Source organism: Cloacibacillus sp. An23 (assembly GCF_002159945.1).
Taxonomy (GTDB): domain Bacteria; phylum Synergistota; class Synergistia; order Synergistales; family Synergistaceae; genus Caccocola.
This window is the reverse complement of record NZ_NFJQ01000006.1, coordinates 56,050-171,392: the sequence shown is the minus strand read 5'-3', so window position 1 is coordinate 171,392 and position 115,343 is coordinate 56,050. Positions and strand designations below refer to the sequence as shown.

Genomic DNA, 115,343 nt, shown 5'->3' with positions numbered 1-115,343 from the left:
GCCACGCTCGGACAGATAAAACACTTCATTGAAAACGGCGGGCGCTCCTACAAAGTGGACCCTGTGGCGATGCTCGAGGGGCGCGATAATATAGAGAATATCTGGAAGTTCGCCGCGGCGGAGCCGGACGTGCCGACGCTCATATACAGCTCCGACACGAGCGACAACGTGAAGGAGGCGCAGACGTTCGGACAGGAGGCCGTCGCCTCTCTGCTCGAGAACACGATGGCGGAGCTTGCAAAGCGCGCGCTCAATGCCGGATACAGGAGGATAATCGTCGCGGGCGGCGAGACTTCGGGAGCCGTCACGCGCGGCCTCGGCTTCTCGGCCTTCCACATAGGGCACAGCGTCGCGCCCGGCGTGCCCGTGATGACGCCCTACGGAGTGCCGGACGTGCGCCTCGTGCTGAAATCCGGCAACTTCGGCCAGGAGGACTTCTTCGAGCGCGCCCTGCGCATGACCGGAAAGGAAGAATGAATATGGAAGAGCTTGCGAAAAAACTGCGCGACGCGATATGGATAGGCAGGAGCCTGTTCGACCGCAACAAGACCTCCGGCTCGTCGGCGAACATGAGCTTCCTGCACGACGGCAGGATGTACATAACGAAGAGCGGAAGCTGCTTCGGCTCGCTGACGGAGGAACAGTTCGCCGTCATGGACATGGACGGAAAAATCCTCTCCGACAACAAGCCGAGCAAGGAGTGGCCGCTGCACCTCTGCGTCTATAAGCACCGCCCCGAGGCGCAGGCCGTCATACACACGCACGGCACTTACGCAGTGCTGTGGAGCTTCGTTCCGGCCGAGGACGAGACGGACGTGATACCGCACCACACGCCGTATCTCAAGATGAAGCTCGGCACGGTAGGCGCGGTGCCTTACGAGCAGCCCGGCTCGCAGGCGCTATTCGACGCCTTCGAGCGCTGTGTGGACAAGAGCGGCGGCTACCTGCTGAAGCAGCACGGAGCCGTAGTCCCGGGCAAAAACCTGATGGACGCCTTCTATTCGCTCGAAGAGCTCGAAGAAAGCGCTAAAATAGCCTGGATGCTGCGCAAAGGCGCGTAAACGCGAAAAAATCCAGCAACGCAGAAAAGCGGAGCCGCCTGACGGTGGCCCCGCTTTTTTACAGTCAGTTGGCTTACATAAATCCGTTTTTCCAAATTTCAGATATTTTTTATTTTTTGCATTTGTCCCTTCATCGCACCCAGAGATAGAAAATCGTCTCCGTCCCCTCGACGGGCTCGCCGCGGACGTCGAATCCCTGCGCCGTCACTGTGTAGAGGCTCTTTCCCTCGCGTTTCGGCAGCCGCAGCGTGCGGCGGAATTCGTATATCGAGGGCGAACCTTCGTCCGGCTTCGACTCGTCGTAGAAGCGTTCGAGGCCGACGGGGAATTCGTCGGCAATCACCTCGCCGCGGCTGATTTCCTCGGCGCGCAGGCGGATTTTCGCTATTCTGTTCTTCACCGTGTACGTGCCGTCGCCGTTCGGCTCGACCTCGGAGAGCATCGGCTGTACCGGCGTCACGGCTCCGTAGAGCGTCACAGCCTCGCCGGGACGGAGCGCCACGGAGTTGTAGACGTTCCAGTCCACGCGCCCCGCGTTCCCGCGCGGGAAATATTTATCCGGCCTTTCGCCGAGCTCGGCGCGCGCGAAGCGAAGCCGCTCTCCTTCGCCGAGGCGCGTTATCTCGCCCTCGCGGCGCAGTTCCTCGCCCTTGCGTCCTTCGTAAGCCAGAGACGGCTCGCCTATGTCGTAGACATAAAAAACAACCTCGTCGTCGCGGAACATGCGCCCGTCGAAAGCCATGCGCCCGAGCTCGACGCTCTGCGACGTGCTCCGCTCCGAGATGTTGTAGATTATAGTGTGGACGAAGCCAGACGAATATTCGAGCGCGTCGTTCGCGCGCCAGCGCAGCGGTATCTCGCAGGGCGCCGAGAGGCCGACGTTCCAGTAGCCGGGGAACGGGTCGAGATAGAGCCGCCAGCCACGCTCGCGCGCGAGAGCCGCGGCTTTCTCAAAATGTTCGGGCGGCGAGAAGCGCGTCAGAATCTTGTCCGGCACGGAGCCGAGCATCACGTCCTTGTAGGCCTCCGCGACGACGCGCCCCTCGTGAAGAGCGCTCACAGTGACGCGGTAATAGTTCCATTCGAGGTCTTTGTCGTAGATTTCGGCATAGTCGCTGTCATATTCCTTCGTCACGCCGCCCTGCACGAGCGCCGCGTAGCGCTCCTCCGTCACCGCGGCCTTCACGCGCGGGTCGAGGAACGACTCGGGCGACTCGGCGCGGAATATCAGCTCCGGCGGCGGCGAGGCAACGAGCTCCTCGCGCGGCAGTTCCGCCCACGGCGCTATCCCCGGATATTCGAAGAATATGTCGCGCTCGGGCGTGACGCCGCTGACCGGCGAGACGCGGCTCTCGACTACGCGCACGGGCTTTCGTACGCCGTCGCGCATCTCCCCCGCGTCCGCCACCTCGACGCGGATGTCGAGCGGCATCTCCGAAGCCGGTACGCCTTCGCGGTCCACGCGCCCCGCGACGTAAAAGTCGCGCCCCGACTCGAGCACCGTCTCCGTTATGGACGGAACGTCTATCGTGATGCGGACGGCCTCCGCGCCGCGCGGAGATATAAATGACAAGAAAGCCAGACAAACAGCCGCCGTCAATGATCTGCAAGAACGTTTCACACTGCGCGCCTCCCTTCCAAAGCTGCCGGCACGCCCTATTATAACGGAGAGCGCGCCCGCTTTGCGCGGGACGTGCGCGAAATTTCGACGCCGCGCGCGTACCGGCGCGCCGGGTTCCGCGCCCGCACGGTATAATTGTCGAAAGCACGAAAATTCTGCGCGGCTGCCGCGCGAGGGGGAAATTTTCCGATGATAGAAGACTTCACATATTACACGCCGACCAAGGTAGTATTCGGGCGCGGCGCGGAAAACAAGACTGGAGCGCTCGTCGCGGAGCTCGGCTGCAAAAAAGTCCTGCTCCACTACGGCGGCGGGAGCGCCGAACGCACGGGGCTGCTCGGCAGGATACGCGAGTCGCTGCGCGAAGCGGGCGTCGGGTTCGCCGAGCTAGGCGGCGTCGTGCCCAATCCGCGTCTCTCGCTCGTGCGCGAAGGGATAGAGCTCTGCCTCCGCGAAAGAGCGGACTTCATACTGGCCGTAGGAGGCGGAAGCGTTATAGACTCGGCGAAGGCGATAGGCTACGGGGCCGCCGACGAAGAGCGCGGCGACGTCTGGGACTTCTACGCGCGCACGCGGGTTCCGCGCGCCTGTCTGCCCGTCGGCGCGGTGCTGACGATCTCCGCGGCGGGCAGCGAGATGAGCGCCTCGTCGGTGATCACGAACGAAGAGACCGAAACGAAGCGCGGCTACGGCAACGACATCAGCCGCCCGAAATTCGCAGTCATGAACCCGGAGCTGACAATGACCCTGCCCGCCTACCAGACGGCCTGCGGCTGCACGGACATCCTCATGCACACGATGGAACGCTGGTTCGGCGGCGGCGGGAACATGGAGCTGACCGACGGCATGGCGGCGGCGCTCATGCGCACGGTGATGAGGAACGCGCGCATACTCATGGAAAAGCCCGGCGACTACGACGCGCGCGCCGAAGTCATGTGGGCCGGCAGTCTATCGCACAACGGCCTCACCGGCTGCGGCACGGACGGAGGCGACTGGGCGACGCACCAGCTCGAACACGAGATAGGCGCTATCTTCGACGTGGCGCACGGCGCGGGCCTCGCCGCCGTATGGGGAAGCTGGGCGAGATACGTCTACAAGGAAAACCCCGCGCGCTTCGCGAAATTCGCCGAAGAGGTCATGTGCGTAGCGCGCCGAGCGACGGACGAAGAGACGGCGCTCGCCGGTATAGCCGCTATGGAAGACTTCTACCGCGAGATAAAAATGCCCACGACGATACGCGGCCTCGGCATAGAGCCGACCGAAGCGCAGCTGAAGGAAATGGCCGAGAAATGCGAATCGAAATTCGAGGGCGGCGTAGGCACGATGAAAAAGCTCTTCGCACCGGACATGGAGAAGATATACAGGGCTGCGATGTAGGAGGACGGGCCGCATTGTCGTTTTACACGTCCGGCTTGATTCCAGTCATTCGGCGCGGCGGCCTGATGATACGCGGCGCGGCGTTAAAAGGCGCTTTGCCGCGCGCCGCGCGCTGAACGCCGAAGCCCGGTACCGCACGCGGACGGAGGATAAAACGACGTCGTCCCCAGCTTAGCAGCTCCGCGTCTGACGCCGCGCACGTTTCCCGACGACGCGGGAGTCCGAAGTCTCAAGCTCACGCCGGGCGCGCGCCGTTCAAGCCGCCGGACGCCGCGTCAAGCGCTGCATGACAAAATATTCGCTGCGCCGGTACAGCTAATACAATAGCGTGCCACCTAACGGCACGCTATTTATAGCGCTTGTCATCGCCGGTATATCCAGAAAATAATTCCGGAAACGCCGCCATAAAACGGCCCGCCTGCCCTCCCGCTTTAGTTTATTTCGAAACCTCTCTGATTTTATCAATCAGACGTTTCGCGTGCAGACGGGCCTGCTCCACCTGCTTGTCGTGTTCCTGGTCGCGGCGTCCGAGGTTGTAACCCCCGCTGTAGACAAGGCCGCCGAAATCCAGTCCGCAAAGATTCGCAAACTGTATCAGCGGAAGCTGGAAATCGATCATGGCGTGATTCATGCGCTTTCCGGGGGCGTAGTCGCTCTCCGGCGCTCCGGAAGTGCACGACAGAATAAGCGTCTTCCCGTTCAGCAGTCCGCCCTCCGCGTCATGGGCGAATCCAAACGTGTAGACGCTGTCCAAATAGTTTTTGAATATGGACGGCGGCTGATACCAATAGATAGGATACTGAAACACTATAATATCCGCGTCGAGGACGCGCTCGCGTTCGCGTTTTATGTCGTCCTGAGATTCTACTTTGGTTTGGTCGAGGTACAGAATGCCGGCATCCGGAATCGCTTTGTGTACTTCTTCGAGGATCGTGCGGTTGGCGATCGATTTCTGGATATCCGGGCTTCCCGAAACGACCAGGATACGGCTGGAGGCAAAGGCCGTCCCGCATCCCATTATCCCGAGGACGGCCGCGCAGATAAGCAAGCATTGCCTGCAAAACTTTATCATTTTCATTTGTATTATATCCTTTCTTGATTAGACTCTTATTTCCCGTATGTACTGCCGGCGGCGAAATTTGTGATTTATGAAATCAACTGTTTTGACGGCTTCGGACGATCTAAGCCCGGCTTCTACATGAACAAAAAATATGATTTGACGATAGGCATTATCTTCACTTCTTTCCCGTATGTTTTTTATCTCTTTCGCAAAGCGTTGTTAAAACGTCGCCGGTCGGACATCGCTTCCGCTTTGCCAAATTTTTATCTAATATCTCCTCAGCCGTCCCGCAGCCTTTGCTGATTCTGATTTTATGCACATACGGATATAATGTCTAATGCAGATATGTTATATTGAAATCATGCTTTTTAGCTATGGTAAATTATACTGATCAATCTGCCGCGCTGTGAGCTGATAAAAAATAGAAATATTCCAAGACGGATGCGCCGAACGGAAGGACGGCCTGTACCGCGGCGACGCCGAAGCCCTCCCTGTCCTCACGGCAGAGGAACCGGACGCTGGCGTCTGCGGCAGGGGCTTCTGCGCGTCCGTCGTATCGAGGCGAAGTTCGGGAAGATATGGAGCACAAACATCTACAACGGCGCGCAGTTCGCCGCGCGCGTCAGTAGACGAGAAATTTGCCTTTTTCTATATTTCCCGTCCATCCGCATATCAGGCGTCCGCTCCGGTAAACCGCGAGCATGGTCTTGAAAAAATCCGGCGTCGGGAGCTGTTCTTTATAAGCGTCTATCATTGCTATGTTCAGGACGTTGAAGGAAATATCGTTGATTATATATTTTTCATTCAATCCCAGCGGAGCGAGGGCGCTTTCCCACATCTCGAGCAATTTGGGAAGGCGTTCGGCTTTGAACCGCCCGGCCAGTACGTTCCACCACTTATTGTATTCTTCCCGATGGGAGGCGCAGAGCGCGGCCGTAAAATCGCCCTGACGGTCCAGGACAGCGTTTTCATATCTGATTGACCGTATCGACCGTTTGAGCTTTGAGAGCGAGGCGACGGCTTCCGCGTTTTCAACCGCCGCTGCCTTTCCGCAGTTTGAAAACCAGTCGATGGAATAAAGCGCGTCCATAAGTTTTTCATCGAGCTCCATTGGCTGTCCCCTCGTAACGCCGCGCGCCGCCTTTTTTGTCAATCATCTTCCGCCAGTTCCATCCGCAGTATCGGGTAGGGCTTTCCGCAGTCGTCGGTCTCGCGGCGGCTTACTGCGCGGAAGCCGTGCTTTTCGTAGAAACGGCGGGCGCGCGCGTTCTGTTCGTTCACGTCTACGGAGCGGACGCCGCGCGCGAGAGCTTCGCGCATGAGCATGGCCCCGGCGCCGCCTCCGAAATATTCCGGCGCGGCAAAGAGCGCGTCGAGGTGCGACGACGTGACGCCCATGAAGCCGGCGGCCCGCCCAGCGCGCCGCGCTGTCACGAGCAGCGGCAGGCTCCTCAGCGCCTCTTCGACGTAGGGGCGGTAAAATTCCACGCCGCCGTCAGCGAGGAAATCATGGCTCGCGCGCACGGAGTTTTCCCAAAGCGAGAGAAGCTCCGCGACGAGCGCAGCGCCGCGCTCCGTTTCGACGCAGATCGTAAATTCTTCGGACATTCCGCGCGCCTCCTTCTTCGCCGCACAGCCGCGGCCGAGTCTCATTTTTTCAAGAGATTTCCGATTTTCGTCCGCAGTCCGCAAAGACAAACTTCCACGGATAAGCGTACCACGTTCCGCCGCGCGGCGCCTCGACCGAACGGCTTATCCGCGGCGGAACGCGCGCCGGATTTCCCCTTTATGCATAAACGCAAGCCGCGAAAAAGCGCCCCTTTTACGGGGCGCTTCGTTTTATCTTTCTCTGTCCTTCGCCGGTTCGTGCTGCGGCTCCTGGCTCTCTTCCATGTGTTTGTATTTTCTGTAGCGCTCGGCGGCTTCGCGCGTGCCTTCCGCAAAGTATTTTTTCGCGTTTTCGGGGAAGGTGCGTTTGAGCGCCGAGTAGCGCACTTCGCCGTCGAGGAAGTCCTCGTAGGCCATCGTCGGGGCTTTGGAGTCTATCGTCAGCGGCTTTTCCTTGCGCGGGTCGTAGCGGTAGAGTATCCAGTAGCCCGCGTCTACGGCGCGCTTCATTTCGGCCTGCGCGCCGCCCATGCCGCACTTGAGGCCGTGCGCGAGGCACGGCGTGTAGGCTATGACGACGGAGGGGCCTTCGTATTCCTCGGCCTCGCGCAGCGCCTTGACGAGCTGGTTCATGTCCGCGCCCATCGCGACCTGCGCGACGTAGATGTTGCCGTAGGTCATGAGCATCGCGCCGAGGTCTTTTTTCGCGACTTTTTTGCCGCTGATGCAGAACTGCGCGACCGCGCCTATCGGCGTCGCCTTAGAGGACTGGCCGCCTGTGTTGGAGTAGACTTCGGTGTCTACGATGAGGGCGTTGACGTTTTCGCCCATCGCGAGCACGTGGTCGAGGCCGCCGAAGCCTATGTCGTAGGCCCAGCCGTCGCCGCCGTACATCCAGAAGGTCTTTTTCGACAGGTGGTCCTTGTTGGCCAGAAGTTCGCGCGCCGTCTGCGCGGCATCGCCACTGAGCTTCGCGGCTTCGAGCGCCGATACGAGTTCCGCTCCGGCCTTCGGCGATTCGTCGAAGTCGTCGAATGCGGCGAGCCAGTTTTTCAGCGCCGCGGCGAGCTCCGCGGGTATCTCCATCGAAAGGAGCTTTTCAGCGCGCATTTTCTCCGCCGCGCGCTGCTGTTTGACGGAGAGGAACATTCCGAGGCTGAACTCCGCGTTGTTCTCAAAGAGCGAGTTCGACCACGCCGGGCCTTTTCCGGCTTTGTTCTTCGTGTACGGGATCCCGGGCATCGCGCCGCCCCAGGCCTGCGAGCAGCCCGTCGCGTTGGCCCAGTATACACGGTCTCCGAAGAGCTGGGTCATGAGCTTCGCGTATGGCGTTTCTCCGCAGCCGGCGCAGGCCGCGGAGAATTCGAGCAGCGGCTGGCGGAACTGGCTGCCTTTTACAGTCCACGGGTCGAAGGCCCCCTCTTTGTCGCTTATCGTGAGGCCGTAGGCCCACTGTTCCGGCAGCGACTTGGATTCCTCTATCGGCACCATCTTTATCGCCTTTTCCTTCGCGGGGCAGACGGAGACGCAGCTCGCGCAGCCGGTGCAGTCGTCGCGGCTGACCTGCATCGAGAAGTAGAGGCCCTTGTTCCCTATCGCGGGCATCGTCAGGAAACCATGCGGCGCGGCGGCCTTTTCTTCCTCCGTGAGCAGGTAGGGGCGGATGACGGCGTGCGGGCAGACGTAGGCGCAGCGGTTGCACTGTATGCAACGCGCGGGGTCCCACTCGGGGACGTGCGTCGCTATCGCGCGTTTCTCGAAGGCCGTGAGGCCGAGCTCGACTGTGCCGTCCTCGTAGCCCTTGAAGGCGCTGACGGGGAGGTCGTCGCCCTGCTGGCGGTTTATCGGCTCGAGCAGCTTTTCGACTATCGCGGGCTCTCCTGCCGGGCGCGGGCGTTTCGGCTCGTCCTGAGCCTCGGCCCACGAGTCGGGAATTTCTATTTTGACGAGCATCGCGCCGCCGTCTTCTATCGCTGCGATGTTGTTGTTGACGACTTCGTCGCCCTTCGCGAAGAAAGTCTTGCACACCGCGTCCTCCATGTAACGTTTCGCGTCCTCTATCGGGATGAGGTTCACGAGGTGGAAGAATGCCGACTGGAGCGGGATGTTGACGTGGCTGCCGAGGTGGTGCTTCTCGGCTATCTTCGTCGCGTTTATCGTGTAGAGCTTCGCGTGTTTGCGCGCGAGTTTGCGGCGTATGTCCGCCGGGATTTTTTCCTCAAGCTCGTCCGGCTCCCACGGACAGTTGAGCAGCAGCGTGCCGCCGTCCTTGAGCTCGCTCACTATGTCGTAGTTCTGGATATAGGTCGGATTGTGCGCCGCGACGAAGTCCGCGAGCTTGACGAGGTATGACGAGCGTATAGGAGTGTCGGAGAAGCGCAGGTGCGAGATGGTGACGCCGAAGGATTTCTTCGCGTCGTACTCGAAGTAGGCCTGTCCGTATTTGCTCGTGTAGCTGTTGATGATATCTATCGTGTTCTTGTTCGCGCCGACGGTGCCGTCGCCGCCGAGCCCCCAGAACTTGAAGGAGAGCTGGCGCGCGCCGTCGGGATTGACGCGCGGGCCGAGCGGCAGCGAGAGGTGCGTAACGTCGTCGTTGATGCCTATCGTGAAGTTGTTTTTCGGATTTTCCTGCGCGAGGTTGTCGAAGACGGCGATTATCTGCGTCGGGTCGGTGTCCTTCGACGAGAGGCCGTAGCGCCCTCCGACGATGACGGGGCTCATGCCGCTGCCCGAGAATGCCGTGCATATGTCCTGGTAGAGCGGCCCGCCGTTCGAGCCCATTTCCTTGCAGCGGTCAAGGACGGCGATTTTTTTGACGCTCTTCGGAATGGCGCGGAAGAGATGCTCGACCGAGAACGGACGGAAGAGGTGCACCTGCACGTAGCCGGTCTTGCGCCCCTGCGCGTTGAGGTAATCGACGGTCTCTTCCGCAGCTCCGCTGACGGAGCCCATCGCGATGACGATTTCCTCCGCGTCGGGCGCGCCGTAGTAGTTGAAGAGATGATATTCGCGGCCCGTTATCGCGCTTATCTTCGCCATGTAGTCCTCGACGATGCCGGGCAGAGCGTCGTAGAAGCCGTTGTTCGCCTCGCGTATCTGGAAGTAGATGTCGGGGTTCTGCACGGTGCTGCGCATCATCGGGTGCTCGGGGTTCAGAGCCTCGGCGCGGAAGGCCGCGAGCGCCTCGCGGTCGAGCAGCGAGGCGAGCGTCTCGTAGGGCATGGCCTCGACTTTGTTTATCTCGTGCGATGTGCGGAAGCCGTCGAAGAAGTGCATGAACGGGATGCGGCCCTTTATAGCGGCGAGGTGCGCGACGCCGCCGATGTCCATTATCTCCTGCACACTGCCGGTCGAGAGCTGCGCGAGGCCGCACTGGCGGCAGTTCATAACGTCGGAGTGGTCTCCGAATATCGAGAAGGCGTGCGTGCCGACTGTACGCGACGCGACGTGGAGGACGCCGGGATGCCTCTGCCCCGAAAGCCTGTGCAGGACGGGAATCATCAGCATAAGCCCCTGCGACGAGGTGAAGGACGAGGCGAGCGCCCCGGTCTCGAGCGCGCCGTGGACCGCCGCCGCGGCCCCGGCCTCGGACTGCATCTCTATTAGAGTGACCGGCTGCCCGAAGATGTTTTTCTTACCCTTCGCGGCCCACGCGTCGGTCTTCTCCGCCATCGGCGACGACGGCGTTATCGGATATATGGCGGCGACTTCGGTGAAGGCGTAGGCTATATAAGCCGCAGCCTCGTTGCCGTCCATCGTTACAAGCTGTCTTTCGTTCAAAACCATTGACCCCTTTCGGAAAACTCTATAAACCTTCCCTGTTGCAGCATAATTTTATAAATTGTATCACAACGGCGGCAGTGCAAGGCCGCGTTTATAACGAAGCCCGCCGCGCTCTCGCGCGGAGGGCTTCGTGCAATAGATAAGAGGCGGAGCTACGCCGTCTTTACCGCCGCGGCCTTCTGCAGGCCGTATTTCTCGACGGCGTTTTCGCGCATCTTGTATTTCAGGATCTTGCCGGCGGCGTTCATCGGGAACGCCTCGACGAAATCGACGTACTTCGGACATTTATGGCGCGCCATGTTCGCGAGGAAGTAGTCTTTTATCTCCTTCTCGGTAGCGGTCTCTCCGTCCTTGAGCACTATGCAGGCGCATATCTCTTCGCCGAGCGCCTCGTCAGGCACCCCTATGACCTGCACGTCCTTCACCTTCGGATAGGTGTAGAGGAATTCTTCGAGCTCCTGAGGGTAGATGTTCTCTCCGCCGCGGATGATCATGTCCTTCAGACGGCCGGTTATCTTATAGTTGCCGTCCGGCGTGCGGCAGGCGAGGTCTCCCGTGTGGAGCCAGCCGTCTTTGTCTATCGCGGCCGCCGTCGCCTCGGGCATCTTGTAGTAGCCCTTCATTATATTGTATCCGCGCGCTACGAACTCGCCGTTCACGTTGTCGGGCAATTCTTCGTTCGTCTCGGGGTCTACGATGCGGCACTCTATCTCGGGCAGCGCGCGTCCGACCGTTTCGACGCGCACCTCGAGCGAGTCGCTCGTGTCGCTCATAGTGCAGCCAGGCGAGGCCTCCGTCTGACCGTAGACTATGACGATTTCCTTCATGTTCATTTTATCGACGACGTCGCGCATCTTCGCTATCGGGCATGGGCTTCCGGCCATGATTCCCGTGCGCATGTAGGAGAAGTCGGTCTTTGCAAAGTCCTCGTGCTCCATCATCGCTATGAACATCGTCGGCACGCCGTGGAAGCAGGTGATGTGCTCCTGGTTTATGCAGGCGAGCGACGCTTTGGTCGAGAAGTAAGGCAGCGGCGAAAGCGTCGTGCCGTGCGTCATAGCGGCGGTCATAGCGAGCACCATGCCGAAGCAGTGGAACATCGGCACCTGTATCATCATGCGGTCCTCGGTGGACAAATCCATGCGGTCGCCTATGCACTTTCCGTTGTTGACGACGTTGTAGTGCGTGAGCATGACGCCCTTCGGGAAGCCGGTCGTTCCGCTCGTGTACTGCATGTTGCAGACGTCGTGGATGTCTACTGCGGCGGCGAGGCGGTGTATCTCTTCAAGCGGCGTCATGTGTGCGCGCGCGACGGCCTCGTCCCACGTGAGGCAGCCTTTCATGCGGAAGTCCACCGTGATGATGTTGCGCAGGAAGGGCAGGCGGCGGCATGCGAGCGGCTTGCCGGGCGTCGCCGTCTCAAGCTCCGGGCAGAGCTCTTTCATTATCTCGTCGTAGTGCGAGTCGCGGTAGCCCTTTATCATTACCAGCGTGTGCGTGTCGGACTGGCGCAGCAGGTATTCGGCCTCGTGGATTTTATAGGCGGTGTTGACTGTGACGAGCACCGCGCCGATTTTGGTCGTCGCCCAGAAGGTCAGGTACCACTGCGGAAGGTTCGTCGCCCATATCGCGACGTGGCTGCCGGGCCTGACGCCGAGAGAGACCAGCGCGCGCGCGAACTCGTCCACGTCGTCGCGGAACTCGGAATAAGTGCGCGTGTAGTTCAGCGTCGTGTACTTGAAGGCGTACTGGTCGGGGAATTCCTCGACTATGCGGTCGAGCACCTGCGGGAAGGTCTTTTCGATGAGTTTGTCCTTCTGCCACGGATAAAGCCCCTTGCCGCGCTTGCTCTCGTAGAGGCGCTTTGACTTCACCATGCGCGCCGGGCTGCCGAAGCGGTTCATCGTGTTCACGAAGTGCAGCGAGATAAGCTCGAGGTTCGCGATGTCGGGCATCCACTCGGGATTCCACTCGAGCGAGATGAAGCCGTCGTAGTTCAGCGAGTAGAGCGAACGCATCATCGCGTCGATCGGCAGGCTGCCCTCGCAGACGAGGCGGTACTCGACGGCGCAGTCAACTATTTCGGAATCTTTCAGATGTACGTGCTTGATGTACGCGCCGAGGTTCTTGACCGTCTTTTCCGGCGCTTCGCCCGCGTCGCGGAAAGTGTGCTGCAAATCCCAGAGCGCCGCAAGGTTGTCGCAGGCGTATGAGTTGAGCACTTCGCAGAGCCTGTCCGTGTCGGAGAATATGCCTATGGTCTCGATGAGCAGCGTCACGCCGGCCTCGCGCGCCGCGGGCAGCACCGCGTCGATAATGGCCTTCACCGCGCCGCGCTCCTCCTCGTAGCTTTTGCCCGCGTCCTTCGCGCCGAGGCGGACGTACGGTATGCGGAGGTTCTTCGCCGTCTCGATATATTCTCTTATTTCGGCGCAGTTCTCGTCGAACATCGCCGCGTCGGCGATATTGTGCCACGTGTCGATGCACGGTATCGAAAGCCCGGCCTCGGTCATCTCGCGGTGTGCCGCGTTCGCCATCGCGGGGTCGAAGATGCTCGTCTTCTCCGAGAGCTTGGGCTCGTGTATGTTGTGTACCTCTATGCCTGCGAAGCCGCCGTCCTTGGCGACCGCGCAGAAATCCTGCCATGTGTAGTCGTGCCAGCCGAAAGTTGAAAATGAGAGTTTCATTATCTGTGATTCTCCTCGTACGAAATCTTATTCAGCGCGTTGAAATACGCCATGATGCTCGATCCGATGATGTCCGTCGAAATGCCGTTGCCCGCGTAGAGTTTGCCGTTCGAGCGGAGCTTGACGAGCGTCGAGCCCATGGCCTCGCGCCCCTCCGTTACGGCCTGTATCTGGAAGTCGTCGAGCTCGTAGTGGTGTCCCGTTATCTGCTCTATCGCGAGGAAGGCCGCGTCTATCGGGCCGTCGCCGACCGCGAGGCCGAACTGGTCCGCGCCGTTCTTGCGGCAGTGGATGTTCGCCGTCGCGCTGATGATGTTGCCGCTGTTTATGACGTAGCTGACGAGCTCGTAGGTCGGCGGCACCTGCAGCGCAGTCGTAGCGATTATAGCCTCGAGCTCCTTCGTGCCGACCGACTTCTTGCGCGCCACGCTCACGAAAGTTTCATAGACCTTCGCCATATCCTCGTCGGAGAGTTCGTAGCCGAGGCGCGCGACGACCTTCGTCAGAGCGTCGATGTCGTCGTTCGCGTCGAGGCGCACGTCGGAGCCGTCGGAGATCGCCATGCCCGTCTCGAAGGCGCTCGTCTTGCTGCGCTCCCTGCGCGTAATCCAGTTCATCTGCGCGACTGAGCGGTGCAGCTCCGTGTACTTCAGGCCGCACGAATAGTCGTAGTCGTCGCCGCGCATACGGATGACCTGCGCAGCGGCCTCCAGCTCCGGCGCGCAGCCGCCGCCAACCGTCACGTCCACCTCGGAGGCTCCGGCGCGGACGGCGGAAACTGCGCAGGCCGCCGCCATCGACAACTCGTCCGAGCATTTAACGCCGAGCGTCACGTTCTCAAGCTCCGGCACATTCGCGTAAAGCTCTTTCACGAAATTGCTGAACTCGTACGGCATCATCATGCCCGCCGAATCGCATACCGTCACGGTCGTGGCGCCGGCGGCTATCGCCGTGCGCAGCGCGCGGTAAAGGAACTCCGGCTCGCTGCGCGTCGCGTCCACCGCCGCAAACTCGACGTCCGGGCAGAGAGCGCGGCTCTTCGCGACAAGCGTTTCTATCATCTTGATAATTCCGTCCGGCTTCTTGTTGCATACGAACTCCATCTGCACGGTGGAGGTCGGGGCTTCTACGTAAAGCCTCGGATGCGCCGCCTCGGCCACGGCGTTCCACGCAGTCTCGACGCCGCCCTCCTCGAAACCGACGGGAATCGAAAGCGCGCTCTTCTTGACCGCCGCGGCGACGGTGCGCACGAGCAGCGAGTCTATTTTTTCGTTCTCTATCGGCGCGAGGCTGATAACGTCGAGATTAAGCCTGTCGAGAATCTTCGCCTCCTCGATTATCTCCTTGAACGAAAGGGCCCCTTCTCCGCAGCGCGAAGCCTCGCGCAGCGTAATGTCCGTGAATCTGATCTGTTTCATCTCAAACCTCTCCTTTTTCGTCTTCCGAAATCCCGCCCCGAACGGCTATAAAAAAAGCCCCCGAGGCATACACATGCCTCAGGGGCGAAAAATTCACACTCCGCGGTACCACCCTGATTGCCACGTTCCCGCGGCCGCTCATTAGGGCCTCTGACGCGGCCACCCGTAGCTCCTTAAAAGCGGCGCGCCGCCTTAGGGAACTCCGCTCGGGAGCGAGACCGCTCCGCCGCCCTTCGGTTCCGGCTTTCACCTGCGCGCCGGCTCTCTGTAAACCTATCTGCGACGGCCGTAACTCCGTCATCGCGTTTCACGCTATTTACTTTTAAAAGTCTCGACACACAAATATCAAGACTGCATTTTTAAATGATATTACGCCCCGTGCCGGATTGTCAAGGGGTACGGACAGTTTTATTTTAACAATGTAGGTTCGCGTCTATTTTCCCGAGAGCGCTTAACTTTTTCTGCGTCTCAGTTCCTGCAACGGAAAGTGAATTAAGCGTTTCGCTCGCCCGCTTAATGCTTTTGTCTAAATTTGCATTAAGAGAACCGCCGATGGCGATAGCTAATTGAAGTTCTTTAGATGCCACTGTTTCACCCCATTGAGGGCAGGGAAAAAGCCGCCTCAAAAAAGGCGGCTTTTCTTAATATACAAACTAATACAGACTACGTTTCTGGAAAGAGAAGTATAGACGCTTCATATAATCCGCTCCCAACGCCCACGACGAGGACCAGATACATCAATACCCCAATACCTCCCGCTAGATCATATGCAAACCATAGACCTATAAAAAAAGCAGCCAGGTATATCCCCAAAACAATAGAATATATTTTCCCAGGGCTTTTTACTCTTGGGTGGAGGTCAAAGCATTTTTGTTCCGTTTCAGTATCATTTTGCTTGTCATAGGATCTAAAACTTGTTTCCATGCTTTTATACACATCCCAGAAAATCGTCAGTTTAATTATAGCACGGGCACGCCGATTGATATTTCCGTGCTTTTGATATTGCCCGCATCCACTTTTTTATTTTTGCTGTACTCAATTCCAGCCAGAAAGAAATAGGGGGTATGCGTAGCCAAGTTCAGACTGCAGCATACCTCACGGATAATTTGTGCCGGCTGTTCTCCTATATTACGAGCAAAAACTCTACACTGCTCTCGCAATTTACGCAAAGTCCTTAGCTGGTAAAGCGTTAAACAGCTCTGACGGAACTTTTGCGCCACTGCTTGCAGCGCACGCGTAATACACCTTGTCAAGGTCGGCCGCCGGACTATTCAGTATGGCATCGTATGTTTACCGTACATATGTGACAGAGAACCGGATGAAGAAGCGGGAAACACGTCCATGCCGTAAAGTAATTTCACCGCAAATCCACTAGGAGGACGATTCCAGCATGAGTAAGATATCACAAAAGGAACGTTACACACAATCGCTTATTAGATACGCAATGAAGTACGGCGTTACCCAAGCTGCAACAAAATACGAAACAAACAGGCAATATTCCTGAAACATATGCTGAGGTTCTTCAAATTTCGTGTGGAATGCGTCCTTAGCGACAACGAGACGGAATTTACGAACCGGTTTACCTCTGACAAAGACAGACCTACGCTCTTTGAAAGTCATTTGGAGCGGTGCGCGATAAAGCATAAGCTGATAAAGCCGTAAACGCTGCGTCATAACGGGAAGGCGGAAAGATCACACCGGAAGGATAACGAATATTTTTATGCGTCGCATCAATTCTATTCTCTGGAAGATTTTGCAAAGCAGCTGGCCGTGCATAACCACAGATACAATAACTTCCCTATGAGACCCCTTAGCAGGAAGTCTCCTCGGGAAGTCATAACTCACTCTTTAGGCTCGATGTAACAGATGTTTGACAAACCTACATTATTTTATCCCAAGAACCAGACGTGGTAACCACATTGAAAATTCAGGAACGTATGTCGTTAAAATAAGGATGGGGAGCCATCCAAGTAATATTAACCATCCAGTGACGCGAAGCGTTTCATTTATTGGACATTTTGCAATGGCTCCGGATAGATACAAAAGTGGAGCACACGGAGGAGTTATGTTGCCCATTCCAGAATTAACGGCTACTATTGCTGCGAAATGTACTGGGCTAACACCTATTTCTTGTATTATTGGAATCATAATAGGAGTAGCGAGAAGCACTGCGCTTGTATCGTCTACAAGCATGCCTAGTATAATCATGAATATGTTTAACATAAGGAGAATCATTTTCTGATCTGTCGAGATAGAATACAGTAGTTTTAGTATCGCACCAGGAAGATCTTCTTCGACAAACATTCTAGCCAAAACTGAACATCCGAACATCATAATCATAATAGTCCCAGTTGCCATGCCGGAATCTATGAGCGTTTCTTTGAGTCCTTTTACTGTAAGTCCTTTATATATAAACATTCCAACAGGAATGGCATATATTACGGCTACGGCAGCTGCTTCAGTTGGAGTCATTATGCCACTATATATGCCGCCTAATATTATTACTGGCATCATCAAGGCCGGAGATGCTTTTTTAATACGCATACATTTATGCTGGAATGTCTTTTCTTCCTGTGATATAGCTGGAATTATAATATTCGCATTATTCCGCAATAAAACGCAATTTATGATGGAGAATAAAATTGTCAGGGCAATACCAGGCAACACTGTTGCAAGAAAGCTTGCCAAAACAGACTGTCCGCCGACCCAAGAATAAAGTATCATAATACCGCTTGGTGGAATCAGCATACCCAACACAGCAGAGTTAGCTAATAGAGCTGTAGAATGACCTCTAGGATAGCCTGCTTTCTCCATCCTTGGAATCATTATAGAACCTATGCACGTAAGCGTTGCAGCGGCACTACCGGTAACCGAACCAAAAACTGCACATGAAACAGTAGCTACTATTCCAAGTCCACCTTTTAATCTACCTACAGTTTCTTCAACTAATCCGATCAGTTTATCAGCGATATTACCGCGTTCCATAAGTTTACCGGCTAGGATAAACAAAGGAATTGAAAATATAACAGTATTACTAAGATTTCTTACGGCGTAAGGCACCATAAAAGTCGTCGCGTAATCCCCGGTGAGCAGAAAATACATCGCAGTTAGAAAAAACGCAAAAGGGACTGGAATGCCAATTACTAGACCTATAAGTAGGAATAAAAGACCAGATACAACCATTACACCATTCTCCTTCCTTAATTACTTTTCGGAATCCACAGACGCTTCAGGCTTTCTTGTGAGAGCGTTGTAAAAGTCTCTAGCCGCACATAATGTCATTACAAAAAATCCCCAAAAAATCATGATATACTCCCAAACCAACGGTATTTTCCAAACTGATGTTTTAGGATTTCTAAGTCCAGCATATTGAACTAGATCTATAGTCCAGTATGTAAATGCTCCTACTGCAACTAAGGCTAAGAAGGTTGAAACAATAGCAAAGAATTTGCGTATCTTAAAACTTTTTATCATTGACTGGGTCAAATCCGCCGTTATCTGCTGTTTTTTATAGCTTGCGTAAGCAGCGCCGATAAAATAGAGGATCATAGCGCAAAAGATTTCAATTTCTTCGATACCGAATAGATCTGTTTTTAGGATATAGCGGAAGAATACACCGAGCGCAACCATAAGAGGAACTGCTAATCCGAGAATCACAAGAATAGCTTCTTCAAAAGTAACTAAGAAATTTCTCTGCTTTTTTAGAAACAATGTTTTTCCTTCCTTTCTAAGGATTAGAGCGGAAGAATTTTCTCCCGCTCCTTCTCTCTATCCTTTACTTATCGGTCAAAAATTCTTTCATCAGACTGTCCGTAAGTTCCTTTCCAAGCAGTTGGTCGAGCTGCGGCCATACCTTCGTTCTTATCTGATGATTGATAGGTTCTAGTTCATCGGAACTATAAATATAAACATTCATCCCCGCCTCTTTCATCTTTTCAAGGCAGTCTTTTTCTTCGCTTTTCGCTATGTCTATGCTGTTGACGCAAAGTGCCTCGGCTTCAGTCGCGATTATTCTCTGCTGTTCAGGTGTCATCTTGTCCCAACTTTGCTTTGAGACAACGAACTGGTAGGTTTCAAGGAACAAGTTAAAATTATACCAATAGTCAAGAACATCTCTGAAACTCTGATATGTGTGAATTGCCGCACCGCCGTACCAACCTTCAGCTACGCCGGTCTGAAGCGCGGTGTAGAGGTCTGAATAAGGTATTGTAACCGTGGGATAACCCAGAGCATCCATAACCATTTTGTCTAGTTCCATTGTCGAAATACGGCAAAGCATATTTTTCGGGGTGTCGGGATTTAGCGGATCACTTATTTCTTTAGATGATCCTATTCCGCCAAAACCTTCTATTTGGAAGCCTAGAAATACAACGTCAAGCCCTTCGTGAAGATCTTTTACCACATTGTAGAGCCAGCCATCCCTCGCGAAAACCTCACCTATCTCATCATAATTTCTGACAAGTCCTGGTACCATTGTTATCTGGTGCCTAGATTCATATTCTGTCGGAATCGGGATGAGAGCCATATCTATAGTTCCTTTGGTAATTTCTTCATAGACAAGGCTATAGTCGCCCAACTGACCAGCAGGGAACACCCTTACTTTTACTTCACCATTCGTTGCTGCCTCAACATTTTGTGCAAGTTTTTTCATCTCAACTGTAGAAGAATGCTCGATTGGATTAATTCCTGCAAACTTCAGCGTCATGGGCTTAGCTTCGGCAGTCTCGATACAAATAATTGTACAAACTATAGCCATCAAATAAAAATACAAACGTTCACGTTTCATAAAGGACACCTCTCTATATTATTGTGATATTTTGAAAGACTAAAATATAAGTTTACCTACACGTTTTTCTACTGTTTTGAGGACTTCTCCGCTTTTTACCATCTGATAGGTCGTTTCTATGTCTGAGCCAAAATACCTGTCGCCAGTTATATATGGCACTTTTGATCTTACTAGATCATGTACGTCTATAGTGGCACTTGCAAAAGTCCCGTGTACTTTAGTGTCAGTCAAATCGAATGCCCTAGTATGCACCATAATTTCAATTGCAATTAAGTATTCCAATTTTTCCGACACAGCTTTAGACTTAATAGCTGCCCACCATGCCATAGGTATAGGGTCTTCCCAGTTTGCGCTAACAGGTATGCTGTCACCGGTAGCTGGGATGCAGAGATTTCTTATTTCGCTTACCAGACCTGCCGCGGTATATTGGACAATCATGTAGCAGTTGTTCACTCCAGGATTGTCCGCTAAAAATGGAGGATACCCTCCACTGAAATGTCTATTGGTAAGGCGGTCCGTCCTTCGCTCTGAGAACTTACCTAGGTTAGCGTCGGCTATACAGATAGTGTCGGCATAAGCACCTACATAAGTTCCATCAAAATTTGCCCCCATTAGACCTTCTCCATCTCCGTTACCATTTGGCCAAACTATGGGGTTATCGTTACACGATGCCATTTCACGAATCAAGGACGTAGCTGCATCTTTTAAAAAACGCTTTGCAGCTCCATGTACTTGGGGTATTGATCGTAGTATATATGGATCCTGCACTCTTGAATCCATATACTTAGCCATAATTCTGCTGTCGGCCAAAATGTTTCTTATGTTCTCTGCACTGCCTTGCTGCTCTGAATGGTGTTTAAGCGCGTGCAACCTTGCGTCGCATCCTTTTATCGTACCGCGTAGAGCTTCGTAAGCCATAGCAGCTGCGATATCGGCTGTCTGAGCTCCAACCATACTGTCATATAGCGCTATCAAAGTGATACCAGTAGCGCCGTTAATCCCATTTGTCAGGCATAGCCCTTCTTTACAAGCTGGGGCCAATGGTTTTAACCCTGCTTTGTTTAATGCTGCAGCCCCAGGAAGCAGTTCTCCGTTATACCATGCCTGTCCCTCCCCTATGAGGACAAGATTTATATTTGCCTCTACAGAGAGAGACTGAATTGAACCTTCACCTGGCGCATAGGGAATTATGTTTGCATTAAGACACGACACAATAAGAGAAAGCATCTGCGGACGTATTCCCGAGACCCCGCGACCTAAACTCAACAACTGCATGAGCCAAGTAGCCCTTACGCACTCCGGTGACATGGGCTTGCCCACAGAAGCAGCGTGAGATCGCAAAATATTGATCTGCAGATGCACCGCTTCCTCTTGTGGTATTACAGTTCTGACATTATCTCCAAACCCTGTCGTAAGCCCGTAAATAGCTCTATTCTCGTCGAGGAATTTTTCAACTAACGCTCTAGACTGGAAGACTCTTTCCAAATACTCTTGAGAAAGCGTTAATTTAGCGTTGTATCTAGCCACCGCCACAAATTCTTCCAGTGACAACGACTTCGTTCCTAAAGTAACACTCTGTATCGTGTCTGCCCATCCGACTTTAGGAATATTGGTCAATGTATGCTCCATTCTAAACCCCTTCCTAGCTGTGTGCTAAAATTCGAGAGTCCCGGTAATTTCTTCAGCCGTTTTTATAACTTCTCCACTTCGCACTAAGCTGAATACTTTTTCTATATCCGGCCCAAAGTGACGATCTTCAGTGATTGGCGGTACAACAGAACGTACTTTGTCATGTACTGCGCTTGTCGCTGAAGAGAAACATGCATCCTCTTTTTCTAAGTCAAAAGCTCTACACAATGTCATAATTTCTATTGCAGCTATGTACTGTATTTTCTTCCCAACATACCATGCTTTGCGAGAGGCCCACCACCCCATACTTACTGGATCTTCCCAGTTACCGCATGTCGGAATACTGTCCGCCGTTGAAGGTAAAGACAAGCCTCGGATTTCGTTTAGTAAGCCTGCCGCAGTATATTGGACTATCATATATCCGTTATCTACCCCCGGATTTTCTGCCAGAAATGCTGGATATCCACTAAAATGGCGATTTGTGAGTTTATCTATGCGACGTTCCAAAAGCTTGCCTAAATTTGCTGATGCTATACACAAAATATCTGCTGCTCCGCTTGCGTAGGTACCGTCAAAATTTGCTCCCATCAAACCGCATTCTTCGTTAGGTGCATTCCAAAGAATTGGATTATCGCTGCACGAGTCCATCTCTTCCAGAATGTCCTTGGCGCAATCTTGAATCATACATTTTATCGCGCCGTGCATCTGCGGAATGGATCTCAATGCTAGTGGATCCTGCACACGCGCGCCCTTATATTTAGACGCGATCCCGCTGTCGCTAAGCAGGCGGACTATGTTTCTGGCACACGCAGCCTGATGCGGATGCTCCTTTAGCGACTGTACTCTAGGGTCACAAGCTAGAATATTTCCTTTAAGTGCTTCGTATGACATTGCGGCTGCAATATCGGAAGTCTGAACTGCAACGGCACAGTCATATAGGGCTAATGCAGCGAGCGCAGTTGCTGAGTTAGCTCCGTTGGTCAGACACAGCCCTTCCTTACAGGCAGGGACAAAAGGCTTAAGTCCTGCTTCATATAAAGCTTCATTAGCAGCTAAAAGGCGTCCTTTGTACCATGCCTTTCCTTCTCCCATCAGGACAAGGTTCATTTGCGCCTCAATAGCCAAATACTGTACAGAGCCTTCTCCTGGAACATAAGGAGTAAGTCCTACATTAAGAGCGTTAGCTATCAGGAAAAGTGTCTCAATACGAATTCCAGAAAATCCCTTGCCTAAACTAAGGAGCTGCATAAGCCACACGGCTCGCACAGCTTCTTCCTTTAAAGGCTTCCCTACTGAGGTTGCATGAGATCTAATTATATTGATTTGCAGCTCCACAGCTTCATCTTGGGGAATAATTCTGTTTACATTCTCGCCAAATCCAGTTGTTAAGCCGTATATCTTTCTATTTTCATCCAAAAATCTAGCAGCAAGGTTTCTCGATGCAATGACTCTATCAATATATTCTTGTGAAAACTCAACGATTGCGTGATAACGCGCGACGGCTACGAACTCTTCAATACTGATTGGTGCCTTGTCTAATATTACTGTATATATATTATTAGCTCTTCCGATCTTCTCTGGAGTAAGCATATATATTTCGTCCATACAGATCCTCCTTCTGCTAAATTTAAAAATTAATAGCCAAGATTTCCGACATATGTTTCAGCAACGCGGATAATTTCACCTTCCGAGACTATTTTCTTGACTTTTTCTACCTCAGGACTAAGATGTCTGTCCCCCGTCATTGGTGGTACTATCGTACGAATCTTGTCGCGTACAGCTTGCGTCGCAGACGCGAAGCAACCTACGCCTTCAGTAAACAAGTCAAAAGCACGGGAAGTGACCATGAGCTCTATGGCGACGATGTATTGTAGTTTTTGTGCAATATCAAGAGCTTTCTGAGAAGCAAGCAGTCCCATACTTACAGGATCTTCCCAGTTCGCACACGTCGGAATGCTATCAGCCGTCGCAGGAAGCGCCAATCCTCGAATCTCATTGACAAGCCCAGCAGCTGTGTATTGTAGTATCATGTAACCGTTGTCTACACCCGGCTTTGCTGCTAGAAATGCCGGGTAGCCACTGAAATTTCTGTTTGTAAGCTTGTCTATTCTGCGCTCTAGAAGCTTCGCTAAATTAGAATCCGCTATAGAGATAATGTCAGCAGCTCCGCTGGAAAACGTACTATCAAAATTTGCTCCCATCAGAGCTACGCCATCGTCTCCATCAGGCCATAAAACAGGATTATCGCTGCACGATGCCATTTCTTCTAAAATATCTGTCCCTGCGTCTGCTAAATATCGCTTTACTGCACCATGCATTTGGGGCACTGACCGAAGCGCTAAAGGATCTTGTACACTTTGACCTTTGTTGTTTTCCATTATAGAACTATCGTGTAAAAGAATCCTTATATTCTCAGCACAGGTAATTTGATTAGGATGCTCTTTCACTGAATGCAACCGAGGATCGCAAGCTAGAATATTCCCCTTTAGTGCTTCATATGACATTGCCGCAGAGACGTCCGCTGTCTGTACAGCTATAAGGGAGTCATATAGTGCCAGTGCAGCAAGCCCCGTGGCAGAGTTTGCGCCATTTGTTAAACATAGCCCCTCTTTACAAGCTGGAGCCAATGGGCTTAATCCGGCCTTTTGCAATGCTTCTGCGCCGGTAAGCAGCTCACCTTTGTACCAAGCCTGTCCTTCACCTATGAGGACAAGATTTACATTTGCTTCTAGAACAAGAGCTTGAACTGATCCGAATCTGGGTACAAATGGATAAATCCCACTGTTCAAGCATTGAGCTATCAAATCCAGCATTTCCATTCTAATACCGGAATACCCTCTGCCCAAACTTAATAATTGCATAAGCCATATAGCCCGTACTTCGTCCTCAGGCAGTGGCTCTCCTACAGATACGGCATGAGAGCGCAATATATTGTATTGTAGTTCGATTGCCTCTTCCTGTGGGATAATTGTCCTGACATTATCGCCAAAACCAGTAGTAAGACCATACACAACCCTATTTTCGTCAAGGATTTTTTCTACGAGAATGCGGGATCTGACGACCCTTTGCCTATACTCGTCCGAAAACTTAACCTTTGCTCCATATCGTACCACGGCAATAAATTCTTCTAAGGGAAGTGGGCCTGGACCGATACAAACATTTTGAATTGTAATGCATTTACTAAGTTTTACTATATCTAGTTTTGCCACTCGATCCATGATATTTTCCTTTCTCATGCATTAAAATGCCAGTGTAGTACCGATACGGGCCTGAACATTTTTTACAATATCACCATTTTTTACCATGGAATAAATGGCTTCTATATCAGGCCCCAAATACCTGTCGCCTTTTATATAAGGCACAACTTCCCGTATCTTGTCATGTACCGATTGTGTAGCACTTGAAAAGTGTCCGTATTCTACACGAGTTAGATCAAAAGCTCGTGACATAGTCATTAATTCTATGGCGATTACATATTGTAGCTTACAAGCAACGTGTACTGCTTTCATTGCAGCCCACCAAGCCATGCTAATAGGATCTTCCCAGTTCGCACTGACTGGAACGCTGTCTGATGTGGCGGGAATGCAGAGTCCTCTAATTTCATTGACAAGCGCAGATGCGGTATACTGGGCTATCATATATCCATTGTCCACCCCAGGTTTATCAGCTAAAAACGCAGGATAACCTCCGCTTAAACTCTGATTAGTAAGCTTATCTGTACGTCTCTCAGAGATTTTGGCAATATTTGCGCACGCCATGCAAAGAATATCAGAACCGGCTCCAACGTAAGTTCCGTCGAAATTTGACCCCATCAAACCTTCTCCGTTGCCATCTGGCCACACTATGGGGTTATCATTACAAGATAGCATTTCTCTAATAAGACTAATTGAGACATCCTTCATGAAGCGTTTTGCTGCCCCATGAACATGAGGAATACAGCGTATAACGTACGGATCTTGCACTCTGTGATACATTGAATTAGCGGCTATTTCACTGTCACTCAATATCAATCTGATATTCGCAGCGCATCCAGCCTGTTCAGGATGCTCTTTAAGCGAATGAAGCCTATAATCGCATCCCAACAATGTACCTCGCAGTACCTCGAAAGCCATAGCACCTGAAATATCAGCTGTCTGAGCCGCCAAAATAGAGTCATGTAGTGCAATAAGAGCAAGTCCCTCTGCCCCGTTAATGCCATTAGTGAGGCATAACCCTTCTTTGCAGGCTGGAGATAGCGGATCTAATCCAACTGATTTTAGTGCTTCATGTCCAGTCACAAGCTGATTGCCTAGCCAAGCTTGCCCTTCCCCCATAAGGACTAAGTTTACATAACCTTCAACTGGAAGATTTTGTATGCTTCCTTCTGAAGGCGCATATGGATACACTTTTCTGTTAAGACATTCTGCAATGAGAGTCAAAACATCAGGTCTAATACCAGAATATCCGCGCCCTAAGCTTAGTAATTGCATCAACCACAGAGCACGTACTCCTTCTTCTGATAGAGGTTCTCCTACGCTTACAGCATGTGAACGTATAATATTGCGCTGAAGCCTTTCTGCTTCACTTTGGGGAATAACCTTCCTTACGTTATCGCCAAAACCTGTTGTCAATCCATAGATAGCCCTGTTCTCATTAAGGAACTTTTCAACTAGGGTTCTAGATTTTTTTACTCGTTCAACATACTCTGGAGTTAACACGACTTTACTGTTATAACGTACTATCGCTATGAATTCAACAAGCGTAATATCATGTGTTCCCAGTTCAACCTGCGAAATTTCGGACGCATAACCTATTTTAGCAAAACCATTACCTAGAGATCTATTCAGAATAGCTCCCCCCCAAGTATTAATATTGAATTTGTTAAAAAGGCACCTAAAAATTATATGTTTCTCAATGATGTAATTTAATCATATAAATTTGATAATGTCAAATTATATTCCCATCTCTAACCCATTAATTTGATAATATAAACAAGCATAACTATCAATAGGGCGTTTAGCAAAACCATAGACTTCTTGACAGCGTAGATTCTGCAGTAAAAAACATCCTTTAGTCGATTTTTTCAAAATCTGTTATATAGTCATTTTCTTTGTAAACATATACGCAAAGCGTCATCAATGGATGCAACAGAATCAATAACGCCTTTCAGAGTCTTTTTTAATGCGGCCCAGCAACGCTCTATATGGGTAAGCTCAGGCGAGTACGGCGGGAAGAATATTACCCTATGTCCAAAACTGCTTGCTATATCCTTAACTTTTTTCTTACTGTGGAATGATACGTTGTCCATTATCTGCGTACTCCCATATTCCAAGGCTGGACATAAAAACTTTCTTCGCCATTCTTCAAATAGTTCTCCGTCAATCGTGCCTTCGTACTGCATAGGCTCTGTCAGCTGGCCTCGGTACAATGCTGCGGCCAGGCCTACCCTTTTATACGTCTTACCGCTTATACGGCCTGGAATCCCGACTCCTCTTTTCGACCAGGCGCGCTCTCTGTAGATATAGCTCTGTCTATCCCAGTCTCATCTATATAAGCGACTGTTTCCGGCCGTATATCCTTATCTTTTGCAGATACTCGATTACTTTTTGGACATCCTGCTCTTTGTATGTGACGTTCTTTTTTCTTGGTGTACCCCATAGATTTCAGAGTTTTGGAGACTGCGGCGATGGAGCAGCCGAATACTCCAGCTATTTCTCGAAGATAGGAGTCGGGATGCTCTCGGAGATATTCTTCCAGTTTTTAGGCTCTATTTTTCTGAAATACTTTCTGCAAGGCTTATCTTGAAAATCTCCCTGTTCTTCCAGCATTTTCTTCCATTGTCCGAGTGCAGGCGTACCGACGTTGAATGTTTTAGCCGTTTCTCTGTAGGAGTGCCCGGATAAAAGATATTTTATAGCGCGTTCTCTTAGGCCTTTAGAATATCTTGTCGTGGATACATTATAGTATATATGTATATGATATGTAGTTAAATTACTATAACATTTTTTGTTTGCATAAATATGACGAAATAATATATCATAGACAAAGTATGATGTAAGCAAAAATGTTAAAAATTTTTGTTTAGAATTATATTAAAATTATAGATGTTATGAACATTGGAGTGTTTATATTGAGTCACGAATTATTGCATGAAAAACTAAAAAATTTACGGAAACGAAAAAAGCTATATCTCAAAGATGTAAGCAGCGGCGTTGGCTTATCAGCTAGTTATTTAAGCCAGCTAGAAACTGGAAAAGTTGAACCGACAATCTCAACCTTACGAAGGTTAGCTCAGTTTTATGGGGTACCAATCGTATATTTTTTTGAGACAGAACTTAGTCAAGATGTTGTGGTACGTAAAGCTGAACGAAAGCGTCTATGGTCTGATAATAAAACTTTGATATACGAGCCACTACAAGGAGGTGCAAACGGGAAAAAAATGCAGGCCACTTATATAACAATTCTTCCGAATACAGAATATTTCTTTTCTTCTCACGATGGAGAAGAATTTATGATAGTTGTGAAAGGCCAACTACGTTTCCAGTACGAAGGGGCTACATATGATCTTCATCCAGGCGACAGCATTTATTACGATGCTGCTAAACCTTTTACGTTTTCAAATCCATTGCATCAAATAATAGAACTTCTAACTGTTTGTGCTCCACCAATATCATAAGTAAGGCTCATACAAAGCGTGGTGCGGCTGGTAAAACAGCCGTATTTTGCATGATTGCAAGAAGCGGGTATGTCGGTACTAAAGTTATTGACAATACAAAGTTTGAAACTTTGTTAGGTATTTTTAGTTAGCTTGTCTTGGCCGATTCTATTATTTACACATATGAGTTTACGGCTTATGACAAGTTTAAAGATTTTGGTTATGAACACGGGAAAGTCAATCATAATACGGGTTAATATGTTGACGGTGACGTTCATACCAACACGATTGAGGGCTTTTGGAAGTAATTTAAAATCCCGAATCAGGGGAATTATAGTTCTGTTTCTTGGAAGCATTTGCAGCAATATGTTGATGAAGCGGCATTTGTCTTTAATGAAGGCAGTATTGATAATGCCATAATAGACAGAATAGAAGCCATCATTGTCAATATGTTCGAGATTCATACGAGATATAAAGCCTGTAGATTTACCATACCTATGCAACAGAGAGCAGAGGTATATAAGACTCAATATATGTAAGATATGAGTTAATGTGAATACGCAAGAAAACACAAAACAAAAGCGGGAAGCCTGTCCATGCTGTAAAGTAATTTCACCACAAATCCACTGACAGGTGGACGGTTTCCCGCATGAGTAAAATATCACAAAAGAAACGTTACAGGCAATCTCTTATCAAGTACGCGATAAAGTACGGCGTTACTAAAGCCACCGCACGGTATGCCACGAACAGGCAGTATGTTTACAGGTGGATGAAGCGTTACGATGGTTCTCTCGAATCCTTTCGTGACAAGTCGAGGCGTCCACGCCATCATCCGAATGAACATTCTCCGGCGGAGCTCCTGCTTATACGGAATATGCTGAGGCATAACAAGAACACAAGGCTTGTAGTACTTTTGGTTAAACTGAGGAAAAGAGGATACTCCAGAAGCATTTCAGCTCTCTATAGGGTGATGAAGCGTATCGGAGCCGTACGCATCACTCTGCCTAACCCTAAATGCGTTTCCAAGCCCAACGAGCGAATGCAGTATCCAGGGCAGCGCGTACAGGTGGACGTTAAGTTCGTGCCGAAGTCGTGCCTCGTCGGAGAAGCGGAGGGGAAACAGTTCTATCAATATACTGCGATAGACGAGTATAGCCGTTTCCGCTATGTCGAAGCTGAAGAATACAGCACGTACAGCTCGGCAGCATTCCTGACGCATATGCTGAGGTTCTTCAAATTTCGTGTGAAATGTGTCCATAGCGACAACAGGACGGAATTTACGAACCGGTTTACCTCTGACAAAGACAAACCTACGCTCTTTGAAAATCATTTGGAGCAGTGCGTGATAAGGCATAAGCTGATAAAGCCGTATACGCCGCGTCATAACGGGAAGGCGGAAAGATCACACAGGAACGATAACGAATATTTTTACGCGTCGCATAAGCGCATAAGTTCTATTCGCCGGAAGATATTGCTAAGCAAATTACAGATTTGCCAATCGTCGGTCACGGCGAGAGAGCCGCACCATCACAGTGACGCTTCCCACAAGAGACCTCGTGGGGAGGGCGTCGTATCCGCGGTTACGTGCCGCCAGCTTACCGGCAGGCGGGCGTGAGCTAGCGGCATGGGGACGCGGCGGCAGCCGCAGTAGGCCGCGACTAAGCCTTCGCCGAGTATGCCGCGCGGGATACTCGCCGGGCGGCATAGATTGCGCCGTTTAACTCCGCGCGCTTTTTATTCCGTCTCTTCCCCGTCGTCTTTGCGCAGGGCCGTGGCTGGAAGTTCTATCACTTCTACGGCTTCGGCCATCTCTTCGTCGTCGGCGGCTACGTTTATGTAGTCTCCACGCGGCGCGCGGTTTTCGCGCGCGCGGCCCGGTTCATCGCTTGCGAATATTCTTCTGCGGGACGGTTCCTCCGGCTCTTCCGCGCGCCTGCCGGCTCCGCGCGAAGTGTAGACCGTGAAGCCGGAACCTCCGCGCATGAGGCGCAGCAGCGCGAGTACTGCGAAGCCGACGAGCATCACGCCCGCGAACATTATTATGAACGGAAAGGCGATGCCGAAGAAGAGCGTGCCTATTATAAAAAACAGGACCAGGAAGAACGTAAAGTTCATTTATTTCCCCTTCTTATGATTTTTTAGCGTTTTTCGCGCCGCGCTTCGGCTTCGCCGAGTTCCTGTAAAATTTCGCGAACGGGCCGTCCTGCGGGGCCGGCGCTCTTTTCGTGCGAGCCGGACTCTTCGCCCCGGCCTCGCGGAATTTTCTCTCCCCGCGCGCGCCGCCGCCGTCGAGGGTTCTTTCCTCGCCGCCGCCTCTGTAGGTCGGGCGCGCTTCTTTCATTTTACCGCTGCGGTAACGTTCCTGAGGCTCGGCGTTTTCGCGGCGGCGTTTGAATGTTTCGCGTTCTCCGCCGTTTTTTGAGAATCCGCGGCTTTTGTCATCGCCCGCTCCGTATGAACGCCGTTCGGCCCCGTTTTTGCCGGCGCCGAAACGTCCGCGTCCAGTCCCCTCTTCTCCGCGGCTGTCGGAGCTTCCGCGTTTTTCTTCTTTTTGGGGAAATTGGCGGCGTTTCGGCTTCGCAGCGGTTTTCGAGCTTCTCGCGGCGGCGCGTTCCTCCGCCATGATGTTTCTCGGCGCGGAGAATGAGCCGCGTTCGAGCGGCGCGTCCGCTCCGCCTTCTTCTTTTCTGCGGAGCTGGCCGCAGGCCGCGTCTATGTCCGCGCCCTGTTCGGCGCGTATCTCGCATTCGAAGCCAGCCGTCTGGAGCACGCTTTTGAAGCGCAGCACGTCTTCGGCCTCCGGCTTCGCGTAGCGCCCGTCTACGGCGTTGAATGGGATGAGGTTGACGTAGACGTGTATTCCGCGCAGATACCGCACTAGCTCTCTCGCGCGCTCGACGCTGTCGTTGACTCCGCCGAAGAGCGCGTATTCTATCGTTATGCGGTCGCCGGTCGTTTCCTGATACTCAACGAGAGCCTCGCGCAGCTCTTCGACGGGATAGCTGTGGTTGACTGGCATCAGCATTCCCCGCAGTTCGCCGTCCGCGGCGTGGAGCGAGACCGCCAGCCGCACGCCGAGGCCGGAGTCGGCCAGCGCGCGGATCCCCGGAATGACGCCGGAGGTCGAGACCGTTATGTGGCGTATGCCGAGATTGCGCATCTTCGGGTCGTTCAGCATCCTTATGGATTTCAGCACGGCCTCCGTGTTGAGGAACGGCTCGCCCATGCCCATGTAGACGACGTTGTTTATCTCGCGTCCGATTTTTTTCTCGATCGCCGCGACCTGCCCGGCTATCTCGCCGGCGCTCAGGTTGCGCACGAAGCCGGACAGCCCGGTCGCGCAGAAGGTGCATTGAAGCGGGCAGCCGACCTGCGTCGATATGCAGGCGGTCAGCCTGTCGCCCTGCTTCATCAGCACGGACTCGACGGACTCTCCGTCGCGCAGCCTCCAGAGGAATTTTCTCGTGCCGTCAGACGATTTCTGCTCGCGCACGAGCTGTGGGAAGGCGAAGTCGAGCTTCTCTGCGAGCTTCTCGCGCAAAGCTTTCGACAGGTTCGTCATCTCCTCTGTGTCGTCGGCGCGCTTCTGCCAGATCCACTGGCATATCTGCCCGGCGCGGTACGACGGCTCGCCGAGTTCTTTCTCCGTGTATTCTTTCCATTCGCCGGAATCCATGTCCGGCGCGTAAATTTTCTCGTTCATTCTATTTTTCCTCTCGCCTTTTGAGTTTTTGCGGATCGATCTGACACCGGTATAGTTTAACAGCGGCGCGCGCTCCCGCGCAACGTTTTACTGGCGCACCCCCGCGCCCGGCTCGAACATCAGCACCGCGTATGGGATCGGGCGCTCGGCGTCGCTAGAGTTGCTCGGCTGCGAGAAGGTCATCCCGCGCCACCATATAGAGCTCGAGCCGCCGCCGTCGAGGTTCAGCGCGTCCGTCAGGGCCAGCCCCTTTATGCAGAACGTGCGAAGCTCATCTATCGTCATGCCGACGCTGTGCATATTGTCGCGTCCGTCTACGATTCCCCAGACGACGCGCGCGCCGTCCGTCCCGACGAATGTGCGCGGATGGCGCTTATTCAGTACGTTCGGGTCCACATCCTCGGTGTTCGGCGCGGCCTCGCCGTCTTTGACGAGCAGCGGCCCCGCCTGCATAAGCTCCGTATATTCGTCGTATTCGCGCGCAGAGCCAATGTTGCTGACGATCTTGCCGTCTATGAAAATGGACTCGCCCTTGTCGTTCCAGCCGAAGGCCGAGCGGTGGGGCCAGAATTTCGGATTGTCCGTGCGCCCCTGGCGGCGCAGCACGCCGATCGGCTTCGCGCCGGAAAAATAGCCGCCGTTGATGCCGCCTATGACGCCGTAATTCTCCGCCGCTATAGTCGCGAGAGTCGCGCGCTTCGAACCAATCATCTCCGCCGTCGCTATCTGGCACGGCACGGTCTGCATGTCCACGGCGAGCGCCGCGGCGAAGAGCGGCTCGTTTTCGCCGTTTTCCAAATCGCCGTTCGCCGGGCCGTTCGGGTTCCCGACGCCGCGCTTCATCATAAACAGAGTCGTGCCGTTCCACGAGAACGAGGCCTTCCATGAAACCGACTCGCGGCATTCGCGCAGCCATTTTTCAAATTCAACCATATCCTCCGGCGTCAGAGGCTCGTCGAGAGAGGCAGTCATCGCCTCCGGCGGCCTCGGCGTCATAGTCGCCGATATATAAGATACGCCCTCGACCTCGGGCCATTCCGGCAGGATGCCTATCTGATCGACCGCAGCCAGCGCGAACCTCCAGCCCATAGCCTCGAAGGCGAGCCGCAGCGCGTCACGCCGCGTCATATCGCCCTCGACCGCCGTCAAAAATTTCTCCGGCGTCTCGCGCCCGAGCGCCTCCGATACGGCGGGCCCGACATCCGCCTGCGTCATCGCCTCTGCGCGCGCCATCGGAAAAGCCGCGGCGCACACAAAAACCGCCGCAACGACGGCCGCGCGCCAGGCGCGTATCAATCTTGTCAAAATATCCTTCTTCGTCATAACTCTACCGGCATACGCTCCGTCCGTAATTTATTCAAAAATTTTCAAAGCGCGGCGCAGGCCGCCCTTCGTCCGCATATTTTACCACTTGCACGCGCATCCTTCGCGGCTCCATTTGTATCAAAAAAGTATGTGGATTTTATGAAGCCGCGCTAAACTCCCCCCGCACGAAAAATCCATCTTGACACCTGCGCACTTACTCGGTATAATCGCACTTGTTGTTCGGGGGTATAGCTCAGTTGGGAGAGCGCTTGAATGGCATTCAAGAGGTCAGGGGTTCGAATCCCCTTATCTCCACCAGAATATTATAAAGCCTTGCAATCACTGGATTTGCAGGGCTTTTTTGTTATCCGAAGGCCGCTTACAAGCAAGGTGTACAAAAGGGGATAACTTTGTATGCCGCCATCAAACAGACAATCACAAGGCGTTTACATCTTCCGCAACAGCACGATATTATACTTTCGTCAGGTAGTACCGGCAGATTTACGTTCCGCGATACAGCGGCGAGAGTTCCGCATATCGCTTAGAACGCCGGACAGGAAACTAGCAAAGCGACACGCCGCATATTTATCGGCGCGTGTATGGGATATATTTTCAGCTTTACGCAAAGGGGACAGGAGAATGACGGAGCTAAAAAGCGAGCAGATACAGGAGCTAGTACAGAAATGGGCGGAAGAAATACTATCACAGGACGAAGCGTCAAGGGCGTTGGCGCGTCCGTCAGAGCCGCACGGCGAAGAAATAGAGACCTTCGACGCGAACGACTACATTGAAAGCGAAGCACGCGAAGCGCTGGGGACAAACAATTACAGCCTATTCAAAAACGGAGCTATGGACATCTTAGAAGAAAACGGACTGACCGCAGCCCACGATTCCCTAGAGTTCAGAACGTTGTGCCGCGAGATGTTAAAAGCACAAATAGAAATATGCAAAGTAATAAAAGACCGCAACCGCGGCATCTACCCGACCGCATACACAGCCGCCGCGACATCTGATTTGTACAGCGGAAATGTACAAAAATCGAACACGGTGAAAGCACAGAAAACCTTGATAAGCGCTGCATTCAAGGCATACATAGACGATAAGAAGGCACACGGAAATTGGACAGCAAGCACGGAAAAAAGCATCTCCGACAAAGTAAACGTATTCATAGAGCTTTTAGGTGATATAAAACTCTGCGACATCACGCCGAGCAAATTAAAAGCTGTTGAAACGGCATTGATAAATTTCCCGAAGAATAAAAATAAATCTCCGAAATACAGAGATTTAACTATCGCGGAAATAAAAGAGCTGGACATTCCAGAAGCCGACCGCATGAGCCTGACGACAGTCAACAACTACATAAACCAGATAAACGGCTTCCTTAGCTGGGTAAAAACGATGTACGAACTTCCCGACTGGCTAAGCGTCGTAATGTCAGCCCCCAAAGGCGACATAATAACCGACACGCGGAAATCTAAAGCCGTGTTCAGCACAGACGACCTTCAAAAAATATTCTATGACCGTTGGTATGTTACAGGCGGGCGCGGCATGACTGGGCTAGGCCGCAAACTTCCGCAGGACGGGGCGAAGTTCTGGCTTCCGCTCATGGCGTTATTCAGCGGCGCAAGGCTGGAAGAACTGGCGCAGCTCTATCTTTCCGACTTCAAAATAATAGACGGCGTGAAATGCTTTGAACTAAGCGAAGTAACCGAAGATGAAGAAGGCAACCAGATAAAGACAAAGAGCATAAAGAACGCAGCTTCGCGGCGCGTCGTCCCGCTCCACGACACACTCTTAAATCTGGGGCTATGGGAATACGTACAGGAACTAAAAGCCGCAGGAAAGCAGCGGCTCTTTGAAGAACTGAAAAAGAACGCGGCTACAGGCAAATACAGTCATGATTTTTCAAAGAGCTACAACAGACATCTGAAAGAATTTATCGGCATACAGGGCGACGCAAAAGAAGGCGCGAAAGTATTCTATTCCTACCGCCACACCTTCATAAACTACTGCGTACAGCACAGAATACCCGACGCGCTCTTTGAAAGAGTTGTCGGACACAAAGTGGAAGGCAACCCGATAACATACGGCCATTACGCGAAGGCGCTTAGCCCGAAGATATTAAAAGCCGACGTACTGGATAAAATAGATTACGGGATAAGTTTTGACCATTTGAAAGAGAACCCGTTTGCTAGGGAACGGAAGGAGTAACGACGGCATTATTAACGCGCTATAGACACAGGCCGCGGCCTATTTATTGACTGGGAAATCTTTCCACGTCAGAGCACGCGACTTCATGAAAAAATCCTATCGCGGACGGTCGTAAAACGTCGGCGGTACAGTTGTTGCGTGCCTTCATATCCGCGATTGCTTGACGACCGCGCTGAACAGCGCTGATTGACTGTGGTCGTGAAGGCGATGGGGTAACAAAATGCTCCCCCATAATTCACACAGGCCGCGGCCTATTGGTAAACTGAAAAATCCTATCGCGCACGCTTTCGTGCTCGATATTTCTGCTGCATCCAATTTTGGATGCGCCGAATTTTTGCCCCGTCGAACTAAACGGGGGAAATTTTTCCCTTATTGCAGGGGGCTACCATGAAACGCGGTAACACAAGCTAATGTGCTGCGTTTTATGCCGCCCCTTTTAATCGGCTGAAAAATCAGCCGGTTTTTACAGCTTCCCCGCAAATTCAAGGGGCGAATGTATGGCTAACCTTAACTGACAAACAGTGAATACCAACCTAAAATTTTCTTTAAAGTCTATACACTGAGTTGACAACGCTTAAAAATACGGCTAAACTGAAGAAGCCCCGGCAGGGGGGTACTGGTATTTTATCCATTTGTTTCCATTATCCGACTGTTAAACCAAGCTATTTCCCCCATGATTGTAAAATTTTTACAATCACAGCCATTGCCGATAATGTCAAAATTTTACAATCCTCGCTATAATACAGCCATGAAGCTAAGGGGGCTGTTATATGTCTGTCTGGTATGACCTTATCCGTGAACACTACCCGCAGGAGTTTTTGCCGAATAACAAACCGTGGCAGCTATCGCCCCAACAAACAGCGAGCTTGCTCGGCGCATTCATTGCGACGGTCAATAAGATATTAGAGGACAAAGGCGAAGAAATACGCCTGTATCGTCTCGACGAGATAACCGCCGACGCGGTAAGATTTCAGTCAAGAACAGAACTGTCTGTCGATGTCGTCCGCAAATATAAAGAGTGCTACATCAACGAGACAGAACTGCCCCCTGTTGACGTTGGAACGGTAAAAGACGACGCGACGGGAGAGCTGTACCTATACCTATTGGACGGCTTTCACCGCTACCAAGCAAGAAAAGAACTGGAAAATTGGAATCACTTCATCGCCGCCGTTCCTCACCACGATATGACTATAGACGAAGCACGCTACTTTTCTGTACAAAAGAACCTAATCCACGGATATTCCTACACAAAGGCCGACAGGGAAAAAGTGCTGCGCTGTTACATCGAAACAGGACAGCACGAAATTGGAAACGGGAATGTGAAGAGCTACAGACGAATTGCAAAAGAGCTGGGCTTTATGACACACACCTCTATCATATCCTACATCAGCAAAATGTACCCCGACATCGCCCGCGAGATTAACAGGCAGCATACCAAAAGGCAGCGGCACGTCACGATAGAAGATAACGCCGCCGACGACGACATCTCCGGCAGCACGGAAGAAATGGGAGATACAACCATAGCAACACCACTAGCCGACACCTCAGCGACGTTAAAAAAAGTGCGTCGCGCCTTGTCGCTCGCTTCAAAAAGAGCCAACTACCTAGCCGACAACTCACTGGCGCAGCAATACGAAGCCAATCTGTTGGCCTTACTCAACGCTTCCCGCAGAAAATGGGGGCGCGAAGAATACCCCGTACCGGAAGAATACAAAGCGGATTTTTAGACCGTAGGAAAATCGGTATTCCCCGCAATCCACTGATTGCTTTGAATTGCTATGAATGTGTGTCGTTGGAAAGTATAGGGGACTCTTTTAGACTCTCACCGCTCTGAACCGCCCAGCTTTGCCCGTCTTGACTGCGGTCGTAAAGCGAAGGCAGCAAAGTGTCGTAAGCACAGCGGCGCAGTAGATAACCAATGGCAAAGAACTCAAAGCCGCGTCTGCGACGCTGGGAATCTTCATCAGCAACGACAGACCCGTAGTAAGCAGCAGGGACATAGCCAGAGTATTCGAGAAAAGACACGCTGATATACTACGTGCAATTCAAACTCTTGAATGTACCAAAAGTTTCACTGAACGCAATTTTGCGTTGACATCACGAACCGTTGAAATGCCTAGAGGCGGCGCGCGGGAAGAACCCGAATACCTCATCACCCGCGACGGCTTCACCTTCCTCGCAATGGGCTTTACGGGAGCCAAAGCAGCGGAGTATCGAAGCGTTCGCCGCAGCATGACATCTAGAAACCCTCGCGCTCTGCAAAGAGTGCCGCAACGACTGCAAAATGCGCGCCCCTAAAGGTTCGAGCCTCAAATGCCCGAACTACAAGAAAATCCCTATGAGCTGGCGAAAGATAAACACGGCGACACTTTATGACCAGCAAATCAACAAACAAGAAAGGATAAGGAGAAAGAAAAATGACTAACGACTTAGGAATCTTCATCAGCAACGACCGCCCCGTAGTAAGCAGCAGGGACATAGCGCGAGTGTTTGAGAAAGAACACAAATTAGTAATGCGCGCAATAAGGGATTTAGATTGCAGCCCGGAATTTAACCGGTGCAATTTTGTACCCGTTGAATACCGCGACGCCAAAGGCGAAATGCACCCCGAATACCTCATCACCCGCGACGGCTTCACCTTCACAGTTACGGCAGCCGCACAGAACGTAGATATATCGCCCTTCGTACAGCTTAGGGCGTTTTGAATAGAGGTCGTTCTACAGTTCCCTCCTTCGCCAGACACAGGCCGCCGCTGGCAGTTCTTGCAGCAGTAATGCGGCTAGTCGCCGCGGCCTGTGTCTTTTATCCGCTTGCTTTGTGGATTCTCACGGAGTAGAAACCGCGTCTCTTTTGACGGTAGAGGCGCGGCAATGCTATAATCTTCTCGGGTTAAGCTAGATTACTTTCATAATCCGTAGAATCAACTCTAGGATTTTGAGAAGCAACTCTGCAAAAGGGACGAGGCCTACAGCTTGGTGGCAGCGGTCTCGCCCTTTTTGTTTATTCCGAGAAGCGGCCTTTTTGCGTCTCCGCATACAGCTCACCTCCCACAAGGGAAGACCTTCGCCTTTTCAGGCCCCCTATTCGCCTGAGAAGCCCGTCAGAGAGCATTATACAGCAACAGCACAGCTTTCGACTGTAATAAGCTCGACAGCCTTATATTTGACCGAGAAGAGCTAGAAGAAAAGCATACAGCACAACGCAAGGAAGAAGAACACGGCCTAAAAGATATAGGGAAACATACGCGGAATATAATACTAATCAGAAGACTAACAGCTTAACCGAAGTGGAACGGTAACTAATGCAAAAGAGAGGATAAAAATTTTTCATCATTGCAACATAGTTGCTTTTTAGTTGCGTTAACAAAGCCCCGTTAAAACTGCACAAAAATCTGAGAGGGTATATTACTACAGAACTTCGCGCGCTTCCCCCATGTCGCCCGCCGCGGCCTGAACACAGCGAACAGAGAGCAAGGGAAGTGCTGTCGGAGCTAAGGCAGAGAACAGAGCGAAGGCAGGCCAGCAGTAAAAGCGGCTGTTCGCCGCGGCCTACAGCGATACGACCGCCGTACACAGTCCGACACTCCAAGCCGTTACAGATTCAGATTCAAATAAACATTGTCTAAGTCGTCCTTTGTAATCCCTATATACGACAGAGTAACCGAAGGGCTGGAATGATTCAGCAGCTTTTGAATAATCGTGATGTCCATTCCCTTTTTATAAGCGTGGTAGCCGAAAGTCTTCCGCATTGTGTGAGTTCCTATAGCGTCCTTAGCAAGCCCCGAATGCTCTGCTGCGTCGTTTAGAATACGCCACGCTTGAATACGGCTGATTGCTCCCGTCTTCCTACGCGAAGGGAAAAGGAAATCCGCGGTCGTCCTGTCATTTACTCCGTCCAGATATTCCCGCAGAGCTTTCGCCGCCGTGTCGCTTATCGGGAAATCTTTGTGCTTCCCTGTCTTCTGTTCCGTCAACCTAATTCTGTCTTTCAGCTTACCGCTTTCATCTTCCACATCTCCGACCTTCAAATTCAGCAAGTCGGAAACGCGCAGCCCCGAATTGATACCGAGAACGAACAGACAGTAATCCCGAAGGCTTTTTCCCTTGAGATACTTTTTCATCTTCTCAATCTTCCGTATGTCGCGTATCGGCTCGACAAGTTCCATAATATGCAACTCCCCTTCAAAAACTTTGCAGCTTTTCTTGAAACACATTAAAGCAACTAACAAGCGTAGAATAACATAATAAGTTACATAAAAACAAGTCCTAAAAAATCTCTGAATTTCAAAAAGTGCCATAAAGCTAGGCTACAACTGGATAAATCCGACGTTGGCTTATGTAACAGAATCACATTCTGTTACATCGACCACCAAAGACCCAACATAAGAGCATACTCGACTAATAAATATTCGTGTTACAATTAGCTATGCTTTATTTGTCTTTAGCCGGACAGTCAACAGACATAGTTAGGGACAAAAAGTAAATACAAAGCACCTTGCTGTGAAAGACAATGAGGGCAAAAGTCAGTCTTAGCCTGCATTTCAAGGCTTATTCGGTGGGGAATCCTTCGCTTCCCCTTATCTCCACCAGAAAATATCAGTGCCGGAGCTGTTTGGAAGCTCCGGCATTTTTTTATGCTCCGCGGGAGCTTCATTATTTCTAATGAGTTTTCTAACGTCTTTTATGCCCATGTTTACAATCTGGATCATCGCGCAAAAGCGGCGCTGTCCGTCGAAGCTGCGCTTGCCGCGCCGAGCGACGCGCGGCCGACCTGGCGTGTCGCGCCGCTGGGACTGCGTGCGCGGCTTTCGTGATTTTTTATTTTCCGTTCGGTCGTGTTTTTACGCACCGTTTCATCTTCGCGTACTCTTCGTGTTTCGCCACGGTTTTTTCGGCGGCTTGGCGGCTTTGCGCGCGGATTTTAGGCCGTTTTATTTTTTTTTATACTGATAAACCTTCTTTGACATCGGCAGAGGGTTATCTTATAATTCACGATTGGCAGCGAAAGTTCACGCTCGAGAAAGAAATATACGGGGGCGTGAACTTTTCGTTTTTATATCGGGGCGCGAAGGGAGGAACACATAACGGCAGAATGTTCAGTGTCTTACGCCGCACGGCGTACTTGAAACACAGCGCGGACGCGCCGCGCGCATCACAATAAAGGAGTGGATGAAAAATGGATCTGCTGGGTATCGGCATATATTCTTTGATAATTTACATTGCAGCCGTCCTAATCATCAGCGTCGTTCTGAAGCGGCGCATGGCGGAGGCCATGCTGTGGACGTTCCTGCTTATCGTCGTTATCGGAGGGACGTTCGGCGATAAGGGGATTTGGACTCTCGCGAAGGACGGACTGCTCGACGCGGCAAAGCAGGAGGTCGTCTACGCTTCGATGGCCTTCGTCTTCATGGCTTATATGATGGAGCGCACGGGGGTAATCAACCGCCTTATACAGATATTGAACAGCATCCTCGGACGCTTCGCGGGCGGCTCGGGCTACGTCTCGACGATAGCGAGCGCCCTCTTCGGCATGGTTTCGGGCTCCGGCTCGGGCAACGCCTCGGCTGTCGGCTCGATCACTATTCCGTGGATGAAGGGCAGCGGCTGGACGACCGAGCGCGCCACGACCATCGTCGCCGGCAACGCGGGGCTCGGCATAGTCTTCCCGCCGTCGTCGTCGATGCTGCTTCTGCTCGGTATGGAGACGATAGCGGTCGAGCTTACGAGCAACGAGCTCTACGTCGGGCTGATGGGCGCGGGCATGATAGTCCTGGCCTACCGCCTCGTCGTCGTGTATCTCTACGCGAAGCACGACGGGCTGAAGCCGATCCCGAAGGATCAGCTCAGACCGCTCGGCGAGGAGCTGCGCAAATATTCAAGCTCCTTCGTCATCTTCCTCGGGATTTTCATTCCGCTCGTCTTCACTATGGGCCCCGTCGGCCAAATGATAAAGACGACTCTCAACGCCGACCTCTCCGGCTCGTTCAAGGCAATATCGCTCGTCATGTGGATACCGATACTAATGACGACCTTCACGATTATAGAAGGCTGGAAATATCTCCCGCACAGCATCGGCGGCTGGAACGACATGATAAAGAAGTCCGCGCCGAAGTTCAGCGAAGTCGGATGCCAGCTTTTCTTCTCCTTCGCGGCGGCCAGCGTCCTGGCCGACCTCGGGCTTCAGGAGGAATTCTCTGGAATCTTCGCGGTGCTTGGAAACTACTCGCCGTACCTCGTCATGGTGGTCGTGGCTCTGATAGTCACGCTCATGGTCGGCCCCTTCAGCGGAACGGCGACGACGACGGCGATCGGAGCCCTTTCCTACGCAGCGCTGCGTTCTATCGGCCTGCCGCCGGTAACATGCTGCGTGGCCTTCCTCTTCCTCACTTCCAACGAAGGCTGCACGCCGCCGCAGGCCGCGCCGATATACATCGCCAGCGGCATCGCGGGGCTGGACGACCCCGCGGTCATATTCAAGAACCTGCTGTTCCATTACGCGCTGCCGGTAATCGTCATAGCCCTGCTGATAATGCTCGGCATAATCCCGATAATCGGCGCGTAAGGAGGAATTTTAGAATGAAAAAGACCATCTACAGCATCTGCATGGTGATATTCCAGGTCACGCTGCCGCTCTTCCTAATCATGGGCGCCGTGCTCGTCTACACGCAGCTTTTCGGCGCGATCATCGGCGACGGGCATCTAGTCAAGACCATCAACAGTTCGCTCAAGACCTACTCGGTCTGGGTCTCCTGCATCTGCGCCTTCGCCGGCTTCATAATGAGCTACACGAAGGAGAAGAAAAAGGGAGAGAAGAAGGAAGAGGAATAGAAGCTGCAAGCTATATAAAGCGAAAAAACAGAGGCGGGCGAATGCCCGCCTTTGTTTTTTCGTTAGTAATCCGTTCTCATCCGCCGGATACCTTAATGAAATGTAAATAAACAATGTTTTGCGTAGGTTTATTTATACTCACTGGGATATTTTTATATAATTTGCATGTTACGCAATGTGTTCGATTCAACTTTGTGAATAAGTATTTTATTCCGGCTTTTCCCGTTACTTCCCCAGATACCCGCCGTCCACGGGGATCACCGCGCCGGATATGTAGTCGCTGGCGGCACTGGATAGGAAGACCGTGACGCCTTTGAGGTCTTCGGCCCGGCCCCAGCGGTGGGCTGGGATGCGGCCCGTTATTTCTTCGTAGTAGCGCGGGTTGGTCGTTTTTATGTCTTTGGTGAGGGCGGTCTCCATGTAGCCGGGGGCGACGGCGTTGACGCAGACGCCGCGCGAGGTCCATTCGTTCGCGAGGGCCTTCGTGAGCTGCGCTACGCCGCCCTTGCTCGCGGCGTAGGCCGGGATGCGCTCGCTGCCGAAGAACGACGTCATCGAGGCGACGTTGATTATTTTTCCGCGGCCCTGCGCGAGCATCGTGCGGCCCGCGAGCTGCGAGAGACGGAATACGGCGCTGAGGTTGACGGCTATCACGCGCTGCCATTCGTCGAAGGGGAATTCCTCGGCGAAGGCGCGGTACTGCACGCCCGCTCCGTTGACGAGTATATCTAGCCGTCCGCCGAGCTTCGCGAGCGCGCGTTCGTAGAGCTGCTTTATTTTGTCGAGCTCGCCGAGGTCGCCGGGTTCGTAAAGCACGGGCGCGCCCTCCGCGCCCATTTCGCGCGCGGCTTCCGCGAGGACGCTTTCGTTCCTGCCTATTATCAGCACTTCCGCTCCGGCTTCGTGCAGCGCCTCTGCCATCGCGCGGCAGAGGCCGCGTCCGCCGCCCGTGACTATCGCCTTTTTGCCTTCTATGTCGAAAAGTTCTTTTACGTTCATCTTCGTCCTCCCCGCCGCCGTTTAGCGGCCTTTTTATAAAATTTCCGCCGCCGTCGGAATTTTTGCGTTTTCCCGTTCGGCGGCGGAGTTTTTCATGGTTTAGCGTTTCTTCCGCGCGTCAGTTCGCGGCGCTGAGCTTTTCGGAGATGCGCACTGTTTCCATCGCGTCTTTCGCGTAGAAGTCCGCGCCCGCGTACTGCGCGAGGCTCTCGGAGAGCACCGCGCCGCCCGCGATTATGCGGACGTCCGGGCATTCGCGGCGGAGCAGCTCTACGGTCTCTTTCATGCTCGCGACTGTGGTGGTCATCAGCGCGGAGAGGCCGACTATTTTCGCGCCGCTTTCTTTGACGGCTTCGGCCACGCGCGCGGGCGGCACGTCGCGGCCGAGGTCCATGACGTCGAAGTTGTAGTTTTCGAGGATGACGCGGACGATGTTCTTGCCGATGTCGTGTATGTCGCCGTAGACTGTGGCGAGGATGACCTTCGCGCCCTTCTGCGCGCCGCCGCCTTTTGACAGCTCGGCGCGCAGCACCTCGAAGGCCGACGTCGCGGCTTCGGCGGATTTTATGAGCTGCGGCAGGAATATCGCGCCGGTTTCGTAGTCTTTGCCGACTTCGTCTAGCGCCGGGATTATCTTCTCTTCTATGACGCGCATCGGAGGCGTGCCGGATGAGAGCAGCGCGGCGGCGGCTTTCGCGGCTTCGTCCTCGAGGCCGTGCGTTATCGCGTAGCGTATGTCCGCGCTCTTTTCCTCTTTTTTCTCGACCTTCGCCTCGGGCGCGGCCTCTGCGCAGCGCGCTATGTAGGCGGCGGCCTCTTTGTCCTCGCCCAGCAGCACGCGCGCGGCGGCTACGGTCTCGGACATTCCCGCGTCGCCGGGGTTCATTATCGGCGCGTCAAGGCCCGCGGCGAAGGCCATCGCAAGCATCGTGCGGTTGACGACGGGGCGCATCGGCAGGCCGAAGGATACGTTGCTGACGCCAAGGACGGTTTTCACGCCGAGCTCTTTTTTGACGAGCGTGAGCGCCTTCAGCGTCTCGGCGGCCTGTTCCTGCTGCGCGCTCGCGGTCATGACGAGGCAGTCTATCAGCACGTCTTCGCGCGGGATTCCCGCGGCTTCGGCGGCGCGTACGATGCGGCGCGCTATTTCGAGCCGTTCCTGCGCGTTCTTCGGCACGCCGCGTTCGTCGAGCGCGAGGCCGAGGACGGCGCAGCCGTATTTTTTAGCTATGGGCAGGACGGCCTCGAGCGATTCTTTTTTCCCGTTGACGGAGTTGAGCAGCGGCTTGCCGTTGTAGACGCGCGCGGCGCGTTCGAGCGCCTCGGGCGACGACGAGTCGAGCTGCAGCGGCAGCGGCGTGACGGCCTGTATTTTCTGCGCGGCGTCCGCGAGCGCGGCGGCTTCGTCAATGTCAGGCAGGCCGGTGTTCAAGTCGAGCGCCTGAGCGCCCTGCTCCTGCTGGCGCAGCGCCTCGCGCAGCAGGTAGTCTGTGTCTCCGGAACGCAGCGCGGCCTGGAGCGCTTTTTTGCCTGTCGGGTTGAGCCGTTCGCCTATGACGGTGATGCCGTCGTCGAAGCAGACGACGCGCGACGGCGAGCATATCACGGTGCGGCGCGGCACGTCGCAGCGGACGGGCGAAAGGCCCGCTATAGCTTCGCGAGTGAGGCGGATGTACTCGGGCGTGGTGCCGCAGCAGCCGCCGACGAAGCTCACGCCCTTTTCGACGAATCCGCGCAGATAGCCAGCGAACTCCTCGGGCGTAACGTCATAGGCCGTTTCGCCGCCGCGTATGACGGGGAGGCCGGCGTTCGGCTTGACGGAGACGGGAACGTGCGCGCAGGCGAGTATCCTGTCCACTATCGGGACGAGCTGCTTCGGCCCGAGCGAGCAGTTGACTCCGAGCGCCGCGACGCCGAGAGCCTCGAGCGTGGCGACCGCCGATTCGACGCAGGCTCCGAAGAAGGTCGAGCCGTTCTCCTCGAAGCTCATCGTCGCTATTATCGGGAGCTTTGAATTTTCCTTGGCCGCTATGACGGCGGTCTTCAGCTCGTAAAGGTCTGTGAATGTTTCAAGCTGTATGAAATCCGCGTAAGATTCTCCGGCGCGCACGACCTCGGCGAAGACTTCGACGGCGTCTTCAAAGTCGAAATCTCCGGCGGGCTTCAGCACACGCCCGCAGGGCCCTATGTCGAGCGCCACGTATCTGTTCTCGAACTCCGAGGCGGCCGCGCGCGCGTTTTCCACGCCGGCGCGCACTATATCCGCGAGCGGAAGCCCGGCCTTCTCGGCCTTGAAGCGGTTCGCGCCGAATGTGTTTGAGAATATCGCTCCGGCCCCGGCCTCGAGGTATTCCCTGTGTATCGCCTTTATCTCCTCGGGCGCTGTCAAGTTCAGCGCCTCCGGCACGGCTCCGAGTGCGAGTCCGCGCCGCTGGAGCATAGTCCCCATCGCGCCGTCGAGAAGCATGATTTTGTCGAGCGGTATCATAATCTTCCCCCCTATCCGCGCTTGACCCGCAGCGAATAGAGCACGCCGCGGATGTTCTCGCAGATGCGCTTCGCTATCTCGGGCTGGTTCATCGTGTAGAGATGTATGCCGTCCACGCCGCTCGCCAAGAGGTCTATTATCTGCGCCGTTGCGTAGGCTGTGCCCGCCTCGCGCATCGCCATCGCGTTGTGTCCGTAGGCGCGGATTATCTTCTGCACGCCCGCCGGGACGGAAGCGCCGCACATCGTCACCATCTTGTTTATCTGCGAGGGCGACGTTATCGGCATGATGCCGGCCTCGATGCGCTGGGTTATCCCCATCGCGCGAGCTTTATCGCGGAACTCGTAGAAATGTTCGTTGTCGAAGAAAAGCTGGCTTATCAGCGCGTCCACGCCGCATTCGCACTTGGCCTTGAGGTATTTCAGGTCTTCTTCCATCGAGTAGGCCTCGATGTGCTTTTCCGGATAGCAGGCCGCGAAGATGCGGAAGCCGTAATTTTCTTTGATGAATTTGATTAGGTCGCTCGCGTGGGCGAAGTCCTTCGTCCCTTCGTTTACGATGTCGCCGCGCATAGCGAGGATGTTCTGTATCCCCTTGTCGCGCAGCGTGTCGAGGATGGCGCGCATCTCGCCGCGCGTGGAGCCGATGCAGGTAAGGTGCGCAAGCGCGGGGATCGCGTAGTCGCGCTGTATGCGCGAGGCTATCTCCGCCGTGTTTTCGCGGCTCGAGCCGCCCGCGCCGTAGGTGACGCTTATAAGGTCCGGGTCGAGGCTCGCGAGAGCGTCCACCGTGTTGAAAATCTGCGTAAGGTCGCCCTTGCCCTTGGGCGGGAAAATCTCAAATGAAAACGTGGGCTTGTCGAGCTTGAAAAAATTCTTCAATGCGTTTCTCCTCTCTACTCCGCGGCGACGAGGAGGTCTTCTATTATCCGCGCGGCGCCGTCCTCCGTGTTCGGCGGGGCGACCACGTCCGCCGCCTCCTTCACCGAATCGCGCGCGTTGCCCATAGCGACCCCAGTGCCGGCCCAGCGCACCATCTCGGCGTCGTTGCCTCCGTCGCCTATCGCCATCACGTCCTCGCGCGCTATGCCGTACAGCTCGCAGACGCGCCGCAGCGCCGCGGCCTTGTTCACAGACGGGTGTACCATCTCGATGAAGGCGTTCCACGACGTCGCCTGATATATGCGCCCGCCGAACTCGCGCCGCACCGCCTCGCACATCGCGGCGAAAATCTCCTTGTCGAAGGAGACGCCGAGAAGCTTCGCCGTGTCCAGCCCGCATGTCCAGAATTTGTCGCCGAGCGCGACGGCCTTCTGCCCGCAGATTTTTTCGTAAAATCTGCAGCGCTCGTCCGCGTCGTCCTCGACGACGAGCGTGTCGTTCGAGTACATCTGTATGTACCAGCCGTTTTTATGGAAGAACGACATTATCTCGGCGGCCAGCTCGGGGCCGAGGTTGCGCTCGTATATGGTCTCGCCCGTCCCGGTGTCGCGTATCAGCGCGCCGTTGTAGAAGATGCACGCGCCTTTTATGCCTATGTCCTCTATGTGTATCATCGCCGAGGGGTACATCCGGCCCGTCGCCACGACCACCTTTATCCCGGCCTTCTGCGCGGCGCGCAGAGCGGCTTTCGTCCGAAGCGTCAGGCGGCTCTCGCCGTCCAGCATCGTCCCGTCCATATCAAGCGCAATAAGTTTCGGTCTTTTCATATCGCCCACACCGCCATTGAAATAATTTCCGAGGCCACGGCGACGGCTCCCATAACGTCGCCGTTGACCCCGCCGAGCCTTTCGTTCATATACCGCGCCGCCGCGAATCCGGCGAGCCCCGCGGCCGCCGCGCAGAGCGGCAGACGGAGCGGAGCGAACGGCAGAAAAACAACGAGAGAGACCAAAGCCGTGAAAAGGTCGTAGAGAGTGAAGCCGTCCACCCAGCCCTTCGCCATACCGCTCTCCCACGGGTACAGCCCGAAATAGGCCGCCGCGTTCTCGCCGAAGCGCGCCGCCGCTGCCGCCGTGACGCAGGCGGCGAGCCTGTCGCCGGGCGCTACCGACGAAAGCAGCGCCGTCCAGAGGCCGAAGGCGAGCACAAGCGACGCGCCGCCAAACGAGCCGAGGCGGCTGTCCTTCATCACCTCGCGCAGCTTGTCGCCCGAGCGCCCGGAGCCCACGCCGTCCCAGACGTCGCCCCAGCCGTCAAGGTGCAGCGCCCAGCCTATGACGAAATAGAAGGCCGCGCCTATCCACGCGCATGGAAGCGGCGCGAGGCCGAGCCAGCCCGCCGCGGTCACGACGAGCCCCGTGAGCAGCCCCATGAGGCCGCCCGCGACGGGCGCAAGCGCGAGCGTGCGGTTACCCTCCGGCATCGTCTCGGGCCACCATTTTCGCGGCAGCGGGATGCGCGTGAGCAGAGTCCATATCACTACGAAGCGCGCCGCGAGCTCGCGGCGCATGGAAGAAGCCGTCAGCTCCGCCTCGAGCCGTTCGGAGCATTCGCGGAATTTGCCTTTGAAATCCTCTATCGAAGCCACCTCCGTAAAATAAAGAGAAAACGAAATTTTTACAGGCCGGCCGGCGCGCCGCCCTTGACCCACAGCGGGCATCCGGCGACGACGAGCGCGACGTTCTCCGCGTATCCGGCGCAGAGCTGGTTCATACGCCCCTGCGCGTCGCGGAAGCGCCGCCCCATGCGGTAGGGCGGCACGAGGCCGAGGCCGACCTCGTTGCTGACGACGACGAGCGAAGCGTCCGCACGGACGCTCTCAAAAAGCCCGCGCGCGAGCGCCGTAATCTCAGCCTCGGCGGCGAGCCATTCCTCCTCGCTCCCATCCTCCGACGCTGGCGAGGCGAGGAAGAGCCGAGTCAGCCACATCGTGAGGCAGTCCATCAGCATAAGCCCGCGCATCTCCGCGACCGCGCGCGGCAGATCGCGCGGGCCGCCCTCCCACGTGGCCCACGAGGCCGGCCGGCGCGCGCGGTGCAGCTCTATGCGCTTCTCCATCTCCGCGTCGGCGCAGTCCGCCGTCGCTAGGTAAGTCACGGGGCCGTCGTAGGCGAGGGCTATTTTCTCGGCGTAGGTGCTTTTGCCGCTGCGCGCTCCTCCGAGCACTAGAGTTATGTTTCCCATCGCTACAGCCCGAAATCTATGTTGTTGATGAGATTCTCGAGCGTCTGCCCGACGAAGTCTCCCTTGCTGAGCCCTCCGCCGGTGTCGGCGCCCGGCCCCATCGGTATCTCGAATTTGAAGCGGACTGTGGTGTTGCCGTCCTTCGTCTCGTTTTCCTCGGGGTCGCCGCCGCTCGAGGGTATCAGCGATTTCGACGAACGCATGTTCATCGCCTGCGATACGCGCAGGTGCTTTATCTCCGGCTCCGAAACCGTGCCGCCTATACCCATGCTGATAAACTTGAACTCGTTCTTCGCGAAGCCCGAGATGACGCCGCCGAGGACGCTCTGAAGCGCCTCCTCCTTGTTGAGCGTGCCGGAGGCGAGGTCGGAGCCGGCGCTGATGATGCCCTGGAAAGCCCCGAGCACGGAGTTCAGCGCCCGGATGTTGACCTTGCCGAGCGCGAAGAACGAGAGCTCCTTATCGCTGTTCACCGAGCCGTCGACCATGACGTTGCGGTAGAGCATATCGCCGGCCGGGGCCACGGCCTGGCTGCCCGGCAGAAGCGTGAAGATTCCGTCCATGTAAGTGAACGTCGCCTGCACAGTCTGATAGCGTATCGGCTTGCCCCCGGTGAATTTCTTCGCCTTCTCGACGAAGCTGAAGCCGGATATCTCGCCGTTCTTGAGCGATAGAGCGCCGCCGCCCTTGAGCGTGGAAAGGCGTCCCGTCTCGCCGCCGCCGCGTATCTTGAGGTCGGCGGTGCCGCTTATCGAGCCCTTCATATTCGGCGCGAGCTGCCCCATCAGCGCCTTGAGGTCGGTCCCCATCACAGTGAGGTTTCCGCCCCACGCGCTGTTCTCGAAGTCGAAGCCGGCTCCGCCCGAGAGAGTGCCTCCGTTGGTCTCGGCCTTCAGGTCCTCGACTATCAGGTAATGCTTCGAGACGAAGAACGGCGCTCTGACGTTCTTGAATTCCACGCCGAGCAGCTTGAGATAGGGCGAGGTTATGGAGCCCGTGCCGGAGATCTCCGCGAGCCTGCCGGAGCCCTCCATCGAGAAGTTGGCCGTCCCGCCGAGGCGCGAGCGGAAGCTGTCCGGGAAGTACGCTCCGAACTGCCTCACGTCTATATCGTCGCCCTTGATGCCGAAATCGCCGTACCATTCGCCGTTCTCGAGCCAGAAGCGCCCGTGCGCGCCGAAGTCGCCGTCGCGCAGCACGGCCTTCGCTTCGGTTATCTCGACCTCTTTCATCGAGCCGCCGCACTTCACGTCGATTATCGGAAGCATGAAGCCGCGGTATCTGAACGGCGCGACGCGCGCCGTGACCGCGAACTTCGGGTCGCCTACGGTGCCCGAGACGACGACGTCGCCGTCCACAAGCCCCTGCACGGAGCGCACAGACGGCAGATGGCGGCGCACGAGCTCGTAGATGTTGAGCCTCTTTACGCCCGCGCGTATCTCGAGCGCGCAGTCGGAGAAAGACTGCCCGGGCTCCGGCATCGCTATGCGCCCCGTGCCCGAGGTCTCTCCCTTGAGGAACACGCCCGAGGTGCTTTTTATAAGAATCTCCTTCGGGCTGCCCGTCAGCACGCCGCTGAGCTCGTCCACGCGGAACTCGCGCCACGACAGCTTCTTGCCCGAAAAGTCGAAGCTCCAGTTGAGGCCGCCGCCCGTGTCTTCGGCCGTCACCTTGCCCGACACCTCGCCGGAAATGTCCTCATTCGCGCCGAGCAGGCCGTTTATTATCGAAAAATCCACCTTGGAGAATTTGCCGCTCATGCTCCACGAGGCCGGGACTGCGGCCCCCTTCGTGTCCTTGTGCGGAAGCGTCACGTCGCACGCCACGGTGCCGGAGCCGCCGCCGGCGTATGCCGTGACGGGCGAAAGCTTGAGGGAATCGCCCGAATAAGCTATCCCTGCCTCGAGCTTCGCTATATCTAGAGTGCGGAAGCGCGCCTTACCAGTCGCGACCTTCGCCGAGACGGCCGGAGAGGCGGGCGAGCCCTTGACGCTCCACTCGCCGTGCGCGACGCCGGCGACGTTGAGCTCCTTCAGTATCGCGGCGTAAGAATAGAAGCGCGACACGTCGGCGTTCTTGAACGTACCCTTGAAGTCGAGCGCGCCGCCGTCCGCCGCCTTCTGCGAGAATGTCCCGGACGCCGTGGCGGTTACGCCGTTCCACCGGGCCGAGGCCCTCTCGACGGTGAACACTCCGCTCTCCACGGCGTAGGAGGAAATAAGGCTGATGTCGGAGACCGCGCCGAATTTATCCAGGCTCACTGAAGGGGTCGATGCGCGCAGTCCGACGACCCATTTGCCGAACAGCCCCTTGCACGTACCGGAGACGGCGACGCTGCCTTCTGTCTTGAATTTAGCCGTCTGCGGGAAGCTTTTAAGCACCTTGTCCAGCACTATGCCCTCGCTCGCAAAGACAAGGTCCGTCGGTATTTTCTCGCCGAGGCTCAGCGTCCCCTTGAGGGACATCACGCGCCCCTCGCATGAGGCCGTCATGTCGAGCACGCCGGCTGGACGCCCGTCGAACACCGCGGAGCCGCGCAGCTCTTTGAGTTTTATCTGCTTATAGGCCACCTCGGACGGGCCGAGCTCTATGCTCCCCCTGAGCGCGTTGAGCGGCCCCTCGAGGTCGGCCGAGAGCGACGAAACGCCGCCGCTGACGGAAGCCGCGGCCTCCGTCGCTCCGCCGGCGAGGCTGCTCTTCCAGTCGTCGAATTTCAGATTTTTGGCAGAGGCGGAAAGTTTCAGATACTTTCCGGGCTGCGTCAGGTCGAGCTCGACGCTGCCGGCAAGCTCAGAGTCAAAGACCTTGCCCTGATTCAGCTCCGCCTTTATCAGCTCGGGCGACATGCTCCACCTGAGCTCCACGCCGTCGAGGGGAAGGCCGCGGACGACCGCCCTGTTCAGCGTGCCCGTCCCCTCGGAGACGATCCGTCCGCCGCCGAAGGACGCGGAGCCGTTTCCAGACAAAAGCCCGCTGACGCCGTAGGACGCGACCTGCGGCGCGAGCTTCGCGACGGAGGACAGATCAATGTCCGAAAGCGAGAACTTCACGTCCGCCGACGGGAGAAACGCCCCCGACACCTCGGCCCTGCCTCCCGCGAGCCCCACCGCGAGGCCGCCGGAGCGCCACGAGCCGTCGGAGGCGTGTTCGACCTCGCCGTCGAGCGTGACCGGCACGCCGTTGACCGAAAGCTCGGCCTCAGCGTCGAAATGCGACGAATCCGCGATGCGCAGAGCACCGCGTGCGAACTCCACCACGCCGTACGGCGTGTCTATTTTGCTGTTTTTGATAAAAATAAGCTCTATCGGGATATTAAGCGGAGCGTCGTCCTTCTTTTCCGACTTCGGGATGAGCGCCATTATATCGTCCATCGAGGTATCAGCGCCGTCCACCGCGAGCCGCGCGAGACGCGGCGAACCTCCGGCGAGGCTAGGCACAGACACGGTGGCCGAGATGCGCCTGACGAAAAGCAGCCTTTCGCCGCCTCGCGAGACCTCTACGTCGCGCACCGAAAGGCCGAAGACCGGATGCCAGCGCAGCGCGCCGATAGTCAGATCAGCGTCGAGATACTGCTTCGCATACATAGAAATCTGAGCGCGCACAAAGCCGCTCAGCGCGTCCATCTTATAATAGGCTATCCCGCCGCCGCCCGCCAGCACGAAGAGCAGCAGCACGATGAACACCTGCCACCAGCGTCCCCTCGGGCGGGGCTTCTTTTCTCTTTTATTATCTTTATTCTCGACGGCTTCCGCGTTTATGTTTTCTTCCACGCCGCTCTGCAAAACAATCACCTTATCACGCCGCGCGCCCGGCGGCTTCCGTCCGTCCGCGCGGTACTTTTTAGCCCCACAAGAACATGGCGAGACAAAATAATTGTATCACGTCAAGGGCAGATTTTCCGCACTCAGCCTGCGCCGCAAAGCTGCGGGCGCGCGCAAAATTCCGTCAAGCCTCCGACGGAGCGTCAAAACCGCCCGCAAAGCAAAGCGCGGACGGAAAAGCCGGGGCTCTCCGTCCGCGCCGGAAAATATGGAAAACTTCAGAGATTAGTCGGCGCGCCGCTAATCCTCCGCGTCGAGCGCGAGCACCGTGCGGTAGAGCACCTCCGCTCCCGCCGCTGTTTCCTCCGAATCCGTCCACTCTTCGGGGCAGTGGCTCATGCCGTCTTTACTCGGCACGAAAATCATGCCGATAGGCACACGGTGCGCCATAGGGTTAGCGTCGTGGCCGGCGCCGCTCGGCATGACCACGTGCGATTCGCCGGCTTCTTCGGCTGCTTCGCATATGACGTCCATCAGATGCGCGTCGCATGAAACGGCGCCCTTGTCGATCATATTCACGATTTCAAATTCAACCGTGGCGATGTTTTCCGCGATTTCTCGTATCTCTCTGATAAGCTCGTCGGTCTTCGCCTTGTCCATGTGGCGCATCTCGAACGAGCATTCGACTTTGCCGGGGATGACGTTCTCCGAGCCCGGCCAGCATTTTATCGTGCCGACCGTGAGCACGAGCCTGTCGTCTATCGCGCGGCAGCGTCTGTCGGCTTCCGTTATCAGCCGCGCCATCGCGACCATCGCGTCGCGGCGGTTCTTCATCATTGTCGTCCCCGCGTGGTTGCTGTGGCCGAGCGCGGTCACTTTGTAGCGGATGACGCCGACGATGCCGCTGACGACGCCTATTTTCTGCCCTTCGCTGAAGAGGTAGTCGCCCTGCTCGATGTGAAGTTCGAGATAGCATTTCGCGTCCGAGAAGTCGCGGCGGCATCCCATTATCTCTTCTACCGTGTGCCCGTAGCTTTTAAGCGCCTCCGCGAGCCCGGGCTGCTCCGGCGACACGAGCCCAGTCACCGCGCGGCTGCCGAAGGTGCCGCCGAGCGGGCTCGACTCCTCCGCGTTGAAACCGTACAGCTCTATCGTGTGGCGCGGCCTCCTGCCTTCTTCCTTCAAGCGGCGCACGACCTCGAGCCCCCCAGCGACTCCGTAGGCGCCGTCGAAAAGCCCGCCCTCCGGCACTGTGTCGAGGTGCGAGCCTATGATTATGCTTTTGAGCCCCGGCTCCGTCCCGGGCAGGACGCCGTGAAGGTTGCCCGCCGCGTCGCGCGAGGTCTCCATGCCGTACTCGCGCATAAGCTTCTCCGTTATGTCAACGGCCGCGAAGTATTCCGCGCTGTAGCAGGCGCGCGTGTACGAGCCGTCCTCGTTGCGCCCCGCCTTTCCAATCGACCGCAGTATGTCGTTTACGCAATTCATTGAAAATCTCACTCCCGTACCCAAAAACTCCGCCGTTCCAGAGAGCGCCCGCGCCGTGGGAAACGGAGCGGAAGTTCGCGGGACGGCGGAGTTTTTCCGATATTATTGTTTTACTTCGCCGCGCTGGCGCGGCGTGTCCGTTTTACTTCTTAAGCGCCGGCTTGACGAACTCGCCCCAGCCGGCCGCGCTCTCGTCGACGACGCCGTTCTCCATCACGACGCGTCCGCGTACCACCGTGTAGTCGACCATGCATCCGAGCTGCCAGCCCTCGAACACTTTCATAATGTCCCTCGCCTGCGAATAGCTGTCCTTCGCGTGGAAGATGTGTTCCTTATTCATATCGACAATCGCGAGGTCGGCGTCGGCTCCCGCGGATATGGTGCCCTTCTGCGGGAAAATGTTGAAGAGCTTCGCTGGGTTCACGCAGAGCAGCTCGACCGCGCGCTCCATCGAAAGGCGGCCTTTCTTCGCCTCCGTCAGGATAAGCGGCATGCGGAGGTCGATGCCTGGGAAGCCGGCGGGCGCGGTGAAGATGTCGTCCTTTCCCTTCTCCTTTTCGGAGACCAGATACGGGCTGTGGTCGCTTCCTATAAAATCGACCGTTCCGTCAGCGATGTAATTCCAGAGCCCCTCGACCTCTTCCTTCTTGCGCAGCGCGGGGTTGCACTTCGCGTAAGCGCCGTACTTCTCGACGTAGCTTTCGTCGAGCAGCAGATAATGCGGGCAGGTCTCGACGAGTATCCTGCGCCCTTTCTGCTTTTCCTTCTTCGCGAGCTCCATCGCGCCGCAGGTGGAAACGTGGACGAGCTCCACAGGGCAGCCGGCCTCTTCGCTGAAGCGCAGAATCTTCGCAATCGCCTCGATTTCGACGATGGGCGGGCGCGACTCGCAGTGCGCGAGATTGTCTACGCGGCCCTCGGCGCGCAGGCGCTTGATATTGCCGGTCACGAGCTCGTTGTCCTCGGCGTGCGCGGCGAGCGTCAGCCCGGTCTTCTTCGTCTCCTCGAGCGCGCGCATAAGCTGGAAGTTATTCGCGCTCGTCAGCCCCTTGAACTCGTCGGCGCGTCCTTCCGGCGCTTCGTGGAGGAACGTTTTATACGCGACGATGCCCTCGTGCGAAAGCGGCTCTATCTCTTCGGGGAACTCTCCGCCCGCCGCCCCGAAGAAGCAGAAGTCTACGCAGCTTCCCTTCTTGCAGAGATCAACGCGGTTGTGGAGTATCTTCGCGTTGTACTGCGGCGGCGTCGATATCGGATGCTCGAAGAAAGTCGTGCATCCTCCCGCGGCGGCCGCGCGCGTCCCGACTTTGAAAGTCTCGCGCTCCGCGTGCCCCGGGTCGCGGTAATGCACGTGGGTGTCGATGCCGCCCGGCAGGACGTATTTGCACTCCGCGTCTATTACGCGCGCCGCCTCCGGCAGGCAGCCGGGCTCCGCAATCATCGCGAACTTCCCGTCCTTGACGCCCACGTCCGCTTTACGGAATCCGCCCTCTATGAAAACCGTCCCGTTGATTACTGCAAGGTCTAACATTTTTATTTTCTCTCCTTATTATGCGTTTACCCTAAAAACATAAACTTGCCAATTTACTTGCTTTCCGGAAAAAACTTCGCTATGACCTTATCGGAAGGCGGCGGAGTTATACAGCTTACCACTATCAGAGCGATAAGCGAAACTATTATTCCAGGCAGCGCGGCCATCACGCCGTAAGGCTCGCCGAGCGCGTACCAAATACAGGCGGCAGCGAGGCCGCATACCATACACGCGACGGCTCCGGCTTTGTTAGCGCGCTTCCACATAACTCCGACTATCGTAAGCATGGCCATAGCGCTCCCCATAAGCGTCACGGATTTCGCCTGTATGAAAAGAATGGCGTCTTCCATAAAGAACGACAGAGCGACGCTGGCGACGCCGATAACTACCGTTGCGATTCTGGAAACTTTAAGCTGTTCCTGGTCGCTGACCTTCCTGAATTTCGCGTACACGTCGTTGCTGAACGTCGCTGCGGCAAGCAGCAGTATCGAATCCGCCGTTGAGATTATGGCGGCGACTACTGCGGCGAACATTATCCCGCCAGCTATCGGATGCAACTTCTGAGTGACGAGCGAAAGGAACACGCGGTCCTGAGCCTCTATGCCAGGCAGAATAATCATTCCGCAAAGGCCGATGATTATAAGCGGCAGATAGAAGAAGAACAGGCATATGGCGTTGATGCCCTGAGTACGCTCAGCGACCTCAGGCGTGGTCGCGGTAAGAAACCTTACGACGAAGACGGGAGCGCCGAAGTTGCAGAAGCCCCACGTAACGACCCATGACAGAGCGGTGATGGGCGGTATCTTAACGCTGAACGGTTTGATAAAATCAGGATTGATGGCCGCTATTTTTTCATTCATAGCGGTAAATCCTCCGACTTCGCCAAGGAAAAACACCGCCATAATCCACACACCGCAGATAATGATGAACGCACAGATGGTATCCGTCCACGCGACGGCCTTCATTCCTCCGATAGCGGTGAACGCTATAAACACAAGAAGAAGGACTATACAGCAAGTAGCCTTGTTCCAATCGACGAAAGTCTGAAGTATAGCGACGCCGCCCATGACCTGAGCGCACAGCATAACGATGGAGCATATTACGACAAGGAACGAAGCCCATATGGCAAGCTTCTCACTGAAACGACCCGCTATATATTCCGAATAGGTGTTGTATCCGGTGCGGCGCAGACGCCTGGCAATCCATATACAGGCGATAAACGAAGTCAGTATCGTTCCGGCGCAGTTCCACCAGCCGGGCCATCCGTTGAGATAGTAATATCCTGGATGGCTGACCATTCCCGCGGCGCTTATAAGCGTTGCGAAATAAGTTCCGGTAAGCGGTATGATGCCGAGCGACTTTCCGGCGACCATCCAATCTTCCGACGTTTTTATCCCCCTGGAAATCATTATACCGATGCAGGCCAGGCCGAGCATAAAACCGATGGTAATAATCAAATAGACCATACTGTTAGACATCAATTTTTACCTTCCTTTTTTTCTTTATGCTTTACATAAATCATCGGGAAGAAGCTTAACGCTATAAAAAAAATCCACATAATAGTAAGTTCAGTGGAACCACCAAACAATGCCATCAGTGACCACACCCTTCAGTCTATATTGAATCGTCCGAAAAAATTAAAGGCCTTTGCTTCGAAGATTAACCAAGATATGTATGCCGCGCGTTTTCGCAACAAAGCGGCGGCATAAAGTCAAAAACTTAATTCTTCGATTTATATTTACCATTTGCGTCCCGCGCTGTAATAGCGCGCTTTGCTAGTCTTGAAGCCGAGGCGGACCATCCCTTCCGCCACTGACAGGCCGCAGACTACGCCGTCGAGTACTGGTACTCCGAGTTGCTCAGAAAGTTCGCGAGCCATATCGCACAGCCCCGCGCATCCGAGTATTATTACTTCCGCTCCGTCTTCGTCTATCGCCCTGCGCCCGGCTTCGAGATACTGCTCGAAGCGTCCGCCCGGTTCCGTGCTCGCGTCCCTGACGGAAGCGAGATACGGCTCCATATGGTAGCCGCGCACGACGTTGATTTTGTTCGGCACGGTGTATCCGTCCGTCTGGAGTATCGTGAACGAGTTGCCGAGCATGGAGGCCATGTATATCGCGGCCTGCGCTATGCCGACGACGGGCTTGTCCGTCAGTTCGCGCATCAGCGCGAGGTTCGGGTCGCGCCCGCAGGCGACGACGAAAGCGTCAGCCTCCCGTTCGTATTCGCGCACTATCGTACTCATTCCATGGGCGGATTTCGCCACGTCTTCAAACGTTCCGATGAACTTCGAAGCGCCGGGGGTTGGCAGCGTGACGACATCGAAACGCCCCGCGGCGTAGCTCTCAGCAGCCGCCCTGATGTCTTTCGTCATTTCCTCGCTGCTGTTCGGATTTATAACTACTATCTTCATGTTTTCACCTCTTTTCTAAAGAAGTTGTCTGTTCAATGTTGACGTAAATATTTTATTTCTGTCAAAAATCATCGTCCAATATATATTTTTGTATGCAGCTATCAGTTTTTGCTTATGGGGGCGGCGTATGAGCACATGATACAATACATACGAGAAGATAAAGGAGAGCGCCCAGCAGATAAAAAATAAGCCGGACCGGCAAACGACGGAGGGACGCGGCATGATTCGCGAAATGGAATATATTCTGGCAATATACAAGGAAAAGAGCTTTTCGCAGGCTGCCAAGACTCTGCACGTCTCCCAGCCCGCGCTCTCCGGAATGGTTAAGAAGGTCGAAAATAATTTAGGGGCGCCTATCTTCGACCGAAGCACTACACCGATAACGCTGACTCACGCGGGAGAATATTACGTAGGCTGCGCCGAAAAGATACTTCGCATAAAATACGAGATGGAGGACTATTTCAAAAATCTCAGGACTCAGAGCATGACGGTCGTAAATATCGGAGCCGCTTCTTTTTTCTGCGTCTACATATTGCCTGAATTTATAAAGGAATTCCGTCAGCGCTGCCCCGGCTGTCAGATAAATATACTCGAGCTGAACGCTACGGACACGAGCGAGCATCTTCTGAAAGACACTGCCGATTTCGTCATCGACGTGCGCAAGGAGCTGCCGGACGATATCGCGAGTTTCACGCTTTATCAGGAGCATATACTGCTCGCGGTTCCGTCGCAGTTTTCGGTAAACGCGAAGCTCGGGAATTACAGGATGGGCTTTGAGGATGTGAGGCGCGGCGCGCACATCGACGGTTCCATGCGGGCCGTCGATATGCGGCTCTTCCGGGATGAACCTTTTATCCTGCTGCGCAAGGGGCATGACATGACGCGGCGCGCGCTTGAGATATGCGGCGAGGCTGGGTTTACGCCTAACGTTGTCGCGGAGTTCGACCAGATGCTTTCGTCTTTCCGCATGGTGCTGAACGGCGGCGGCGTCGCATTCGTGCGCGACGGGGTCGCGCGCCACGTCGCGCCGACGGACGGCGTCGTGTTTTATAAGATAGACGACCGTTTCGCGAGCCGCGACCTGCTGCTGAATTACCGGAAAGACAGGGAGTTTTCGCCGCTTGCAATGGATTTCGTAAAATTTCTTACAAGCCCCGACCGCTGCTGGGCGTAGCGCGGAATCAGCGGCTGTATTTTTTATTGAACGGAGAGATAAGAATGAAGATTGAAGGCGTTCCTTACAGAACCGTGGATTGGAACGGCATCGAGGCTGAGGAGCACAAGGGGGAGACCGGGACGGCGTTCTGGCGCACGTTTTCGCAGGGCAACGTACGCGCGCGAGTTGTGGAGTACGGGCCGGGCTATCTCGCCGACCATTGGTGTCCGCGCGGGCATGTGCTGTACGTTATCGAAGGGTCGATAATTTCGGAGCTGGAGGACGGCAGCTGTGAGGAACTGACGGCTGGCATGGGCTATGTGGCCGAGGACGACGCGCACAACCGCCACAGGTCTTTTTCTCCGAACGGAGCGAAGCTGTTTATCGTGGACTGAACGGACGTAGCGCTCAAAATGAAAAACGCCCTTGTCTTTTGCGGACGGGGCGTTTTGTCATTTTCCGGTTTTCTATATCAGTTTGCGCGGCCGGCCTACGGGCTTTTTCTTTTCGCCTGTCAGTATTTCGCCGGCGAAGATTGCGGCCTGTTCGTAGCAGGGGGCTAGCATTTGGCGGAAGGGATGTTCGCCGCGCCAGAAGGGGAAGTCGTTCATCACGTCGAGCGCGGCGGCGCGGCGCGTGCGGTCGGTCTCGGGCTGTTCGAAGGAGAAGTCTCCCGCGGCGTACCAGTTTTCGCACGGCTGCGGCGGCTGTTCGGATACCGCCGCGCCTTCGTCTTCTTCGGGCGTTTCCGCGCCTCCGGTTATGCTTTCCGTCTCTTCGCCCGGAGTCCACGGCTCCGCGTCGTCCTCGTCTATGGGCAGCGGGCCGTCGTCGCGCGGGCATTCGAGCGTGAGCAGGTTTATGAGCGACTCTTTGTCGAGGCCGCGCAGCCGCAGCAGGATGAAGGGGTCGTCCTCGAGCTCTTCGCCGAGTATCAGCAGCACGGCGATGATGTGCTTGCACGGCGTCGCGTCGTCGGGGCAGGAGCATTTGAAGCGTCGCAGCGTGTTTTTGTTGAGGAAGAGCGGCGTGCCCGACTCGCGGAATATCTGCTCTATCTCGTCGGGCATTTCGCCGGCGAGGAGCTGCGCGGCGTAGGCGGCGCGTTCGCGGAAGCGGAAGAGTATCAGCTCGCGCGCCTCCGGCGTGACGGTCTCAAAGCCCAGACGTATCTGGTAGGGCGTCTTTCGCGTGCCCTGCACGAAGGCCGTGACGAGTCCCGGCTCTATGCTGATGCTGACGACCTGTCCGCGCCTCGCGTAGCTTTTGCCGCGCGAGATGCGCGGGGCGTCTATGCACTGCTCGATGACGGTTATCCAGCGGCGCGACCACCAGTTGGAGCCGTAGGCGTGCCCGCGCGCGGTGCGCGATTTTATGCCGCAGCGGGTTTCGCGCGGCCTTTTGTAGCGGAAGAATTTTTCTTCGCGTTCCGATTGCGTCATATCGTTTCCACCGCCTCTTTTTCGAGCGAGAAGAGCTCGTAAAGGTCGCTGTCGCTCATCTCGGCGAGCCAGCTTTCGCCGGTGCCGACGAGCATGGAGGCGAGCTCCTTTTTGGATTCTATCAGAGATTCTATCTTTTCCTCGAGCGTGCCGCGGCAGCAGAAGTAGTGCACCTGCACGTTGCTGCGCTGGCCTATCCTGTAGGCTCGGTCAACGGCCTGCTGTTCGACGGCGGGGTTCCACCAGCGGTCGAACATGACGACGTGGTTGGCGCGCGTGAGGTTGAGCCCAGTGCCTCCGGCCTTGAGCGAGAGTATGAAGAAGGGCGGCGCGTTGTCTTCTTCCTGGAAGCGGCGCACCATTTCGTCGCGCTTTTCGCGCGGGACGCCGCCGTGGAGGAAGAGCGCCTCTCGTCCGAAGGTCTCCTGGAGGAATTTTTTGAGTATCGCGCCCATTTCGGCGTACTGCGTGAAGATGAGCGCGCGGTCGCCGGCGGCTAGCATTTCCTCTGCGATTTCGGCGAGGCGCGCCATTTTGCCTGAGCGGTTTTTATAGTCCGATTTGTCCTTTACGTAGAGCAGCGGATGGTCGCATATCTGTTTGAGCGCGGTTATCGCGCCGAGGACGACGCCTTTGCGCTTTATGCCGTCCATGCCCTCGAGCTCCTCGGTGAGCGCGGTGGTGACGGCGCTGTAGAGGCTCGCCTGCTCGCGGCTCAGCGTGCAGAATTCTTTCGTTTCTATTTTTTCTGGGAGGTCGTCGATTATCTCCTTGTCCGTTTTGAGGCGGCGCAGGATGAAGGGAGCCGTCATGCGGCGGACGCGCTCCATCGCCTTTTTCTCACCGGCCTGCACGGGACGCAGTATCTCGCGCGCGAAGCGCGTGCGGTTAGGCATGAGGCCGGGCATGAGGAACTCCATGAGCGACCACATGTCGCCGACGTGGTTCTCGACCGGCGTGCCGGTGAGCGCTATGTGCCAGTCGGCCTTGATCGATCTCGCGGCGCGCGACTGGTAGGTGTCGGGGTTCTTTATGTTCTGCGCCTCGTCGAGTATTATCCCAGCCCACTCGACCTTGGCGAAGAGCGCGCTGTCGCGGTGGAGCAGCGAATACGACGATATGACGAGCGTCCCGTCGAGGCCGCCCTTCGTGAAGATGTTGCCGCGGCTGCGCTTTATGCCGTGGTGTATGAGCGTCTTGGTGCCGGGGATGAATTTCTCCGTTTCGCGCCGCCAGTTCTCCATCACGGAGGTCGGGCAGATGAGCAGTATCGGCCTCGTCTCGCCGCGCACCTGGAGATTTTTGATGAGCGCGAGCGTCTGTACGGTCTTGCCGAGTCCCATGTCGTCGGCGAGGCAGGCGCCCATGCCGAGCCGTATGAGGCGCGCGAGCCACGCGAGCCCCTTCGCCTGATAGGGGCGGAGGCGGCCGCGGAAGCCCTCTGGAGCGTCCATCTCCTCGAGCGGCGCGGAGCCGGAGAGCAGCGCGCGCACGGAGTCAAGCCACGGCGAGCCCGTGACGGCGGAGAGCGGCGCGTCGTTGTAGTCCTGGCGCAGCGACGAGAGCAGCGCCTCGCGGCGTTCTATCTTCTGCGGCATTTTTTTAAGCGCCGCCGTGATTTTTTCAACCTCGTCGCGGTAGATTATGACCCAGCGTCCGCGCAGGTTCGTGAGCGGAGACTTGAGCTCGGCGAGCGTTTCGAGCTCCTCAAGCGTCAGCAGGTCGCCGCCGAGTGCGACGGACCAGTCCACGTCGAGCAGGTCAGTCATGGACATCTGTCCGCCCGGGACGAAGGCCGCCGAGTCGTGTATCTCCGCGCGCACCGAGAGACGCGGGCGGTCGGAGAGCTGCCCCCACGCGGAGGGAAGCTGCACCTGTATGCCCTGGTCTATTATCGAGGTCACGTGATTCTGCAGGAAGTCGAACAGCCCGTCGGAGTCGAGCCTGCACTCGCACGGGAAGGGCGTTTCGAGGCTTTCGGCTATCGCCGGTATGTGCGAGGCGAGGTGCCCCAATATCTGGAGCATGTAGCGGCGCGGGTTGGTGCGAGTGCGCTCGAACCACGCGCGCTCGGCGTCGCCGGGGCTCCATACGCGGTCGGCCGGGATTATGAGCGACGGGTCCTGCGCCGACTGGAGGTGCCACGTGAGCCGCCAGACGTTCTCGCCATCGGACGGCTCCTCTATGCGCATGAAGAGACGCCACGGCTGCGCGGTCATCGCCTTGAGCGAGTCGGCCCAGTCGCGTATCTGAGGGTAGAGCGCCTCCATCTCGTCCTGCCATTTGTCGAGCGGCGTTTTCGCCCATATCAGCGAGCGTATCCATATTTCGTGAGGGTTGCTCGAGTTTATGTGCCGCCCGCGCTCGGAGGTCCCGTGCTGCGACGCGCGTATCATCGCGTCGATCAGCCCTTCGAGTATCAGAGCGGCGGTCTCGCGTCTCCTGCGCGGAGCCGTGCGCGGGGCGTCCGAAGATACGCCGCACAGGACGGCCGGCATAGCCTTGGCGAAGGCCGAAAATTCGTCCTGGTACTTGGCGAGTATGACTGGCCGCCACTGCGAGACGAAGGTGGTTCCGAACGGAGCCATATCTGGGATGTACGTCCCGCGCTGCACGAAAGCCGCCGCGTATTCCAGCGCGCGGCAGAGGTATTTGAAGTCGTCGGCGAGCAGCACGCCGGGCGCCGGTATCCGGTCGCCGCACTCGCGCATCATGCGCAGCATCGCGGAGAATTCCGAGAACTCGACCGGAAGCGCCGGGACGCGGAAAGGCTGAAGCTCCGCCTCGCCAGGCTCCTGCGGCGTCTCGCCGAGTATGCCGTCCGACGGAGACGGCATACCGTTCTTCGCAGGAAGCAGCAGATATATGTGCGTCGGAGCTTCGTTCGTTTTGCGCGCGCCCCTGACGCCGGTCTCCTTGAGCGCGGCGCGCAGGTCCGCCGGCTTCGCGCTCCACGGGAGCAGCGGCTGGCCGTCCTCGCCCGCGCGCGCGCGGCGCGGCCTCTCGAACGAGACCTCTCCCCAAAGATATACGCAATTCTGTTCGTACGCCAAATGTAGAATCAGCATTTGAAACCTCGATGCATAAAAAGGGCCGGTAATTCGCTTCTCCGTCCCTTTCGATATTTACCTATTCAAAGCAGCTCCCGCCGATGAACTCTCTGATGATAGAAAGATTCGGCACGTCGTCCGACGGTATCACGGGAACGAAACGCAGCATGGCGAGCAGCCTCTGAGCCTCGCCGTAGACCGGCGAATCTTCCGGCACGGTGCGAAGCAGCGGCTCTACGTAGCCCTTAAGCACCGGAACCTCGTAGGCGAGCGCGGTGTTGAATATTGCGTCCGCGTTGTCCTGGTAAGGGAATATGTAGCGGAACGAACCGCGCACGACGGAAGGCCATTGAGCGAGCGTGGCCTCGGCGGAATGTCCGCGCGTCCGAGCGTCGCGCACGAGGCGGCGCAGCAGCCGCGTGTCCGTCGTACCGAGCCGGCTGTGGAAATCTATGTTCGTGCCCGTGAGCGGGCAGATGAAAATGTTGTATTTTTTACCGGCGGGCACGCTCTCAGTGAGGCGGCTGTTGAGGCCGTGGATGCCCTCGATGACGAGCATCTCTCCGGGCGCGAGGCGCATTTTCCAGCCCTTCGTGCGTTTGCCGGTGATGAAGTCAAATTTCGGAACGTCCACCTCTTCGCCTGAAAGCAGCGCCGCAATCTGTTCGTTGACGAGCTTCAGGTCGAGCGCCTCAAGCGCTTCAAAGTCGGGCTTCCCGTTGTGGTCAAGCGGCGTGTGCTCGCGGTCCACGAAATAGTTGTCGAGCTCAAGAGTGCGCGAGCGTATGCCTGAGGCCAACAGCTGCACGCGCAGGCGGCGCGACGAAGTGGTCTTGCCGGAGCTCGACGGGCCGGCGAGACAGAGCAGCCGCACATCGGGGCGCGCCTCTATCTCCTCGGATATCTTGCTCAGCATCTTCGTGTGCAGCGCCTCACAGAGCATGATGAGGTCGCGCGAGCCGCCGGCCGTGACTATCTTATGTATGCCGGCGCAGGTGCTGACGCTGAGGTTCTTCAGCCACGCCGTGTGTTCCTGTATGAGTTTGAAGAGCTTCGGCGACTCCGAGAAGGCGGTCGTCTTTGACGGATCGGAGAGGGTCGGCCCCGATATGAACACTCCGCCGCGGTACGGATGCAGCTCGAAGGTCGGAGTGAGCGACGCGCGGTCGGCGAGCGCGCCGCCGAAAAAGTCGTAGACGCCGCCGCAGCGGTAGAGTATCACGGGATCGGTCCCCGCGTAGCGCAGAAGCTGATCCTTGTCCTCGTAGCCCTGCGCCCGCATTATCGCGCGCGCCACGTCCAACGGGAACACCTCGCGGCGTATCGGCTCGTCCTCGCGCGCCATGCGTCGCATCTCCTCGCCGAGCGCGCGGCAGTCGTCCTCTGTCAGCGCCCGCTCCGGCGACTCGTAATAATAGGAGTAGAACATCGACTGCGTGAGGTGCAGCCTCACGCCCAGCAGCCGCGTGGCCGCCGCAGTGAGCATGAAGGCTATCGTGCGCGTATAGACCTCTATTCCCTCGATGCTGTCCGTCGTTATAAATTCTATGTAGGAGTCCATCACGAGTTCCCACGAAAGCGGCCTCTGCTCGCGGTTGACGCGGCACGCCACGACAGTCTCTTTCTTAGGGAAGTCTGTAAGCTCGAGCGCCTCGCGGGCCGTAACGGTTTTGTCGCTTGTAAGCGTACGTGCTCCTTTTATTTGTATTTCAAAGCTCAAGATGTTTCCCCCATTTGCAGGCAGAGAGCCAAGCATTAGACTACATTTAAGCATTTTAGCACAACGGCGCGCGATTTGCACAAAAAACGGGCGGCTCGAAGCGGGCCGCCCGTGCGATTTTGTAATTTTTTACCAATCTAGCCCTCGATCGTCAGCTTCTCTATGACGACCTTCTTAAGCGGGCGGTCCATCGAGTCTGTGGGGAGCTTGCCTATCGTCTCGACGACGTCCATGCCTTCCTTCACCTGTCCGAATATCGCGTGTTTTCCGTCGAGCCACGGCGTCGGCACGAGAGTGATGAAGAACTGCGAGCCGCCGGTGTTCGGCCCTGCGTTCGCCATCGAGAGCACTCCGGGCTTGTCGTGCTTAAGCCCCTTGCCGAACTCGTCCTTAATGACGTAGCCCGGGCCGCCGGTGCCGTTGCCCTTCGGACATCCGCCCTGGATCATGAACTCGTCGATGACGCGGTGGAAAGTCAGCCCGTTGTAGAAGCCCTTCTCCGCGAGGTCGGTGAAGTTCTTCACCGTGTTCGGCGCGAGGTCGTTGTAGAGCTCGATCTTGAACGTGCCGTAGTTCGTCTCGAACACGGCCGTCTGCCTCGCTGGCGCGGCCTCCGCGGCCTCCGCCTTCTTAGCCGCGAACGGGAACATAACCGCCGCCGCTATCGCGCTGAGAGCAAGAATTTTCATCATTTTCGTCCTCCGTTTCATCATGTTGATCAGCTCCTGCATTTTATCATATAAATTTAATGTTGACCTTGCACTCTTTGAGGAAGCCGACGGGCATGTAGGACATCTTCGCGGCGCGCAGGCCCGCGTCGTTCATGTCCTCCTCGCGGTTCGCTATCTCGAGCTCGGGGTGCTCGGCGACCATGTGCGCGAGGAACTCCTTGTTGATCACCTGATAGGCCGCGCCGTATTCGAGGCTCGCCTTTTCGTAGTGGACGACTATCATGTTTCCGGCCAGCTCGCCTACCGTGTAGGCTTCTATCTTTTTGCCGACGCGGATGGCTCCGCCGCAGAGGTTCGGTATCCTGTGCCAGTTGTGCAGGATGCGGTGAATCGCGTGGTCTTCCTCGACGAGCCCCTCGTTCTGCCCGCAGTTGTTGATCTGGCACCACGACTGCTGGAATTCGATGATCTCTTCCAGCAGCGCGTCGTTCAGCGGCTCGTAGGTGTAGTCGTAGTTTTTGCGGAACTGGTTCACGCGGTTGCGCTTCTTCATATATTTGTTGCCCGAAAGCGTCGCGAGCGCGTGTATGTCGTAGAGATATTCCCACGTGCCGCGGTCCTCGGTCACCTCGACCTTCGCGTGTCCTTCGAGCTCGCGCGTCCATATCTCGGCGAGCGCCTCCGGCACGAGGTCTATCTCTATCTCGTCTCCGTAGTGCGCGCGCAGTATCTCTGGCCAGTCGTCCCGCTCCCAGCGTCCGACCGGCGCGAGGTCGTTAAGCCCCTCCTTGCGCTGGTGCAGCCAGTATAGGTCGTTTTCTTCGTCGTAGGCAATCTTCGTTCCGTAGTCGGGGCCGAGGCTCCATATTATTGGGAAGCAGTAGTCCGAGGTGCGCTGGGCGCACATGTTCCAGTGTTCCAGATAATGCTGCGCCTCGTCGAGCGTTATATCATGGAAATCCAAATTCACACAAATTACCTCCAGCCAAGTCTTTCGCTATAAGATTTTACCCCATTTGCGGAAAGGCTCATAGCCAAAAGTTATATAATTTCTGCTACAATTTCCGAAGAAAGGAACGCGGGGCCGATATTTCCCGAAATACGAGCGCGGCCCGCGGTTTTTGACGATGGCGTTCAATGACGACGAAGATATAAAATGCCCGGAGACCGTGCCCGACGAGCAGAAGGGGCTGACCGACGCGGAGCGGAGCTGGAGCGCGGAGAAGCCGCGGCGGCCGCGCGTGCCGAGGTCCGTTTTCGCGGGAGCCGCGGCTCTGCTGCTTCTGGCGTTCGCCGGCGGCGGCTGGTGGTATTACCGCTCGAACGTGCTGCCTGAGAAATATTATCTCAGCGCGGCTGAGCTTTTCAAGGCCGGGGATTATCCCGGCGCGGAAGAGCTTTTCGACAGAATTATGAAGCTGCGCCCGGAGCGGCGCGACCTGTTCTACTATAAGGCCTACTGCCGCGAACAGCAGGGCGGCAAAGACGACGCGATAAAATATTACGAGGAGCACCTAAAAAGCGAGCCGGAAGACGTGAAGGCGATGGTGCGCCTCGGCTGGCTCTATCTCGACCGTAAAGATTACGACGCGGCGCTGAAGTGGTTCCGCGAGGCGGCGAAGCGCGAGAAGAAAGATGCGGCCCTGTGGCGTCTCACGGCCCAGGCCGCCGAAAAATCCGGCGACGCGTCCGAAGCTTCCGCCGCGTGGCTGGCGGCGGCGAAATGCGGCGAAAGCGCGGAAGATATCATGGCCTGCGGCAAAGAGCTGCTGCGCATAGGCGACTACCGCGCGGCCGTTGCGGCCTACGAGCTCGCCGCGAAGGCCGCGCCGGACGACAAAGCGCCGCTTCACGGCCTCGCAGCCGCGAAGGCGATGCTGGGCCTGCCGACGAACCCGAGGCTCGTCATATCCCCGGGCGAGGCGCTCGGCGCGGTACGTCTCGGCGCGACGAAGGCCGAGGCCAAGGCCGCGATGGACGGGCGCTCGCCCGACGCGAAGGAATTCGGGACCGTCGGCGGGAAGTCGATGCTCGCAGACCGCCCCGTCGAGATATGGCGCTACGGAGGCTCGCGCGCTATGCGCATAATCTTCATCGGCGGCGAGGTACACGAGATAGAGAGCAGCTCGCCGCTTTACAAGACCGAGGACGGCCTAGGCCTCTCGAACTTCCTGCTCGCGAAGAACGCGGACAAACTCAAATGGAAGCGCGAGACTAACGCCGGCGTGCTCGTCTGCCTGGCGAAGGGCGGCGGCCTCACATTCTACGCCTACAGGCCCGACGGCGGCGGGGATTCGGCGGAGGAGACTAAATTCCGCGTCCACAGGGGCGACGTCAGCATCGACGGCGTGAACGGCTTCCCGCTCATGGAATTCGGCTCCGCCGGATAGATTCGGCGGCATGTCAACGCCTCACGAAATCTTAAAAAAAGTATTCGGCTACGACACATTCCGCAAAGGCCAGCTCGAGCTGATAGAGGCGATAGCCTCCGGACGCGACGCGATGGGCGTCATGCCGACCGGCGCGGGCAAGTCGCTCTGCTACCAGATACCGGCGATAATGACGGGCGGCCTCGCCGTAGTCGTCTCGCCGCTCATCTCGCTTATGAAGGACCAGGTGGACGCGCTGCGTGAGAACGGCGTCAGCGCCGCGACCATAAACAGCGCGATGGACTGGGAGGAGGCCGCCGGGGTATTCCGAGCCGCGAGAAACGGAAGAATACGGCTGCTCTACGTCGCACCCGAGCGGCTCGAAGGCGGCTTCGCGGACTTCCTGCGCGACGCGGCCCCGAAGCTCGTCGTCGTGGACGAGGCGCACTGTGTCTCGCACTGGGGACACGACTTCCGTCCCTCGTACCTGAACATCGCGCCGGTCATAGAAAGCCTGCCCGTGCGTCCGCCCGTCGCCGCCTTCACCGCGACCGCGACGCCCGAAGTGCGCGACGACATAATAGCCCAGCTCGGCCTGCGCGGCCCATTTTCGCTCACGACCGGCTTCGACCGCGAAAACTTGTTCTTCCACGTCGAGCGCCCCGACGACAAAAACGCCGCGATGCTGCGCTACGTCGCCCAATTCCCCAACGCCTCCGGGATAATCTACTGCTCCACGCGCAAAACCGTCGAGACCGTCTGCGAACGGCTGCGCGGCAAGGGGATCAAAGCCGTGCGCTACCACGCGGGGCTGTCCGACGCGGAGCGCGCGCACAATCAGGAAGAATTCATCCACGACCGCGCCCCCGTCATGGTCGCGACCAACGCCTTCGGCATGGGCATAGACAAATCGAACGTCCGCTACGTGCTGCACTACAACATGCCGCAGAACCTCGACGCCTACTATCAGGAGGCGGGGCGCGCGGGACGCGACGGACTGCCCTCCGACTGCCTGCTGCTCTACGGCGCGCGCGACGTCGTGACGGCGAAATTCTTCATATCGCAGAGCCCCGAGGATACGCGAGCCTCGGCGAATAAAAAGCTGCGCGCGATGATAGACTACTGCCATACGACGGGATGCCTGCGCGCCTTCATACTCAACTACTTCGGCGAGACGGACGCGCCCGAGAAATGCTCCGCATGCGGCAACTGCGTCGGCGAAACTGAGCGCGTCGATATAACTACCGAGGCGCAGAAGCTGCTCTCCTGCGTCTACCGCATGGCTCAGGCGAGCGGCGGACGGCGCTACGGGATCTCTATGCTCGTAGACGTGATACGCGGCTCGCAGCGCGCGGAGGTGAAGGAGCTCGCCTTCGACAAAATATCCACCTACGGCCTGCTCAAAGAGCGCAGCGCGCGCGAGGTGCGCGACATGGCGGACTTCCTCATCGCCGAGGGCTACCTCAGTCTCGGAAGCGACTTCCCGACACTCTCGCTCACCAAGCGCGCGATGCAGTTCTTCCGCAGCCCCGCGCCGCTCCTCATGCGCGTCAGCGAGGGCGAGAAGAAAAAGGCCGAGCACATAAAAAAACGCACGCGCGAAATATCGGCCTCCGCGTCGGAAGGCCTCTTCGAAGAGCTGCGCGTACTGCGCCGCGCGATAGCGTCGGAAAACGGCGTGCCGCCTTACGTCGTTTTCTCCGACAAGACGCTCGCCGCGATATGCGAGGCGATGCCCGAGGACGAGGACGACTTCCTTGAAATCCCAGGCGTAGGCGCGGCGAAGCTCGAACGCTACGGCGAAGCCTTCCTGTCGGTGGTCCGTGACTGGAAGCGCCGAGCGTAACGCGCGCTCATATACCATCTCGACTATTTAAGAAAACGGCCGCATATCATAGTTCCGACTTTCAGCGCCGCGCGCCGTCCGCGCCGGCGGAGCAGCGCGCAGCCGTAGATGTTTAACCGCCAAAGAATGGCGGCGCGCCTCATCGTCATTTCGTGTCTGACGCAAAGTCTTGTGCGCCCCAACGGATATAATTTTGAATTTCATCGCCGCTTTGGCAATACGGACGGCCTTAGAAGCACAAGGCGGCTATGGCTCGAGCCGCCGCCGCGGCGCTCGCGAGATGCGGTTTTTTACTACAGCGGCGTTCCGTTCGTTAGACTGCAAGAGCATGGCGGAGACGAAAAAAGCGCCGGATTCCGCCGGTTCTCGTCAAATGCGGCGTTTTATCCGCCCTCCGCGTTTTCGACCGCGCCGCGCGCTATTTGTTTTTCAACGAGCACGCTATAAAATAGATAAACTGAAGGCGGGCGCGCAAAAACGCGCTCGCCGCGATTTTTAACAAAACGCCGAGAAGGAGACGGAAAGCATGACCGCCATAGAAGCGATAATGAAACGCAGAAGCATAAGAAAATTCACCCAAGAGCCCGTGACGAAAGAGACGGCGATGCAGCTCGTGGACGCCGCGGCCGCCGCGCCGAGCGCGATGAACCTCCGCCCCGTCCGCTTCATCCTCATGGACAAACATGACATGGCGAAGCTCGCCGAAACGATAGACCAGAAGCAGCCCTTCGAGCAGGGCCGGTGGGCGATAGCCGTCTGCGCCGACACGCGCGGTTACACTGGCGGCACAGGCTGGCTTGAAGACAGCGCGGCGGCGCTTGAAAACATCCAGATAGCCGCAACAGCCCTCGGCCTCGGCGCGCTCTGGTACGGAGTCTACCGCCGCGCCGCCAAGGAACCCCAAGTCCGCGCCGCGCTGAATCTACCCGAAGGCGTGGAATGCGCAGGAATCGCCGTGATTGGGTATGCGGGGGAAAATAAAGATAAACATGGCAAAGTTGGAGAGAAATTTGTGTTTGAATCAACGTGGAAAGAATAATATATATAATATTTATTGCTTACAAAGGGTAGCATCATATAACTTTTTTAAGCTGTCACGAACCTGTTTTACGTGATTCATTAAAAGATAAAATGTATAATGTTCAATAAATTTTTCTGTCAATTACTGTCAATTAAATTAAAGATATTAACCTTTATGTATGTAGATAAATCTAGTTCCAGTGTGTCTGAGGTGAAACAATGGAAATAACAGAAGTGAATTTTAATGAAAATGGCGACATAATTGATGTTTTATCTGGGAAAGTAATCAAAGACACGCCAGAAGAACGGATTCGTCAGCGTTTTATAAATATCTTACAGTTCGATTATGGCTATCCAAAAGCCAATATAGCAAAGGAAGTTCCAATACAACAGGGCTCTAAAAAAATACTTAGTACTAATGATGGTTCTGAGATAAGGGCAGATATTGTCGTTTACACATCAAAAAGAGCTTGTCTTGAAAAAGACCAAGGGAATATTTTGTTTGTCGTAGAATGCAAAAAACCAAATGCAACTGAAGGATATGCACAATTAGTCTCATATATTTTTAACACCTCAGCTATCGGAGGAGTTTGGACAAACGGAACTGGCATTAGCGTATATAAAAAGAAACCAGGCGTAGAAGTTGGGCTAGATGAGATCCTCTCGCTCCCACGATATCGTGAAAGTTGGTATGGCAACGATTCTATCCCCAGCAAAAGTAGTTTGCCAAGACCACGTAATGTAAGATTTCTTCTTTCAGCATGCCATAACAAGCTTTATGGTCGTGGAATGGAAAATGAGGATTTTGACCTTGCAATGGACATGGTAAGAATTCTTCTTGCAAAAATTCAAGATGAGACTACCCCTGGTGAATTTCCACGTTTTTGGATAACTGAAAATGATTTTCATACTGCGGAGGGACGAAAACATGCTGCTTCAGAAATTCAAAAATTATTTAGAGAATATGCTGATCAGTACCCAGATGTTTTTGATTCATACGAAAAGATTCAAGTGGGAGATGATTGCATTGCAGAAGCTATTGGCGTTTTAAAAAACTGGAGCCTTGCAGCGAGAAACGATGACGCTGATGATTGGGATCTTATGGGGGAAACCTATGAGCAGTTTACTCACATTAATTTGAAACGGCAACAGGGACAGTTTTTTACCAATCGCTTAGTGGTGGACATGATAGTAAAAATGCTTGCCCCAGAAATAGGCGAACACACTTTAGACCCTGCAGGTGGAAGTGGCGGATTTGCAACAAGTATTTTCCGGTATTTAAGAAGAAAAGTGCTATCAAGAACTGAACCAAATTCACCAATGAGAGATCGTCTGTTAAATACCATCAAAGACAGTGTTTATCTTGTAGAGATTGCGGCTCGATTGGTAAAAATTGCAAAATGCGCTATGATCTTAACGGGCGACGGTCAATCTGGGATGACACGAGGGAATTCACTTGGTCTCTATTCTAAGTTAGATCCGTGGATTGTCTCAAGATGTGCCCAAGGAAAAAGCAATGCCCCGTCCGTAATTGCTACAAACCCGCCATTTTCTGGTCAAAAAATTGACTCTCAGATTTCAGATCGGTCTATCTTAAAAAATTATTATTTTGGACATAGCTATAAAAAAAACAGCAATGGAAGCTTTGTTTTTTCTGTAGATGATAAAGATATCCTTCAACACCAAGCACCTGAATTGTTGTTTATAGAAAGGTGCATAGATTGGTTGAAACCAGGTGGGCGGATTGGTATTGTTTTACCAAAAGGAATTTTAGATAATGTCAGCTATGAAGCATACAGGGAATGGATTCTGGAAAGATGTGAATTATCTGGCGTTGTTACACTACATAAAGATACTTTCCAGCCAGATACTGGTGTAAGAACTTGCGTTTTAATCTTGAGAAAGCCTCAAAAAGGTAAAACACCTAGAGATGAATATAATATTTTTATGGCAATGTCACAAAGAATCGGTCAGGATTCCAAGGGAAATTCTGTCTTTGTCCTTGACGGGAATGGCAACAGCACAGGTATATTAAACCATGACCTAGATGAAATCGCAGATGCCTATCTCGATTTTATATCTGGCAAAGAACACAAAAAATCAGAATACATCTTTTCCATCAAAAAAAGCGACATTAAGGATCACATCAATATTAATCCTCAACATTATTCTCCCAAGTTGAATGCCGCTCTGGATCGTGTTCTTGCTTTTGACAATATGAATAATTGGGCAACAACAACAATCGGTCAACTTGAAGCTGGAATACGTATATACATTGGCCCACGTTGGAATTCTGCTAATATTAAGATTGATAATCCAGATGACACGTCTGGGCTTGTACCATATTTGACTGCCAATGCGGCTTTGGAGTTAAGACGATTTACGATAAAGTGGTTAGATATAAAAAAGGCGACTGCACAGCAAAAGCAGTCCATTGCTTTGTTAAAAATACAAGAAGGAGATATTTTAATTTCTCGTTCAGGAACGATTGGCAAGGTAACTTATGCAACAAAAGATTTGGCAGAAAATTATATTGTAAGTGATGATCTTGTTCGTGTTCGAGTTAAGGATCCAACATTGAGAGCTTATCTTCTTGCATATTTTACATCTTCTACGGCATTATCACTCATGTTATTAGATGAGTATGGATCTGTACAGCAACATTTACAACCCCTCCATATTCAGGAAATGCTTATCCCTATACCAGATGATTGGAGTATGGTCCAAACTACGATAGATGCAGGAAAAATGTTTATGCGTGCGATGGAATGCATGTCGCATGCGGACAGAGAGATTCGTTTGAATGGCTTTGATTCACTAATGGATTTATGATCGGAAATCCATACTAGTCGAGGTTGTATAGTATATTGTTTTCTTCTGAGGACAATACGGTTGATGCCCGCAGATTCACTATGCCATTTCTTCTATCTCCTTTTTCTTTCTGTTACTCTCTGTGATTCCTCCTTATTGTGATTTGCCTTTGAAAATCGCACATAGACCGCCCCGCCGCGCTGAGCAGGGCGGTTTTGCCGTATTGCGCCCGGTGCTATCTCAGATACGATTTCGCTTCAGAGTCTATGGCCATTTTGAGCAGCCTCCAGTTGGGGGTGAAGAGGTTTTCTTCACGTGCTCGGTTTTCTATTTTTTCGCCGTCTTCTATGAAGCCGTTGACGAAGTTGTCTATGAACATGTAATCGCAAATCCCGAAGTCTACGCAGTTCAACGTCTTCGTCAGTGTGAGGCAGTACCTGTCCGCAGAGAGCTCCATGCAGCCGTAGACCGGCGGCGTGTACGTCTTTATCTCCGGCTCGACCTCGGGCCAGATTTTTGTGTAGAGTATTTCGTAGAAGGACATCCCTTCAAGCTCACGAGGCGCGGGCTTCGCGCCGTTTTTGCCGTTCTTTCCGCAGTATTCCCTGTAATTCTCATATCCGAGCAGCCGGGCCGTCATCTCCTCCATGACGTGTGTCAGGAGTATCTGCGCCGTTTTTTCGGCGGTGCGGAGATGCGCATAGTAGTTGATTTTGCGGTACTTCTTCGACGGGAAGAGTATGTCCACAAAGTCTATCACACCGCACATGTCGTAGAGGTCGAGGGGCATGTCCGTGTACCATTCCGCATTTTCGGTCCAACGCCGCATACGTAGGTCGTGCTTCGCTTCGAAGAATATTTTTTTACGGATTTTCATGCTCCTGTCCAGTATCGTCTTTTCTTTTCTGATTTTTCTCATTCCGCCTCCTCCTTGATGTTTTCCAGCATTTTCAGCGCCGTCTCCGTGGGCAGGGGGGGGCCGAAAGCCCGAGCGCCGCGTATTTTTTGCGCTCAGCTTCGAGCGCGCGGGCGCGTTCCGCCTCTTTCCGCGCTTTGCGTTCCGCGGCGGCGCGTTTCAGCTCGGCTTCGCTTTTTTCGTCGTAGTCCCTGAGCCAGCGGGCCGAGAGAGCGCGGAAGTCCTCGCGCGGGCGCGGCGGCCTTTTTTCGCTTTTCCCCACATTTTTGACTTCGGCGCGCGCGAGAAGGTCTTTCGCGGGCCGCCAGAGCGCGGCGAAGTTTTCCGCGCGCCCGTTTATCCGTTCGCCGCAGCCGGGGCACGGGACGCGCCATTCGCCCGCGGCCCAGAGCTCAAGCAGCATTCCGAGGCTGAGCGGCCCGCCGCCGGCGTAGGCGAGGGATAGGCCGGAGAAAAGCGGGGTTATCCCGTATATTTCCGGCCTGGCCGCTATTTCGGCACGCTTTTCCCAGAAGCGGGCGAAGCTGCCGAAGAAATGCTCCCTGTCGCGCGCGCGGCGCTCTTTGCAAAGCGCTTCGGCGCTTTCCTCCACGCTGTCCGTTTGTGCCGGCGTCACGCCGCCGCCTGAAATCACAAATTTTTTGTTCCCTATCCGCACGCATCCGTATTTCTGGTTGAACGGCACCGCTTTCACTCTCCTTTCAATCCTCCCAGCCGGGGATGACGTCCGTCTGGTCGATGTACTCTATACGCACGGGCGGCTCGTTCAGCAGCTTTTTGAGTATTTCGCCCGTTTCGCCGCCGAGGTCGCCCGCCGACTTTACCCTGTAATAGTTTTTGAAGCCGTCGGGCAGGACGCACCGTATCTGCTCCTCGTAGGCCCTGCCGTCGCGGCCCGCCGTGCATATCACGTGGAGGTTCGCTCCGAAGCCGTATTCCCATTCGAAGAAGCCGTCAGTCATTAGCCGCGCCATCGCCTCGCGGCCGCTGTACGAGCTGTGGAGGCGCATCGGCGCGAAGGGGATGAGCAGAGGGTCTATCAGTATGGTCTGCATCTGGTAACGCACGATGTGGAGCATGTGTCCGAAGAAGCCGCCGTAGCCCGAGGCGACCACACGGACGGGGTCGTCCTTCCCCTTCGCAAGCTTTTCGTACATATTGCGGCGCGACGAGAGGCGCTCGAATGTCGCGCGCGGGTCGTAGCGCCCGTATTCGAGATCCGGCGAGTATATTTCGCCGCCGGCGTTGGCTTTGAGCCATTTGTAAAGTTCGCTGTTCCCGTTTTCACAGATGTCGTGGATGTTGATTATCATGCCTTGTCCTCTCCTTTCGAATTTTCGGGCGCGCCGGACCGTCCCGCGCGCCTTCGGAAAATTCCGGCGCACGTCGTGCCCGCGGCGCGGCTTTCGTCCGCCGCGCCTTCTATGCTCGTTTCGCGAATCTATGGATGAGGGGAAGGTACGGGCGCTGCGCGTAAAATTTGCGAGAAGCGCCCGCGGTCGCGCCCCGTATCGGGGCCTTTGGTTATTTCCTGTCGAAGAGCGACGACATCGCCGCTTTTATCTCTTTTTCTCTGGCTTTGACCGCGCGCAGCTCGTCCTCGGCAGTGCGGTAGTTTTCCGCCGTTTTCCGCATTTCCTCCTCCGGCGCGAGCGGCACGCGAAGCTCCTTGAGGGCCGAGGCTGAGAGGGTCTTTATCGCCGTTCCGGTCGAGAGCATCGCGAGGGCCTTCTGCCCGCGCGCGCTTTCGAGGTAGGCTTTCAGGTAGTACGGGTCAAAGCCAGGCTTTGTTATCCTTATTATGTAGAAATTGGCGCTCGGTATCATCTTTGTGTCTCCGAGGCCGCGTATCACGGCGCTGCGCGGCGTATCTCCTATCTTCGATATTACGATGTCGCCGTCGCGCAGCAGGCAGTCCAGATATTTCGGCGGCAGCTTCGATATGCGGCCGAGCCCGTCCGATAGCAGGCCGTCTGATATGTCCGCGTAGTTTATGACGCTGTATGCCGGCTCGCCTCCGCTGAGCGCCTCGAACTCCCGCGTCCCCATCATCGCGCCGCGCGTTATCGCGGCTATGTCGCCGAGGCGCGCGTATTCGCCCGGCTCTTCATCCGCTGGCATGTAGCGCTCGGGAACGAGCCGCCACCCTCCGCGCTCCATCTCCTCCGCGGAGACGCGCTTACCGTGCCCGCCGCCGGAGAGCGTGGCGAGAATCTCGTCTATCTGCTCCCTGCCGAGCTTCTTCCTGCGGCGGCCCGACGCCTCCATGCAGCTCGCATCCGCCATGATTACGCCGTCGCAGCCGCGCTTTATCACGACGAGCGTGACGGAGGGCGCGGGATACGAGGTCATGCCTCCGGGCAGAGAGACGACGGCCTCTATCAGCCCCTCGCGCACGAGATGCCCGCGCACCGGAGCGTCGAAGCTGTTCCACAGAGGACCGCCCGCCATGACGCAGACGGCGCGCCCCCCCTCCTTCAAGGACGAGATGACCTTGCAGACGTAGCTCCAGCAGCCCGATATGTGGCTCGCGCGGCGCAGCGTCTTTATCCACGGCAGCTCGCGCAGCATGAAGTCCGCGCCGCGTCGTTCCTCGTTGAAGCGCAGGCCGATGGGTGGCTCGCAGTATATCTTGTCGTATTTTTCTTCCGGCGCTTCGAACACGTCTCCGGACGATATTTCCGCACGCCCCGGCGCGACGAGCGAGAGCCTGGTCCTCGCCGCCTCTGCCAGCCATTCGTCAAGCTCTATCCCGCGAAACGAAGCCCCCGGCGCCTCGCGCGCCGCGCGCATGAGGAAGGCCCCGCTCCCGCAGCACAGATCCGCGACGCGCTCGCCATCTTTTATACGCAGTATCCCGATGACCAGCTCGGCCAGCGACTCCGACGTCGTATCGTGGTCGAATGAAAAAAGCTCCGCCTGCGGCTCCGTCACCAACGCGCGCGCCTCCTGAGCGTCCATGCCGCGGCTCTCAAGCACCTCCGACGGCTCGAGACGCGCGCGCGCCGCCAGCATCCTGAAAAGTTCCTTATCTCCGTATTCCCTTTTCAATTCACGCAGCTCGTATTGCTTCAGCTCACTCGCTCCCTGTTTTCCGTAAAATGTTTTGTCCATTCATCTAACGGTAAAAATATACCACTCAACGGCAATCCGGTCAAGTGGTAATGAATTATCATTTTTTATAAAACGTTTGGAGCGGCCCCAAAGACGAGCCGCGCCGAAAAAACGGCGCGGCAAAGCGTTTCATCCGCTCCGCCGCGCGTTGCAGCACTTTGCGTTTTACGCCTTTATCGAGACGACTTCAAACCCCGCCTCTTCTACTGCGCGGCGTATCGCCTCGTCGGGGACGGGGCGGTCGTAGGAGACTACGGCGATTTCGTTTTTGAGGCTGACTTTCGCGGACGCGCCGTCGATTTTGTTTATCGCTTCGGTCACACTACGGACGCAGTGGTCGCAGTGCATGCCGGATATTTTCACTGTCTTTTTGCCTATCGCGTGGTTTTCGAGGCGTTTTTCGGCCGCGGGCGCGAGGCCTGAGCCGCCGCCTCCGCAGCATGGGCTTTCGCCCCTGAAGTGTTTTATCGCGCCGCGCACGGCGAAGAACATAAGCGCGGCCACCAGCGCCAGTATTACGGCGTCTACCATTGAGGCATCTCCTTTTTTGCGTTTTTACGCCTGTATCATTTTCTGCGCAGTTTGCCGCTGACGAACTTGTGTCCGTAGTAGACGGCGACCGCCAGGAAGTATATCGCGAGGAACACCCCGAAGGCGTAGAACATCGAGCCTGTGGAGTCTCCCATTTTTCAGTCCTTCTTTTCTTCTTTGAAGAGGTTTTCGTAACTGCAGCGGCCGGCGCAGGAATGTCCGCAGCCGGAGCAGCCTCCGCCGCAGCCGCAGCACGGGCCGCCCTCTTTCGATTTGCGGAGGCGCCGCACGACGACGTATACGCAGTAGGCGGCTATGACGGCCAGGATTATGATGTCGGCTTTCACGGATCGTCTCCCCTTTCTAAGGGCGGAGCCGGATACTTGTCGCGTACCCGGCTCCGCGTGTTTTGGTCTATTATACCGTTTCTACGCGGCCTGCTGTACGGAGCGCTTGGAGTAGACGCGCTGGTTCTTGTAGGGGTCGGGCCTGAAGAGCATGTAGAGCAGGAAGAGCGCGACTACGAGCGCGATTCCGGTCCACGCGGTGAAGCCGCCGCCCATGAAGAAGGTGCCGAGCTGGTAGACGCAGAGGCATACGAGGTAGGAGAATATGTTCTGGAAGAGTATTGCGAACCAGAACCATTTGCGGCTCTGCATCTGCTGCGCCATCGTCGCTATCGCAGCGAGGCAGGGCGAGTCGAGCATGTTGAAGAGCAGGAAGCTGAAGGCCGCGAGCGTGCTCGGGAACCACGCCGCCACCGCTTCGGCCACGGTCACCGCGTCTTCGACGTCGCCCGTTACGTTGGCGAGGACGCCCATCGTGGAGACTATGGCCTCCTTGGCGGTGAAGCCCGAGATGGAGGCCGCGACGGACTGCCAGTTGCCGAAGCCGAGCGGCGCAAAGAGCGGCGCTATGGCTCCGCCTATCACCGCGAGGATGCTGGCCGAGCTGTCTTCGACCATTCCAAAGCCATCTTCGCCGAAGCCGAAGCCGCCAAGGAACCACATTACCACGCAGGCTACGAAGAGTATCGTTCCGGCTTTGACGATGAAGCCTTTAAGGCGCTCCCAGACGTGGAGCAGGACCGTCTTGGCCGACGGGACGTGGTACTGCGGCAGCTCCATGACGAAGGGCGCGGGCTTGCCGGAGAACGGCGCGGTTTTCTTGAGCATTATCGCCGAGCAGAGCACCGCTGCGATTCCGATAAAGAACATCAGCGGCGCGATGACTCCGCCGGCCTCGTAGCTGCCGGTGGCGTAGCTGGCTATAACTCCGCCCATGAGCGCGATGACGGGCAGCTTGGCTCCGCAGGGGATGAAGGTCGCCGTCATTATCGTGAGGCGGCGGTCGTTATCCTGTTCGATGGTGCGCGAGGCCATTATGCCGGGGATGCCGCAGCCGGAGGAGATGAGCAGCGGGATGAAGCTCTTGCCGGAGAGGCCGAAGTGGCGGAAGACGCGGTCCATTACGAATGCGATGCGCACCATGTAGCCGCAGTCTTCGAGTATCGAGAGGAAGAGGAAGAGTATCGCCATCTGCGGCACGAAGCCGAGCACCGCTCCGACGCCGCCGATGATGCCGTCGACGACGAGGCTCATGACGAGGTCGCCGGCGCCGGCGGATTCAAGAATGCCGCCGGCCTGCTCCTGCACCCAGCCGACGAAGGTGTCGTTCGTCCAGTCGGTGACCCACGTCCCGACCGTCGTGACGGATATGTAGTAGACCACGAACATGACGGCCATGAATATCGGGATGCCGAGCACGCGGTTCGTGACTATCTGGTCTATCTTGTCGGAGGCGGTCATCTGCTCTTTGCCTTTTTTGACCGCGGTGGAGACTATTTTCTGTATGAATTTGTAGCGTTCGTCGGTGACGATGCTCTCCATGTCGTCGTCGTGCTTCTCTTCGAGCTCTTTTCTCGCGGCGGCGAGGACTTCTTCGCCCTTCGCGGAGAGCTTCATGCTCTCGACGACCTTGCTGTCGTTTTCGAGAAGTTTGACGGCGTACCAGCGCTTTTTGCCCTCGGTGACGGATTCGGGCAGCACGGCCTTGACTTCGGCGACGGCCTTTTCCATCTCCTTGGAGAATATCTCGCGCGGAAGGTCGGCGTCCGTCTCCCTCGCGACTTTGACGGCCTCTTTGACGAGCGCGTCGAGGCCGGTCTCCTTAAGCGCCGAGGTCTCCACCACGGGGCAGTTGAGAAGCATCGAGAGGCGCTCCGTGTCCACTTTGATGCCGCGCTTCGCGAGCAGGTCGGACATGTTGAGCGCTATGACGACGGGAATGCCCGTCTCGATGAGCTGCGTCGTGAGATAAAGGTTTCTCTCGATGTTCGTCGCGTCCACGAGGTTGATGATGACGTCGGGGGCGTCCTTCAGAAGATAGTCGCGGCTGACGACCTCTTCAAGCGTATAGGGAGAGAGAGAATAAATACCCGGAAGATCCGTTATAACGATTTCCTCGCCTGTTTTTACGCTTTTCAGGCGTCCCTCTTTCTTTTCCACCGTGACCCCGGGCCAGTTGCCTACGTACTGGTTGGCCCCGGTCATGGCGTTGAACATGGTAGTCTTGCCGCAGTTCGGGTTGCCGGCAAGAGCGAATCTCATGGCCATTTCAGTTACCTCCTTGGGATAATTCCTCTGTTGGTTCCAAAATTCCGCAGGCTACCTCACCTGCACGCACTGCGCGTCGTTCTTCCTTACCGAGAGCTCGTAGCCTCTGACCGTTATCTCTACGGGGTCTCCGAGCGGGGCGACCTTGCGTATGTAAAGCTCCGTACCCTTGGTGATACCCATATCCATGATGCGGCGCTTATACGCTCCGTCTCCTTCGATCTTCGTCACGACGACCGTGCTTCCGACCTGCGCTTCGCCTAAAGTCATAGTTCCGTCTCCTTTCAGTAAAAGCCGTAGGACAAATATTTATGAATACAACGGGCTATATCAGTATGTGGCGCGCCATGTCCTCGTTTATCGCAACGCGCGAGTCCTTGACGTTCACAATGACGTTTCCCCCGATTGCCGAAATTACCGTGATTTCAGCGCCTGTGATTATTCCGAGGTTGCCGAGGAATCTTCTCGTATCCTCGCTTCCCCCGACTCTTCCTATTACGTTTTTCTCGCCGATTCCCGCGAGCGTCAGCGGCATCATTTCACATCATCCCACTTCTCCGCGCCCGGTGCAGGCGCACGTTGTGTTAGCGGCCTCTAATCCGCTCTTGGCGTTAGTTTATGCTAACATTTATGTATAGTCAAGTGTTTAAGGCAATTTTTCACGCTTCGTAGAATACAGATATGAAACGATAAGATAAGCCGACGCTTACGAAACGGCCGGCGGCCCCTCAGTTTGCCGCGCGCGCATGAAAAAGCCGGGCTTCGGATGGAATTCCAAAGCCCGGCGGGGCCGGCGTTTGTTATTTCGTTTGCGGGAGGCGGCGTTATTTCTGCTGCGCCGCGTAGTTTATCACCCAGTCGTGCGTTTTTTCGCCGAGGGAGTCCTTCGGGATGTCGCGCCAGTGCTCGTCCGAGAATTCGCGGCTCTGGGCGCCGGTCTCCTCTATGCCGTAGACGGCGCGCGCGGAGAGGAACTGATCCTGCTTCGCGTCCTTTTTATAGGCGAAGGTGAGGTAGAGATAGTTCGCTTCTACGCCGCTGCGCTCTTTGAACTGCTCGCGAGCCTCCTTCGTCCGGATGGCGACCTTCGAGACCGCGGTCACGTAGCTTCCCTCGTCTACGATGGAGTCGGTGTCTATGTAGACGATGTTGGTGCCGTGGCGGTCTATCTCGACGTAGTTTTCGGCGAAGGCCGAAGCCGATGCGCAGAGCACGAGCGCGAGAGCGGCGAATATGCTGACGAATCTGCCCATATTTGGATATCCTCCTTTATTTTATTACCCGGTCGATGACTACCCCGAGCACGGCTCCCGTGAGCGCGCCCTTTACGAAATCGTCATTGTCGTCCTTGTCATAATAGCGGGGCGCGGGAGGGGCCGGCTGCGGCGGCGCGGGCTGGGGAGCCGGCTTCGGAGCGGGAGCGGGCTGAGGCGCCGGCCCCGGCTTCTGCGGCCCCGGCTTGCCCGGCTGCCCGGGCTGTCCTGGTTTCTGCGGGCCTGGCTGCTGAGGCCCGGGGCCCGGCTCTCTCGGCGGCTGTCCCGGAGCCGCGAAGGCGGCTGCGGAAATCCCCGTCATCATCGTAACTGCGACGAACAAAGCCGTCGCGCGTCCGCATTTTTTCAAAAAGCTTTCCTTCATATACAAAATCACCGTTTCCTTTTCTTACGATTCCGACAAAATCCGTAAGCGGCGGTCATAGGCCGCCGCCTGCGTTTTACTTATGAGGGGCAGGGCCCGGATGGTTCGGGGTCGGCGCCGGGTGCTGCGGGCCGGGTTTCGGGGCAGGTTTGGGCGCGGGCTTCGGAGCGGGCTTGGGAGCCGGTTTGGGCGCAGGCTTCGGGGCCGGTTTAGGGGCCGGCTTGGGCGCAGGCTTCGGGGCCGGTTTAGGGGCCGGCTTGGGCGCAGGCTTCGGGGCCGGTTTAGGGGCCGGCTTGGGCGCAGGCTTAGGAGCCGGCTTCTGCGGGGCGGGCGCAGGTTTCGGCGGAGGCGGCGGCGCGGCGTAGGCCGCGGACACTCCGGCCACCATCGCAGCCGCCGCGATCGCGGCGGTCAGGCGTCCAGTTTTCTTGAAAAAGCTTTCTTTCATACACATCACTCCATTCTTGCCGCCCTATTCAGAGCGGCAGATTTTAAGTCACGGGTTACCCGCGCGAATACTCAGGCAGATTGCGAGCCGTTTTCAGAGCACGGACGCGCGGTTCAGAATAACAATAACGGCGGGCGCGCGTTTCCCTAAACGCCGGATACGCGCTTTTGCCACGAGCATAACCGCTCGCACTCTCTGCGGACTTCCATAGATAGAAGAGCGCGCGCCGTCCCTTAGTTTCCGCTGTTGCTGTTGCTGATCACGTTGTTGACCACAACCCCCAGAATCGCCCCTATAAGGGCCCCCTTGATGAAATCGCCGTCGCTGTCATCATCGTCGTTGTCGTAGTAATAGCCGCCGTCATGATATGGAGCCGGAGGCGCCGGCTGCGGGGGGACTGGCTTCGGCGGCGTCGGGGCCGGCTTGGACGGCGCGGGATGCGGAGCCGGTCTGCTCGGAGCCGGCCCGGTATGCTGCGGCGCTGGCTTAGGCGCAGGCTTGTTCACTCCGTGATTTTCCGGTCTCTGCTGCCCCGGCTTATGGTTTCCTGGCTGTCCTGGCTTCGGCTGTCCCGGTTTCTGGCTGCCGGGCTGACCGGGTTTCTGCTGGCCCGGCTTCTGGTTTCCGGGCTGTCCGGGCTTTTGCTGGCCCGGCTTCTGGCTGCCGGGCTGTCCGGGTTTCTGTTGGCCCGGCTTCTGGCTGCCGGGCTGTCCGGGCTTTTGCTGGCCCAGCTTCTGGCTGCCGGGCTGTCCGGGTTTCTGCTGGCCGGGTTTCTGGCTGCCGGGCTGTCCGGGTTTCTGCTGGCCCGGCTTCTGGTTTCCGGGCTGTCCGGGTTTTTGCTGGCCCGGCTTCTGGTTTCCGGGCTGTCCGGGGCGCTGCGGCTGCGGCCTTTCCTGCCGTTGATTTTCCTGCGGTTGTCCCGGCGCCGCATACGCGCCTGCGCCCGCCGTCATCGCGATCGCCGTAACGAGCGCGGCCATACGGGTAAATTTTTTCAAAAGACATTCACTCATGCGGTTCACTCCGTTCTCTTAATAGAGTAAAAAAACCTTTCCGTTCCACATGATAGCATCCGAGCGCGATTATTTCATGCAGTTTTCATGAATTTTAAGTGAAAAATATAAAATATTGGCACTAAAAGATAAATTATAAAAATCTTATCTGTAAAATATTATAGAAAATGCAGTCATGAGTTTAAGCCAACTCCACGTAGCGTAGGAAAGAGGCCGGGCCTTTTCGGCCCGGCCGGTCCGCCTAGTTGTTCAGCGCGCTCCCTACGACCGTACCGAGTACCGCGCCTATCACGGCGCCCGTCACGAAGCCGCCGGAGCCGCCGTGATGCGGAGCGGGAGGCGGAGGCGGAACCGGCCTCGGCGGTCTCGGAGCCGGCTTGGGCGGAGGAGGCGTGTGCGGCCCAGGGCCCGGCGCGTGCATCGCTGGGCCCGGTCTCATCGGGCCGTGCCCCGGCCCGGGGGCCGCCAGAGCCGCAGAGCTTCCCGCTACCGTCGCCGCGATCGCAGCAAGCGCGACTATCTTTCCAAATTTTTTCAGAAGCTTACTAATCATAAGCCGTCACCTCGCTTTTCGTATTCCAGAATAACGGCTTATCGCTCGCCGTCGTCTTATCTTCGTTTATATCCTGACCGGCCCCGGCTTTCCGGGCCCCGGCCTGTTCATTCCGGGTCCGGCGTGTCCGGGCTTCGGCCCTGGCTTTCCAGGCACGGGCTTACCGATTCCTGGCCCTGGCTTTCCTGGGCCGGGCCTGTTCATTCCCGGCGCTCCGGGCCCAGGCTTGCCTGGCCCCGGCTTTCCTATTCCAGGCCCCGTCTTTCCTGGGCCGGGCCTGTTCATTCCCGGCGCTCCGGGGCCAGGCTTGCCCGGCCCGGGTTTGCCTATTCCAGGCCCCGGTCTGTTTCCAGGCGCTCCCGGTCCGGGCTTCCCAGGCCCGGGTTTGCCTATTCCAGGCCCCTGGTGCGGAGCGGGCTTGTGTATCCCCGGCCCTCCGGGCTTCGGCCCCGGCTTCGGAGCCGCCAACGCCGCCGAGCACCCCGCCGCCATCGTCAGCGCTATGAACGCCGCCGTTACCTTTCCCGCGCGTTTCAATAAACTGCCAGACATTCACATACACTCCCCTTGTCTTTCTCTCGTTCGTTCTGTCCGAGGACTTCCCCTCTGTTTCTGTCATTATAGAAAAGAGATGTGGCGGAATTTTGTTTGAAATGCGGCTGTTCCGTGGAGGTTTTGTGTGGATTTTGTGGCGCGCCCGAAAGGCCGCGTACGCTGTGGGACGGCGCGTGAAAACGCAAAAGAATATCGCCAGTTTTTATAAAAACGCGGCTTTACGATTTTGTCTGAAATTCAGGGTGCAGGTGAAACGATATAAAAAACGGAGCGGCATCTGCCGCTCCGTCTGTTGTCCGCGTTTGGGGAAATCTTCTTCGATTAGAGGAAGAAGCCCTTGATTTTGAGTTCGTCCGCGACGCGTTTGATGGCGACGAGGAAAGCCGCGCGGCGCATTTTGACGTTGTGCTCCTGCGCGTAGTCCCAAACTCTCTTGAAGTTGTCCTTCATGATCGGAACGAGGCGGTTGTTGTACTCTTCCTCGGTCCAGAAGAATCCGGCGAGGTCCTGTACCCACTCGAAGTAGGAGCCGATGACTCCGCCGCTGTTGGCGAGGAAGTCGGGAACGACGAGGATTCCGCGCTCGTCGAGTATGACGTCGCCTTCTGGACGGACGGGGCCGTTCGCGCCTTCGACGATGTATTTGCACTTGAGCAGCGGCGCGTTCTTTTCGCTGATGACGCCTTCAAGGGCGCAGGGCGAAAGGACGAGGCATTCCTGCTCGAGTATCTCTTCGCCGTTCATCTTGACGAGGCCCGGCTCCGAGTAACCGTCGAGTATGCGTTTCGGATGCTTCTCGACGTAGGCCTTGGCGGCTGCGACGTCGATTCCGTTTGGGTTGTAGTAGCCGCCGGTGATGTCGCTGATTCCGACGATCTTGCATCCGGCTTCATGCAGGAAGAGCGCGTTGTAGGTGCCGACGTTGCCGAAGCCCTGCACGATGACGGTGGCGTCTTTCGGGTCCACGTTCTGGCGTTTGAGCAGCTCGAGGACGCAGGTGGCGACGCCGAGTCCGGTCGCGGCGGTGCGGCCCTTGGAGCCCCAGTAGGCTACGGGCTTGCCGGTGACGACGCCCGGCTCGAGGTGGCCGCGGAGCTTGGAGATAGTGTCCATGATCCAGACCATTTCGGGGCCGCCGGTGTTGACGTCGGGAGCGGGGACGTCGGTCCAGTCGCCTACGAACGGAGCGATGCGCGCCGCGAAGGTGCGGGTCATCATCTCGCGCTCGCGCGGCGAGAGTTCAAAGGGGTCTACGGAAATTCCGCCCTTGCCGCCGCCGTAAGGAATTCCGGCGAGCGAGCACTTCCATGTCATAAGGCTGGCGAGAGCCTCGCACTCTTCAAGGTTGACGTCCGGGTGGAAGCGGAGGCCGCCCTTCGCCGGTCCGCAGACCGTCGAATGCTGTACGCGGTATCCCTGGAACACCCTTACGGAGCCGTCGTCCATCTGGACGGGTATGGAGACGCAGATCGCGCGCTCCGGACGGCTCAATACTTCGATGAGGCCATCCTCAAGCCCCATCTCTTCGGCCGCTTCGTAGAAGTTCTCGAGAGCGGTGTGGAGAAGAACGTTGTTGGAAGTACGTTTCTGTACGGCCATACAAAAAACCCCCTTAGTTTTTTCGCCCGTTTAGGGCGCAGACATAAAATTGTTATCCCCTCCGGGATTCATTTTTACGCACATGGATATTGTATGCCCTAAGAGTTTTCTCGTAAAGGGGGCGCGCTGTACAAAATATTTGTGAAATACAGAAAACAGCGCATAATTGATATAATTTTGCGGAATATTTATATTTTCACGGAAAAATACTTTGTGAAATCAGTAGTTTCCAACGGCGGAGGCGCGCAAATTCTTATAAAAATAACTTTACGAGAAGCACGGCGAAGACGAGGCCCGGCAGCATGTTCATTATTCTTATCTTCATGAGTCCGAGCAGGTTTATGCCTATCGCCATGAGCATGAGCCCGCCGGTCGCGCTCATCTCGGTGACTGCGGCCTCGGACATGAAGGGCTGGAGCCATCCGGCGGCGAGCGTCAGCGCAGCCTGGTAGACGAATACCGATATGGACGAGAAGGGCACGCCGAAGCCGAGCGACGCCGCCATCGCTACGGATATGAGGCCGTCGAGCAGCGCCTTGGCGAGCAGCAGCGAGGGATAGCCGCCGAGGCCCTCCTCGAAGGAGCCGAGCACCGCCATCGAGCCGGTACAGTACATGAGGCTCGCAGTGACGAAGCCCGAGGAAAAGTTCTTGGCGCCGCCCATACGCTTTTCGATGCGTGAGCTGAGCCGCTCGAAAGCGGCTTCGATCCCGACGAGCTCCCCGGCGAGCGAGCCGAGCGCGATGCTTCCTATCACGGCGAGCGGGTGCTCCGTCTTTATCGCCATGCCTACGCCGAGGGTTATGATGAAGAGCGCCATGCCCTGTACGGGGAGTTCGAGTATCTTCTGCGGTATCCTGCTGCGCAGCGCGAGGCCCGCGAGGCTTCCGCATATTATGCAGAAAGCGTTTGTAAGGCTCCCGAAGAGCGGTATGGAAGTGATGATATCCAAGACGAACACCTCGCCGGAGGCGCGGCTCGCGCCCACGTGATTTTTTGTCCGCGCACGGCGCGGTTCTTTTTATTCTATAACAAGAACAGCCGCCGCGTAAGTGCGTGACGGCGTGAAGGCATGAAAAAAGCGCGCCCGCGCGGGGCGCGCCTTGTGCGTCTTGAAAGAACGAACTACTTCAGTTCGACCTTCGCTCCGGCCTCTTCGAGCTTCTTCTTCATCTCTTCGGCCTCTTCCTTCGCTACGCCTTCCTTGACCGTCTTGGGGGCGCCGTCGACCATGTCCTTGGCTTCCTTCAGGCCGAGGCCGGTGATCTCGCGGACGACCTTGATGACGCTGATCTTGTTCGCGCCGTGGTCGGCGAGGACTACGTCGAATTCGGTCTTCTCTTCCTCGGCGGGAGCGGCCGCGCCGCCGGTGGCGGGCATGCCGGCCATCGGCATCATCATCGCGGGAGCCGCGGCGGAGACGCCGAACTTCTCTTCAAGTTCCTTAACGAGCTCGGAAAGCTCGAGCACGGACATTTCGCTGATAGCCTGGATGAGTTCTTCTCTGGTCATTTTATTTTCCTCCTGAAATTTTCTTGTTTCGTTTTAGGCGGCTAGGCCGCCTTTTTCTCCCGCTCGCGCGGGAATCGCGAGAACCGTGCAGCGCGTCTTACGCGGCGGTCTCTTCCTTCTTGTCCTTGATCTGGGACAGGACTGTGACGAAGTTTCTCTGCGGGCCGGAAAGGACCGTGACGAGTCCGCGAAGCGGGGCCGCGATCGTTCCGACGACCTGGGCGAGAAGCTGCTCCTTCGAGGGCAGATCCGCGAGGGCGAATACCTGCTGCTGGTTGAGAAGCTGCTGTCCGCCGAGGATGGCGCCCTTTACGACGAGGGCTTCGTTGCCCTTCTCCTTCGCGAAGTCGCGAACCGCCTTTGCGACGGCCGCCGCGTCGCCGTAGGAAATGACGTACCCGTTCGGGCCGCAGTCGTACTCGGGGGCCTGGATCATCCCGCACTCCTTCAGAGCGATGCGCATGAGGGTGTTCTTGCTGACCTTCATCTCGCCGCCCGCCTTGCGGATGAGCCTGCGGACCTCGCTGATCTTTTTGACGGTCAGCCCGCGGTACTCGACGATGATCACGGCGTCGCTCTTGTTGAGAGCCTCGCAGAGCATATCGATGTGTTCACGTTTGGCCTGTGTCGGCATTTTCGATTTCACCTCCTGCAAAATAAGTTGGATCGGAATGCCGCACAGCCGCCGGAGCGGATATAAAAAACGGCCTCCGAACTCAAGCGCCCGGAAGCCATAAAATAGTCGTATGGACATAATTTATCCTTCGCGAGACCTCGGCAGGAAATTAAGCACAAAGGCGCCTGCTGTCTTGAGTCATGCGAGAGAATTATATCCCGGGCGCGCCGCTTTGTCAAAACATTTTACGCAAAGCTTTTGCGCCGTGCCGCAAAATTATACAATTATCCAAGAGAAGCCGGAGAAAGGGGACATTCCATGCTCAGAATAGGACTTGCTCAGCTAGACGTAAAGCCCGGAGACCGCGAGGCCAATTTCGCTGCGGCCGAGGAGTGGATGAAAAAATACTGGACGCCGTCGGAGACAGAGACGGCTGTCGTGCTGCCCGAACTGTTCGACGTCGGCTACGTTATAGACGAGGCCGGAAAATACGCCGACAAGGACGCTGAGCGCGCGGCAGGCTTTCTTTCGCGGCTCGCGCGCGAATACGGCGTGTGGTTCGCGGGCGGCTCCGTGCTCGCCATGACGGACGCCGGGGCCGTGAACCGCGCGCTCGTCGTGAATCCGCTCGGGGAATACGTGACGCACTACGACAAGGCGCACCTCGTGCCGATGATGGAAGAGGACAAATATCTCCGAAGCGGCTCGGAGTTCCGCACATTCGAGATAGGCGGCGCAAAATGCGCGCTCGCGATATGCTACGACCTTCGTTTCTGCGAATGGTTCCGAATGGGGGCGCTCGCCGGCGCTCAGGTGTTTTTCATCTCCGCGGAGTGGCCGCGCCCGCGCATAGAGCATTGGCGCCTTCTTCTGCGCGCGCGGGCCGTCGAGAACATGATGTACATAGCCGCCTGCAACCGCGTAGGCGACACGCCCGCCGACAGCTTCCCGGGATACTCGGCCGTCATAGACCCGTGGGGCGCGGCTCTCTGCGAGGCGGGCGAAGCTCCGTTCGGGGCCTTCGTAGAAATAGATCCGCAGAAAGCGGAAGAGGCGAGGCGCTTCATAAAGACGCTCGAAATGCGCAGAGGCGAGCTTTATAGATTATAATAGCGCCCAAACAACATACGGGAGTTGATGACTGTGAAGAAGATAACGGCGCTCGCGGCGGCCCTGTTCTTGACGGCGTTTGCCGTTTCCGCATCCGCGAAGCCTATGGTCAGCGAATTCAGGGACAAGCAGATACCGATAACGAGCGTCAAAACCGTGCTCGTAATGCCGGTAGGCTACGAAATCGCAGTTCCGGAATCCGAAGCTTTTCTCGTCGAATCCGCTGAGCAGAAATGGCAGGACTTTACGCTGAAAAGGAAAGAACGCTTTCCGTTCGTCATGCGGACGCCGCAGGAGGTCATAGACCGGGCGGCCTTCATCACCGGCGGACAGCCGGAACCGATGACGCCGACGCAGCTCGCGCACAAAGCGTACAGCCTCGCGCCGGACCACGTGGACGCGGTGCTGATGTGCACAGTTACAAAATGCGCCGTCGGAAAGATACACCATCCGGAAGAATATGTAACGAAGTACCGCTACGAAGAGAGGCCTATATGGCGCAACGACCGCTGGGAGACGCAGCGCGTGAAGATACCGTATCAGGAATACAAGGCCGCTTGGGACGAAAACGTATCCATTGGCGCGGTCAAGGTTGAGCTGCGCGCGGCGAAGGACGGGCGCCTCATCTACGGCGAGACGGTGTCGGCGAACACCGGCGCGGACCTCTTCAGCGAAGCCCCGTCTCTGACGAAGCATATCCAGAACGTAATCGAGAACGCCGCAAAACGAATTCCGGTGAAGTAGAAAATGGCAGAGAGACGCACTCGCGCCGAAGAGTCGCTGGCGCTTATTAAGGAAGTTTCCGCGCTTATCGACGCCCCCGGATGCAGCATCTCGTTCTCACCGGCAAAGAACGGAAACTTCATGATGTACTGCAACGGAGATTTTATCGGCGGGCTCTTCGGCGGCGAGCTGTGCCTCGTCTATACGGAGGCGGCGGCGGAGCTGCTGGGCCGTCCAGAGCCGGTCTACCGCGGCTATTCAAGCGAGGCGCTCCACAGAATGCTGCCAGTGCCGCTTGACAAGGCAAAGGAGGCGCTGCGGCTGACGAAACTTGAAACGCTGAGCTGGAAGGAGTACGTCTACGACATGGCTGCCGTGAGCGCCGGAGCGGCCGTACTGGAAGATTTTTACGACGATAACGCCGTCGTCCTGCGCTTCTGCTATGAAAACGGACTTTTGAAGGAACCTCCTCTCGACAAACGCGGACGAATAATCCGCACGTTTTTTATAAAACGCGACCTGACCGGCGAGGGACGAAAATATTTTGCGCCGCTGTTACATAAGCTCTTTTCATTCTGCGACAGAAATGGCAAGACCCCGCTTGAAAAAATGCTTCCTCGCTGGCTCGCGGCGCTGAAAAAAGAGGCGTCGCAGCCGTGAAGCCGGCAAGTACCGGAGCAAGGCGCGGCATGCCGGAACTGATACAGGAGAAACCACATGGATATAGACGAATTTCTACTGGAGATTAAGCAGATCGATTGGTTTGGGCACGAGAAAGACCACAATGGAGAATATCACATGATATTCTCCGTTTTTGAGGCTTATGACGTTTGGAACAGCCAAATGCTTAAGACGTGGGAACCGCATATTCTCTCATTAGAAAGCACAGCGACGGAACGAATAGGCGACGCGCAAATCGACGAAGTATTTTCGAGGGTATCTTCTGGAATCGGGGATGCAGTCTGGAAAAAGTGGTGCGATTTTATTACGAAACGGCATTTAGAGGATGAAGCCGGTTTGGAAAATGAAATGCTTGATATGGTAAAAAGAGACATGTCTTGGGCATGTATAGAAAAAATACTAAACGCGCCCGGTTTTTTCTGCGCTTTGCTGGAAATTTACAAAAACGGATATTTTCCATGCGCGTGGATAGGAGATTATCCTCTCGGAAAAGCCGTAGTGCTGTAATTTGTTCTGACACATTCTGGAAGAACGTCCTCCTGTCTTTGCAGTCAGATAGTTTCCCATGACGGTTTCAAAAGGTACGAAAAAAGCCCCGGCATGAACCGGGGCTTGATTTTTTATTGTCGCCAGAACTAGTCGGCAGAGGAAACTTCCTTCTGAGCCTGGACGGGATCGATCTGTATGCCTATGCCCATCGTCGTGGAGACGGTGATGCCCTTGATGTAGGTGCCCTTCACCGCCGCGGGGCGCGCCTTGACTATGGCGCGGAGCAGGGTCTTGACGTTCGCGATGAGGTTCTCGACCGGGAACGAAGCCTTGCCCACCGCGTTGTGGGTGATGGCGGTCTTGTCTACGCGGAACTCTACGCGGCCCGCCTTGATCTCTTTGATGGCATCGGCGACGTCGAACGTGACTGTGTTGGTCTTGGCGCTCGGCATGAGTCCGCGGGGACCGAGGACTTTACCGAGGCGTCCGGCCGACTTCATTATGTCCGGCGTGGCGATTACCGCATCGAAGTCAAGTCTGCCGTTCTGGATCTCAGCGACAAGGTCTTCGCCGCCGACGATGTCCGCGCCCGCGTCCTGAGCTTCCCTCTGCTTCTCGCCGAGGGCGAGGACGGCCACTCTCTTCGTGTGGCCGGTTCCGAAGGGAAGGACTATTGTGCTGCGTACCTGCTGGTCCGCGTGGCGGGGGTCAACGCCCAGACGAACGTGAAGTTCGAGGCTTTCGTCAAATTTGGCCGTCGCGCATTCCTTCGCGAGGGTCACGGCTTCCGAAAGCGGGTACTGTTTCGTGAGATCTACTTTTTCGAGCAGCGCCTTGTAACGTTTACCTGTTCTTGACATTTGTGTTTCCTCCTTGTGGTGATAGCGGACGCCCTGACGAAACGTCCTTCCACTCCCGGACTGGCCGGGGCTGTCTGGTTATTTTACTATTTCTACGCCCATCGAGCGCGCGGTGCCTTCGATCATTCTCATCGCAGCTTCGATGTCGTTCGCGTTGAGGTCGGGCATCTTGAGGGCCGCGATCTCTTCGACCTGCTTCTTCGTCAGCTTGCCGACCTTGTCCTTGTTCGGTACGGCAGAGCCCTTGTCCTTGCCGGCCGCCTTCTTGATGAGGACGCTTGCGGGCGGGGTCTTGAGGACGAAGGTGAAGCTGCGGTCGGCGTAAACCGTGATGACGACCGGGATGATGAGCCCTACCTGGTCGGCGGTCTTGGCGTTGAACGCCTTGACGAATTCCATAATGTTGATTCCGCGCTGTCCGAGCGCGGGGCCTACCGGCGGCGCCGGCGTGGCTTTTCCCGCGGGAAGCTGAAGCTTGAGCTCCCCAACTACTTTCTTAGCCATGACGATGTTTCCTCCTTAGATTGAAAGCCTCCGCCTGGGCGGAGACTGCTATTCCTCTGTCAAAGTGCTGCGCCGCGGATCACGGGCTATATCTTTTCCAAGTCGTTGTAGTCCGCTTCGACGTCGGTCTCTCGCCCGAACACCGTGATGCGGAATTTGATCTTGGCCTTGTCCGCGTCTATCTCGACCACAGGCCCGCTCTGGCCCGCGAACGGACCGTTCTTGACCTGGATCATGTCGCCGATGTGGAAATCGACCTCCACCTTCGGCTTGGCCTCCTTGCCGAGCTTACGCATGATTTCGTCGGCTTCCTTCGGCGAGAGCGGGATAGGGTGGTTGCCGGAGCCTACGAAGCCAGTCACTCCCGGCGTATGGCGAACGACATACCAGGACTGGTCTTCGAGTATCATTTCGACCAGGACGTAGCTCGGGAAGACCTTGCGCTTGACGCGCTTCGTCTTGCCGTCTTTTATCGTCACTTTTTCTTCGACCGGCACGAGCACGCGGAATATCCTGTCCTCCATGCCCATGGTCGCGATGCGCTGGTCGAGATTCGCCTTGACCTTGTTCTCGTAGCCCGAGTAGGTCTGGACTATATACCAACGGCGCTCCTGTGTATTTCCGAATAATTCGCTCATTTCAAAAGAGGACGAAAGCCCTCTCCACCTCCAAGATTACAGTCGAGACGCTTCAGTTCCGCCCGAGAGGCACAGTTACTGGATGAACTTGGAGAATACTCCGGTGAGTATTAAATCTACCAGTCCAAGATATGCCGAAGCGATGGCTGTGACGACGATGACTATTAGGGTCGAATACCAAAGCTGCTGCTTTGTCGGCCACGCCACCTTCTTAAGTTCGGCTCTTGATTCCCGCACATAGTCGAGGACTTTATCCATCAACCCCGACCTCCTCGTTTATCGACTTTGATATAAATTTCTGCGTAGTTCCAAACCGTTCCGGGAGAATAAAAAAATGGCAGGCCTGGAAGGATTCGAACCCTCAACCCCCGCATTTGGAGTGCGGTGCTCTAACCAGTTCGAGCTACAGACCTGCATGCAACGGGTATTCTACACTATTTGCACTCTTTATGCAAGGTGTGTTTGTCACAGAACTTGCAATATTTTTTCTTCTCCAGCTTTTTCTGCGCTTTTTTCTTGTTCACAAGCGTGACGTAGTTGCGGCGCTTGCACTCGGTGCACTGAAGACCGATGATGTCAGCCATGCTTACTCACTCCAGACGAAAATTTTAATTTGAAAGGGCGGCCGCTGACAGCCGCCCTCCGAATTGCTTATTACTAGTCGATGATCTCGGTGACGACGCCGGCGCCGACCGTACGTCCGCCTTCGCGGACCGCGAAGCGAAGTCCTTCCTGCATCGCTATAGGAGCGATGAGTTTGACTTCGAAGGTGCTGTTGTCGCCAGGCATTACCATTTCAACGCCTTCCGCAAGCGTGATTTCTCCCGTTATGTCGGTGGTGCGGAAGTAGAACTGCGGCTTGTATCCGCTGAAGAACGGCGTGTGGCGTCCGCCTTCTTCCTTCTTCAGAACGTAGACTTCGCCTTTGAAGTGCGTATGCGGGTGGATGCTTCCCGGCTTCGCGAGGACCTGGCCGCGCTCGACGTCTTCTTTGCCTACGCCGCGGAGGAGCACTCCGACGTTGTCTCCCGCTTCCGCGTCGTCGAGGATCTTGCGGAACATTTCAAGGCTGGTCGCTACCGTCTTCTGCGTGTCTTTGAGGCCGACTATTTCGACTTCGTCGCCGGGCTTGATTACGCCTTTTTCGACGCGGCCCGTTACGACGGTGCCGCGGCCCGTGATGGTGAAGACGTCTTCTATCGGCATGAGGAAGGGCTGGTCGAGCGCTCTCTCAGGCTCGGGGATGTAGTCGTCGCAGGCCTGCATGAGGTCCATGATGCCCTGGGTCCACTCGTTGTCTTCGTCGGACTCGAGGGCTTTGAGGGCGCTGCCGCGGATGATGGGGATGTCGTCTCCCGGGAACTCGTATTTGTTGAGCAGGTCGCGGATTTCCATTTCGACGAGGTCGAGGAGTTCGGGATCGTCTACCATGTCGCACTTGTTCATGAATACTACGAGGGCCGGAACGTTGACCTGGCGGGCGAGAAGGACGTGCTCGCGGGTCTGGGGCATCGGGCCGTCGGCGGCGGAGACGACGAGGATCGCTCCGTCCATCTGCGCGGCGCCGGTGATCATGTTCTTGATGTAGTCGGCGTGGCCCGGGCAGTCGATGTGCGCGTAGTGGCGCTTCGGCGTCTCGTATTCGACGTGCGCTATGTTGATGGTGATGCCGCGCTCTCTCTCTTCCGGCGCCTTGTCTATCATGTCGAACGGCGTGAAGTCCGCCTGGCCGTGACGCGCCAGCGTCTTCGTGATCGCCGCCGTCAGCGTCGTCTTGCCGTGGTCGATGTGTCCTATCGTACCTATGTTGAGGTGCGGCTTATTACGTACAAAATGTTCCTTTGCCATAGTGAGAATGCCTCCCTGTATTTGTTTCTACGTTTTATTATGCCCCTCAGGGGCTCGTATTCTTTCGCTCCCGCGTGCGCGGCTTTCCGCGCCGCATATCTCAACATCAAAAGAGACCCGGAAACCAGAGCCGGATCTCTACAAGATATGTACAGGGATTATATCTTACAATTATTGTTATGGCAATACCTTAGTAGTTGCCGCGCGCAAGGTACTCCTTGACTTTGTCGAAGGTCTCCTGGCTGATTATGTGCTCTATGCGGCATGCGTCCGACTCCGCCGTATCGTGCGGCACCCCGAGCACGTCCGCGAGAAATTTCGTTATGTAGCGGTGGCGCTCGTAGATGGCCCCGGCCCTCGCGAGCCCTTCTTCTGTGAGGTTCAGCTCGCCGTTGTCCTCGACGGTGACGTAGCCGTCGTCCTTCAGTATGCCGATGGCCCGGCTCACGCTGGGCTTGCTGAAGGAAAGAGCGCGCGCCACGTCCACGGAGCGCACAGAACCGTTTTTATTTTTCAGCACCAGTATAGTTTCGAGATACATTTCGCCGGATTCCTGCATAAAAATCACCAGCCGTTCAACGTTTTGACATATCGTATCAGACGACCGTTTTATTCTAACCTAAACGGCGCCCCGCGCGCAACGCCGGAGGGCAAAGGTATGCAGTCGCTAACTGGAAAAAACGCGCCCCAGGCATAAGCCTCGGCTTACGCCGACGGGTATAAGGGGACTTTATAGACCTGATAAAAAATGATAATTTGACCGCCGTCCAGTTATACATATAATTTTAATCAGTTAATTATGGTTTAAGTTTATTAAAAGTTTTCAGAAAATTCCCGAGCATACAGGCGGGCTTTGCTCCGCCGCGCGCTTTCGCCGGGATGTGGAAACAGGAATTTGCCGAAGGAGGAGAGTCAATGTCTGTCAAAAAAGGAATCTACATAATCAACGGAGCCGAGCGCGTGGTCATGTCCGAGTACGAGAAGGACACGCTCGCGTCCGTTCTGCGCAGAATCGGGCTGACGAGCGTCAAGGTCGGATGCGGGACGGGCCAGTGCGGGACGTGTACGGTGCTGGTCAACGGAGACCCTGTCCGCGCATGTATCAAAAAATTCAGGGACATTCCGGAGCATACGAGGATAGAGACTCTCGAGGGCATAGGCACGGCCTCCCACCTCCATCCTCTGCAGCAGGCGTGGATAGCCTACGGCGGCGTTCAGTGCGGATTCTGTACGCCGGGATTCATCATGTCGGCGAAGGGGCTTCTCGACAAAAATCTCAGCCCGACGCGCGAAGAGGTACGCGACTGGTTCACGAAGCACAACAACCTGTGCCGCTGCACCGGCTACAAACCGCTCGTAGACGCCGTTATGGCGGCGGCCGCGCTCATGCGCGGAGAGATTTCCGAGAAAAATCTCGAATTTACAGTCGCCGAAGGCGGCTCGATATACCACACGCGCTACCCCAGGCCGGACGCTCTTTACAAGGTCCTCGGCACGGCCGACTACGGCGACGACCTCGCGCTCAAGATGCCGCCAGGAACTCTGCATATGGGTGTGAAATGGGCCGACCATCACCACGCGAATATACTTTCAATAGACACGTCTGAAGCGGAGAAAGCGGCGGGCGTCGCCGCCGTGCTGACTTATAAGGACATACAGGGCACGAACAACCTCGGCGCGCCGATGACGAGCAAGATGAGCCTCGCCAAGCGCGTCAAGGAGCCGGTGCTCTGCGACACGAAGGTGCGGCGCATAGGCGAGCCGATAGCGCTGGTCGTAGCGGACACGGACGAGAACGCGCGCGCCGCGGCGAAGCTCGTCAAGGTCGAGTACGAAGTCCTTCCGTTCTATAAGAACATACTCGAATCCTTCAAGCCCGGAGCTGTGAGCATCGACGGAGAGGCGCCGAACGACCTGCTGCGCCAGCCGGTGTTCAAGGGCGCGAACACGCAGGCGATATTCGAGAAGGCGAACGACCCGGACAGCGGCGTATACGTCGTCGAGGGCAGCTTCTACTCGAGCCGCCAGCCGCATCTCATGCTCGAGCCGTGGTCGCTCCAGGCGTACTACGACGAGGACGGGATGCTGACCGTCAACTACAAGTCGCAGACGCTCTGGGCCGGCATGGTCAACGTGCCGCGCGCCATAGGCGTTTCGCCGAAGGCCTTCCGTATCATAGAGATACCGTCGGGCGCTAGCTTCGGAGCATCGATGGATCATCACGCGGTCGCGATGATAGCCGCCGCCGAAATGGTTGTGAAGCGCCCGATAACGTGGACGCAGACCTACGAGGAGACGCAGCGCTTCACCGGAAAGCGCGCCACGAGCTATACGAACGCGAAGCTCGCCTGCGACAAGAGCGGCAAAATCCTCGCGCTCGACTTCGACAACGCCATCGACCACGGCGCGAACGCGAACTCGGCCGGCAATCTTGAGAAGAAGGTCGTGCGCTTCATCGGTTATCCGTACAACATCCCGAACATACGCGGCCTTTCGCGCGGCGGCCTCTCGAACGAGCCCTTCGGCGTCGCCTACCGCGCCTACGGCTCGCCGCAGTGCTACACGTCGAGCGAGCAGCTTATAGACATGATGGCCGAAAAGCTCGGCATAGACCCGCTCGAGATTCGCTACCTCAACTGCGCGAAGGAAGGCGACCTCACCAACAACAGTTACCCGTTCAAAAACTACGGCATAAAGACGATGATCAACAAGCTGCGCCCATATTACAACGAATCGCTCGAATGGGCGAAACAGCCCGCGGAGGCCGGGTGGAAGCGCGGCGTCGGCGTGGCCTGCGGCGGCTACCACGTAAGCACTCCGGCTGACAGGTCGGAGATAGACATCGAGCTTCTTCCCGACGGCAGCGTCGTGCAGTACAACTGCTGGGAGGCCATGGGACAGGGCGCGAGCATAGGCACGCTCGTCCACATGCACGAGGCGCTGAAGCCGCTTGGGCTCCCCGTCGAAAAGATAAAGCTCTATCAGAACGACACGAAGTTCTGCCCGCCGACCGGCCCCGCCTCCGGAAGCCGCAGCCACTACATGGCCGGCAACGCGACGATTCTCGCCGCGAACGACCTGATGAACGCGATGCGCAAACCGGACGGGACTTACAGGACTTACGACGAAATGGTCGCCGAGGGCATCCCGACGAAATATCACGGAGAATTCTCGACAGTCGGCCTCTACAAAGCCATCGACGACTTCACGGGAGTCGGAGACCCGACGCCGGACAACAACCTGCTCGCGATAATAGCGCGCGTGGAGGTCAACGAGGAGACGGGCAAGACGCGCGTGCTCGCGATACACGGGATAGCCGACGTCGGCGTGATAGGCAATTTCCTCGCGGTCGAGGGTCAGGCCTACGGCAGCATGATGCACTCTATAGGATTCGCGCTGACGGAGGACTACTGCGACGAGGTCAAGAAATACGGCTCGCCGCTCGGCTGCGGCTTCCCGCGCTGCAACGACGTGCCGGACGACATCGAGTTCGAGTTCCAGGAGACGCCGCGCAAGACGGGGCCGCACGGCTCCGGCGGAGCCTCCGAGTGCTTCCAGAGCTGCGGACACGCAGCCGTGCTCAACGCCATCAACAACGCGGTGGGCGTGCGCGTCTATGAAATCCCCGCTACGCCGGACAAGATAAAGGCGGCGCTCAAGGCCAAAGCCGAAGGGCGGAGCTGCGCGCCCGAGCGCTACGACTTCGGTGAGGACTACAACAAGATACTCGACGAGGCTCTCGAACGGGCGAGGACGGAACAGAAACACGTCGAGACAGCCGAAGAGATAGAAGAGGAAATCAGAAGCGGAGGACATTAAACGCGGCGCGCCGGGGCTTCGCGCCCCGGCCCCGCCGAAGCCGGAAGGCGGCTCTTCCGACCGAAGGGAGTGCAGATAACGAATGGCTAAAATCGAATTCAACAAGGAAATGAGGACGCAGTGGATAGTGTTCGTCGGCGTGTTCTTCATGTGCTTCTCGGCTATGGGGCTCGGAAGCAACGCCTTCGGAATATTCACCGTCCCGATAACGGAAGCGCTGAACATGCCCCGCACGACCTACAACATGTTCGAGACGGTCTCGAAGATCGTCGGGATGGTCACGGCTGCGATGTTCAGCACGATTTACAGAAAAATAGGGCCTAAAGGCTCGGTTCTTATAGCGGGCGGCGGCTACGTCGCGCAGTATCTGCTCTTCGCGATAGCGGATTCTCTTCCGCTGCTGCTGGTAGGCGGATTCTTCGCCGGCATAGGCTATACATTCGCCGCACAGATGACGGTTTTCGCCGTCATCCCGCCGTGGTTCAAGAAAAACGCCGGGACCATGACCTCGATACTCTCCGCCTGCAACACGTTCGGGTCTTCGGTGTGGACGTACTTCCTTATCAAATGGCTCGCCACTCAGGGCTATAAACAGGCTTTGATTTACAGCGCGATAATCATGGCGGTCATGTGCACGATTTCGGCCTTCCTCGTCAAGGCCAGCCCGGACGACCCGCTCTACGGCAGCCGCGTATCGGGCGGAAAAGACGGCAAGGGCAAGGCCGCCAAGGCCGACGCGCCCGTGACGAACAGGGAACTGCTCAGGATGCCGGTAATGTGGATGCTGATAGCGATATACTTCATCGTCGCGGCGATAGGCCACCCCTTCACCGCGAACATCCCGGCCTTCGCGAACGCGAAGGGCCTCCCGGCGGAGACGGGAGCCGCGGCCTACGCTCTATGCTACGCGCTGATGGGGCCGGCGAAGATAGTGATAGGGATAATCAAGGACCGCTTCGGCGGAGCGAAAGTCGCCGTGCCGCTCGTGTTCTCATTCTTCATCGCGGCCTGCCTCGGCGTCATGCTCCCGGTCTCGGATAAGCTGTACGTATTTATGACCGGCATCGGCCACGGCGTCGGCGGGACGATGAGCCAGCTCCTGATAGCGTTCGTAGTCCTCGACACCTTCGGCAAGTACTATCACCCGGGACAGCTCGGCCTATGCCTCGTAATGTTCAACATAGGGCGCGCGATAGGAATGCCGGCGATACATCTCGAATACGACATGACCGGACAGTACACGTTCACGATGGCGCTGCTGATAGCCCTGGCGCTGATAGTGGTGGCGCTCACCTTCATGGCTCTGCGCTCGGGCCGCCTCTGGCAGCAGAAGCGCGACGCGGAGCTCGCCGCGGCGGAGACGCAGCAGGCCGCGGACTAGCCGGAGGAACCGTACCTCTCGCGGCAGAAATCGAAGAAGTACTGCGCGGCATATGGAAGACTGCGGCTCTTGAGCCTCGACATATATATGCCGCGCACCTTATAAGGATTGTCTATACGGCAGATATGCACGCCGGCGTTCTGAGCGGCGGCGGCGTGCGGCACTACTGACAAACCAATACCGAGGCTGGCGTAGGCGGTCATCGCGGAGCAGTCGCGCGTGCAGAACTTTATGTTCGGCTTAAGCCCGTCGTGGCGGAACATCTTCTCCGTCTGTTCGTATAGCTGCGAGCCGTTGGTGCAGAAGATCATCGGCTCGTCCCCTATCTCGGACAGCGAGACGCGCTCCAGCCACGAGAAGCGGTGGCCGCGCGGCACGGCGAGCACCAGCTCCTGTTCGCAGACGCGCACGCTCTCGGCGTTCTCCGGCGCGTCGTAGCCGAAAGATATGTCGGCCCTGCCGCTTTTAAGCTGGGCGGAGACTTCCGCAGACGTCTGCACGGCGGTCAGACGCACGTCGATGGCTTTCCGTTCGCCGCCCTTATAGAAATCGCGGAGTATGTCGGGGATTACGTCGGCCGTGAAGGTGACGATGCACACGACGTTGACGTTTCCCGACAGCTGGTTCTTGAGCCCGTCTATAAGCCCTACGGCCTCGTTGATGGTGTTTATCACGCGCTCCGCGTACGGTAGAAACGCTTCTCCGTATCGCGTAAGCGAGGCCCCTTTGTCGTTCCTGCTGAAGAGCGGCACGCCGAGCTCTGACTCGAGCTGCTTCACGGCGTAGCTGAGGCCGGGCTGAGTGATAAAGAGCTCGTCGGCGGCTTTCGTGAAGCTGCCGCAGCGTGCGAGAGTCACAAAGAAAAGTATCTGCCTCGTGGTCAAGGCGTCGGCACCCCCATTTGTATAGGCAATATGCAGGCAAATTGCAATATATGTTAATTTTTTTGTCCTTTTAAAAATATATACAACAGCGGAATATCTGTCAAACAGTCCGGCGTCATGAAAAGGGGAAGAGACGCCCGGCTCGCGGGAAAGGAGGGGGAAAATGTTCACCGGATTTATCAGCGACGAGGTTACGGCAATAATAATACTGGCTGCCTGCGTAGTGCTGTTCGTTACAAACTGGCTGAACACCTGCGTCGCGGCGGCGCTCGGGTGTCTCGCCTTCACGCTGACGGGGATATGCTCCTTCAGCGAGGCTTTTTCGGGCTTTTCAAGCTCAGTGGTGATTCTTATATTCAGCATGCTCATAGTCGGAGACGCTATGGCCGAGACGGGGGCCGACTGGCTTATAGGCAATTTCGCGGCGAAGATTTCAAAGAACAACGAGCGGTTCTTTATATTCGCCGCCGCGCTCGTCGGCGGCCTAATGTCCATGTGGATGGCGAACACGGCCGTCGTCGCCTGTTTCCTTCCGATACTCGCCAGCGTCTCGCGCGCGTCGAAGAACATGACGATGAAGAATCTCACCATGAGCGTGACGTTCGGCGCAATGTACGGCGGCACCTGCACGCTCGTCGGCTCCACCTCGCAGGTCGCGGCGCAGGGCGTGATGTCGGAGCTTACGGGCATAGAGTTCAAGATGTTCGACTTTATGCCGGTCGGCGCGATTATGTTCGCGGCCTTCCTTATATGGGAGCAGCTCATCGGCTACAGGATGGGGATAAAGATATGGGGCGGCAGGCAGCACGAGGGCATACGCTACGACAAGCTCGCGGACAGCCTCGACGTCGACGGCCCGGCGGAATCGCAGCCGAAGGATAAGGCGAAAAAGCGCCCGGTGTTCGCCGTCATCTTCGCCGTTATGATAACCTTCTTCGTTTTCGAATGGCTGCCCGTGGCGGTCACGGCGCTCTCGGCCGCTCTGCTCTGCTTCATAACCGGCTGCGCCGACCCGAAGGAGACGATGAGGCGGCTCGACTGGCACTGCGTATTTTTCCTCGGCTGCTGCATGGGGATAGCGGCGGGCATAGAAGCCACGGACCTCGGGGAAATGACGGGCGGGGCGATAACGCTCATGCTCGGCCCGTCGCCGGAGCCGCGCCTGTTCTTCGCGATAGTCGTCACGGCTGTCATGCTCACGAGCAACTTCCTCGCGAACGCGACGACGACGGTCATCTTCTGCCCGATAGTGATAGCGACCTGCCAGTCTTACGGCTTCAACGTGACGCCGTTCTGCCTGGGAGTCGTCTACGCGGCGAACCTCGCCTGCGCCACGCCGTTCGCCCACGCGCAGGTGACTATGACGCTCGTCGCGGGCTACAGGTTCACCGACTACGTGAAGTTCAACCTTCCGGTGCAGATACTGATGCTCGCTCTGATGATCATATTCGTGCCGGTATTCTTCCCGCTCATGTGAAAACGCGGGACGTATTTTTTGAATTTCAGCGCGGGGACTGTGACCCCGCCGCGCGAAAGAATATAAAACGCGCGCGTTCAGCCGCGGCGGCGCGGGCGAAAAACGAAAAAGAGAGGAGATGGTCGAGGAATTCGCGGGTGAAGGCAAAGGGCCGGAAGACGGCGTCCGGCGGAATCGGACGCGGAGCTTTTTATTTATGAACGGAGGAATTTTTGTGAAGCCATATCGTTATCCGCAAGTCAAAAACATTTATTTCGGCGACGGCGTCGTCAAGACGCTCGGAACCATAGTGGCGACAGAAGGAGTAAATCGCGTCCTCGTGGTCACGGATAAGTTCTTATTCGAAAACGGAATGCTCGACAACGCGCTGAAGTCGCTGGACGAGGCGAAGATCGAGTACAAGGTATATTCCGACGTACATCCGAACCCGCTCAAGTCGAACGTCCTCGCGTGCTACGAAATGATGAAAGAGCTGAAGGGCGAAGGCGTCATCGGATTCGGAGGAGGAAGCAGCATCGACTGCGCCAAGTCCACGGCGCTCCTCATGACGAACCCGCTCCCGCTCGAGCAGTACGTCGGCAAAGACATCGTCCCGAACAACACCGTGCCCATCTTCACGGTGCCGACGACGGCGGGGACGGGCAGCGAGGTAACGTCTGGCAGCATCATCCTCTTCGACGACACCGGCAAGAAGGGCGGCATCCTCTCGAAGCGCCTCATCGCGACCTGCGCGGTCGTAGACCCTGAGCTTCTTCTTACCCTGCCGCCCGGACTCACCGCCGCGACGGGAATGGACGCGCTCGCGCACGCTATCGAAGCCTATACCAACATCAACGGCTCGCTCCAGAGCGACATGTGGTGCCGTCAGGCCATCACGCTCATCGGCAAGCATCTGCGCCGCGCCTACTTCAAGGGCGACGACCTCGACGCGCGCCGCGGCATGAGCCTCGCGGCGACGTCGGCGGGCATGGCGCTGCTCGGCGCGGGCTGCGCCGGGAGCCACGCAATGGCCTATTCCATTGAAAACAAGTACCATACGATGCACGGCCGCGCCAACGCCTCGATGCTGCCGGCGGTCATGCGCTTCAACGCGCCGGCCGCGCTCGAGAAATACGGCGAAATAGCCGAGATGCTCGGCGAGAACATCTGCGGGCTGTCGAAGCACGAAGCCGCCTACAAGGCGAGCGAAGCCGTCCAGAAGTTCTGCGACGACCTCGGAATGCCGGGAATCCGTGAATACGGCGTAACCGAAGCCGACTTCGAGCCTTTTGCGCAGGAGTGCTGCGCGAACGCGAGGCTCATGGGACAGAACCCGCGCAAGATTACGCCCGAGGACGCTGTGAAAATCTACAAAGAGGCATATTAACAACCGAAACCGCCGCCGCTCGCGGCGGATATGAAGAAAGCAAAAAGTACGCAAAGCAAACACATAGCACAAAGCAGCAACACAAAAAACAAAAACAACCAAGCCCTCTCGTCTATACCGCGCCGCCTCCCCATAATCCCAGGGCGGCGCGGTATTTTCCTGCGCGTCCCGCGCGCTTTTGGGCTATACTTGACGGAGGGAACGGGGGTTGTTTTATGCTTGAGAATTATTTTGCCAAGAAAAAGCCGGGCGTCGAGGATATCGTGCGCTACGTTTCGGAGTTGGGGGGACGGCGGCCCGCTATCAAGCGTTTTCCGGCGAAGACGGCGGTTTTCGGCTCGTTCGGGGATCTCGACCACAGGATAGTGAACGCTCTGAAGCGCCGCGGCGTCGAGGCGCTCTACTCGCACCAGAGCGAGGCGGTGGCCTGCGCGCTCGCGCGCCGGGACTGCGTCATAGCCACGCCGACGGCCTCCGGCAAGACGCTCTGCTACAATCTGCCGGTGCTACACGCTGTGCTGCAGAATCCCTCGGCGCGAGCGCTTTATCTGTTCCCGACGAAAGCGCTCGCTCAAGACCAGCTCGCGGAGCTGGGCGAGCTTTCGTCGTTCTCGGACGGCAAGATACACGGCTTCGTCTACGACGGCGACACGGAGCCGGTCAAGCGCCGCCTCGCGCGCACGGAGGGGCACGTAGTCATAACGAACCCGGACATGCTGAACTCCGGCATACTTCCCCACCACACGAAATGGTCCGATTATTTTCAGAATCTGCAATACATCGTCGTTGACGAGCTGCACACCTATCGCGGCATATTCGGCTCGCACCTCGCCAACCTTTTCTGCCGTCTCGCGCGTATCTGCGAATTTTACGGCTCGCGCCCGACCTTCATCTGCTGCTCCGCGACCATCGCCAACCCCGCCGAACACGCCGAAGCGCTGACGGGGCGGAAGATGGAGCTGATAACGGAGAGCGGAGCGCCGCTTTCGGAGAAGGAGCTCGTCATCTACAACCCGCCCGTGATAGACCGCAACACGGGCATGAGGCGCTCGTCGCTCTTCGAGACGGCGAAGATAGCGACGGAGGCGCTTGCCTCGGGCATAAGCACGATAGTCTTCACGCGCTCGCGGCTCAACGTCGAGCTGCTGCTGACATTGATACGCGGCGGCCTCGCGAAGCGCGGAGCCGACCCTATGATGATAATGGGCTACCGCGGCGGCTATCTGCCGAAGGAGCGCCGCAAGATAGAGGCCGACCTGCGCAGCGGCGCGCTTAAAGGCGTCGTCTCGACGAACGCGCTCGAGCTCGGCATAGACATCGGCTCGCTCGGCCTCGCGGTTCTGCACGGCTATCCCGGCAGCATCGCCTCGGCGTGGCAGCAGATAGGGCGCGCAGGGCGGCGCGGCGGCCTTTCGGCCGCGGTCATGGTGGCGTCCGCCGACCCGCTCGACCAGTTCCTCGCCTCGCGTCCCGAGTGGTTCTACGGCGCTCCGGCGGAAAAGGCGCGCATAGACCCGTACAACCCGTACATACAGGTGAGCCACGTAAAATGCTCCGCCTTCGAGCTGCCTTTCGCCTCGGGAGAAAAATTCGGCGTGCAGAACGTGGACGAAATTCTCGAATATCTCGCCGATCACGGCGTGCTGCATAAAGTCTCCGAGGCCGACGGCGGACGCTACTACTGGCAGGACGACTCCTACCCCGCCTCGGAGCTCTCTCTGCGCAGCGCGACGAGCGAAAACTACACGATAACCGACATAACGATACCGCAGAAGCCGAAGGTCATAGGCACGATGGACCGGCGCTCCGCCCCGACGCTGATATTCCCCGACGCGATATACTTCCACGGCGGCCGCTCCTACATCGTCGAGTCGCTCGATACGGAGAAGATGCAGTGCTTCATCCGCGAGATAGACGCCGAGTACTATACCGACGGCGACGCGGCGCTGCGCATCAACATAACTGACGATTTCGAGACGCAGGGGAATTACGGCTGGGGCGAGGTGCTCGTGACGGAGACGCCGACGATATTCAAGAAGATAAAGCTCGCGACGCACGAGAACGCCGGCTTCGGGCAGATAAATCTTCCCGAGGAACAGATGCACACGACCGCCTGCTGGATAATGACGCCGGAGAGCCGCGCCGGAGACGCGGAGCTGAAAGTCGCGATGGAAGGGCTCGAGCACCTGCTGCGCAACGCCGCGCCGCTCTTCCTCATGTGCGACAGGGGCGACATACTCGTGACGAGCCGTCTCAAGGACCTGCAGCTCCGCCGCGCCGCGATATACGTCATCGACAACATACCCGGCGGCGTCGGACTGGCCGAGGGCGCTTTCGAGGTCAAGGACGAACTCGTGCGCGCGGCGCTCGGGATGCTTAACGCCTGCCCCTGCAAAACGGGCTGCCCGGCCTGCGTCGGCGTCTTCGGCGGAGAATACGACGTAAAGGGCGCGGTGCGCGCTCTCGCGGAAGAGATACTGCGAGGACGGAAGTAAAGCGGCGCGGCGTCCGCGTGGAACCGGACGCTGCGAAGGAAGCCCGCCGGCTCCGTCGAGCTCTTATATCCCGAGCAGCCTCCGCGCGTTGCCGCCGAGGATAAGCTCCTTCTCCTCGGAGCTCAGGCCGAGGCTATCGACGAACTCCAGCTCGTGAAGCGGCTTGTGCCACGGGAAGTCGCTGCCGAAGAGCACGCGCTCGGCCCCGTGCATACGTATCATTTTTTCCATCGTCGGCCTGTCTATCCACGGGTCGGCGGTGTAGGCGGTGTCGAAGTACAGATCGGCTTTGCCGGCGAGATATTCCATGACCTCGTTCTGCATGTGCAGGCCGCCCATGTGCGCGGCGATTATCTTTATACCGGGGAAGTTTTTCAGGATATTCAGAAGCATCTGCGGCGAGCAGCGCATTTCGTCGCGGTAGGTCGCGTCCCATCCCGCGTGGAAGACGAGTATGAGGTTCAGCGCGCGTATAAGGTCGTAGACGGGGAAGATGCGCTCGTCGTCGGCGTCTATGCGCTGGAGCGGCGTGTGGAGCTTTACGCCCTTCAGCCCTTCGTCCGAAATTTTCCAGACGTATTCGAGCGCGCTGACGGAGCCGGGCATGACGGAGCCGAAGGAGATGAGTTTTTCCGAATTTGTCTCCTTTGCGAATTCCAGCACGTGCTGGTGCTGGCTCTCCTTCGTCGCTATGTGCAGCAGGACGCTCTTGTCCACGCCGGCCTCTTTCATCGCGGAGAGAAGGTCTTCGACCTTCGCCTCCGATTCGTAGGGCACGCGGCTCTGCTCGTGAAGCTTGAGCATCGCGGGGTGCGCCAGAGTATTGGGAAACACGTGAGTATGAAAGTCTATAATCATGGTAAAAACTATACCACTAATTCGCGTTTGCGGCGCGCCGTTTTTTGCACCGTCATTGTAATATAATGCGGAAGGCATAGATCGAAGCTCGGAGGTGTCGCTTTGCAGATAATCATGGCTTTGCTGCTCGACTCGCTGTTCGGGGATCCGCGCGGCGTTCCTCACCCCGTCGCGGGGATAGGGCGGCTCATAAGTTTTTATGAAAAATTCTTCTACGGACGGCCCGGCTCGAAGGCCGGGGGCGCGATGCTCGCCGCAGCCGTGCTCGTTACCGCAGGCGCGGCGGTCTCGCTCGTCCTCTCCTTCGCGGCCTATCTCGGCGAATGGATATACGCCGCGGTCAACATCTATCTGCTCTACGCGGCGCTGGCCTTCAAGTCGCTCAAGGACGAATCCGCGCCGGTCGCGCGGCTTTTGGCCGACGACGACCTCGAGGGGGCGCGCCGCCAGGTCGGACGCATCGTCGGGCGCGACACGGAGCAACTCTCCGAAAGCGGCGTCGTGCGCGCGACGGTCGAGACGATAGCGGAAAGCTACATCGACGGCATAGTCTCCGTGCTCTTCTACATGGCGCTCGGCTCGCTCTGCGGGCAGGCGGCGCTGTTCGCGTGGCTCTTCAAGGCCGCCAGCACGATGGATTCGATGATAGGCTACGACGACGAGCGCTACCACGACTTCGGCTGGGCCGCGGCGAAGCTCGACGACCTGCTCAACTTCGTCCCAGCGCGGCTCGGCGGCCTCATCGCGATAGCGGCCGGCGCGCTCGCGGGCATGGACTGGAAGCGCGCGTGGCGCACATTCCGGCGTGACAGGCTCAACCACAAAAGCCCGAACAGCGCGCACGGCGAAAGCGTATTCGCGGGGCTGCTCGGCATACAGCTCGGCGGCGGGGCCTTCTACGGCGGCGAGTGGGAGCCGCGCCCGACGCTCGGCGACGACCTGCGCGAGCCGGAGCCGGACGACATCTTCCGCGCTCAGTACGTCCTCAACATCTCCGTCGCGATATGCGCCGTGCTGATATTCGCGATAAGGTGAAAAACATGGAATTCCGCGCGCACGGGGCGAACCCCGAAAAACTCTACGAACAATTCGGAATCCCGAAACCGGAGAAAATCTACGACTTCAGCACCAACACCAACGCCGTGCCGCAGCGCGCGGGCTTCGTCCCCGACCTGCGCGCCGCTCTCGAAGACTACCCGGACGGCGACTGCATCGCACTGCGCGCCGCGCTCGCCGGGGAATACGGCCTTCCGGCGGAAAACCTGCTCGTCACGAGCGGCTCCAACGAAGCGATATACATCATAGCCTCATACGCGGCCTCGCGCGAAAACCTCCTGCTCCAGCCCGTCTACGGCGAATACCGCACGGCGCTCGAAGGCTACGGCGCGCGGACGCGGAACATATTCTCGCTAGGCGAGGCCGAAGGCGCGGAAAACGCCGCCGTCTGGCTCTGCAACCCGTGCAACCCGACCGGCGCGCTGATTCCCGACGCGGAGCTCGACGCGGCGGCGGAACGCAACCCGAGAACAGTTTTCATAATCGACGAGGCCTACCGCGATTTCGTCTGGACGGAGGAACTTCGCGGCGCGCCGGAAATTTTGCCGAACGTCGTGCGGCTGCGCTCGCTTACGAAAATTTACGACCTCTGCGGCGCGCGCATCGGCGCTCTCGCCGCGGACGAAGCCGCCGTGAAAAAGATAAAGGCGCGCCAGCCCGAGTGGAGCGTCGGCGGCCTCGCGCAGCAGGCGGCGCTCTGGCGCGTCGCCGACAAAACGCTCAAAAGCCGCACGCGCGAATACTACGCGCGCGAGATACCGCGCCTTACGAACGCGCTGAACGAAGCGGGCTTCGCGGCGCGCCCGACCTGCGCGAATTTCTTCCTCATGGAAATCGAAGACGACGAAAAATTCATCCGCTTCATGCTCGCACGCGGCATAGTCGTGCGCCACACGCGAAACTTCGCGGGCCTCGACGGCCGGTTCGTAAGAATAGCCGCGCGCACGAGCGAGGAGGACGACCTGCTGATAGCCGCGGCGCGCGAATACGCCGCGAAAGGCTGAGCCGCGCGGCGTAAATAACCGAACGTCAAGCGGCGGGACTTTGCGCCGGCCGGCGAAAATGCCGCAGGTATCTCAACGCGCCGGTGCAATCAAATTCCTTCCGTATCCGCATAGACAAAAACCGGGAGAGACCGCGCGCCGCTCCCGGTTTTGTTTTTATATCCTCCGGCGCACGCGGCGGAGCTCCGCGCGCTACGCGCCGTACAGAAATTCCCTCAGATAATCGTCCACCTGGTCGAAGTCCATTAAAAAGGCGTCGTGGCCGTTGTCGCTTTCTATCTCTTCGTAGTATGCCGCGACTCCGTTTTTCGCGGCGGCGCGGACGGCCTCTTCCACCTGCCAGTTGGGGAAGAGCATGTCGCTCGATATGCCGAGGCCGAGCAGCCTGCGGCCCGCGAAGCGTTTCCACGCCGCGTCGAGCCCGCCGCGGCCCGCGCCTATGTCGTGCAGGTCCATCATGCGCGTGAGGTAAAGATAGCAGTTCGCGTCGAAGCGCTTGACGAGCGCCTGCCCGTGGTGGCGCAGGTAGCTTTCTATCTGGAACTGTCCGCCCCACGCCCCGGACGCGCCGTCCGCCATTTCGCGCATGTAGCGGCTGGTGAAGGTCTGTTCGCTTTTGTAGGTTATCATCGCGAGCATCCGCGCCGCGGCGAGGCCGTTGACCGGCCCCGCGCCCTCGTAGTCGCCGCCGTTCCACTGAGGGTCGTCCATGATGCTCTGACGCTGCACCGCGTTGAAGGCTATCGCCTGCGGGTACAAGCGGTCGGGCGCGGCTATGAGCGCGCAGCTGCCCGCGAACTCGGGGAATGAGATCGCGGCTTCGAGCGCTATCATGCCGCCGAGCGAGCCGCCGACGACCGCGCGCAGCTTTTTCACGCCGAGCGCTTCGAGCGCCGCTTTCTGCGCGAAGGCCGCGTCGCGCGGCGAAAGTATGGGGAACCGCATGGCCCAGCGCCGCCCGTCCGCGGGATTGACGCTCGCGGGCGAGGTGCTGCCGTAGGGACTTCCGAGGTTGTTGAAGCATATCACGCGGAAGCGCCGCGTGTCGAGCGCGAGGCCGTCTCCCACGACGCCGCTCCACCACGGCTCGGGTTCGCCATCTCTGCGTTCTCCGGCGAGCTTCCAGCTCCCCGTCAGAGCGTGGCAGACGAGTATCGTCTCGCCCCCTTCGCCGTAATCCCCGTAGGCCTGCGCGAGTTCTTCAAAGTACGCGCCGGACGGCAGCGTCACGCGCGGCAGGACTACGGAGGCGTGTTCTTCGCGCATCCCCGTCAGCGGGCCGCCGCGAGCCCTCTTTCAAGGTCGGCGATTATGTCGCGCGCGTCTTCTATACCCACGCTGAGGCGCAGCATCCCGTCGGAAATTCCCGCCGCGCGGCGCTGTTCGGGCGCGAGCTGCGAATGGGTGGTGCTCGCCGGGTGCGTCACAAGAGTGCGCGATTCGCCGAGGTTCGCAGCGTGGTGGATCATCTTGAGCGCGTCTACGAAGCGCCGTCCGGCATCCACGCCGCCTTTGACCTCGACCGCCATCATGCCGCCGCAGCCGTCTTTGAGGTAGACCTCCGCCATGTCGTGCTGCGGATGGCTTTCGAGGCCGGGATAACGAACCCACTCGACCTGCGGGTGGTTTTCGAGGAAGCGCGCGATTTCGAGCGCGTTCTCGCTGTGGCGCTTCATGCGCAGCGCGAGCGTGCCGAGCGACATGCGCAGCAGATAGGCGTCGAACGGCGACGGGCAGCCGCCGAGGTCGCGCAGTATAGAGGCGCGGAGCTTCGCGGCGAAGGCCGCGCGTCCGAAGCGCTCCGTGAAGGTCACGCCGTGATAGCCCGCGTCCGGCTTCGCGAGGCCGGGGAACTTGTCCGCCCACGCGGCCCAGTCGAAATTGCCGCCGTCTATCACCGCGCCTCCGACGATGTTGCCGAAGCCGGAGATATATTTCGTAGTCGAATGAAACACTATGTGCGCGCCCCACTCTATCGGGCGGCATAGCGCGGGCGAGGCGAATGTGTTGTCCACGACGAGCGGCACGCCCTGACGTTTCGCGATGCGCGCGAGCGCTTCGAGCGGCGCGACGTTGATGACGGGATTGCCTATCGTCTCCGTAAAAATAGCGCGCGTTCCGTCGTTTACAGCCTGCTCAGCCTGGCACGGGTGGTCTCCGTCTACGAGTATAGCTTCCACACCGAAGCGCGAGAATAAATTCTGAAGCAGCGTCAGAGTGCCGCCGTAGACCTTGCGCGAGACGACGACGTTCGTCCCAGCCTCGCACAAAGCCGCGACGATATGCGCGAGGGCCGCCTGCCCCGACGAGAGCGCCACGGCGCCGACGCCGCCCTCGAGCGACGCGAGCGTATCCTCGAAGGCCTTGACGGTCGGGTTCGCTATGCGCGAATATGTGAAGCCCTCTTCCTCGAGATTAAAAAGCCGTGCGGCGTGGGCGCCGTCGTGAAACTGATAGGCCGCCGTCGCGTAAATCGGGAGCCCCAGCGCCCCGGTCGCGGGGTCGCAGTTCCATCCCTCGTGCAGGGCCCTCGTCATAAAGCCGTAATCCTTACAATCAGCCATAAAAAACGCCTCCTCATATAAAAAACAGCCGGCCGGACGAAGCCGGAGCGGTACGTAAAATCATTGAAAAAACGAGCGGCCCCCGCCGGCGCGTCCGACGCGCGGACACGCCATATCAGAGAAAAAAATCCAGTCGGAAACCGATTCACGGCCATTCTAGCGGCGGCCTCCGGCCTTGTCAAGAAAGCCGCGCGCGCGTTAAAATCTATCCAAACTCAACGACGCCGGCGGCCCTCTGAGGCAAAACCGCCCGCGCCGTGAAACACCTGCAAAAAAACGGAGGGACCGACTGAAATGGAGAAAACCGTAAAAATCTGCATGACGGGCTTCGGCAACGTCGGAGTGCGCTTCGCGCGCATGCTGCTCGAACAGGAGCGCCAGCTCGCGGACGAATACGGCTGCCGCGTAATAGTCACTGGCGTCTGCACGCGCACGCGCGGCACGGTGATAAACCCTGAAGGGCTCGACCTCGGCGCGCTCCTTATAATGAAAGAGGAGCTGGGGCGCTTCGACTCCGAATATCCGGGCTTCGCGCCCGACTGCGGCGCGCCAGAAATGATAGAGCGCTGCGGCGCGGACATATTCATCGAACTCAGCACGCTCTCCGTAAAAGACGGCGAACCTGCGTCCGGCTACATACGCGCGGCGCTCGAGCACGACATGCACGTGATCACGGCGAACAAGGGCCCGGAGGCGTGGCGGTACGCGGAGCTCAAGGCTCTCGCAGACGAGCGCGGAAAGCGCTACCTCTTCGAGACGGCAGTGCTCGACGGCGCGCCGCTATTCAACATGGCGCGGAGCTGCCTGCGCGGCTGCGAGATAACCGGGATACGCGGGATACTCAACACGACCACGAATTTCATACTCGGCGAGATGGAAAAAGGCGGCACCTACGACGAAGCCGTCGCAGAGGCGCAGCGCCGCCAGTTCGCCGAGGCCGACCCGTCTATGGATGTGGACGGCTGGGACGGCGCGGCGAAGATATGCGCGCTCGCCAACGTCCTGATGAACGCCGGCGCGACGCCAGACGCCGTGAAGGTGACGAGCCTGCGCGGCATCACCTTCGGCGAGCTGAAAGCCGCGCGCACGCAGGGCTTCCGCCTTAAATACATCTGCTCCGCCGAACGCGCGGCGGACGGCGCGCTGCGCCTTACCGTAGCCCCGTCGCTCGTCCCGCTCGACTCGCCCGAGGCGCTCGTCAACGGCACGTCGAACATAATAACGATACGCACGGACATGATGGGCGAGCTGTCGATAATAGAAAAAGACCCGGAAATAAAACAGACCGCCTACGGCGTCTACAGCGACCTGCTCTCGATAATAAGCGGGGAACGGGAATAGAAGAACAGAAACACACGACAAAGCCGCCGCCCCGACGCTCAAGGGACGGCGGCTGGCTACAGCCCGGCACCCCGCGTATATGCACGCTGACAGCAGATTATATAGATATTTAACTTAAAGCCATGCCCGCGTCACCCCGCGCTTGACGCGGGGCGCAGCGGCTTTTGATTCCCACACACTGAGGGTATTTGAAGACGCTGGATGCCGCGTCAAGCGCGACATGACGGTAAAGCTGGATGTTTCGCCTTGTTGGTTAAACCGCTATAACTTCTTATAAACACATGTCGCCCCGCAAATCTCCTGTACGGGGCCTCCGCCACTTACCACACGACCGGAATGGAGGCCGGCCCAGTTTCATCTGGCACAATAGCAGTCGTTACTTTTTATAGAAAAACCGCGATAAAAGCCGGCGTACAGTAAGATCTCTGACGCGCCGGCGCGGCAAACGCCGCACCGGCAAAACGCGGACGGAGCGCAGAAACGCCCGTCCGCCCTTCTTCGCGAGGCGCGGCGGCTCACCGCGACTCCATCTTTCTCTCGATCTTCTTCCACAGCCGCTCGACGAGCGGGAAAAATATCTCAGCGTCCTCCGGCGGCAGATCGTACCGCACCGTTTTCCCGTTCTCGCTCCGTTCTATCGAAATCGAAAAAGGCTCCGGCGAGCGCGCGTTCAGCGCGTAGCGCTTCTCTTTCCTCGGGCGCGCCGGACCCTGCCCGCGGCCCCGCGCCGTATCTTCGCCTAAAATATGGGCCACCGACGTTCCGAGCACGTTCGCGAGCTTCACCAGGTTCGCGCCTTCAGGCAGACAAATGTCGCGTTCCCATGACGAGACCGTCTGGCGCGCCGTATCTAGGAGGTATGCGAGCTCTTCCTGGCTTCTGATGCCTCTCTCTTTTCTGAGGTCGCGTATTGTTTTACCCACGGACATCGCGAACACCCCCTTGCAAAAACATAGCGCGAATGTAAAGAGCGAAAAAGCAAATAAACATGTCATTTTGTTGGCGCATATTGACGTGTTTAATTGACATATATATGAACCGGCGAATATAATTGCAGCCATAAGCACCGCAATACAGATTCTGCTTTTGGGAGTTTTCAAAGGAGTGATGCCTCCGGGAAGTCCTGCAAATTTTCTATGCTCCGTCGCTTTATGTCCAAAGGGAAGAAACAAAACGGCAGTACGAACGAAGGAAAGGGGAACGGATAATGAAAGTATTGAAACGGAAGCTCGCGCTTGTCCTCGCGCTCATAGCGGTGCTCGCGATGTGCGGCAGCGCGCTGGCGCAGGACGGGTACGTAATCATCAACGGTACGAAATACGAGCAGGAGGCAATGATTGACGCTCTGAATCCAGGAAGCGGCATAGTCACGGACAATTCCGTGATAGAGGTCTACGGAGAAGTGAATATCCGTCTCTCACGGATGGGAGGAGAGCACGGTTTATCCGGGCAGGATGCTTTTTTGGTAATCAGCGCGGACAACGTATCTGTTGAAGGCAAGACCGACGACGCTTTGCTTTACCCCAGCGAAG

General features: G+C 56.7%; 98 protein-coding genes, 2 tRNA genes and 1 other annotated feature (2 of these 101 only partly in view). Of the genes, 32 read left to right on the top strand and 68 right to left on the bottom strand.

What is annotated here, in order from left to right; genetic code table 11:
• Positions 1 to 477 carry the final stretch of a 3-oxo-tetronate kinase gene (otnK, locus tag B5F39_RS07555; protein ID WP_087365530.1) on the top strand. Its footprint begins 780 nt before the window's first position, so 477 of the gene's 1,257 nt are visible here — the last part of the coding sequence; its start codon lies off the left edge, out of view; it ends in the stop codon at positions 475 to 477.
• Between the two features lie 2 nt (positions 478 to 479).
• Entirely contained in the window at positions 480 to 1,061 is a 582-nt protein-coding gene (locus B5F39_RS07550) for a class II aldolase/adducin family protein (RefSeq protein WP_204245071.1), read from the top strand.
• Positions 1,062 to 1,191: 130 nt separating this feature from the next.
• Here the strand turns inward: B5F39_RS07550 and B5F39_RS07545 are convergent, their stop codons facing one another.
• Positions 1,192 to 2,634 carry a hypothetical protein gene (locus B5F39_RS07545; RefSeq protein ID WP_087365527.1) on the bottom strand — a complete coding sequence of 481 codons (1,443 nt, stop codon included), beginning with the start codon at positions 2,632 to 2,634 and terminating at the stop codon, positions 1,192 to 1,194.
• Between the two features lie 237 nt (positions 2,635 to 2,871).
• On the opposite strand from B5F39_RS07545, the gene B5F39_RS07540 reads away from it, so the two are divergent.
• Complete coding sequence (locus tag B5F39_RS07540; protein ID WP_239391167.1) at positions 2,872 to 4,059, top strand: iron-containing alcohol dehydrogenase; 1,188 nt, start codon at positions 2,872 to 2,874, stop codon at positions 4,057 to 4,059.
• A 436-nt stretch (positions 4,060 to 4,495) separates the two neighbouring features.
• Here the strand turns inward: B5F39_RS07540 and B5F39_RS07535 are convergent, their stop codons facing one another.
• From B5F39_RS07535 to B5F39_RS07465, 15 genes are all read right to left on the bottom strand, one after another.
• The gene (locus B5F39_RS07535; protein WP_158095979.1) at positions 4,496 to 5,107 is read right to left on the bottom strand and encodes an NAD(P)H-dependent oxidoreductase; all 612 of its coding nucleotides are present in this window, start codon (positions 5,105 to 5,107) and stop codon (positions 4,496 to 4,498) included.
• Positions 5,108 to 5,741: 634 nt separating this feature from the next.
• Positions 5,742 to 6,230, bottom strand: a complete 489-nt coding sequence (locus tag B5F39_RS07530; RefSeq protein ID WP_143330687.1) for a hypothetical protein — start codon at positions 6,228 to 6,230, stop codon at positions 5,742 to 5,744.
• A 38-nt stretch (positions 6,231 to 6,268) separates the two neighbouring features.
• Positions 6,269 to 6,727 carry a GNAT family N-acetyltransferase gene (locus B5F39_RS07525; protein WP_158095978.1) on the bottom strand — a complete coding sequence of 153 codons (459 nt, stop codon included), beginning with the start codon at positions 6,725 to 6,727 and terminating at the stop codon, positions 6,269 to 6,271.
• Positions 6,728 to 6,958: 231 nt separating this feature from the next.
• Positions 6,959 to 10,510 (bottom strand): pyruvate:ferredoxin (flavodoxin) oxidoreductase, encoded by a 3,552-nt coding sequence (gene nifJ / locus B5F39_RS07520; protein WP_204245070.1) that lies wholly within the window; start codon positions 10,508 to 10,510, stop codon positions 6,959 to 6,961.
• Positions 10,511 to 10,665: 155 nt separating this feature from the next.
• Positions 10,666 to 13,200, bottom strand: coding sequence for an AMP-binding protein (locus tag B5F39_RS07515; protein ID WP_087365516.1), 2,535 nt, complete (start codon positions 13,198 to 13,200; stop codon positions 10,666 to 10,668).
• Positions 13,200 to 14,618 (bottom strand): alpha-isopropylmalate synthase regulatory domain-containing protein, encoded by a 1,419-nt coding sequence (locus tag B5F39_RS07510; protein WP_087365514.1) that lies wholly within the window; start codon positions 14,616 to 14,618, stop codon positions 13,200 to 13,202. Before B5F39_RS07510 ends, B5F39_RS07515 begins: the two co-directional genes overlap by 1 nt.
• A gap of 663 nt (positions 14,619 to 15,281) precedes the next feature.
• On the bottom strand, positions 15,282 to 15,542 hold the full coding sequence (locus B5F39_RS14035; protein WP_143330685.1) for a hypothetical protein: 261 nt from the start codon (positions 15,540 to 15,542) through the stop codon (positions 15,282 to 15,284).
• A gap of 960 nt (positions 15,543 to 16,502) precedes the next feature.
• On the bottom strand, positions 16,503 to 17,801 hold the full coding sequence (locus B5F39_RS07500) for a TRAP transporter large permease (protein ID WP_087365510.1): 1,299 nt from the start codon (positions 17,799 to 17,801) through the stop codon (positions 16,503 to 16,505).
• A 21-nt stretch (positions 17,802 to 17,822) separates the two neighbouring features.
• Positions 17,823 to 18,329, bottom strand: coding sequence for a TRAP transporter small permease subunit (locus tag B5F39_RS07495; protein WP_087365508.1), 507 nt, complete (start codon positions 18,327 to 18,329; stop codon positions 17,823 to 17,825).
• Positions 18,330 to 18,393: 64 nt separating this feature from the next.
• The gene (gene dctP, locus B5F39_RS07490) at positions 18,394 to 19,404 is read right to left on the bottom strand and encodes a TRAP transporter substrate-binding protein DctP (protein WP_087365506.1); all 1,011 of its coding nucleotides are present in this window, start codon (positions 19,402 to 19,404) and stop codon (positions 18,394 to 18,396) included.
• A 39-nt stretch (positions 19,405 to 19,443) separates the two neighbouring features.
• Complete coding sequence (locus B5F39_RS07485) at positions 19,444 to 21,033, bottom strand: aromatic amino acid ammonia-lyase (protein ID WP_087365504.1); 1,590 nt, start codon at positions 21,031 to 21,033, stop codon at positions 19,444 to 19,446.
• 24 nt (positions 21,034 to 21,057) lie between these two features.
• On the bottom strand, positions 21,058 to 22,638 hold the full coding sequence (locus B5F39_RS07480; protein WP_204245069.1) for an aromatic amino acid ammonia-lyase: 1,581 nt from the start codon (positions 22,636 to 22,638) through the stop codon (positions 21,058 to 21,060).
• A 29-nt stretch (positions 22,639 to 22,667) separates the two neighbouring features.
• Entirely contained in the window at positions 22,668 to 24,242 is a 1,575-nt protein-coding gene (locus B5F39_RS07475) for an aromatic amino acid ammonia-lyase (RefSeq protein ID WP_204245068.1), read from the bottom strand.
• Positions 24,243 to 24,272: 30 nt separating this feature from the next.
• Positions 24,273 to 25,778, bottom strand: a complete 1,506-nt coding sequence (locus B5F39_RS07470; protein ID WP_255376018.1) for an aromatic amino acid ammonia-lyase — start codon at positions 25,776 to 25,778, stop codon at positions 24,273 to 24,275.
• 335 nt (positions 25,779 to 26,113) lie between these two features.
• Entirely contained in the window at positions 26,114 to 26,533 is a 420-nt protein-coding gene (locus B5F39_RS07465) for a transposase (RefSeq protein ID WP_087365500.1), read from the bottom strand.
• A 609-nt stretch (positions 26,534 to 27,142) separates the two neighbouring features.
• On the opposite strand from B5F39_RS07465, the gene B5F39_RS07450 reads away from it, so the two are divergent.
• A complete protein-coding gene (locus B5F39_RS07450) occupies positions 27,143 to 27,688 on the top strand; it encodes an XRE family transcriptional regulator (RefSeq protein ID WP_158095977.1) in 546 nt (181 codons plus the stop codon).
• Positions 27,689 to 28,316: 628 nt separating this feature from the next.
• Positions 28,317 to 29,282, top strand: a complete 966-nt coding sequence (locus B5F39_RS14710; RefSeq protein WP_087365490.1) for a DDE-type integrase/transposase/recombinase — start codon at positions 28,317 to 28,319, stop codon at positions 29,280 to 29,282.
• 119 nt (positions 29,283 to 29,401) lie between these two features.
• On the opposite strand, the gene B5F39_RS07435 is transcribed toward B5F39_RS14710, so the two are convergent.
• From B5F39_RS07435 to B5F39_RS07425, 3 genes are all read right to left on the bottom strand, one after another.
• Positions 29,402 to 29,782: a hypothetical protein gene (locus B5F39_RS07435; protein ID WP_087365488.1), complete on the bottom strand. Its 381-nt coding sequence runs from the start codon at positions 29,780 to 29,782 to the stop codon at positions 29,402 to 29,404.
• A gap of 13 nt (positions 29,783 to 29,795) precedes the next feature.
• On the bottom strand, positions 29,796 to 31,370 hold the full coding sequence (rlmN, locus tag B5F39_RS07430) for a 23S rRNA (adenine(2503)-C(2))-methyltransferase RlmN (protein WP_087365486.1): 1,575 nt from the start codon (positions 31,368 to 31,370) through the stop codon (positions 29,796 to 29,798).
• Positions 31,371 to 31,457: 87 nt separating this feature from the next.
• The gene (locus B5F39_RS07425) at positions 31,458 to 32,666 is read right to left on the bottom strand and encodes a phosphodiester glycosidase family protein (protein ID WP_158095976.1); all 1,209 of its coding nucleotides are present in this window, start codon (positions 32,664 to 32,666) and stop codon (positions 31,458 to 31,460) included.
• Positions 32,667 to 32,917: 251 nt separating this feature from the next.
• Between B5F39_RS07425 and B5F39_RS07420 the strand changes: the two genes are divergently transcribed.
• From B5F39_RS07420 to B5F39_RS07400, 4 genes are all read left to right on the top strand, one after another.
• A tRNA-Ala gene (locus B5F39_RS07420) sits at positions 32,918 to 32,993 on the top strand.
• Positions 32,994 to 33,314: 321 nt separating this feature from the next.
• Complete coding sequence (locus B5F39_RS07415; protein ID WP_087365481.1) at positions 33,315 to 34,886, top strand: site-specific integrase; 1,572 nt, start codon at positions 33,315 to 33,317, stop codon at positions 34,884 to 34,886.
• A gap of 770 nt (positions 34,887 to 35,656) precedes the next feature.
• Positions 35,657 to 36,613 (top strand): hypothetical protein, encoded by a 957-nt coding sequence (locus tag B5F39_RS07410; protein WP_087365479.1) that lies wholly within the window; start codon positions 35,657 to 35,659, stop codon positions 36,611 to 36,613.
• Positions 36,614 to 37,303: 690 nt separating this feature from the next.
• Complete coding sequence (locus B5F39_RS07400) at positions 37,304 to 37,591, top strand: Rha family transcriptional regulator (RefSeq protein ID WP_087365474.1); 288 nt, start codon at positions 37,304 to 37,306, stop codon at positions 37,589 to 37,591.
• A gap of 887 nt (positions 37,592 to 38,478) precedes the next feature.
• Here the strand turns inward: B5F39_RS07400 and B5F39_RS07395 are convergent.
• Both B5F39_RS07395 and B5F39_RS14650 read right to left on the bottom strand, forming a co-directional pair.
• A complete protein-coding gene (locus B5F39_RS07395) occupies positions 38,479 to 39,051 on the bottom strand; it encodes a site-specific integrase (protein WP_204245067.1) in 573 nt (190 codons plus the stop codon).
• A gap of 411 nt (positions 39,052 to 39,462) precedes the next feature.
• A complete protein-coding gene (locus B5F39_RS14650; RefSeq protein WP_255376017.1) occupies positions 39,463 to 39,594 on the bottom strand; it encodes a hypothetical protein in 132 nt (43 codons plus the stop codon).
• A gap of 467 nt (positions 39,595 to 40,061) precedes the next feature.
• Between B5F39_RS14650 and B5F39_RS07390 the strand changes: the two genes are divergently transcribed.
• On the top strand, positions 40,062 to 41,447 hold the full coding sequence (locus B5F39_RS07390) for a TRAP transporter large permease subunit (RefSeq protein ID WP_087365472.1): 1,386 nt from the start codon (positions 40,062 to 40,064) through the stop codon (positions 41,445 to 41,447).
• Between the two features lie 14 nt (positions 41,448 to 41,461).
• The gene (locus tag B5F39_RS07385) at positions 41,462 to 41,713 is read left to right on the top strand and encodes a hypothetical protein (RefSeq protein WP_087365470.1); all 252 of its coding nucleotides are present in this window, start codon (positions 41,462 to 41,464) and stop codon (positions 41,711 to 41,713) included.
• Positions 41,714 to 41,938: 225 nt separating this feature from the next.
• On the opposite strand, the gene B5F39_RS07380 is transcribed toward B5F39_RS07385, so the two are convergent.
• From B5F39_RS07380 to B5F39_RS07330, 11 genes are all read right to left on the bottom strand, one after another.
• Positions 41,939 to 42,712, bottom strand: a complete 774-nt coding sequence (locus tag B5F39_RS07380; RefSeq protein ID WP_087365468.1) for an SDR family NAD(P)-dependent oxidoreductase — start codon at positions 42,710 to 42,712, stop codon at positions 41,939 to 41,941.
• A gap of 118 nt (positions 42,713 to 42,830) precedes the next feature.
• The gene (locus tag B5F39_RS07375) at positions 42,831 to 45,200 is read right to left on the bottom strand and encodes a homocysteine S-methyltransferase family protein (RefSeq protein ID WP_204245066.1); all 2,370 of its coding nucleotides are present in this window, start codon (positions 45,198 to 45,200) and stop codon (positions 42,831 to 42,833) included.
• Between the two features lie 11 nt (positions 45,201 to 45,211).
• Positions 45,212 to 46,081, bottom strand: a complete 870-nt coding sequence (metF, locus tag B5F39_RS07370; protein WP_087365466.1) for a methylenetetrahydrofolate reductase [NAD(P)H] — start codon at positions 46,079 to 46,081, stop codon at positions 45,212 to 45,214.
• A gap of 14 nt (positions 46,082 to 46,095) precedes the next feature.
• Positions 46,096 to 46,908: a Cof-type HAD-IIB family hydrolase gene (locus B5F39_RS07365; RefSeq protein WP_087365465.1), complete on the bottom strand. Its 813-nt coding sequence runs from the start codon at positions 46,906 to 46,908 to the stop codon at positions 46,096 to 46,098.
• Positions 46,905 to 47,729 carry an adenosylcobinamide-GDP ribazoletransferase gene (locus B5F39_RS07360; RefSeq protein WP_158095975.1) on the bottom strand — a complete coding sequence of 275 codons (825 nt, stop codon included), beginning with the start codon at positions 47,727 to 47,729 and terminating at the stop codon, positions 46,905 to 46,907. Before B5F39_RS07360 ends, B5F39_RS07365 begins: the two co-directional genes overlap by 4 nt.
• 29 nt (positions 47,730 to 47,758) lie before the next feature.
• Complete coding sequence (gene cobU / locus B5F39_RS07355; RefSeq protein WP_087365462.1) at positions 47,759 to 48,325, bottom strand: bifunctional adenosylcobinamide kinase/adenosylcobinamide-phosphate guanylyltransferase; 567 nt, start codon at positions 48,323 to 48,325, stop codon at positions 47,759 to 47,761.
• A 2-nt stretch (positions 48,326 to 48,327) separates the two neighbouring features.
• A complete protein-coding gene (locus B5F39_RS07350) occupies positions 48,328 to 52,095 on the bottom strand; it encodes an AsmA-like C-terminal region-containing protein (RefSeq protein ID WP_143330684.1) in 3,768 nt (1,255 codons plus the stop codon).
• Positions 52,096 to 52,386: 291 nt separating this feature from the next.
• Entirely contained in the window at positions 52,387 to 53,574 is a 1,188-nt protein-coding gene (locus tag B5F39_RS07345; protein WP_087365458.1) for a Zn-dependent hydrolase, read from the bottom strand.
• A gap of 142 nt (positions 53,575 to 53,716) precedes the next feature.
• Positions 53,717 to 55,105 carry an allantoinase AllB gene (gene allB / locus B5F39_RS07340; protein ID WP_087365457.1) on the bottom strand — a complete coding sequence of 463 codons (1,389 nt, stop codon included), beginning with the start codon at positions 55,103 to 55,105 and terminating at the stop codon, positions 53,717 to 53,719.
• A gap of 53 nt (positions 55,106 to 55,158) precedes the next feature.
• The gene (locus tag B5F39_RS07335; RefSeq protein WP_158095974.1) at positions 55,159 to 56,571 is read right to left on the bottom strand and encodes a sodium:solute symporter family protein; all 1,413 of its coding nucleotides are present in this window, start codon (positions 56,569 to 56,571) and stop codon (positions 55,159 to 55,161) included.
• A gap of 272 nt (positions 56,572 to 56,843) precedes the next feature.
• Positions 56,844 to 57,518, bottom strand: coding sequence for an aspartate/glutamate racemase family protein (locus tag B5F39_RS07330; protein ID WP_087365453.1), 675 nt, complete (start codon positions 57,516 to 57,518; stop codon positions 56,844 to 56,846).
• A 220-nt stretch (positions 57,519 to 57,738) separates the two neighbouring features.
• On the opposite strand from B5F39_RS07330, the gene B5F39_RS07325 reads away from it, so the two are divergent.
• Positions 57,739 to 58,692 (top strand): LysR family transcriptional regulator, encoded by a 954-nt coding sequence (locus B5F39_RS07325; protein ID WP_087365452.1) that lies wholly within the window; start codon positions 57,739 to 57,741, stop codon positions 58,690 to 58,692.
• Between the two features lie 44 nt (positions 58,693 to 58,736).
• Positions 58,737 to 59,069, top strand: coding sequence for a DHCW motif cupin fold protein (locus tag B5F39_RS07320; RefSeq protein WP_087365450.1), 333 nt, complete (start codon positions 58,737 to 58,739; stop codon positions 59,067 to 59,069).
• A 72-nt stretch (positions 59,070 to 59,141) separates the two neighbouring features.
• Here the strand turns inward: B5F39_RS07320 and B5F39_RS07315 are convergent, their stop codons facing one another.
• The 5 genes from B5F39_RS07315 to B5F39_RS07295 all read right to left on the bottom strand — a co-directional run bounded on the left by B5F39_RS07315 (position 59,142) and on the right by B5F39_RS07295 (position 66,527).
• Complete coding sequence (locus B5F39_RS07315) at positions 59,142 to 60,116, bottom strand: SWIM zinc finger family protein (RefSeq protein WP_087365448.1); 975 nt, start codon at positions 60,114 to 60,116, stop codon at positions 59,142 to 59,144.
• Positions 60,113 to 63,184 (bottom strand): DEAD/DEAH box helicase, encoded by a 3,072-nt coding sequence (locus tag B5F39_RS07310; RefSeq protein WP_087365446.1) that lies wholly within the window; start codon positions 63,182 to 63,184, stop codon positions 60,113 to 60,115. The genes B5F39_RS07315 and B5F39_RS07310 overlap by 4 nt, the downstream gene beginning before the upstream one ends.
• Before the next feature lie 61 nt (positions 63,185 to 63,245).
• Positions 63,246 to 64,886 carry a nucleoside kinase gene (locus B5F39_RS07305; protein ID WP_239391163.1) on the bottom strand — a complete coding sequence of 547 codons (1,641 nt, stop codon included), beginning with the start codon at positions 64,884 to 64,886 and terminating at the stop codon, positions 63,246 to 63,248.
• Positions 64,887 to 65,023: 137 nt separating this feature from the next.
• On the bottom strand, positions 65,024 to 65,536 hold the full coding sequence (locus tag B5F39_RS07300) for a peptidylprolyl isomerase (protein ID WP_343217576.1): 513 nt from the start codon (positions 65,534 to 65,536) through the stop codon (positions 65,024 to 65,026).
• 85 nt (positions 65,537 to 65,621) lie between these two features.
• A complete protein-coding gene (locus B5F39_RS07295; RefSeq protein ID WP_143330683.1) occupies positions 65,622 to 66,527 on the bottom strand; it encodes a phosphatidylglycerol lysyltransferase domain-containing protein in 906 nt (301 codons plus the stop codon).
• Between the two features lie 157 nt (positions 66,528 to 66,684).
• Between B5F39_RS07295 and B5F39_RS07290 the strand changes: the two genes are divergently transcribed.
• From B5F39_RS07290 to B5F39_RS07275, 5 genes are all read left to right on the top strand, one after another.
• Positions 66,685 to 67,947 (top strand): tetratricopeptide repeat protein, encoded by a 1,263-nt coding sequence (locus B5F39_RS07290; protein WP_087365440.1) that lies wholly within the window; start codon positions 66,685 to 66,687, stop codon positions 67,945 to 67,947.
• A gap of 10 nt (positions 67,948 to 67,957) precedes the next feature.
• Entirely contained in the window at positions 67,958 to 69,772 is a 1,815-nt protein-coding gene (gene recQ, locus B5F39_RS07285; RefSeq protein ID WP_087365438.1) for a DNA helicase RecQ, read from the top strand.
• Positions 69,773 to 69,965: 193 nt separating this feature from the next.
• Positions 69,966 to 70,271 carry a hypothetical protein gene (locus B5F39_RS14030; protein ID WP_143330682.1) on the top strand — a complete coding sequence of 102 codons (306 nt, stop codon included), beginning with the start codon at positions 69,966 to 69,968 and terminating at the stop codon, positions 70,269 to 70,271.
• Between the two features lie 27 nt (positions 70,272 to 70,298).
• Positions 70,299 to 70,811, top strand: coding sequence for a nitroreductase family protein (locus B5F39_RS07280; RefSeq protein ID WP_087365436.1), 513 nt, complete (start codon positions 70,299 to 70,301; stop codon positions 70,809 to 70,811).
• Positions 70,812 to 71,011: 200 nt separating this feature from the next.
• Complete coding sequence (locus B5F39_RS07275) at positions 71,012 to 73,624, top strand: N-6 DNA methylase (RefSeq protein ID WP_087365434.1); 2,613 nt, start codon at positions 71,012 to 71,014, stop codon at positions 73,622 to 73,624.
• Between the two features lie 214 nt (positions 73,625 to 73,838).
• Here B5F39_RS07275 and B5F39_RS07270 read toward each other — a convergent pair whose 3' ends face one another.
• From B5F39_RS07270 to B5F39_RS14585, 12 genes are all read right to left on the bottom strand, one after another.
• Positions 73,839 to 74,522 (bottom strand): hypothetical protein, encoded by a 684-nt coding sequence (locus B5F39_RS07270; RefSeq protein ID WP_087365432.1) that lies wholly within the window; start codon positions 74,520 to 74,522, stop codon positions 73,839 to 73,841.
• Positions 74,523 to 74,553: 31 nt separating this feature from the next.
• A complete protein-coding gene (locus B5F39_RS07265) occupies positions 74,554 to 75,204 on the bottom strand; it encodes a hypothetical protein (protein ID WP_143330681.1) in 651 nt (216 codons plus the stop codon).
• A 16-nt stretch (positions 75,205 to 75,220) separates the two neighbouring features.
• Entirely contained in the window at positions 75,221 to 75,832 is a 612-nt protein-coding gene (locus B5F39_RS07260) for a hypothetical protein (RefSeq protein ID WP_087365428.1), read from the bottom strand.
• Positions 75,833 to 76,043: 211 nt separating this feature from the next.
• Entirely contained in the window at positions 76,044 to 77,570 is a 1,527-nt protein-coding gene (locus tag B5F39_RS07255; RefSeq protein WP_158095973.1) for an N-6 DNA methylase, read from the bottom strand.
• Positions 77,571 to 77,798: 228 nt separating this feature from the next.
• Positions 77,799 to 78,164 carry a heavy-metal-associated domain-containing protein gene (locus tag B5F39_RS07250; RefSeq protein ID WP_087365423.1) on the bottom strand — a complete coding sequence of 122 codons (366 nt, stop codon included), beginning with the start codon at positions 78,162 to 78,164 and terminating at the stop codon, positions 77,799 to 77,801.
• Between the two features lie 158 nt (positions 78,165 to 78,322).
• On the bottom strand, positions 78,323 to 78,511 hold the full coding sequence (locus B5F39_RS07245; protein ID WP_087365420.1) for a FeoB-associated Cys-rich membrane protein: 189 nt from the start codon (positions 78,509 to 78,511) through the stop codon (positions 78,323 to 78,325).
• Between the two features lie 81 nt (positions 78,512 to 78,592).
• Positions 78,593 to 80,779, bottom strand: a complete 2,187-nt coding sequence (gene feoB, locus B5F39_RS07240) for a ferrous iron transport protein B (RefSeq protein WP_087365419.1) — start codon at positions 80,777 to 80,779, stop codon at positions 78,593 to 78,595.
• Between the two features lie 51 nt (positions 80,780 to 80,830).
• Positions 80,831 to 81,049, bottom strand: a complete 219-nt coding sequence (locus B5F39_RS07235) for a ferrous iron transport protein A (protein ID WP_087365417.1) — start codon at positions 81,047 to 81,049, stop codon at positions 80,831 to 80,833.
• Between the two features lie 55 nt (positions 81,050 to 81,104).
• Positions 81,105 to 81,317 (bottom strand): FeoA family protein, encoded by a 213-nt coding sequence (locus tag B5F39_RS07230; RefSeq protein ID WP_204245065.1) that lies wholly within the window; start codon positions 81,315 to 81,317, stop codon positions 81,105 to 81,107.
• A 286-nt stretch (positions 81,318 to 81,603) separates the two neighbouring features.
• Positions 81,604 to 82,032 (bottom strand): hypothetical protein, encoded by a 429-nt coding sequence (locus tag B5F39_RS07225; protein ID WP_087365415.1) that lies wholly within the window; start codon positions 82,030 to 82,032, stop codon positions 81,604 to 81,606.
• A gap of 16 nt (positions 82,033 to 82,048) precedes the next feature.
• Positions 82,049 to 82,402, bottom strand: coding sequence for a hypothetical protein (locus tag B5F39_RS14410; protein ID WP_204245073.1), 354 nt, complete (start codon positions 82,400 to 82,402; stop codon positions 82,049 to 82,051).
• Between the two features lie 696 nt (positions 82,403 to 83,098).
• Complete coding sequence (locus B5F39_RS14585) at positions 83,099 to 83,371, bottom strand: hypothetical protein (protein WP_143330680.1); 273 nt, start codon at positions 83,369 to 83,371, stop codon at positions 83,099 to 83,101.
• Positions 83,372 to 83,374: 3 nt separating this feature from the next.
• On the opposite strand from B5F39_RS14585, the gene B5F39_RS14015 reads away from it, so the two are divergent.
• Entirely contained in the window at positions 83,375 to 83,908 is a 534-nt protein-coding gene (locus B5F39_RS14015) for a hypothetical protein (protein WP_158095972.1), read from the top strand.
• A gap of 211 nt (positions 83,909 to 84,119) precedes the next feature.
• On the opposite strand, the gene B5F39_RS07205 is transcribed toward B5F39_RS14015, so the two are convergent.
• From B5F39_RS07205 to rplJ, 6 genes are all read right to left on the bottom strand, one after another.
• Positions 84,120 to 84,431, bottom strand: coding sequence for a hypothetical protein (locus tag B5F39_RS07205; RefSeq protein WP_087365409.1), 312 nt, complete (start codon positions 84,429 to 84,431; stop codon positions 84,120 to 84,122).
• Positions 84,432 to 84,497: 66 nt separating this feature from the next.
• A complete protein-coding gene (locus B5F39_RS14690; RefSeq protein WP_143330678.1) occupies positions 84,498 to 84,983 on the bottom strand; it encodes a hypothetical protein in 486 nt (161 codons plus the stop codon).
• A 324-nt stretch (positions 84,984 to 85,307) separates the two neighbouring features.
• Positions 85,308 to 86,585: a Glu/Leu/Phe/Val dehydrogenase gene (locus B5F39_RS07195; protein WP_087365406.1), complete on the bottom strand. Its 1,278-nt coding sequence runs from the start codon at positions 86,583 to 86,585 to the stop codon at positions 85,308 to 85,310.
• Positions 86,586 to 86,838: 253 nt separating this feature from the next.
• Positions 86,839 to 87,573, bottom strand: coding sequence for a DUF554 domain-containing protein (locus tag B5F39_RS07190; protein WP_239391160.1), 735 nt, complete (start codon positions 87,571 to 87,573; stop codon positions 86,839 to 86,841).
• A 137-nt stretch (positions 87,574 to 87,710) separates the two neighbouring features.
• The gene (gene rplL / locus B5F39_RS07185; RefSeq protein WP_087365404.1) at positions 87,711 to 88,097 is read right to left on the bottom strand and encodes a 50S ribosomal protein L7/L12; all 387 of its coding nucleotides are present in this window, start codon (positions 88,095 to 88,097) and stop codon (positions 87,711 to 87,713) included.
• A 97-nt stretch (positions 88,098 to 88,194) separates the two neighbouring features.
• Positions 88,195 to 88,731 (bottom strand): 50S ribosomal protein L10, encoded by a 537-nt coding sequence (gene rplJ / locus B5F39_RS07180; RefSeq protein WP_087365403.1) that lies wholly within the window; start codon positions 88,729 to 88,731, stop codon positions 88,195 to 88,197.
• Positions 88,732 to 88,786: 55 nt separating this feature from the next.
• Positions 88,787 to 88,929 (bottom strand) — a sequence feature (ribosomal protein L10 leader region).
• Positions 88,930 to 89,031: 102 nt separating this feature from the next.
• Here rplJ and B5F39_RS07175 point away from each other — a divergent pair.
• Genes B5F39_RS07175 through B5F39_RS07160 form a run of 4 tightly spaced genes read left to right on the top strand, consistent with a single transcriptional unit; the run spans position 89,032 to position 91,734 of the window.
• The gene (locus B5F39_RS07175) at positions 89,032 to 89,823 is read left to right on the top strand and encodes a carbon-nitrogen family hydrolase (RefSeq protein WP_087365402.1); all 792 of its coding nucleotides are present in this window, start codon (positions 89,032 to 89,034) and stop codon (positions 89,821 to 89,823) included.
• 33 nt (positions 89,824 to 89,856) lie between these two features.
• Positions 89,857 to 90,567, top strand: coding sequence for a hypothetical protein (locus tag B5F39_RS07170; protein ID WP_087365400.1), 711 nt, complete (start codon positions 89,857 to 89,859; stop codon positions 90,565 to 90,567).
• Positions 90,568 to 90,570: 3 nt separating this feature from the next.
• Positions 90,571 to 91,206 (top strand): hypothetical protein, encoded by a 636-nt coding sequence (locus tag B5F39_RS07165; RefSeq protein ID WP_204245064.1) that lies wholly within the window; start codon positions 90,571 to 90,573, stop codon positions 91,204 to 91,206.
• 57 nt (positions 91,207 to 91,263) lie between these two features.
• Positions 91,264 to 91,734: a hypothetical protein gene (locus tag B5F39_RS07160; RefSeq protein WP_087365398.1), complete on the top strand. Its 471-nt coding sequence runs from the start codon at positions 91,264 to 91,266 to the stop codon at positions 91,732 to 91,734.
• Between the two features lie 128 nt (positions 91,735 to 91,862).
• On the opposite strand, the gene rplA is transcribed toward B5F39_RS07160, so the two are convergent.
• From rplA to B5F39_RS07120, 8 genes are all read right to left on the bottom strand, one after another.
• The gene (rplA, locus tag B5F39_RS07155) at positions 91,863 to 92,576 is read right to left on the bottom strand and encodes a 50S ribosomal protein L1 (protein ID WP_087365396.1); all 714 of its coding nucleotides are present in this window, start codon (positions 92,574 to 92,576) and stop codon (positions 91,863 to 91,865) included.
• 78 nt (positions 92,577 to 92,654) lie between these two features.
• Complete coding sequence (rplK, locus tag B5F39_RS07150) at positions 92,655 to 93,080, bottom strand: 50S ribosomal protein L11 (RefSeq protein ID WP_087365394.1); 426 nt, start codon at positions 93,078 to 93,080, stop codon at positions 92,655 to 92,657.
• Between the two features lie 86 nt (positions 93,081 to 93,166).
• Positions 93,167 to 93,718 carry a transcription termination/antitermination protein NusG gene (nusG, locus tag B5F39_RS07145; RefSeq protein ID WP_087365392.1) on the bottom strand — a complete coding sequence of 184 codons (552 nt, stop codon included), beginning with the start codon at positions 93,716 to 93,718 and terminating at the stop codon, positions 93,167 to 93,169.
• A 75-nt stretch (positions 93,719 to 93,793) separates the two neighbouring features.
• On the bottom strand, positions 93,794 to 93,976 hold the full coding sequence (gene secE, locus B5F39_RS07140; protein ID WP_087365390.1) for a preprotein translocase subunit SecE: 183 nt from the start codon (positions 93,974 to 93,976) through the stop codon (positions 93,794 to 93,796).
• A 77-nt stretch (positions 93,977 to 94,053) separates the two neighbouring features.
• Positions 94,054 to 94,131: transfer RNA gene (locus B5F39_RS07135), tRNA-Trp, on the bottom strand.
• Between the two features lie 21 nt (positions 94,132 to 94,152).
• A complete protein-coding gene (gene rpmG / locus B5F39_RS07130; protein ID WP_087365388.1) occupies positions 94,153 to 94,302 on the bottom strand; it encodes a 50S ribosomal protein L33 in 150 nt (49 codons plus the stop codon).
• 73 nt (positions 94,303 to 94,375) lie between these two features.
• Positions 94,376 to 95,566, bottom strand: coding sequence for an elongation factor Tu (gene tuf / locus B5F39_RS07125; RefSeq protein WP_087365386.1), 1,191 nt, complete (start codon positions 95,564 to 95,566; stop codon positions 94,376 to 94,378).
• Between the two features lie 190 nt (positions 95,567 to 95,756).
• Positions 95,757 to 96,131 (bottom strand): metal-dependent transcriptional regulator, encoded by a 375-nt coding sequence (locus tag B5F39_RS07120; protein ID WP_343217575.1) that lies wholly within the window; start codon positions 96,129 to 96,131, stop codon positions 95,757 to 95,759.
• A gap of 350 nt (positions 96,132 to 96,481) precedes the next feature.
• On the opposite strand from B5F39_RS07120, the gene B5F39_RS07115 reads away from it, so the two are divergent.
• Entirely contained in the window at positions 96,482 to 99,385 is a 2,904-nt protein-coding gene (locus B5F39_RS07115) for a molybdopterin cofactor-binding domain-containing protein (protein ID WP_087365382.1), read from the top strand.
• Between the two features lie 82 nt (positions 99,386 to 99,467).
• Positions 99,468 to 100,766, top strand: a complete 1,299-nt coding sequence (locus tag B5F39_RS07110; RefSeq protein ID WP_087365381.1) for an MFS transporter — start codon at positions 99,468 to 99,470, stop codon at positions 100,764 to 100,766.
• On the opposite strand, the gene B5F39_RS14010 is transcribed toward B5F39_RS07110, so the two are convergent.
• On the bottom strand, positions 100,763 to 101,650 hold the full coding sequence (locus tag B5F39_RS14010; RefSeq protein WP_158095971.1) for a LysR family transcriptional regulator: 888 nt from the start codon (positions 101,648 to 101,650) through the stop codon (positions 100,763 to 100,765). The two genes, B5F39_RS07110 and B5F39_RS14010, sit on opposite strands and share 4 nt — an antisense overlap.
• A gap of 163 nt (positions 101,651 to 101,813) precedes the next feature.
• Between B5F39_RS14010 and B5F39_RS07095 the strand changes: the two genes are divergently transcribed.
• The 3 genes from B5F39_RS07095 to B5F39_RS07085 all read left to right on the top strand — a co-directional run bounded on the left by B5F39_RS07095 (position 101,814) and on the right by B5F39_RS07085 (position 106,988).
• On the top strand, positions 101,814 to 103,127 hold the full coding sequence (locus tag B5F39_RS07095; RefSeq protein WP_087365377.1) for an SLC13 family permease: 1,314 nt from the start codon (positions 101,814 to 101,816) through the stop codon (positions 103,125 to 103,127).
• A gap of 214 nt (positions 103,128 to 103,341) precedes the next feature.
• On the top strand, positions 103,342 to 104,493 hold the full coding sequence (locus tag B5F39_RS07090) for an iron-containing alcohol dehydrogenase (RefSeq protein ID WP_158095970.1): 1,152 nt from the start codon (positions 103,342 to 103,344) through the stop codon (positions 104,491 to 104,493).
• Positions 104,494 to 104,708: 215 nt separating this feature from the next.
• Positions 104,709 to 106,988, top strand: coding sequence for a DEAD/DEAH box helicase (locus B5F39_RS07085; RefSeq protein ID WP_087365375.1), 2,280 nt, complete (start codon positions 104,709 to 104,711; stop codon positions 106,986 to 106,988).
• A 63-nt stretch (positions 106,989 to 107,051) separates the two neighbouring features.
• Here B5F39_RS07085 and B5F39_RS07080 read toward each other — a convergent pair whose 3' ends face one another.
• Positions 107,052 to 107,846, bottom strand: a complete 795-nt coding sequence (locus B5F39_RS07080; protein WP_158095969.1) for an amidohydrolase family protein — start codon at positions 107,844 to 107,846, stop codon at positions 107,052 to 107,054.
• Positions 107,847 to 107,948: 102 nt separating this feature from the next.
• Here B5F39_RS07080 and cbiB point away from each other — a divergent pair, with 102 nt between their 5' ends.
• Positions 107,949 to 108,881 carry an adenosylcobinamide-phosphate synthase CbiB gene (gene cbiB / locus B5F39_RS07075; RefSeq protein WP_087365371.1) on the top strand — a complete coding sequence of 311 codons (933 nt, stop codon included), beginning with the start codon at positions 107,949 to 107,951 and terminating at the stop codon, positions 108,879 to 108,881.
• A 5-nt stretch (positions 108,882 to 108,886) separates the two neighbouring features.
• Positions 108,887 to 109,906, top strand: a complete 1,020-nt coding sequence (locus B5F39_RS07070; protein WP_158095968.1) for an aminotransferase class I/II-fold pyridoxal phosphate-dependent enzyme — start codon at positions 108,887 to 108,889, stop codon at positions 109,904 to 109,906.
• 192 nt (positions 109,907 to 110,098) lie between these two features.
• Here the strand turns inward: B5F39_RS07070 and metX are convergent, their stop codons facing one another.
• A complete protein-coding gene (gene metX / locus B5F39_RS07065) occupies positions 110,099 to 111,172 on the bottom strand; it encodes a homoserine O-acetyltransferase (RefSeq protein ID WP_087365368.1) in 1,074 nt (357 codons plus the stop codon).
• Positions 111,173 to 111,177: 5 nt separating this feature from the next.
• Entirely contained in the window at positions 111,178 to 112,470 is a 1,293-nt protein-coding gene (locus tag B5F39_RS07060) for an O-acetylhomoserine aminocarboxypropyltransferase/cysteine synthase family protein (protein WP_087365367.1), read from the bottom strand.
• 294 nt (positions 112,471 to 112,764) lie between these two features.
• Between B5F39_RS07060 and B5F39_RS07055 the strand changes: the two genes are divergently transcribed.
• Positions 112,765 to 113,811, top strand: a complete 1,047-nt coding sequence (locus B5F39_RS07055) for a hypothetical protein (RefSeq protein ID WP_087365365.1) — start codon at positions 112,765 to 112,767, stop codon at positions 113,809 to 113,811.
• 515 nt (positions 113,812 to 114,326) lie between these two features.
• Here the strand turns inward: B5F39_RS07055 and B5F39_RS07050 are convergent.
• A complete protein-coding gene (locus B5F39_RS07050) occupies positions 114,327 to 114,740 on the bottom strand; it encodes a helix-turn-helix transcriptional regulator (RefSeq protein WP_158095967.1) in 414 nt (137 codons plus the stop codon).
• A gap of 278 nt (positions 114,741 to 115,018) precedes the next feature.
• Here B5F39_RS07050 and B5F39_RS14400 point away from each other — a divergent pair, with 278 nt between their 5' ends.
• On the top strand, positions 115,019 to 115,343 hold the 5' portion of the coding sequence (locus tag B5F39_RS14400; protein ID WP_087365361.1) for a chitobiase/beta-hexosaminidase C-terminal domain-containing protein. The gene runs 1,109 nt beyond the window's last position; 325 of the gene's 1,434 nt are visible here — the first part of the coding sequence; it begins with the start codon at positions 115,019 to 115,021; its stop codon lies off the right edge, out of view.

What these genes read in the sequence shown, in the direction of transcription:
- B5F39_RS07115 (WP_087365382.1), top strand. Translation starts at nt 96,482, where the DNA reads ATGTCTGTCAAAAAAGGAATCTACATAATCAACGGAGCCGAGCGCGTG.
- B5F39_RS07390 (WP_087365472.1), top strand. Translation starts at nt 40,062, where the DNA reads ATGGATCTGCTGGGTATCGGCATATATTCTTTGATAATTTACATTGCA.
- B5F39_RS07070 (WP_158095968.1), top strand. Translation starts at nt 108,887, where the DNA reads ATGGAATTCCGCGCGCACGGGGCGAACCCCGAAAAACTCTACGAACAA.
- B5F39_RS07320 (WP_087365450.1), top strand. Translation starts at nt 58,737, where the DNA reads ATGAAGATTGAAGGCGTTCCTTACAGAACCGTGGATTGGAACGGCATC.
- B5F39_RS07280 (WP_087365436.1), top strand. Translation starts at nt 70,299, where the DNA reads ATGACCGCCATAGAAGCGATAATGAAACGCAGAAGCATAAGAAAATTC.
- rplK (WP_087365394.1), bottom strand. Translation starts at nt 93,080, where the DNA reads ATGGCTAAGAAAGTAGTTGGGGAGCTCAAGCTTCAGCTTCCCGCGGGA.
- B5F39_RS07060 (WP_087365367.1), bottom strand. Translation starts at nt 112,470, where the DNA reads ATGGCTGATTGTAAGGATTACGGCTTTATGACGAGGGCCCTGCACGAG.
- B5F39_RS14690 (WP_143330678.1), bottom strand. Translation starts at nt 84,983, where the DNA reads ATGTCTGGCAGTTTATTGAAACGCGCGGGAAAGGTAACGGCGGCGTTC.
- feoB (WP_087365419.1), bottom strand. Translation starts at nt 80,779, where the DNA reads ATGGCCATGAGATTCGCTCTTGCCGGCAACCCGAACTGCGGCAAGACT.
- B5F39_RS07530 (WP_143330687.1), bottom strand. Translation starts at nt 6,230, where the DNA reads ATGGAGCTCGATGAAAAACTTATGGACGCGCTTTATTCCATCGACTGG.
- B5F39_RS07415 (WP_087365481.1), top strand. Translation starts at nt 33,315, where the DNA reads ATGACGGAGCTAAAAAGCGAGCAGATACAGGAGCTAGTACAGAAATGG.
- B5F39_RS07395 (WP_204245067.1), bottom strand. Translation starts at nt 39,051, where the DNA reads ATGGAACTTGTCGAGCCGATACGCGACATACGGAAGATTGAGAAGATG.
- B5F39_RS07300 (WP_343217576.1), bottom strand. Translation starts at nt 65,536, where the DNA reads ATGTTCCCGTTCGCGGCTAAGAAGGCGGAGGCCGCGGAGGCCGCGCCA.
- B5F39_RS07335 (WP_158095974.1), bottom strand. Translation starts at nt 56,571, where the DNA reads ATGGTCTATTTGATTATTACCATCGGTTTTATGCTCGGCCTGGCCTGC.
- B5F39_RS07205 (WP_087365409.1), bottom strand. Translation starts at nt 84,431, where the DNA reads ATGATTAGTAAGCTTCTGAAAAAATTTGGAAAGATAGTCGCGCTTGCT.
- B5F39_RS07050 (WP_158095967.1), bottom strand. Translation starts at nt 114,740, where the DNA reads ATGTCCGTGGGTAAAACAATACGCGACCTCAGAAAAGAGAGAGGCATC.
- B5F39_RS07500 (WP_087365510.1), bottom strand. Translation starts at nt 17,801, where the DNA reads ATGGTTGTATCTGGTCTTTTATTCCTACTTATAGGTCTAGTAATTGGC.
- B5F39_RS07480 (WP_204245069.1), bottom strand. Translation starts at nt 22,638, where the DNA reads ATGGACGAAATATATATGCTTACTCCAGAGAAGATCGGAAGAGCTAAT.
- B5F39_RS07085 (WP_087365375.1), top strand. Translation starts at nt 104,709, where the DNA reads ATGCTTGAGAATTATTTTGCCAAGAAAAAGCCGGGCGTCGAGGATATC.
- B5F39_RS07310 (WP_087365446.1), bottom strand. Translation starts at nt 63,184, where the DNA reads ATGCTGATTCTACATTTGGCGTACGAACAGAATTGCGTATATCTTTGG.
- B5F39_RS07195 (WP_087365406.1), bottom strand. Translation starts at nt 86,585, where the DNA reads ATGGCCGTACAGAAACGTACTTCCAACAACGTTCTTCTCCACACCGCT.
- B5F39_RS07345 (WP_087365458.1), bottom strand. Translation starts at nt 53,574, where the DNA reads ATGAATTGCGTAAACGACATACTGCGGTCGATTGGAAAGGCGGGGCGC.
- B5F39_RS07260 (WP_087365428.1), bottom strand. Translation starts at nt 75,832, where the DNA reads ATGATAATCAACATCCACGACATCTGTGAAAACGGGAACAGCGAACTT.
- B5F39_RS07385 (WP_087365470.1), top strand. Translation starts at nt 41,462, where the DNA reads ATGAAAAAGACCATCTACAGCATCTGCATGGTGATATTCCAGGTCACG.
- B5F39_RS07365 (WP_087365465.1), bottom strand. Translation starts at nt 46,908, where the DNA reads ATGAAAAGACCGAAACTTATTGCGCTTGATATGGACGGGACGATGCTG.
- B5F39_RS07540 (WP_239391167.1), top strand. Translation starts at nt 2,872, where the DNA reads ATGATAGAAGACTTCACATATTACACGCCGACCAAGGTAGTATTCGGG.
- cobU (WP_087365462.1), bottom strand. Translation starts at nt 48,325, where the DNA reads ATGGGAAACATAACTCTAGTGCTCGGAGGAGCGCGCAGCGGCAAAAGC.
- B5F39_RS07055 (WP_087365365.1), top strand. Translation starts at nt 112,765, where the DNA reads ATGGAGAAAACCGTAAAAATCTGCATGACGGGCTTCGGCAACGTCGGA.
- B5F39_RS07165 (WP_204245064.1), top strand. Translation starts at nt 90,571, where the DNA reads ATGGCAGAGAGACGCACTCGCGCCGAAGAGTCGCTGGCGCTTATTAAG.
- B5F39_RS07400 (WP_087365474.1), top strand. Translation starts at nt 37,304, where the DNA reads ATGACTAACGACTTAGGAATCTTCATCAGCAACGACCGCCCCGTAGTA.
- B5F39_RS07330 (WP_087365453.1), bottom strand. Translation starts at nt 57,518, where the DNA reads ATGAAGATAGTAGTTATAAATCCGAACAGCAGCGAGGAAATGACGAAA.
- B5F39_RS07270 (WP_087365432.1), bottom strand. Translation starts at nt 74,522, where the DNA reads ATGAGAAAAATCAGAAAAGAAAAGACGATACTGGACAGGAGCATGAAA.
- B5F39_RS07380 (WP_087365468.1), bottom strand. Translation starts at nt 42,712, where the DNA reads ATGAACGTAAAAGAACTTTTCGACATAGAAGGCAAAAAGGCGATAGTC.
- metX (WP_087365368.1), bottom strand. Translation starts at nt 111,172, where the DNA reads ATGCGCGAAGAACACGCCTCCGTAGTCCTGCCGCGCGTGACGCTGCCG.
- B5F39_RS07290 (WP_087365440.1), top strand. Translation starts at nt 66,685, where the DNA reads ATGGCGTTCAATGACGACGAAGATATAAAATGCCCGGAGACCGTGCCC.
- dctP (WP_087365506.1), bottom strand. Translation starts at nt 19,404, where the DNA reads ATGAAACGTGAACGTTTGTATTTTTATTTGATGGCTATAGTTTGTACA.
- B5F39_RS07515 (WP_087365516.1), bottom strand. Translation starts at nt 13,200, where the DNA reads ATGAAACTCTCATTTTCAACTTTCGGCTGGCACGACTACACATGGCAG.
- rpmG (WP_087365388.1), bottom strand. Translation starts at nt 94,302, where the DNA reads ATGGCTGACATCATCGGTCTTCAGTGCACCGAGTGCAAGCGCCGCAAC.
- B5F39_RS07110 (WP_087365381.1), top strand. Translation starts at nt 99,468, where the DNA reads ATGGCTAAAATCGAATTCAACAAGGAAATGAGGACGCAGTGGATAGTG.
- B5F39_RS07325 (WP_087365452.1), top strand. Translation starts at nt 57,739, where the DNA reads ATGATTCGCGAAATGGAATATATTCTGGCAATATACAAGGAAAAGAGC.
- B5F39_RS07175 (WP_087365402.1), top strand. Translation starts at nt 89,032, where the DNA reads ATGCTCAGAATAGGACTTGCTCAGCTAGACGTAAAGCCCGGAGACCGC.
- B5F39_RS07375 (WP_204245066.1), bottom strand. Translation starts at nt 45,200, where the DNA reads ATGATACCGCTCGACAAAATCATGCTTCTCGACGGCGCGATGGGGACT.
- B5F39_RS07410 (WP_087365479.1), top strand. Translation starts at nt 35,657, where the DNA reads ATGTCTGTCTGGTATGACCTTATCCGTGAACACTACCCGCAGGAGTTT.
- recQ (WP_087365438.1), top strand. Translation starts at nt 67,958, where the DNA reads ATGTCAACGCCTCACGAAATCTTAAAAAAAGTATTCGGCTACGACACA.
- B5F39_RS07235 (WP_087365417.1), bottom strand. Translation starts at nt 81,049, where the DNA reads ATGACTTTAGGCGAAGCGCAGGTCGGAAGCACGGTCGTCGTGACGAAG.
- rplA (WP_087365396.1), bottom strand. Translation starts at nt 92,576, where the DNA reads ATGTCAAGAACAGGTAAACGTTACAAGGCGCTGCTCGAAAAAGTAGAT.
- B5F39_RS07230 (WP_204245065.1), bottom strand. Translation starts at nt 81,317, where the DNA reads ATGATGCCGCTGACGCTCGCGGGAATCGGCGAGAAAAACGTAATAGGA.
- B5F39_RS14710 (WP_087365490.1), top strand. Translation starts at nt 28,317, where the DNA reads ATGAGTAAAATATCACAAAAGAAACGTTACAGGCAATCTCTTATCAAG.
- B5F39_RS07225 (WP_087365415.1), bottom strand. Translation starts at nt 82,032, where the DNA reads ATGGGCAGATTCGTCAGCATATTCGCCGCTCTCGCGCTCGTGCTCTGC.
- secE (WP_087365390.1), bottom strand. Translation starts at nt 93,976, where the DNA reads ATGGATAAAGTCCTCGACTATGTGCGGGAATCAAGAGCCGAACTTAAG.
- B5F39_RS07275 (WP_087365434.1), top strand. Translation starts at nt 71,012, where the DNA reads ATGGAAATAACAGAAGTGAATTTTAATGAAAATGGCGACATAATTGAT.
- B5F39_RS07095 (WP_087365377.1), top strand. Translation starts at nt 101,814, where the DNA reads ATGTTCACCGGATTTATCAGCGACGAGGTTACGGCAATAATAATACTG.
- allB (WP_087365457.1), bottom strand. Translation starts at nt 55,105, where the DNA reads ATGTTAGACCTTGCAGTAATCAACGGGACGGTTTTCATAGAGGGCGGA.
- nusG (WP_087365392.1), bottom strand. Translation starts at nt 93,718, where the DNA reads ATGAGCGAATTATTCGGAAATACACAGGAGCGCCGTTGGTATATAGTC.
- rplL (WP_087365404.1), bottom strand. Translation starts at nt 88,097, where the DNA reads ATGACCAGAGAAGAACTCATCCAGGCTATCAGCGAAATGTCCGTGCTC.
- B5F39_RS07250 (WP_087365423.1), bottom strand. Translation starts at nt 78,164, where the DNA reads ATGGTAGACGCCGTAATACTGGCGCTGGTGGCCGCGCTTATGTTCTTC.
- B5F39_RS07510 (WP_087365514.1), bottom strand. Translation starts at nt 14,618, where the DNA reads ATGAAACAGATCAGATTCACGGACATTACGCTGCGCGAGGCTTCGCGC.
- B5F39_RS07525 (WP_158095978.1), bottom strand. Translation starts at nt 6,727, where the DNA reads ATGTCCGAAGAATTTACGATCTGCGTCGAAACGGAGCGCGGCGCTGCG.
- B5F39_RS07160 (WP_087365398.1), top strand. Translation starts at nt 91,264, where the DNA reads ATGGATATAGACGAATTTCTACTGGAGATTAAGCAGATCGATTGGTTT.
- tuf (WP_087365386.1), bottom strand. Translation starts at nt 95,566, where the DNA reads ATGGCAAAGGAACATTTTGTACGTAATAAGCCGCACCTCAACATAGGT.
- rplJ (WP_087365403.1), bottom strand. Translation starts at nt 88,731, where the DNA reads ATGCCGACACAGGCCAAACGTGAACACATCGATATGCTCTGCGAGGCT.
- B5F39_RS07550 (WP_204245071.1), top strand. Translation starts at nt 480, where the DNA reads ATGGAAGAGCTTGCGAAAAAACTGCGCGACGCGATATGGATAGGCAGG.
- B5F39_RS07485 (WP_087365504.1), bottom strand. Translation starts at nt 21,033, where the DNA reads ATGGAGCATACATTGACCAATATTCCTAAAGTCGGATGGGCAGACACG.
- B5F39_RS14650 (WP_255376017.1), bottom strand. Translation starts at nt 39,594, where the DNA reads ATGATCCAGATTGTAAACATGGGCATAAAAGACGTTAGAAAACTCATT.
- rlmN (WP_087365486.1), bottom strand. Translation starts at nt 31,370, where the DNA reads ATGAACGAGAAAATTTACGCGCCGGACATGGATTCCGGCGAATGGAAA.
- B5F39_RS14035 (WP_143330685.1), bottom strand. Translation starts at nt 15,542, where the DNA reads ATGGAAACAAGTTTTAGATCCTATGACAAGCAAAATGATACTGAAACG.
- B5F39_RS07315 (WP_087365448.1), bottom strand. Translation starts at nt 60,116, where the DNA reads ATGACGCAATCGGAACGCGAAGAAAAATTCTTCCGCTACAAAAGGCCG.
- B5F39_RS07080 (WP_158095969.1), bottom strand. Translation starts at nt 107,846, where the DNA reads ATGATTATAGACTTTCATACTCACGTGTTTCCCAATACTCTGGCGCAC.
- B5F39_RS07435 (WP_087365488.1), bottom strand. Translation starts at nt 29,782, where the DNA reads ATGAACTTTACGTTCTTCCTGGTCCTGTTTTTTATAATAGGCACGCTC.